The 108,959-nt window shown below is 68.6% G+C and carries 117 protein-coding genes, 1 tRNA gene and 1 pseudogene (1 of these 119 cut by a window edge); 72 read left to right on the top strand and 47 right to left on the bottom strand.

The genetic code is table 11. From position 1 onward, the window contains the following. Positions 1-323 precede the first annotated feature (323 nt). The 5 genes from ACIOU8_RS14810 to ACIOU8_RS14830 all read right to left on the bottom strand — a co-directional run bounded on the left by ACIOU8_RS14810 (position 324) and on the right by ACIOU8_RS14830 (position 4,410). The gene (locus tag ACIOU8_RS14810) at positions 324-1,631 is read right to left on the bottom strand and encodes an ATP-binding protein (protein ID WP_400790990.1); all 1,308 of its coding nucleotides are present in this window, start codon (positions 1,629-1,631) and stop codon (positions 324-326) included. A gap of 16 nt (positions 1,632-1,647) precedes the next feature. After that, positions 1,648-2,325, bottom strand: coding sequence for a response regulator transcription factor (locus ACIOU8_RS14815; RefSeq protein WP_400790993.1), 678 nt, complete (start codon positions 2,323-2,325; stop codon positions 1,648-1,650). A 187-nt stretch (positions 2,326-2,512) separates the two neighbouring features. Continuing rightward, positions 2,513-2,719, bottom strand: a complete 207-nt coding sequence (locus ACIOU8_RS14820; protein WP_400790995.1) for a CDGSH iron-sulfur domain-containing protein — start codon at positions 2,717-2,719, stop codon at positions 2,513-2,515. Next, positions 2,716-3,756: an iron-containing redox enzyme family protein gene (locus ACIOU8_RS14825; protein ID WP_400790998.1), complete on the bottom strand. Its 1,041-nt coding sequence runs from the start codon at positions 3,754-3,756 to the stop codon at positions 2,716-2,718. The genes ACIOU8_RS14820 and ACIOU8_RS14825 overlap by 4 nt, the downstream gene beginning before the upstream one ends. Positions 3,757-3,879: 123 nt before the next feature. After that, positions 3,880-4,410 (bottom strand): carboxymuconolactone decarboxylase family protein, encoded by a 531-nt coding sequence (locus tag ACIOU8_RS14830; protein WP_400791001.1) that lies wholly within the window; start codon positions 4,408-4,410, stop codon positions 3,880-3,882. Between the two features lie 18 nt (positions 4,411-4,428). On the opposite strand from ACIOU8_RS14830, the gene ACIOU8_RS14835 reads away from it, so the two are divergent. Further along, positions 4,429-4,608 (top strand): hypothetical protein, encoded by a 180-nt coding sequence (locus ACIOU8_RS14835; RefSeq protein WP_400791004.1) that lies wholly within the window; start codon positions 4,429-4,431, stop codon positions 4,606-4,608. 45 nt (positions 4,609-4,653) lie between these two features. After that, positions 4,654-5,088: a hypothetical protein gene (locus ACIOU8_RS14840; RefSeq protein WP_400791005.1), complete on the top strand. Its 435-nt coding sequence runs from the start codon at positions 4,654-4,656 to the stop codon at positions 5,086-5,088. Between the two features lie 3 nt (positions 5,089-5,091). Here ACIOU8_RS14840 and ACIOU8_RS14845 read toward each other — a convergent pair whose 3' ends face one another. The 3 genes from ACIOU8_RS14845 to ACIOU8_RS14855 all read right to left on the bottom strand — a co-directional run bounded on the left by ACIOU8_RS14845 (position 5,092) and on the right by ACIOU8_RS14855 (position 7,831). After that, the gene (locus ACIOU8_RS14845) at positions 5,092-6,477 is read right to left on the bottom strand and encodes an LLM class flavin-dependent oxidoreductase (protein ID WP_400791008.1); all 1,386 of its coding nucleotides are present in this window, start codon (positions 6,475-6,477) and stop codon (positions 5,092-5,094) included. 92 nt (positions 6,478-6,569) lie between these two features. Continuing rightward, positions 6,570-7,307, bottom strand: a complete 738-nt coding sequence (gene pnuC / locus ACIOU8_RS14850; RefSeq protein WP_400791011.1) for a nicotinamide riboside transporter PnuC — start codon at positions 7,305-7,307, stop codon at positions 6,570-6,572. Next, entirely contained in the window at positions 7,304-7,831 is a 528-nt protein-coding gene (locus ACIOU8_RS14855; RefSeq protein ID WP_400791013.1) for a GNAT family N-acetyltransferase, read from the bottom strand. The genes pnuC and ACIOU8_RS14855 overlap by 4 nt, the downstream gene beginning before the upstream one ends. A gap of 82 nt (positions 7,832-7,913) precedes the next feature. On the opposite strand from ACIOU8_RS14855, the gene ACIOU8_RS14860 reads away from it, so the two are divergent. Further along, a complete protein-coding gene (locus ACIOU8_RS14860; protein ID WP_400791015.1) occupies positions 7,914-8,819 on the top strand; it encodes a serine hydrolase domain-containing protein in 906 nt (301 codons plus the stop codon). Between the two features lie 17 nt (positions 8,820-8,836). On the opposite strand, the gene sigJ is transcribed toward ACIOU8_RS14860, so the two are convergent. Then, positions 8,837-9,763, bottom strand: coding sequence for an RNA polymerase sigma factor SigJ (gene sigJ / locus ACIOU8_RS14865; protein WP_400791018.1), 927 nt, complete (start codon positions 9,761-9,763; stop codon positions 8,837-8,839). 165 nt (positions 9,764-9,928) lie between these two features. Here sigJ and ACIOU8_RS14870 point away from each other — a divergent pair, with 165 nt between their 5' ends. Continuing rightward, a complete protein-coding gene (locus tag ACIOU8_RS14870; protein ID WP_400791021.1) occupies positions 9,929-10,684 on the top strand; it encodes an SDR family oxidoreductase in 756 nt (251 codons plus the stop codon). Positions 10,685-10,749: 65 nt separating this feature from the next. After that, a complete protein-coding gene (locus tag ACIOU8_RS14875) occupies positions 10,750-12,099 on the top strand; it encodes a DUF222 domain-containing protein (RefSeq protein ID WP_400791024.1) in 1,350 nt (449 codons plus the stop codon). Between the two features lie 22 nt (positions 12,100-12,121). Here ACIOU8_RS14875 and ACIOU8_RS14880 read toward each other — a convergent pair whose 3' ends face one another. Continuing rightward, on the bottom strand, positions 12,122-13,039 hold the full coding sequence (locus tag ACIOU8_RS14880; protein WP_400791027.1) for a DUF808 domain-containing protein: 918 nt from the start codon (positions 13,037-13,039) through the stop codon (positions 12,122-12,124). A gap of 151 nt (positions 13,040-13,190) precedes the next feature. Here ACIOU8_RS14880 and msrB point away from each other — a divergent pair, with 151 nt between their 5' ends. Further along, positions 13,191-13,661 carry a peptide-methionine (R)-S-oxide reductase MsrB gene (gene msrB, locus ACIOU8_RS14885; protein WP_400791030.1) on the top strand — a complete coding sequence of 157 codons (471 nt, stop codon included), beginning with the start codon at positions 13,191-13,193 and terminating at the stop codon, positions 13,659-13,661. Continuing rightward, complete coding sequence (gene msrA / locus ACIOU8_RS14890; RefSeq protein ID WP_400791032.1) at positions 13,658-14,203, top strand: peptide-methionine (S)-S-oxide reductase MsrA; 546 nt, start codon at positions 13,658-13,660, stop codon at positions 14,201-14,203. Before msrB ends, msrA begins: the two co-directional genes overlap by 4 nt. Before the next feature lie 6 nt (positions 14,204-14,209). On the opposite strand, the gene ACIOU8_RS14895 is transcribed toward msrA, so the two are convergent. The 6 genes from ACIOU8_RS14895 to ACIOU8_RS14920 form a co-directional block, all read right to left on the bottom strand. Beyond that, positions 14,210-15,019 (bottom strand): alpha/beta fold hydrolase, encoded by an 810-nt coding sequence (locus ACIOU8_RS14895; RefSeq protein ID WP_400791034.1) that lies wholly within the window; start codon positions 15,017-15,019, stop codon positions 14,210-14,212. 113 nt (positions 15,020-15,132) lie between these two features. Further along, on the bottom strand, positions 15,133-16,584 hold the full coding sequence (locus tag ACIOU8_RS14900; RefSeq protein ID WP_400791037.1) for a catalase: 1,452 nt from the start codon (positions 16,582-16,584) through the stop codon (positions 15,133-15,135). Positions 16,585-16,648: 64 nt separating this feature from the next. Continuing rightward, positions 16,649-17,071, bottom strand: coding sequence for a Fur family transcriptional regulator (locus ACIOU8_RS14905; RefSeq protein ID WP_400791039.1), 423 nt, complete (start codon positions 17,069-17,071; stop codon positions 16,649-16,651). A 419-nt stretch (positions 17,072-17,490) separates the two neighbouring features. Beyond that, positions 17,491-18,147 carry a histidine phosphatase family protein gene (locus tag ACIOU8_RS14910; RefSeq protein WP_400791332.1) on the bottom strand — a complete coding sequence of 219 codons (657 nt, stop codon included), beginning with the start codon at positions 18,145-18,147 and terminating at the stop codon, positions 17,491-17,493. A 69-nt stretch (positions 18,148-18,216) separates the two neighbouring features. Further along, complete coding sequence (locus ACIOU8_RS14915) at positions 18,217-19,146, bottom strand: DnaJ domain-containing protein (protein WP_400791042.1); 930 nt, start codon at positions 19,144-19,146, stop codon at positions 18,217-18,219. Positions 19,147-19,220: 74 nt separating this feature from the next. Beyond that, on the bottom strand, positions 19,221-19,874 hold the full coding sequence (locus ACIOU8_RS14920; RefSeq protein ID WP_400791045.1) for an IMPACT family protein: 654 nt from the start codon (positions 19,872-19,874) through the stop codon (positions 19,221-19,223). A 140-nt stretch (positions 19,875-20,014) separates the two neighbouring features. Here ACIOU8_RS14920 and ACIOU8_RS14925 point away from each other — a divergent pair, with 140 nt between their 5' ends. Together ACIOU8_RS14925 and ACIOU8_RS14930 are read left to right on the top strand one after the other, a co-directional pair. Next, positions 20,015-21,493, top strand: coding sequence for an MATE family efflux transporter (locus ACIOU8_RS14925; protein WP_400791047.1), 1,479 nt, complete (start codon positions 20,015-20,017; stop codon positions 21,491-21,493). A 119-nt stretch (positions 21,494-21,612) separates the two neighbouring features. Continuing rightward, positions 21,613-22,008, top strand: coding sequence for a hypothetical protein (locus ACIOU8_RS14930; RefSeq protein WP_400791050.1), 396 nt, complete (start codon positions 21,613-21,615; stop codon positions 22,006-22,008). Between the two features lie 7 nt (positions 22,009-22,015). Here ACIOU8_RS14930 and ACIOU8_RS14935 read toward each other — a convergent pair whose 3' ends face one another. After that, the gene (locus tag ACIOU8_RS14935) at positions 22,016-23,725 is read right to left on the bottom strand and encodes an AMP-binding protein (RefSeq protein ID WP_400791053.1); all 1,710 of its coding nucleotides are present in this window, start codon (positions 23,723-23,725) and stop codon (positions 22,016-22,018) included. Between the two features lie 49 nt (positions 23,726-23,774). After that, positions 23,775-24,242 carry an Lrp/AsnC family transcriptional regulator gene (locus ACIOU8_RS14940; RefSeq protein ID WP_400791056.1) on the bottom strand — a complete coding sequence of 156 codons (468 nt, stop codon included), beginning with the start codon at positions 24,240-24,242 and terminating at the stop codon, positions 23,775-23,777. A gap of 114 nt (positions 24,243-24,356) precedes the next feature. On the opposite strand from ACIOU8_RS14940, the gene ACIOU8_RS14945 reads away from it, so the two are divergent. Further along, complete coding sequence (locus ACIOU8_RS14945; protein ID WP_400791059.1) at positions 24,357-25,583, top strand: trans-sulfuration enzyme family protein; 1,227 nt, start codon at positions 24,357-24,359, stop codon at positions 25,581-25,583. Here the strand turns inward: ACIOU8_RS14945 and ACIOU8_RS14950 are convergent. After that, positions 25,580-26,047: an acyl-CoA thioesterase gene (locus ACIOU8_RS14950; protein ID WP_400791062.1), complete on the bottom strand. Its 468-nt coding sequence runs from the start codon at positions 26,045-26,047 to the stop codon at positions 25,580-25,582. The two genes, ACIOU8_RS14945 and ACIOU8_RS14950, sit on opposite strands and share 4 nt — an antisense overlap. A gap of 154 nt (positions 26,048-26,201) precedes the next feature. On the opposite strand from ACIOU8_RS14950, the gene ACIOU8_RS14955 reads away from it, so the two are divergent. After that, complete coding sequence (locus ACIOU8_RS14955) at positions 26,202-26,816, top strand: ClpP family protease (protein ID WP_400791065.1); 615 nt, start codon at positions 26,202-26,204, stop codon at positions 26,814-26,816. Beyond that, the gene (locus ACIOU8_RS14960; protein ID WP_400791068.1) at positions 26,813-27,406 is read left to right on the top strand and encodes a ClpP family protease; all 594 of its coding nucleotides are present in this window, start codon (positions 26,813-26,815) and stop codon (positions 27,404-27,406) included. Before ACIOU8_RS14955 ends, ACIOU8_RS14960 begins: the two co-directional genes overlap by 4 nt. Before the next feature lie 139 nt (positions 27,407-27,545). On the opposite strand, the gene ACIOU8_RS14965 is transcribed toward ACIOU8_RS14960, so the two are convergent. The 3 genes from ACIOU8_RS14965 to ribA all read right to left on the bottom strand — a co-directional run bounded on the left by ACIOU8_RS14965 (position 27,546) and on the right by ribA (position 29,140). Next, the gene (locus tag ACIOU8_RS14965; protein WP_400791070.1) at positions 27,546-27,911 is read right to left on the bottom strand and encodes a helix-turn-helix domain-containing protein; all 366 of its coding nucleotides are present in this window, start codon (positions 27,909-27,911) and stop codon (positions 27,546-27,548) included. Positions 27,912-28,007: 96 nt separating this feature from the next. Further along, positions 28,008-28,466 (bottom strand): MarR family winged helix-turn-helix transcriptional regulator, encoded by a 459-nt coding sequence (locus tag ACIOU8_RS14970; protein ID WP_400791073.1) that lies wholly within the window; start codon positions 28,464-28,466, stop codon positions 28,008-28,010. A gap of 14 nt (positions 28,467-28,480) precedes the next feature. Next, the gene (gene ribA / locus ACIOU8_RS14975) at positions 28,481-29,140 is read right to left on the bottom strand and encodes a GTP cyclohydrolase II (RefSeq protein WP_400791077.1); all 660 of its coding nucleotides are present in this window, start codon (positions 29,138-29,140) and stop codon (positions 28,481-28,483) included. Between the two features lie 101 nt (positions 29,141-29,241). Between ribA and ACIOU8_RS14980 the strand changes: the two genes are divergently transcribed. Then, complete coding sequence (locus tag ACIOU8_RS14980) at positions 29,242-30,078, top strand: sulfurtransferase (protein WP_400791080.1); 837 nt, start codon at positions 29,242-29,244, stop codon at positions 30,076-30,078. Between the two features lie 47 nt (positions 30,079-30,125). Here the strand turns inward: ACIOU8_RS14980 and ACIOU8_RS14985 are convergent, their stop codons facing one another. Continuing rightward, entirely contained in the window at positions 30,126-31,034 is a 909-nt protein-coding gene (locus ACIOU8_RS14985; protein ID WP_400791083.1) for a hypothetical protein, read from the bottom strand. A 304-nt stretch (positions 31,035-31,338) separates the two neighbouring features. Here ACIOU8_RS14985 and ACIOU8_RS14990 point away from each other — a divergent pair, with 304 nt between their 5' ends. The 3 genes from ACIOU8_RS14990 to ACIOU8_RS15000 all read left to right on the top strand — a co-directional run bounded on the left by ACIOU8_RS14990 (position 31,339) and on the right by ACIOU8_RS15000 (position 33,836). Continuing rightward, positions 31,339-31,989 (top strand): acyl-CoA synthetase, encoded by a 651-nt coding sequence (locus tag ACIOU8_RS14990; protein WP_400791085.1) that lies wholly within the window; start codon positions 31,339-31,341, stop codon positions 31,987-31,989. Beyond that, positions 31,986-32,339 carry a hypothetical protein gene (locus ACIOU8_RS14995; protein WP_400791088.1) on the top strand — a complete coding sequence of 118 codons (354 nt, stop codon included), beginning with the start codon at positions 31,986-31,988 and terminating at the stop codon, positions 32,337-32,339. The genes ACIOU8_RS14990 and ACIOU8_RS14995 overlap by 4 nt, the downstream gene beginning before the upstream one ends. Positions 32,340-32,402: 63 nt before the next feature. Continuing rightward, positions 32,403-33,836 (top strand): MFS transporter, encoded by a 1,434-nt coding sequence (locus ACIOU8_RS15000; RefSeq protein ID WP_400791090.1) that lies wholly within the window; start codon positions 32,403-32,405, stop codon positions 33,834-33,836. A 285-nt stretch (positions 33,837-34,121) separates the two neighbouring features. Here the strand turns inward: ACIOU8_RS15000 and purB are convergent, their stop codons facing one another. After that, positions 34,122-35,504: an adenylosuccinate lyase gene (gene purB / locus ACIOU8_RS15005; RefSeq protein WP_400791335.1), complete on the bottom strand. Its 1,383-nt coding sequence runs from the start codon at positions 35,502-35,504 to the stop codon at positions 34,122-34,124. Beyond that, positions 35,501-36,040: a low molecular weight protein-tyrosine-phosphatase gene (locus ACIOU8_RS15010; RefSeq protein ID WP_400791092.1), complete on the bottom strand. Its 540-nt coding sequence runs from the start codon at positions 36,038-36,040 to the stop codon at positions 35,501-35,503. The genes purB and ACIOU8_RS15010 overlap by 4 nt, the downstream gene beginning before the upstream one ends. 167 nt (positions 36,041-36,207) lie before the next feature. Between ACIOU8_RS15010 and ACIOU8_RS15015 the strand changes: the two genes are divergently transcribed. Together ACIOU8_RS15015 and ACIOU8_RS15020 are read left to right on the top strand one after the other, a co-directional pair. After that, complete coding sequence (locus tag ACIOU8_RS15015; RefSeq protein ID WP_400791095.1) at positions 36,208-36,471, top strand: hypothetical protein; 264 nt, start codon at positions 36,208-36,210, stop codon at positions 36,469-36,471. Further along, the gene (locus ACIOU8_RS15020) at positions 36,468-37,745 is read left to right on the top strand and encodes a hypothetical protein (protein ID WP_400791097.1); all 1,278 of its coding nucleotides are present in this window, start codon (positions 36,468-36,470) and stop codon (positions 37,743-37,745) included. Before ACIOU8_RS15015 ends, ACIOU8_RS15020 begins: the two co-directional genes overlap by 4 nt. Before the next feature lie 30 nt (positions 37,746-37,775). On the opposite strand, the gene ACIOU8_RS15025 is transcribed toward ACIOU8_RS15020, so the two are convergent. Beyond that, positions 37,776-38,180: a phage holin family protein gene (locus ACIOU8_RS15025; RefSeq protein WP_400791100.1), complete on the bottom strand. Its 405-nt coding sequence runs from the start codon at positions 38,178-38,180 to the stop codon at positions 37,776-37,778. A 58-nt stretch (positions 38,181-38,238) separates the two neighbouring features. Between ACIOU8_RS15025 and ACIOU8_RS15030 the strand changes: the two genes are divergently transcribed. The 5 genes from ACIOU8_RS15030 (at position 38,239) to ACIOU8_RS15050 (ending at position 43,927) form a co-directional block, all read left to right on the top strand. After that, a complete protein-coding gene (locus tag ACIOU8_RS15030; protein ID WP_400791103.1) occupies positions 38,239-39,306 on the top strand; it encodes a histidinol-phosphate transaminase in 1,068 nt (355 codons plus the stop codon). Positions 39,307-39,398: 92 nt separating this feature from the next. Further along, complete coding sequence (gene pdhA / locus ACIOU8_RS15035; protein WP_400791338.1) at positions 39,399-40,529, top strand: pyruvate dehydrogenase (acetyl-transferring) E1 component subunit alpha; 1,131 nt, start codon at positions 39,399-39,401, stop codon at positions 40,527-40,529. A gap of 11 nt (positions 40,530-40,540) precedes the next feature. Continuing rightward, positions 40,541-41,506: an alpha-ketoacid dehydrogenase subunit beta gene (locus ACIOU8_RS15040; RefSeq protein WP_400791341.1), complete on the top strand. Its 966-nt coding sequence runs from the start codon at positions 40,541-40,543 to the stop codon at positions 41,504-41,506. A 36-nt stretch (positions 41,507-41,542) separates the two neighbouring features. Then, on the top strand, positions 41,543-42,940 hold the full coding sequence (locus tag ACIOU8_RS15045) for a dihydrolipoamide acetyltransferase family protein (RefSeq protein WP_400791105.1): 1,398 nt from the start codon (positions 41,543-41,545) through the stop codon (positions 42,938-42,940). Between the two features lie 72 nt (positions 42,941-43,012). After that, a complete protein-coding gene (locus ACIOU8_RS15050; protein WP_400791107.1) occupies positions 43,013-43,927 on the top strand; it encodes an aldo/keto reductase in 915 nt (304 codons plus the stop codon). Positions 43,928-43,945: 18 nt separating this feature from the next. Here ACIOU8_RS15050 and ACIOU8_RS15055 read toward each other — a convergent pair whose 3' ends face one another. Continuing rightward, on the bottom strand, positions 43,946-44,500 hold the full coding sequence (locus tag ACIOU8_RS15055; RefSeq protein WP_400791109.1) for a 2'-5' RNA ligase family protein: 555 nt from the start codon (positions 44,498-44,500) through the stop codon (positions 43,946-43,948). Between the two features lie 6 nt (positions 44,501-44,506). Further along, on the bottom strand, positions 44,507-45,727 hold the full coding sequence (locus ACIOU8_RS15060) for an ROK family protein (RefSeq protein WP_400791112.1): 1,221 nt from the start codon (positions 45,725-45,727) through the stop codon (positions 44,507-44,509). Between the two features lie 101 nt (positions 45,728-45,828). On the opposite strand from ACIOU8_RS15060, the gene ACIOU8_RS15065 reads away from it, so the two are divergent. The 12 genes from ACIOU8_RS15065 (at position 45,829) to ACIOU8_RS15120 (ending at position 58,534) form a co-directional block, all read left to right on the top strand. Beyond that, on the top strand, positions 45,829-47,172 hold the full coding sequence (locus tag ACIOU8_RS15065) for an ABC transporter substrate-binding protein (protein WP_400791114.1): 1,344 nt from the start codon (positions 45,829-45,831) through the stop codon (positions 47,170-47,172). Next, positions 47,169-48,155, top strand: coding sequence for a carbohydrate ABC transporter permease (locus ACIOU8_RS15070; protein ID WP_400791116.1), 987 nt, complete (start codon positions 47,169-47,171; stop codon positions 48,153-48,155). The genes ACIOU8_RS15065 and ACIOU8_RS15070 overlap by 4 nt, the downstream gene beginning before the upstream one ends. After that, a complete protein-coding gene (locus ACIOU8_RS15075) occupies positions 48,155-49,033 on the top strand; it encodes a carbohydrate ABC transporter permease (protein ID WP_140038419.1) in 879 nt (292 codons plus the stop codon). The genes ACIOU8_RS15070 and ACIOU8_RS15075 overlap by 1 nt, the downstream gene beginning before the upstream one ends. Before the next feature lie 143 nt (positions 49,034-49,176). Continuing rightward, entirely contained in the window at positions 49,177-50,856 is a 1,680-nt protein-coding gene (locus ACIOU8_RS15080) for a glycoside hydrolase family 13 protein (RefSeq protein WP_400791119.1), read from the top strand. Between the two features lie 173 nt (positions 50,857-51,029). Beyond that, on the top strand, positions 51,030-52,046 hold the full coding sequence (locus ACIOU8_RS15085) for a metal ABC transporter solute-binding protein, Zn/Mn family (protein WP_400791121.1): 1,017 nt from the start codon (positions 51,030-51,032) through the stop codon (positions 52,044-52,046). A gap of 86 nt (positions 52,047-52,132) precedes the next feature. Next, complete coding sequence (locus tag ACIOU8_RS15090; RefSeq protein ID WP_400791123.1) at positions 52,133-52,939, top strand: metal ABC transporter ATP-binding protein; 807 nt, start codon at positions 52,133-52,135, stop codon at positions 52,937-52,939. Between the two features lie 5 nt (positions 52,940-52,944). Beyond that, on the top strand, positions 52,945-53,814 hold the full coding sequence (locus ACIOU8_RS15095; RefSeq protein ID WP_400791344.1) for a metal ABC transporter permease: 870 nt from the start codon (positions 52,945-52,947) through the stop codon (positions 53,812-53,814). Between the two features lie 44 nt (positions 53,815-53,858). Continuing rightward, entirely contained in the window at positions 53,859-54,275 is a 417-nt protein-coding gene (locus ACIOU8_RS15100; RefSeq protein WP_042540517.1) for a Fur family transcriptional regulator, read from the top strand. Further along, a complete protein-coding gene (locus tag ACIOU8_RS15105) occupies positions 54,272-55,306 on the top strand; it encodes a permease (protein WP_400791126.1) in 1,035 nt (344 codons plus the stop codon). Before ACIOU8_RS15100 ends, ACIOU8_RS15105 begins: the two co-directional genes overlap by 4 nt. Then, a complete protein-coding gene (locus ACIOU8_RS15110) occupies positions 55,299-56,090 on the top strand; it encodes a TIGR03943 family putative permease subunit (protein ID WP_400791128.1) in 792 nt (263 codons plus the stop codon). The genes ACIOU8_RS15105 and ACIOU8_RS15110 overlap by 8 nt, the downstream gene beginning before the upstream one ends. Then, positions 56,080-57,834, top strand: coding sequence for an Ig-like domain-containing protein (locus ACIOU8_RS15115; protein WP_400791130.1), 1,755 nt, complete (start codon positions 56,080-56,082; stop codon positions 57,832-57,834). The genes ACIOU8_RS15110 and ACIOU8_RS15115 overlap by 11 nt, the downstream gene beginning before the upstream one ends. A 4-nt stretch (positions 57,835-57,838) precedes the next feature. Beyond that, positions 57,839-58,534, top strand: coding sequence for a DNA-3-methyladenine glycosylase (locus tag ACIOU8_RS15120; protein WP_400791132.1), 696 nt, complete (start codon positions 57,839-57,841; stop codon positions 58,532-58,534). 9 nt (positions 58,535-58,543) lie between these two features. Here ACIOU8_RS15120 and ACIOU8_RS15125 read toward each other — a convergent pair whose 3' ends face one another. Further along, positions 58,544-59,554 carry a LacI family DNA-binding transcriptional regulator gene (locus tag ACIOU8_RS15125; RefSeq protein WP_400791134.1) on the bottom strand — a complete coding sequence of 337 codons (1,011 nt, stop codon included), beginning with the start codon at positions 59,552-59,554 and terminating at the stop codon, positions 58,544-58,546. Between the two features lie 141 nt (positions 59,555-59,695). Between ACIOU8_RS15125 and ACIOU8_RS15130 the strand changes: the two genes are divergently transcribed. From ACIOU8_RS15130 to ACIOU8_RS15180, 11 genes are all read left to right on the top strand, one after another. Next, on the top strand, positions 59,696-61,705 hold the full coding sequence (locus tag ACIOU8_RS15130) for a beta-galactosidase (protein ID WP_400791137.1): 2,010 nt from the start codon (positions 59,696-59,698) through the stop codon (positions 61,703-61,705). Continuing rightward, positions 61,702-62,631 (top strand): carbohydrate ABC transporter permease, encoded by a 930-nt coding sequence (locus ACIOU8_RS15135; protein WP_400791139.1) that lies wholly within the window; start codon positions 61,702-61,704, stop codon positions 62,629-62,631. The genes ACIOU8_RS15130 and ACIOU8_RS15135 overlap by 4 nt, the downstream gene beginning before the upstream one ends. Continuing rightward, positions 62,628-63,533: a carbohydrate ABC transporter permease gene (locus tag ACIOU8_RS15140; RefSeq protein ID WP_400791141.1), complete on the top strand. Its 906-nt coding sequence runs from the start codon at positions 62,628-62,630 to the stop codon at positions 63,531-63,533. The genes ACIOU8_RS15135 and ACIOU8_RS15140 overlap by 4 nt, the downstream gene beginning before the upstream one ends. Before the next feature lie 86 nt (positions 63,534-63,619). After that, positions 63,620-64,951: an ABC transporter substrate-binding protein gene (locus ACIOU8_RS15145; RefSeq protein WP_400791144.1), complete on the top strand. Its 1,332-nt coding sequence runs from the start codon at positions 63,620-63,622 to the stop codon at positions 64,949-64,951. Positions 64,952-65,023: 72 nt separating this feature from the next. Further along, entirely contained in the window at positions 65,024-67,147 is a 2,124-nt protein-coding gene (locus ACIOU8_RS15150) for an alpha-galactosidase (RefSeq protein ID WP_400791147.1), read from the top strand. Positions 67,148-67,310: 163 nt separating this feature from the next. After that, positions 67,311-67,547, top strand: a complete 237-nt coding sequence (gene rpmB / locus ACIOU8_RS15155) for a 50S ribosomal protein L28 (protein ID WP_042540533.1) — start codon at positions 67,311-67,313, stop codon at positions 67,545-67,547. Beyond that, a complete protein-coding gene (gene rpmG, locus ACIOU8_RS15160) occupies positions 67,547-67,717 on the top strand; it encodes a 50S ribosomal protein L33 (protein ID WP_017203558.1) in 171 nt (56 codons plus the stop codon). Before rpmB ends, rpmG begins: the two co-directional genes overlap by 1 nt. 3 nt (positions 67,718-67,720) lie before the next feature. After that, positions 67,721-68,026, top strand: a complete 306-nt coding sequence (rpsN, locus tag ACIOU8_RS15165; protein ID WP_042540535.1) for a 30S ribosomal protein S14 — start codon at positions 67,721-67,723, stop codon at positions 68,024-68,026. A gap of 484 nt (positions 68,027-68,510) precedes the next feature. Beyond that, on the top strand, positions 68,511-69,335 hold the full coding sequence (locus ACIOU8_RS15170) for an endonuclease domain-containing protein (protein WP_400791150.1): 825 nt from the start codon (positions 68,511-68,513) through the stop codon (positions 69,333-69,335). 508 nt (positions 69,336-69,843) lie between these two features. Continuing rightward, positions 69,844-70,131: an HU family DNA-binding protein gene (locus ACIOU8_RS15175; RefSeq protein ID WP_042541574.1), complete on the top strand. Its 288-nt coding sequence runs from the start codon at positions 69,844-69,846 to the stop codon at positions 70,129-70,131. Between the two features lie 85 nt (positions 70,132-70,216). Beyond that, the gene (locus ACIOU8_RS15180; protein ID WP_400791153.1) at positions 70,217-72,226 is read left to right on the top strand and encodes a cytochrome c oxidase assembly protein; all 2,010 of its coding nucleotides are present in this window, start codon (positions 70,217-70,219) and stop codon (positions 72,224-72,226) included. 31 nt (positions 72,227-72,257) lie between these two features. Here the strand turns inward: ACIOU8_RS15180 and ACIOU8_RS15185 are convergent, their stop codons facing one another. After that, positions 72,258-73,331: a hypothetical protein gene (locus tag ACIOU8_RS15185; protein WP_400791155.1), complete on the bottom strand. Its 1,074-nt coding sequence runs from the start codon at positions 73,329-73,331 to the stop codon at positions 72,258-72,260. Between the two features lie 161 nt (positions 73,332-73,492). Between ACIOU8_RS15185 and ACIOU8_RS15190 the strand changes: the two genes are divergently transcribed. Then, positions 73,493-74,887: an ATP-dependent RecD-like DNA helicase gene (locus ACIOU8_RS15190; RefSeq protein ID WP_400791158.1), complete on the top strand. Its 1,395-nt coding sequence runs from the start codon at positions 73,493-73,495 to the stop codon at positions 74,885-74,887. Positions 74,888-74,895: 8 nt separating this feature from the next. On the opposite strand, the gene ACIOU8_RS15195 is transcribed toward ACIOU8_RS15190, so the two are convergent. Together ACIOU8_RS15195 and ACIOU8_RS15200 are read right to left on the bottom strand one after the other, a co-directional pair. Beyond that, positions 74,896-75,543: a heme oxygenase (biliverdin-producing) gene (locus tag ACIOU8_RS15195; RefSeq protein ID WP_400791161.1), complete on the bottom strand. Its 648-nt coding sequence runs from the start codon at positions 75,541-75,543 to the stop codon at positions 74,896-74,898. 54 nt (positions 75,544-75,597) lie between these two features. Next, positions 75,598-75,912, bottom strand: a complete 315-nt coding sequence (locus ACIOU8_RS15200; protein WP_400791164.1) for a DUF2470 domain-containing protein — start codon at positions 75,910-75,912, stop codon at positions 75,598-75,600. An 89-nt stretch (positions 75,913-76,001) separates the two neighbouring features. Here ACIOU8_RS15200 and ACIOU8_RS15205 point away from each other — a divergent pair, with 89 nt between their 5' ends. Then, on the top strand, positions 76,002-77,285 hold the full coding sequence (locus ACIOU8_RS15205; RefSeq protein ID WP_400791166.1) for a serine hydrolase domain-containing protein: 1,284 nt from the start codon (positions 76,002-76,004) through the stop codon (positions 77,283-77,285). 26 nt (positions 77,286-77,311) lie between these two features. Here the strand turns inward: ACIOU8_RS15205 and ACIOU8_RS15210 are convergent, their stop codons facing one another. Next, entirely contained in the window at positions 77,312-77,509 is a 198-nt protein-coding gene (locus tag ACIOU8_RS15210; protein WP_400791168.1) for a multidrug transporter, read from the bottom strand. Between the two features lie 209 nt (positions 77,510-77,718). Here ACIOU8_RS15210 and ACIOU8_RS15215 point away from each other — a divergent pair, with 209 nt between their 5' ends. Both ACIOU8_RS15215 and ACIOU8_RS15220 read left to right on the top strand, forming a co-directional pair. Next, entirely contained in the window at positions 77,719-78,363 is a 645-nt protein-coding gene (locus tag ACIOU8_RS15215) for an MIP/aquaporin family protein (RefSeq protein WP_400791170.1), read from the top strand. Between the two features lie 164 nt (positions 78,364-78,527). Beyond that, positions 78,528-79,199 (top strand): GPP34 family phosphoprotein, encoded by a 672-nt coding sequence (locus tag ACIOU8_RS15220; RefSeq protein WP_400791172.1) that lies wholly within the window; start codon positions 78,528-78,530, stop codon positions 79,197-79,199. A 14-nt stretch (positions 79,200-79,213) separates the two neighbouring features. On the opposite strand, the gene ACIOU8_RS15225 is transcribed toward ACIOU8_RS15220, so the two are convergent. After that, entirely contained in the window at positions 79,214-79,963 is a 750-nt protein-coding gene (locus ACIOU8_RS15225; RefSeq protein WP_400791174.1) for a DeoR/GlpR family DNA-binding transcription regulator, read from the bottom strand. 70 nt (positions 79,964-80,033) lie between these two features. On the opposite strand from ACIOU8_RS15225, the gene ACIOU8_RS15230 reads away from it, so the two are divergent. Next, positions 80,034-80,405, top strand: coding sequence for a DUF4406 domain-containing protein (locus ACIOU8_RS15230; protein WP_400791176.1), 372 nt, complete (start codon positions 80,034-80,036; stop codon positions 80,403-80,405). A 27-nt stretch (positions 80,406-80,432) separates the two neighbouring features. After that, positions 80,433-80,798, top strand: coding sequence for a cupin domain-containing protein (locus ACIOU8_RS15235; protein ID WP_400791178.1), 366 nt, complete (start codon positions 80,433-80,435; stop codon positions 80,796-80,798). A 15-nt stretch (positions 80,799-80,813) separates the two neighbouring features. On the opposite strand, the gene ACIOU8_RS15240 is transcribed toward ACIOU8_RS15235, so the two are convergent. From ACIOU8_RS15240 to ACIOU8_RS15255, 4 genes are all read right to left on the bottom strand, one after another. Next, positions 80,814-81,716 carry an SDR family NAD(P)-dependent oxidoreductase gene (locus ACIOU8_RS15240; protein WP_400791180.1) on the bottom strand — a complete coding sequence of 301 codons (903 nt, stop codon included), beginning with the start codon at positions 81,714-81,716 and terminating at the stop codon, positions 80,814-80,816. A gap of 10 nt (positions 81,717-81,726) precedes the next feature. Next, positions 81,727-82,302, bottom strand: a complete 576-nt coding sequence (locus ACIOU8_RS15245) for an isochorismatase family protein (RefSeq protein WP_400791183.1) — start codon at positions 82,300-82,302, stop codon at positions 81,727-81,729. 191 nt (positions 82,303-82,493) lie between these two features. Continuing rightward, a complete protein-coding gene (locus ACIOU8_RS15250; RefSeq protein WP_400791185.1) occupies positions 82,494-83,912 on the bottom strand; it encodes a DHA2 family efflux MFS transporter permease subunit in 1,419 nt (472 codons plus the stop codon). A gap of 82 nt (positions 83,913-83,994) precedes the next feature. Next, on the bottom strand, positions 83,995-84,561 hold the full coding sequence (locus ACIOU8_RS15255; protein ID WP_400791187.1) for a TetR/AcrR family transcriptional regulator: 567 nt from the start codon (positions 84,559-84,561) through the stop codon (positions 83,995-83,997). A 190-nt stretch (positions 84,562-84,751) separates the two neighbouring features. On the opposite strand from ACIOU8_RS15255, the gene ACIOU8_RS15260 reads away from it, so the two are divergent. From ACIOU8_RS15260 to ACIOU8_RS15290, 7 genes are all read left to right on the top strand, one after another. Next, positions 84,752-85,276 carry an Asp23/Gls24 family envelope stress response protein gene (locus ACIOU8_RS15260; protein ID WP_400791190.1) on the top strand — a complete coding sequence of 175 codons (525 nt, stop codon included), beginning with the start codon at positions 84,752-84,754 and terminating at the stop codon, positions 85,274-85,276. Then, positions 85,273-85,461 (top strand): DUF2273 domain-containing protein, encoded by a 189-nt coding sequence (locus ACIOU8_RS15265; RefSeq protein ID WP_140038388.1) that lies wholly within the window; start codon positions 85,273-85,275, stop codon positions 85,459-85,461. Before ACIOU8_RS15260 ends, ACIOU8_RS15265 begins: the two co-directional genes overlap by 4 nt. Further along, positions 85,461-85,856, top strand: coding sequence for a hypothetical protein (locus ACIOU8_RS15270; protein WP_400791193.1), 396 nt, complete (start codon positions 85,461-85,463; stop codon positions 85,854-85,856). Before ACIOU8_RS15265 ends, ACIOU8_RS15270 begins: the two co-directional genes overlap by 1 nt. Beyond that, positions 85,853-86,437 carry a DUF6286 domain-containing protein gene (locus ACIOU8_RS15275; RefSeq protein ID WP_400791196.1) on the top strand — a complete coding sequence of 195 codons (585 nt, stop codon included), beginning with the start codon at positions 85,853-85,855 and terminating at the stop codon, positions 86,435-86,437. Before ACIOU8_RS15270 ends, ACIOU8_RS15275 begins: the two co-directional genes overlap by 4 nt. Further along, positions 86,434-87,048: a hypothetical protein gene (locus tag ACIOU8_RS15280; protein ID WP_400791199.1), complete on the top strand. Its 615-nt coding sequence runs from the start codon at positions 86,434-86,436 to the stop codon at positions 87,046-87,048. The genes ACIOU8_RS15275 and ACIOU8_RS15280 overlap by 4 nt, the downstream gene beginning before the upstream one ends. Positions 87,049-87,142: 94 nt before the next feature. After that, positions 87,143-87,316, top strand: a complete 174-nt coding sequence (locus ACIOU8_RS15285; protein ID WP_400791202.1) for a CsbD family protein — start codon at positions 87,143-87,145, stop codon at positions 87,314-87,316. Positions 87,317-87,465: 149 nt separating this feature from the next. After that, a complete protein-coding gene (locus ACIOU8_RS15290) occupies positions 87,466-89,814 on the top strand; it encodes a beta-galactosidase (protein WP_400791204.1) in 2,349 nt (782 codons plus the stop codon). 61 nt (positions 89,815-89,875) lie between these two features. Here the strand turns inward: ACIOU8_RS15290 and ACIOU8_RS15295 are convergent, their stop codons facing one another. After that, on the bottom strand, positions 89,876-90,757 hold the full coding sequence (locus tag ACIOU8_RS15295) for a helix-turn-helix domain-containing protein (protein ID WP_400791206.1): 882 nt from the start codon (positions 90,755-90,757) through the stop codon (positions 89,876-89,878). A gap of 90 nt (positions 90,758-90,847) precedes the next feature. On the opposite strand from ACIOU8_RS15295, the gene ACIOU8_RS15300 reads away from it, so the two are divergent. Together ACIOU8_RS15300 and ACIOU8_RS15305 are read left to right on the top strand one after the other, a co-directional pair. Then, positions 90,848-93,757: a DUF5107 domain-containing protein gene (locus ACIOU8_RS15300; RefSeq protein ID WP_400791209.1), complete on the top strand. Its 2,910-nt coding sequence runs from the start codon at positions 90,848-90,850 to the stop codon at positions 93,755-93,757. A gap of 15 nt (positions 93,758-93,772) precedes the next feature. Further along, positions 93,773-95,083, top strand: a complete 1,311-nt coding sequence (locus ACIOU8_RS15305) for a cellulase-like family protein (protein ID WP_400791212.1) — start codon at positions 93,773-93,775, stop codon at positions 95,081-95,083. Positions 95,084-95,309: 226 nt separating this feature from the next. Here the strand turns inward: ACIOU8_RS15305 and ACIOU8_RS15310 are convergent. The 3 genes and pseudogenes from ACIOU8_RS15310 to hxlB form a co-directional block, all read right to left on the bottom strand. Next, positions 95,310-95,366: pseudogene (locus ACIOU8_RS15310) on the bottom strand (hypothetical protein); the annotation flags it as partial. A 209-nt stretch (positions 95,367-95,575) separates the two neighbouring features. Beyond that, positions 95,576-96,199 carry a 3-hexulose-6-phosphate synthase gene (hxlA, locus tag ACIOU8_RS15315; RefSeq protein WP_400791214.1) on the bottom strand — a complete coding sequence of 208 codons (624 nt, stop codon included), beginning with the start codon at positions 96,197-96,199 and terminating at the stop codon, positions 95,576-95,578. A gap of 46 nt (positions 96,200-96,245) precedes the next feature. Next, positions 96,246-96,827: a 6-phospho-3-hexuloisomerase gene (gene hxlB, locus ACIOU8_RS15320; protein WP_290162908.1), complete on the bottom strand. Its 582-nt coding sequence runs from the start codon at positions 96,825-96,827 to the stop codon at positions 96,246-96,248. 93 nt (positions 96,828-96,920) lie between these two features. Between hxlB and ACIOU8_RS15325 the strand changes: the two genes are divergently transcribed. The 6 genes from ACIOU8_RS15325 to ACIOU8_RS15350 all read left to right on the top strand — a co-directional run bounded on the left by ACIOU8_RS15325 (position 96,921) and on the right by ACIOU8_RS15350 (position 101,156). Then, on the top strand, positions 96,921-97,748 hold the full coding sequence (locus tag ACIOU8_RS15325; RefSeq protein ID WP_290162910.1) for a LuxR C-terminal-related transcriptional regulator: 828 nt from the start codon (positions 96,921-96,923) through the stop codon (positions 97,746-97,748). A 104-nt stretch (positions 97,749-97,852) separates the two neighbouring features. After that, entirely contained in the window at positions 97,853-98,164 is a 312-nt protein-coding gene (locus ACIOU8_RS15330; protein WP_400791219.1) for a DUF2277 domain-containing protein, read from the top strand. A gap of 115 nt (positions 98,165-98,279) precedes the next feature. Beyond that, the gene (locus ACIOU8_RS15335; protein ID WP_400791221.1) at positions 98,280-99,107 is read left to right on the top strand and encodes a DUF4397 domain-containing protein; all 828 of its coding nucleotides are present in this window, start codon (positions 98,280-98,282) and stop codon (positions 99,105-99,107) included. Next, on the top strand, positions 99,107-99,772 hold the full coding sequence (locus ACIOU8_RS15340) for a class F sortase (protein WP_400791224.1): 666 nt from the start codon (positions 99,107-99,109) through the stop codon (positions 99,770-99,772). The genes ACIOU8_RS15335 and ACIOU8_RS15340 overlap by 1 nt, the downstream gene beginning before the upstream one ends. Before the next feature lie 33 nt (positions 99,773-99,805). Then, the gene (locus tag ACIOU8_RS15345) at positions 99,806-100,366 is read left to right on the top strand and encodes an RNA polymerase sigma factor (RefSeq protein ID WP_140038378.1); all 561 of its coding nucleotides are present in this window, start codon (positions 99,806-99,808) and stop codon (positions 100,364-100,366) included. After that, complete coding sequence (locus ACIOU8_RS15350) at positions 100,350-101,156, top strand: anti-sigma factor (RefSeq protein WP_400791228.1); 807 nt, start codon at positions 100,350-100,352, stop codon at positions 101,154-101,156. The genes ACIOU8_RS15345 and ACIOU8_RS15350 overlap by 17 nt, the downstream gene beginning before the upstream one ends. A 30-nt stretch (positions 101,157-101,186) precedes the next feature. Here the strand turns inward: ACIOU8_RS15350 and ACIOU8_RS15355 are convergent, their stop codons facing one another. Further along, on the bottom strand, positions 101,187-101,807 hold the full coding sequence (locus tag ACIOU8_RS15355) for a TetR/AcrR family transcriptional regulator (protein WP_400791231.1): 621 nt from the start codon (positions 101,805-101,807) through the stop codon (positions 101,187-101,189). Positions 101,808-101,909: 102 nt separating this feature from the next. On the opposite strand from ACIOU8_RS15355, the gene ACIOU8_RS15360 reads away from it, so the two are divergent. Then, positions 101,910-102,536 carry a hypothetical protein gene (locus ACIOU8_RS15360; RefSeq protein ID WP_400791234.1) on the top strand — a complete coding sequence of 209 codons (627 nt, stop codon included), beginning with the start codon at positions 101,910-101,912 and terminating at the stop codon, positions 102,534-102,536. Positions 102,537-102,589: 53 nt separating this feature from the next. On the opposite strand, the gene ACIOU8_RS15365 is transcribed toward ACIOU8_RS15360, so the two are convergent. The 3 genes from ACIOU8_RS15365 to ACIOU8_RS15375 all read right to left on the bottom strand — a co-directional run bounded on the left by ACIOU8_RS15365 (position 102,590) and on the right by ACIOU8_RS15375 (position 105,539). Further along, positions 102,590-103,513: a DUF1295 domain-containing protein gene (locus tag ACIOU8_RS15365; protein WP_400791237.1), complete on the bottom strand. Its 924-nt coding sequence runs from the start codon at positions 103,511-103,513 to the stop codon at positions 102,590-102,592. Positions 103,514-103,530: 17 nt separating this feature from the next. Next, complete coding sequence (locus ACIOU8_RS15370; RefSeq protein WP_400791240.1) at positions 103,531-105,360, bottom strand: AMP-dependent synthetase/ligase; 1,830 nt, start codon at positions 105,358-105,360, stop codon at positions 103,531-103,533. Positions 105,361-105,465: 105 nt separating this feature from the next. Further along, positions 105,466-105,539 (bottom strand) — tRNA-Gly (locus tag ACIOU8_RS15375). A gap of 93 nt (positions 105,540-105,632) precedes the next feature. Here ACIOU8_RS15375 and dcd point away from each other — a divergent pair. Both dcd and ACIOU8_RS15385 read left to right on the top strand, forming a co-directional pair. Next, on the top strand, positions 105,633-106,238 hold the full coding sequence (gene dcd, locus ACIOU8_RS15380; protein ID WP_042536862.1) for a dCTP deaminase: 606 nt from the start codon (positions 105,633-105,635) through the stop codon (positions 106,236-106,238). 1 nt (position 106,239) lies between these two features. Continuing rightward, positions 106,240-106,668, top strand: a complete 429-nt coding sequence (locus tag ACIOU8_RS15385; protein WP_400791243.1) for a hypothetical protein — start codon at positions 106,240-106,242, stop codon at positions 106,666-106,668. Between the two features lie 97 nt (positions 106,669-106,765). Here ACIOU8_RS15385 and ACIOU8_RS15390 read toward each other — a convergent pair whose 3' ends face one another. Continuing rightward, positions 106,766-107,473: a hypothetical protein gene (locus ACIOU8_RS15390; RefSeq protein ID WP_400791246.1), complete on the bottom strand. Its 708-nt coding sequence runs from the start codon at positions 107,471-107,473 to the stop codon at positions 106,766-106,768. 105 nt (positions 107,474-107,578) lie between these two features. Between ACIOU8_RS15390 and ACIOU8_RS15395 the strand changes: the two genes are divergently transcribed. Then, the gene (locus ACIOU8_RS15395; RefSeq protein ID WP_400791249.1) at positions 107,579-108,193 is read left to right on the top strand and encodes a MarR family winged helix-turn-helix transcriptional regulator; all 615 of its coding nucleotides are present in this window, start codon (positions 107,579-107,581) and stop codon (positions 108,191-108,193) included. Positions 108,194-108,422: 229 nt separating this feature from the next. Beyond that, on the top strand, positions 108,423-108,959 hold the 5' end (the start) of the coding sequence (locus ACIOU8_RS15400) for a DUF222 domain-containing protein (RefSeq protein ID WP_400791252.1). The gene runs 972 nt beyond the window's last position; the window shows 537 of its 1,509 coding nt (coding positions 1-537); it begins with the start codon at positions 108,423-108,425; the stop codon falls past the right edge of the window.

A 108,959-nucleotide genomic window follows, 5' to 3' on the forward strand; every position in this document is an offset into this window, starting at 1 on the left:
GTGCTTCCCTGTGCCGTCTGCAGGGTCCAGGCACGGATGTGGGATGAGAACCGGTGTCTGCTCCTGCATTCGTGCTTCGGTCCTGCAGACGGATGGGATCTCGCCCAGGCCGGGTGTCGACGGGCCCGGGGGTCGACCGGCCCGGGGTCTGTGCCGTCTGCAGGATCAAGGCACGGATGTGGGATGAGAACCGGTGTCTGCTCCTGCATCCGTGCTTCGGTCCTGCAGACGGGACCGGGACCGGATGCCGAAGGAGGTTCGGCCCGCACATAGACCGGATGCCGAAGAAGGGCTCGACCTGCGGACGGGATGCCGAGACAGAGTCAGTCCGAGAGAGGCAGCGTCACCACGAAGCGGGCACCGCCCCTGCGCGAGGCGTCGACCGAGACCGTCCCGCCGCCGGCCACGGCGATGCCCTGCACGATCGCGAGGCCGAGACCGCTGCCTCCGGCATCCCGACTGCGGGCCTCATCGAGCCGCACGAAGCGCTCGAAGATGCGCTCGCGCTCGTCGGCGGGCACCCCTGCGCCGTCGTCCTCGACGGTCACGAACACCCAGGCGTCCTGCGGAATCACGCTGATCGCCACGCGTCCCGCACTGTGACGGGCGGCGTTGTCGGCGAGGTTGCGCAGCAGCTGGCCGAGAAGGCGAGGATCTCCGGTGACCCGGGCCGCCCGGATGCCGGACCCATCGACCTCCACCCCCCGCGACCGCAGCCGGCGCACCTCGCCGAGCGCGAGGTCGTCGAGGTCGATCGCCTCGTCGTGCGTTCCGCCGCCCTCGTCGAGTCGGGCGAGCAACAGCAGTGACTCGACGATGCCCTGCAGCCGGAGTCCTTCATCAGAGACGACCTCCGCGAGCTCGCCGATGCTCGTGGTGGTCGGGTGCGCCTGCGCGAGTTCGGCATGCTGACGGATCGTCGCGAGCGGTGAGCGCAGTTCGTGCGATGCATCCGAGACGAAACGGCGCTGAGCCGTCGCCGACGCGTCGAGGCGATCCAGCATCCGGTTCATGGTGGTCGCGAGCGCAGCGATCTCGTCCGACGACGGCGGCACCTCGACCCGCCGATGCAAGTGCTCGGCGGTGATCCCGTCGACCTCTTGGCGGATGCGGGTGACCGGTCGGAGGGCTCGTCCGACGACGAGCCAGGTGGTGACGGCGACGAGCAGCAGCAGCAGTGGCACGGCGATCGCGAGCAGCAGCGCGACCGTCGACAGCGTCTCGACCCCGTCTTCGATCGAGACCGCGAGCACGAGGGTGTCGTCGTCCTCGATGCCGTCGGAGACCACGAGCATCGGCTCGCCGCCGATCGTCAGGGTCTGCGCTCCGTCGGAGACCGGCAGAGCGGTCGATCCCAGTTCGTCGCGCCCATCCTCACTGGCGGCACGCACCGATCCGTCGCCGCCGACGATCTGCACGATCTCGTCGTCGAGAGAGTCGACGCCGCGCTCGCCGCCTGGGCCCCCTCCGGGCCCGTCGAATCGTTCAGCGAGCTCGTCGAGGCGCTGCTCGGCGGCACGCTCGGCGCTCGCGTGAATGCTGGAACTCAGGATGCCGTAGAACGAGAACGCCCCGATGAGCAGCGCGACGGCCACGACCAGGGTCGCGCCGAGGGTGGTCCTGGCGCGCACCGATCTGAACGCGCGTCTAGCCACCGTCGGCCGCCAATCGGTACCCGGCGCCGCGGATCGTCTCGATCGCCTCGCGTCCGAAGGGCTTGTCGAGCTTGCGGCGCAGGTGGCCGATGTAGACCTCGACGATGTTGGGGTCGCCGTCGAAGTCGTCGTCCCATACGCCGTCGATCAGCTCGCGCTTCGAGAGCACCTGACCTCGATGACGCATCAGGTGCTCGAGCACGGCGAATTCGCGGGCGGTCAGCGTGACCGGGGTCTCACCCCGCCAGACATGATGAGACGAGGGGTCGAGTTTCAGGTCTCCGGCTTCGAGGACGGCCGGGCGGGCGACGGCGCCCCGCCGCACGAGGGCGCGGATGCGGGCGACGAGGATCGCGAACGAGAACGGCTTCGTGACGTAGTCGTCGGCGCCGGTTTCGAGCGCCTCGACCTGATCCCACTCGCCGTCCTTCGCGGTGAGCATGAGCACGGGCGTCCAGTTCTCCTCGGCGCGCAGCGCCTCGCACACCTTCCAGCCGCTCATGCCGGGCATCATGAGGTCGAGCACGATCGCGTCGTATCGGGTCTCGCGCGCACGCCAGAGCCCGTCGACGCCGTTGTTCGCCACGTCGACCGCGAACCCCTCGGCCTCGAGTCCCCGGCGGACGGCGTCGGCCAACCGCACCTCGTCGTCAACCACCAGGATCCGCATTCCTCCAGTGTGGCGGGCGCACGCTGAATCCGGGCTGAAGCGAGGTCAGATGGGGCTCATGCGCGGGCTCGGGGTCTCCCTCTTGCGCCCTCGGGAGGAGAACCCTCCTACGGGAGGAGAGAATGCCGCTGAGACTCCTCCCGGGGCGCAGTTCTCCTCCCGGGGCGCAGCGCTCCTCCCGACGAGATCAGGCGTCGGTGCGGAAGCCTGCGGCCTTGTGTGTGCCGTCGCAGAACGGCTTGATCGTCGAGAGTCCGCAACGGCACAGCGCCACGGTGCGCCGCGTGACCTCGATCGGCTCGCCGTCGGAGGTCTCGAGCACCGCCGCGCCCCGCACCAGAAGCGGACCGTCGGGGTACGCCGTGATCGTCACCGCATCCTGCGCCTCGTTCATCGCGCGTCCCGCTCTCGCAGCGAAGACTCTCCGTGCGTCCAGGAGTCGAGCATGTGCCCGGCTGCCCAGCCGTCGACCGTGAGGCAGGCTGCTGCGCCGAACATGATGTCGGGCAGCAGGTCGGGGCGGTCCTCGGCCAGCCCACCCGCGAGGTCACGCGCTGCGATCTGCTCGTGCACAGCATCGGCCTCGACGTGCTCGTCGAAGTAGTCGGTCACGTCCTCAGCGAAGCCGAGTCGTCGCAGGCCGTCGGCGTAGAACCGGTTCGGGATCGACGAGGTCATCTCGAACGCAGCGAGATGCCCGACGATCGCTCCGACGAGACGGCGGTTGAGACCGAACATCGACATCGAGTTGAGCGAGGCGAGGGTGATCGCCGGCACGTCGTCGACATAGGCACCGTAGGTGTCGTCGAGGCCCGCCCCGCGCATCGCCCGCGCGAAGATCGTCGCATGCACGCGGTCGGGGCGCCCTCCGCCATACTCGTCGGACTGGATCTCGACGAGCGCCGCCTTGGGTCGACCGGTCAGGCGGGGGATCGCCCACGAGTGCGGGTCGGCCTCGCGCAGAGTGTAGATCGAGCGCTGCATGAAGAACTCGTGCATCTGTTCTTCCGTGGCCTTCTTCGCGACGTAGCGCGAGAGGCTCGGCCCGGTGTCGGCCTCGGCGAGGGCGAAGAGCGCGCGGCCGACGGCATCCACGGTCGGCTCCGGCAGCTCAGGGGCCGGCACAGTCGCTCGCAGTGCCCGCTCGAACGCGTGCTCGAGGAGTCCCCGCGTGGCGATCAGCGCCGGGTCCCACTCGAGGGCCGGATCGAGCTCGGACAGAGATCCGTACGACGAGGCGTACAGCACGAAGAGCGCGAGTTGAATGTCGTCGTCGCGCACGACGTCGTCACTGGTGGCGAGCGCGGCCTCGGCCCGGGCGCCGAGGTCGTCGACGTCGTCTCCGGTCAGTCGACGGATGATGCCGTCGCTGAGCGGGCCGCGGGCGGCGATGCCGTGGAGGGCGGACGGAATGAGGGCCGGTGCAGACATGCTCGAAGTCTCGCCCCCGATCCGCCTCCCGAGAAGGGTCTTGACGGCGACGCATCGGATGCGGAAGGGATGCGGACGGGCGGATGCAGCTCGCATCCGCCCGTCCGCCTCGCCGTCGCTCGATCAGCCGTGCACGGGGTAGTGGCTGCTGATCGCGATGCGGTTCCAGCTGTTGATGACCACGGCGAGCCAGGTCACGGCGGCGATCTGCTTCTCGGTGAGCACCCCCTCGACGTCGACTCCGCGATCCGCGAGGCGGCCGTGGTCGCCGATCAGCGTCACGTTCTCGGCGATCTGCAGGGCGGCCTGCTCATCGGCTGTGAAGTACTGCGACTCCCACCAGCCGGCGAGCACGGCCAGGCGGTCGGCCGTCTCGCCGGCCTTGACGGCATCGGCGGCGTGCATCCTGAGGCAGAACGCGCACCCGTTGAGCTGCGACGCCCGCACCTTGACCAGTTCGACGAGCAGCGGTGAGAGCCCGGCATCCTCTCCTGCGGCGACCGCTTGGGCGTTGAACTCGAGCATCGCCTTGTACGGGGCTGCATAGACCTTGCCGATGTTGACGTGCGACACGTCGTCTCCTTCGCTCACGGGGCGCGAGATGCGCCCGCATGAACACTGACGACGCAGCATCGGGATCTGTGACGTCGCCACGCCGCCTAGGCTGGAACCATGAACAAGAACTCGCTCTGGACCATCGTCGGCGTCGTCCTCGCCGTGGTGATCGCCTGGTGGATCGTCAGCGCGCTGTTCTCGATCCTCTGGTTCATCGCCAAGCTCGCGATCGTCGCCGTCGTCGCGGTCGTGGTGTTCCTGGTGCTGCGCGGATTGTTCAGCTCGAAGGCCGACTGACGGCCGCCGACCTCACATTTCGAGGTCGGGCTTCGTCGTAGGGGTATGAGACAACTCCACACCTACGCCCTTGCGTTCTCGGCCCTGCTCGGTCTGTTCGTCGGCGGGTGGGCCTACTTCGCGCCGCAGAGCTTCTACGACTCGTTCCCCGGGGTGCTCGGCTCATGGGTCTCGGTCGATGGCCCGTACAACGAGCATCTGATCCGCGACGTCGGGGCCATGTACCTCGCGCTCGCCGCAGCCAGCGTCGGCGGGCTGATCTGGCGAAGCGCGATCGTCTTCCGAGTGCTGGGCCTCGCCTGGAGCGTGTTCGGTGGACTGCACTTCGCGTATCACGCGTGGCATCTCGAGCACATGTCGCCCGCGTCGGCGACCGGCGAGATGGTCGCGCTCGGGATCAGTCTGGCGCTCGGGATCGTGCTGCTGATCCCCGATCGGTCGTCGACGCGCGAGCGATCCGCGCCCACGCGAGGTCTCTGAGGCTCAGGCGACCGGGGCGTTCGCTCCGACCCGATAGCGCGCCGCACGGTGCGTGTCCTGCACGCGGTCGCCCTTGCCCTGCAGCTTGTTGCGCAGCGTGCCCGGCGTGTACTCGTTCGGGTAGACGCCGCGCTCGCGGAGCACCGGGATGACGTGCTCGATCACGTCCTGCCAGGTGCCGGGAGTGACCGCGTAGGCGAGGTTGAAGCCGTCGATGTCGGTCTCCTCGACCCACGACTGCAGCTCGTCGGCGATCTCGACGCCCGAGCCCACGATGGTCGGGCCGAGGCCGCCGATCGCGTTGTGACGGCCGAAGTCTCCGACGGTCCACTCGCGTCCGAGGTCGGCCTCCTCCTTGAGGTGCTGCAGCACCGACTGGATCGCGTTGGATTCGACGTTTCCGACGGGCTCGTCCTCGGCATACTGCGAGAGGTCGACGCCCATCCAGCCCGACATGAAGGTCAGTGCGCCTTCGGGGCTCGCGTAAGAGAGGTACTCGGCGTGCTTCGCTGCGGCATCCGCACTGGTGGCACCGGTGATCACCGTCAGCAGCGTGTAGATCTTCGCGTCGTAGCGGTCTCGACCCGCGTCCTCCAACGCGTCGCGGATGCGCTTCACGGTGCCGGCGAGCACCTCCTTCGAGGGCGCGGCGACGAAGATCGCCTCGGCGTTCTCCGACGCGAACTTCACTCCGCGTGGGCTGGCTCCGGCCTGATAGATGACCGGGGTGCGCTGCGGCGACGGCTCGGAGATGTGGATGCCGGGGACGCTGAAGTGCTTGCCCTCGTGGCCGATCGGGTGCACCTTCGACGGGTCGGTGAAGATGCCGCGCTCGCGGTCTTCGACGACGGCGTCGTCTTCCCACGAGCCCTCCCACAGCTTGTAGAGCACCTCGGTGTACTCGTCGGCGTGGTCGTAGCGGTCATCGTGGGCGAGCTGATCGTGCTGGCCCATGTTGCGGGCGGCGCTGGGCAGGTAGCCGGTCACGACGTTCCAGCCGACGCGTCCGTCGGTCAGGTGGTCGAGCGTGCTCAGGCGGCGGGCGAACGGGTACGGATGCTCGAAGGCGGTGCCCGCCGTGATGCCGAACCCGAGGTGCTCGGTGACGGCGGCCATCGCGCTCACCAGCAGGATCGGGTCGTTCACGGGAACCTGCGCGCCGTTGCGGATCGCGGCCTCGTTGGTGCCGCCGTAGACGTCGTAGGTGCCGAGCACGTCGGCGATGAAGATGCCGTCGAAGGTCGCGCTCTCGAGCAGCTTCGCCAGATCGGTCCAGTACGAGATGGTGTTGTACTGACGTGAACGGTCGTCAGGATGCCGCCACAGACCGGACGACTGGTGGGCGACGCAGTTCATGTCGAAGGCGTTGAAGCGGATCTGGCGGCTCATGGGGACAAGCAAAACCTGCCGAGGTGGCCCGTGTCAGCCCCGGCGACACGGGGCGACACATTCGTCGGCCGGCCCGGCCGCATCCAGTCGGGTCAGTCGCGGTCCCGGTCGCCATCGATGGTCTTCGTGGTGGAGGTGATCGGACGCGGGTCGGGCATGATCGTCTCGACCTGGGGCTTGGCATTCGCCTGTGCTCGGCACCAGACCACGAATCCGACCGCCGTGAAGACGCCGTAGAACACGTACATCAGCCCGGTCGCGTAGAAGCCCGAGTTGAACAGCAGTGGCACACCCACGACGTCGACGGCGATCCAGATGAGCCAGAACTCGGTCCACCCCTTGGCCATGCCGTAGGTGGCGAGCAGGGAGCCGACGAAGGTCCACGCATCTGCCCACACCGGCTCCCACGAGCCGAGGGCGCGGAAGAGCGGGGTCAGTGCGATCGTGCCGATCACCATCACGAGCACGAGGCCGATGCGGGCGCTGTTCGGCGCCCAGCGCGGAGTGACCCGGCCGCCCGAGGACGCGGCCTGACGCCAGCGCACCCAGCCGTAGATGGCGACGACGATGAACATCACCTGGCGCCCGGCCTGACCCAGAAGATGGGGCAGCTCATGGTCGGGGTTGAGGATGGATCCGAGGAACACCGTGAGCAGCAGCAGGTTGCCGACGATGCCGACCGGCCACGCCCAGATCTTGCGCTGCATACCGCCGAGGGCGCTGGCGAGTCCGAACGCGTTGCCCACCACCTCGCGCACGAGCAGTACCTGCCCGCCGGGCAGCACCCACTGCGAGTTGAACGCGTCGACGAGCCAGAGGAAGACGTTCACTTCGTCTCGTCAGGGAAGGGTCGCTGGTCGAGCACCAGCTGCAGGAACGTGAGGTCGAGCCAACGATCGAACTTGGTGCCGACCTGCGGCATCCGTCCGACCTGCATGAAGTCGAGGCGCTTGTGCATGATGATCGACCCCGTGTTGCTGCTCTCGATCGCCGCGACCATGACGTGCTTGCCGAGCGTGCGGGCGCGATGGATGAGCTCGATCATGAGCGCCTTGCCGATGCCTCGACCACGCTGGCCGTCGCGCACGTAGACCGAGTGCTCGACGGTGTGCCGGTAGCCGCTGTGCGGGCGCCAGTCTCCGAAGGTCGCATAGCCGAGCACACCGGACTCGTCGACCGCGACGATCACCGGGTAGCCCTTCTGCTGTCGATCGCCGAGCCAGGCGGCGCGGTCTTCGACCGTGACCGCCTCTTCGTTCCAGATCGCGGTCGTGTTCAGCACCTCATCGTTGTGGATGGCGGTGATGGCCTCGAGATCGGCGGTCTCGGCATCCCGGATCTGGTGGTCGCTCATCGGGTCTCCTGCATCTGCGCTCGAATACGCACTGCACGACGGTAGCAGGATGCCGGGGCGTCGGATGCGGGAGACTGGCGTCATGTCTCTCGCTGAAACGGTTCGCGACCGCATCGTCCACGCGGTCGACGACGAGCAGCTGGGCGCCTACGGACTTCATGTGCTCGTCGGTCACGAGTCCGCACAGCACCGGTGGCGCAGCGACGATCGGGTGAATCTCTACTCGGTGTCGAAGGGAGTGAGCGCACTGGCGGCTGGCATCGCCGTCGACGAAGGCATCCTGTCGCTCGATACCCGCGCTGTCGACGTGCTGGACGTGCCCGAACTAGGTGCAGGTGCCGAAGCGGTGACGCTCGAGCATCTCCTCACGATGACGAGTGGAATCGACTTCGAGTGGTTCGGGGATCAGGAGGTGTCCTGGCCCGACCTCGCCTTCGAGATGCTCGCTCGACCGAGCAGGGGTGCGGGCGGGCACTTCCAGTATTCGGACGCCAGCACCTACGTCGCCATGAGAATGCTCGCGGCGGTCGTCGGGGATGTGCGGGAGTGGCTGATGCCCCGACTGTTCCAGCCCCTCGGAATCCACAACCCGCAGTGGATGAGGTGCCCCCTCGGCTGGATCGTCGGCGGAAGCGGGCTCGAACTGCGCACGGAAGAGCTCGCGCGGATCGGTCGGGTCCTTCGCGACGGGGGCCGCTTCGGGGACGACCGCATCGTGTCGGAGCGCTGGATCGATCGGATGCACTCCGACTGGGTCTCCACGGGGGCGGGTGGCCTCTACTCCTCCTACGGGCTCGCCGCCTGGCGTGGGCCGGGAGACGGCTGGCGCCTGGACGGGCGGTATGGACAGTACGTCTTCATCGATGACGCTGCCGATGCGGTCGTCACGATCACGGCGCACGAGGAGAAGAGCGATCAGCGGCTCGTCGAGATCGCGGCGGATGCCGTAGTCGAAGCCGTGTCAGGCGGGGAGGTGTCGGGTGGCTGACGGCTGATCCTCGGCGCTCACTCCGTGATCTCCTGCTGCGCGGGATTCCAGGAGGTGAGCTTGGCGGGGTTGAGCACGATCCACAGCTGGGTGATCACACCCGCCTCGACATGCAGGTTCATGACCGAGTGCACCCGCCCTTCGTCTCGGAAAACCAGGCCGAGCCCGTCGCCGAACTGCCGCTCCTCGACGGTGAAGTGCGGGTTCTTGGTCGCGATTCCGAGCAGGAAGCGCGCGACGTTGTCGGCACCGCTCACGACGTTGCGTGCCGCGCTGACCACGCCGCCGCCGTCGCTGCGGAGCTCGACATCGGGTGCCAGGAATCTCAGGAGGGCGCCGATCTCGCCGGTTCGCGTGGCGTCCTGGAATGCCCTCACGACCCGGTCGTGCTCGGCGCGGGGCACAGCGGTGGACCGGTTCTCTCGCACGTGACGACGAGCGGATGACGCGAGCTGCCGCACCGCGGCGGAGGAACGGCCGACCGCCTCGGCGATCTCGTCGAAGGGCACAGCGAAGACGTCATGCAGCACGAAGGCGACGCGCTCAGCCGGAGTCATCGCCTCGAGCACGACGAGCAGCGCAGTCGAGACGTCGTCGTCGAGGGTGATGCGATCGAGGGGATCTTCAGACGTCGTCGCTGTGCGCGATCCGATCGCTCCCGCGAAGAGCTCGGCCGGAACGGGCTCCGGCAGCCATGGCCCGACGTACTGCTCGCGTCTGCGCCGGGCTGAGCCCAGAAGGTCGAGCGCGACGCGGCCGGCCACCGTCGTGAGCCACCCGGCGGGGTTCGAGATCGCCGCGCGTTCACCCTCGGTGAGCCGGTACCAGCGCAGATAGGTCTCCTGCACGACGTCCTCGGCATCCGCCAGTGTTCCCGTCATCCGATAGCCGAGGGCGAGCAGGCGGCGGCGTTCACGGAAGACGTCGTCGAGGTCGTCGTCCATGGATGTCTCCTCCGGGTGTCGCGGTCGCCGTGCTTTCGCGCGGGTGCCTTCGCAGGATATGACGACGGAGCAGGGCGGAGTGTGAGGCCTCACGTTCTCGGATGCTGATTCGTCATCTTGTGCAGGAGGCGTGGACGTGCGCCCCGGAGGCAGAGAGGGAGTCGAATGAGGATCGCGGTCGCCGGAGGAACAGGGGTGGTCGGTCGGCACGTCGTCGAGGCGGCGCGCGACGCGGGGCACGACGTGGTGGTGCTGTCACGGTCGGCCGGCGCCGATGTGATCACGGGTGGGGGGCTCGACGCGGCGTTGCACGGGGCGGACGCCGTGATCGACGTCACGAACACGACCACGCTGTCGGCTGCGAAGGCTGTGAAGTTCTTCGAGACGGCGACCCGCAATCTGCTGGCCGCAGAGGACCGCGCGGGCGTCGGGCATCACGTCGCGCTGTCGATAGTGGGGATCGATGACATCGACGCCTCGTACTATGCGGGCAAGTTGGCGCAGGAACGAGCCGTGGCTGCGGGGTCGGTGCCGTTCACGATCGCTCGGGCGGCGCAGTTCCACGAGTTCGCGGGACAGGTGCTTTCGGGGATGTCCGGCCCTGTGGCGGTCGTGCCGAAGCTGCTCATGCGGCCCGTGGCGGCGCGCGAGGTCGGCGCGCATCTGGTGCGGGTCGCCGAGGCTGGGGCGGTGGGGCGCGCTTCCGACCTGGTGGGGCCGCGGGATGAGGTGCTGGTCGATCTCGCCCGGCGGCAACTGGCGTTCGACGGTGTGCAGCGGCGGGTGCTGGGGGTGCGGCTGCCTGGGGCCTACTGGCGCGGGTTGGCCTCGGGATCGCTGCGCGGAGGTGCGGATGCTGTGCAGGGTGAGGTCACGTTCGACGAGTGGCTGGGCAGCGAGGATCACGTGCGCGGGGAGTAGGCCTCGCCTCGGATCGAATGTCGGCATATCGACCGAGATTCGAACATATCTTCTAAACTTAAGGCATGTCTAGTCCCCGTCTGATGTCGTTGTTTGAGGCTATCGAGCGCCTCGACGATGTCTGGGCGGATGCGGAGAAGGGCACCGATCTGTCCCGGGACGAACTGCTCGAGGCGCACCGTGCGGTGAGCCAGGCGCAGCGATGCCTCGACGGGCTCCACGCCGAGCTTGCGGCGACGATCGCGCACGAGTCGCGATCGGAACTCGGCCCAGACGGGTTCGCAAAGAAGCACGGATACCGGAGTGCTGCGGTGATGATCGCCGCGAATACGGGCGGCTCGACGGGCGACGCCAAGCGACTCATCGCGGTCGGCCAGGCAGCGGCCCCGCGTACGAACCTGTTGGGTGAGGTCCTGCCCGCGCGGTATCCGGCGCTGGCGTCGGCGCTCGCCGCAGGAGAGATATCCATCGCGGCCGCCGCGCTCATCGTCAGCCTGCTCGAGCGCATTCGGATCAAAGTGGGGTCGGCTCGGGTCGAAGAGGCCGAGCGTCTGCTCGTGGCGCGCGCGGCGGGGATGTCCCTCGCCGACGTCGGCAAGCTGGTGGCCCGTGCCGAAGCCTGGCTCGACCCAGACGGCGTCGCACCCAAAGAGCGAGAGGCCCGCGACCGGCGTTCCCTGACGATGTTCGAGCGCGACGGCTCGCTTCACCTCGTGCTGCAGACCGACATCGCCTCGGGGGCACCGATCAAGGCTGCGATCCAGGCCTACGTGGCGGCTTCATTTCAGTCGCGGATCACGGCGACCGACCCCGATGCGCCGGATGCCGATCGTCGCTCCGTCGCGATGATCCAGGCCGATGCGCTGTCCGCCATCTGCGAGCATGCGATCGCCTGCGACAACGGCGGGATGCCTGCATCGGGTGCGACCGTCGTGGTGCGCGTGAGCCTCGATCAGCTCACCTCTGGCGAGGGCAGCGCGACGATCGACGGCAGTGACCAGCCCGTGAGTGTCAGCACGTGCCGCCGGATGGCCGCGGGTGGCGGGATCATCCCGGCGGTTCTCGGATCAGCGGGGGAGATCCTCGACTGGGGGCGCGAGAGGCGACTCTTCACCCGCGCGCAGCGGCTGGCTCTTGTCGAGAGAGACGGAGGATGCGCGATGTGCGGTCTTCCGCCGCAGATGACCAAGGCGCACCACATCAGGTGGTGGGCGCGAGACAGCGGACCCACCGACCTGAACAACGGAGTGCTGTTGTGTGAGTCGTGTCATCACCGAATCCATGACAACGGCTGGGACATCCGCATAGAGGGCATCGGGGCCGCGGCACGGGTATGGCTGATCCCGCCTCGAAGCATCGATCTTGCGAGGACTCCGCGCCTCGGGGGCCGGGCCCGTTATGACATCGCCGCCTGACGACGATTCTGCGGGGTGCGGTTCAGACGTGCACGGCGGCGGGGGATTCCTCGCCCTCGTGGAAGTTCGGCTTCTTGCCGATCAGACGCCCGATTCCCAGGATGATCCCGACGATGATCAGCCCCGCGATCAGGCCCGCGATGGCCGAGAAGAGGGTGTCGCCGATCCAGACGATGACGCCACCGGCCGGCTCGAGCACGTGCTCGATGCCGTGCAGGATGTCGGCACCGAAGTGCACGCCCACCTCGCCGAGGTTCACGAGCAGCAGGTGGCCACCGACCCACAGCATCGCGACCGTGCCGAGGATGCTGATGAAGCGGAAGACCGCGGGCATCGAGCGCACGATGCGCATTCCCGTGTGGCGGACGCGTGCGACCGGGTTCTTCGCCATCTTCAGACCGATGTCATCGATCTTCACGAGCAGGGCGACCGCGCCGTAGACGACGCCGGTCATCAGCAGGGCGATCACCGCGAGGATCGCGAGAGTGGTCCAGATGTCGAGACCGGCCTCGAGGTTCGCGAGCGAGATCAGCATGATCTCGGTCGACAGGATCAGGTCGGTGCGCACCGCGCCCCACACGAGCTTGTTCTCGTTGCGGTCGCTCTCGTCGGCGTGACCGTGCTGCACGCCGAACCACTCGAGCACCTTCTCGGCGCCCTCGAAGCACAGGTACGCGCCGCCGAGGATCAGCAGATACGGCAGCACCCACGGCGCGAAGGCGGTGAGCAGCAGCGCGATCGGGATGATGATCACGAACTTGTTGGCGAGAGATCCGAGAGCGATCTTCGCGACCACCGGCAGCTCGCGGGCGGGCGTGATGCCCTGCACGTACTGCGGGGTCACCGCGGCATCGTCGATCACGACGCCGGCAGCCTTGGCCGAGGCCTTCATAGCGGCGCTGAGGATGTCATCGACGACGGCGAGCAGTCCAACCGACATGTTCGTCTCCCTGGGGTGTGTGTGGCTGAGCAACTCTATCGACTCCTTTCAAACTCACAGCCCGCTCACAGTCCTACGGGACCAAAACCGGCACGCTCCTGGTTCTCCTCTATGACGCTGCAGCCAGCCGCGTCAGACAAGGAGTCAGATCATGTCGAACGAGTACAGCAAGAACCCCGCGGCGGTCAGCGACCTCACGCACCTGCAGTACGAGGTGACGCAGGAGGACGCCACCGAGCCGCCCTTCCGCAACGCGTACTGGAACAACCACGACGACGGCATCTACGTCGACGTCGTCTCGGGCCAGCCGCTCTTCGCGTCGACCGACAAGTTCGACAGCGGCACCGGATGGCCGAGCTTCACCAAGCCCATCGAGGTCGATGCCGTGACCACGCGCACCGACCGCAAGCTCTGGATGACGCGCACCGAGGCGCGGTCCACCGGCGCCGACAGCCACCTCGGGCACGTCTTCGACGACGGACCCCGCGATGCAGGAGGGCTCCGGTACTGCATGAACTCCGCGGCCCTGCGCTTCATCCCGGCTGACAGCCTGGAAGATGAGGGGTACGGTCGCTACCGTCACCTCTTCCCCACCACCCCCACCTCTGAGGAGCAGTCATGACCGACACCGGAACAATCACCCGCACCCCCGGAGCCGAGACCGCCGTGCTCGCCGGCGGCTGCTTCTGGGGCATGGAAGACCTGATCCGCCGCCAGCCCGGCGTGCTCGACACCCGTGTCGGCTACACCGGCGGCCAGAACGACCACGCGACGTACCGCAACCACCCCGGTCACGCCGAGGCGGTCGAGATCGTCTTCGACCCCACCAAGACGACCTACCGCGACATCCTCGCGTTCTTCTTCCAGATCCATGACCCCTCGACGAAGGACCGTCAGGGCAACGACATCGGCTCGAGCTACCGCTCGGCGATCTTCCCGCTCAGCCCCGAGCAGGAGGCCGTCGCGCGCGACACCATCGCCGATGTCGATGCCTCGGGTCTGTGGCCGGGCAAGGCCGTGACCACGATCGAGCCCGCGGGTCCGTTCTGGCAGGCAGAGGAAGAGCACCAGGACTACCTGATCAAGTACCCCAACGGCTACACCTGCCACTTCCCGCGTGCGGGATGGGTGCTGCCGAAGCGCGAGCAGAGCGCGACGGTCTGACGAAGGTCAGCTCGCCTTCAAGAAAGCCAGCGCCGCTTCCTTGAAGGCGCGGGATCCCGGAGCGTTGAAGTGATTGCGGTCCGGGATCTCGAAGAACTGCCCCTGAGGCGCAGCGGCAGCGAGTGCGCGTGAGCCCTCGATGATCGCGTCCTTCGACCCCGTCGCGAACAGGATCGGGCTGGCGGGCGCGTTCGACGGATCCGGGTCGATCGTCCGTGACGACCGCATCCCCTCGGCCAGAGCCACGAGTGCGCCGAGGTCGTTGCCTGGAACCCGCTCGGTCAGCGTGATGTAGTTCTGCGTCGTCGCATCCGACACGGGGGTGCCGTCGGTCAGGTACGCGCGCACCTGATCGAGATCGAGCCTCGCGAGTGGGATGCCGTCGGGCACCCCGCCGAGCACGGCACGCCCGATGCGATGCGGAAGATCACGAACGACCTCCCAGCCGACCCGCGCACCGAGCGAGTATCCGACGTAGAGAGCTTCGTCGACGAGGTATGCATCCATGACCGTCTCGACGTCGGTCGCCAGGGTGCGGATGCCGTAGGCGTCGGCCTGATGCGGCTTCTGACTGTGTCCGTGGCCTCGCTGGTCGAGTGCGAGCACGCGGTATCCGGCCTTGGTGAGCTCACGCACCCAGCCCGTGAGCACCCAGGTGTCGCGGGCGCTCGACGCGAAGCCGTGCACGATCACCACCACCGGAGCATCGATCTCGCCCCACGTGTACGTCGCGAGGCGAGTGCCGTCAGCCGCATACACCTGTTGGGGTTCGGGCATGTTGGTCAGGTCGGAGAGAGGAACAGCCACGGCATCCATTGTCCTCCTGCCGTCGCACACAGACCGGGGGCCGACACGCCAGATGTCGAGCGGATCCGCCGAAGCGGTCCGTCGTCTGGTGTGTCGGCCCCCGGAATGGTGGCAGCCGCGACTCAGAAGCGAGCGCGCAGAGCCTCGCCCAGCGATGCGTCGACGTTCGTCCAGTACTGGAAGAAGCGCTCGCGGATCGCATCGATCGTGATGCCCTGTCCCTGACCGGTCAGGGTCTCGAGGAAGCGCGCGCGCTGCTCGTCATCGAAGACCGTGCGGTACAGCGTGCCCGCCTGACCGAAGTCGTCGTCGTCGAGGTGCAGGGTCGCGGCGGCGCGCATCAGCTCGCCATCCGACTCCCAGCTCGCCTCGACACCGGCGGCCGGATCGGCGGTCGGGCCGCCGGCAGCACCGTACGAGTTCGGCGTGTAGACGCGGTGCTCGGCCGGGTTGAACTTGTACTGCATCTGGCCCTCGTGCATGTAGTTGCGCACCTCAGCCGCGTGCGGCTGGTTGACCGGAAGCTGGTTGTAGTTCGCGCCGATGCGATACCGCTGCGCGTCGGAGTATGCGAACACGCGGGCCATGAGCATCTTGTCGGGCGAGATGCCGGTGCCGGGCACCTGGTTGCCGGGCGAGAACGCGGCCTGCTCGATCTCGGCGAAGAAGTTCTGCGGGTTGCGGTCGAGCGTGAACGTGCCGACCTTGATGCGCGGGTAGTCCTTCTTCGACCAGGTCTTCGTCAGGTCGAATGGGTTGAAGCGGTAGGTCTTGCCCTCGTCGTAGGGCATGACCTGCACGTAGACATCCCACGAGGGGGCGTCGCCGTTCGCGATCGCGTCGAACAGGTCGCGACGGTAGTAGTCGGCATCCGATCCTGCGAGCTTCTCGGCCTCTTCGGCGCTCATCGCCTCGACGCCCTGCTTCGACAGGAAGTGGTACTGCACCCAGAAGCGTTCGCCGGCGGCGTTGACCCACTGGTAGGTGTGCGAGCCGTAGCCGTTCATGTGGCGCCAGCTGCGAGGCAGGCCACGGTCGCCCATCAGATACGTGACCTGGTGGGAGGTCTCGGGCGAGAGGGTCCAGAAGTCCCACTGCATGTCGGCGTCACGCAGGCCCGAGTCGCCGAGGCGCTTCTGCGAGTGGATGAAGTCGGGGAACTTCATCGCGTCGCGGATGAAGAAGGTCGGGGTGTTGTTGCCGACGATGTCGAGGTTGCCCTCGGGTGTGTAGAAACGCAGTGCGAATCCGCGCACGTCACGCCAGGTGTCGGGCGAGCCCTGCTCGCCGGCGACCGACGAGAAGCGCAGCAGCGTCTCGCTCTGAGCGCCGGGCTGGAAGGCCGCCGCGCGCGTGTAGGCCGACACGTCTTCGGTCACGGTGAAGGTTCCGAAGGCTCCACCGCCCTTGGCGTGCGGGTTGCGCTCCGGCACGCGCTCGCGGTTGAACGACGCGAGCTTCTCGACGAGGTAACGGTCGTGCAGGACCGTGGGGCCGTCTGCTCCGACGGTGAGCGAGTGGGCGTCGCTCGCGACGGGTGTGCCCGTCTGGGTGGTGGTCGATGGGTCGGTCATGTTCTTCTCCTTCTGCGCGCAGGAACGACGATGGCCCCGGGTGCCCGGGATCGGACGTCGGATGCTATTGCGCGGCGTTCTGGCAACTGGGGCACAGGCCCCAGAAGGTCACTTCGGCTGTCTGGACGGTGAATCCCCCCGCCGAAGACGGGGTGAGGCACGGCGCTTCGCCGACGACGCAGTCCACATCGCCGATGGCACCGCACTGGGTGCACACGATGTGGTGATGGTTGTCGTCGATGCGCCGTTCGTAGAGCGCCGCGGAACCTGCCGGTTCGATCCGACGGATCAGACCCGCCGTCGTCAGGTCCGCGAGGATGTTGTGCACCGACTGGATCGACGTCGTCGGAAGCACGTCGGAGACGGCACGGAAGACCCGCTCCGCATCCGTGTGGGCCATGGATTCCAAGGCCTCGAGAACGGCGACGCGGCCCGCGGTCGCACGCAGCCCGGCACCGCGAAGTGCCGAGTCGAGTGGTGTCTCCATGCCTCGACTCTACCGTTTCTTTGAGTAATTCAAAAGAACGGCGTGTCGGCCGCCGGTTGCATCCTGCATGCGCACCCGTAGCGTGAAGTGATGTCTACGAGACGCGCGGCGACGGTGCGCCTAGGGCTCTGGGGCGTAGTCAGCGAACCCGCCGACGACGCGGAATCTCGACCCGAGCTCTGTCTGGATCGCCTCGACAAGAGCGTTCCCTTCCGTTATCCACTGGCGCCCGATCTCGGGGTCGGGCCAGTGGATCGTCTTCTGAGGGTTGAGCGTGAACTGCCACTCGTCATTCCACGAGCGGATACGTGCCTGTAGGTCCCTCGATAAAGAGGGTGAGAATATACCCACCACCCGTTGCGAGCTTCCCCACTCCGGCATGATGACGACCACTACGCGGACCTCGCCGGGATCAGGTGTCACGACTCCGACGGCTCGAGCGGCAGTTCGAGGCCGTAGTTCCAGGTCAGGATCGCCGGCTGCTCGCGGTAGAAACTCAGCACCGACACCGATCCGGCGTCCAGCGTGATCTGAGCCCCGAAGCGAGGAGCGAGGCGTAGATAGACGGCGGTGAGGATGCGGAGGAAGTGCCCGTGCGCGACCAGCGCCACGTCGCCCTCGGTCAGGGCCGGTAGGACCCGGGTGAGCACGCGGGATGCGCGGGCCGCGACCTCTTCGACGGTCTCTCCCGGAGTCGCGCCGCGGATCACCCCGTGGGTGAATGCGCTCCAGTCGTAGCCGAGCTCCTCGCGGATGTCCTTCGTCGTGCGGCCCTCGTATCCGCCGTAGTCCCACTCGACGAGCAGCGGATCGATCTCGGCGTTCAGGCCGGCGAGCTCTGCCGTGCGCCGGGCACGTTCGAGCGGCGAGGACAGCACGAGCGAGAAGTCGTAGTCGGCGACCAGCTGTCCGGCGCCGCGCGCGAGATCCTCGCCCCGTGCCGTCAGCGGGATGTCCGTCAATCCCGTGTGCAGGCCGGCTCTCGACCACTCGGTCTCGCCATGGCGCAGCAGCACGAGCTTCCCCTGCGGGTTGTCGGGCGCGGGACGGTCGGGCAGCTGGTCGTACACGGGGATCGCAGGCACACCGCAACCGTAGCCCGACGTCGAGGCCCCCGGTCGCTGCGTGATCGGCCGGGATCGACCTCAGACGAAGGTGACGGTCTGCTGCAGTCGCGTGCGCACGTCGAACAGCTCGTTGCCGCCGATGGCACGCGCGCCGGGGACTCCCTGTCGCAGGACCATCGAGAGCGCGCTGCGACGTACGACCACGACGGGCACGCCGCGGCTGCTGCCGAGCGGGGTGACGGCCTGCGCCAGATCGTCGTCGGGGAGCACCATGATGAGTCCGCCGAACTTCACGCGGGCGGCCTTCGCGACGGTGCGCATGCGGGAGAGCGCCGAGGTGACGGGTGCGCGGGTGCCGAGGCTCGGGCCGGTGATCTCGCCCCGTCGGAAGCCGACGACTCCGCCGAAGTCCTCCGACATGATGCCGTACAGGCCGGACGGGCTGAGCACCACATGGTCGAGCTTGTCGTCGGCATCCGATCCTGTGGCGACATCGTGCCAGACCGTGAACCCCATGCCGAGGGCGCTCACGGTGCGGGCGGTCTCCTCTTCGGCGAGGGCATCCGCGAGCAGACGCCGCAGGTCGCGCGGGGCCGAGCGCACGAGCGCGGGGTCATAGGGGTCGGGGACCTCGACTCCGCGGCCGGCCCACTCGCGGATCAGCGAAAGGTAGCGCTCACGGCGCCACCCGCCGGGGTGGCCGTACGACCGTGCCCGGGGGCGCGTGTCGGCGCGGGCGGCCGACTGCGGTCGCCAGCCGTTCCACTCCGGTTCTGCGGGGATGCCGGGGTGCGCACCGGAGCGGCGGTCATAGGCCGCGCGGCCCTCGGGGGTGCCGATCAGCTCCCACGCCCGCTGCACCTGGATGAATACGGCGGCGTCACCACCCGTGTCCGGGTGGGTCTGGCGCAGGCGACGACGGTAGGCGCGCCGCAGCTCGTCGTCGTCGACGGCCGGGTCCACATCGAGGATCTCGTAGGCAGAAGCCGAGAGCGGGCTGTCGAACATCGCTCTCCTTCCGAGATCGCGGCATCCAGAATATCCGGATGCTGTTGTGGATCAGCCGGGCACGTCGGCCGCGGTCAGGCTGACACGTCCACAACGCGCTCCGCACCGATCACCGGCACCACAGAACCGGCGGATGCCGCCGCGATGTCATCGGCGAGTCGGTCGAGCTCCTGCGCGGGCGCCCACACCTCGAATGTCGCGAGGCCCCCGTACCGCGGATCGCCGAGCGTCGCTCCGTGATGGAGCACCCACTCCCGCAGGAGGTTGTCGTACCGCCCGGCATCCGCGTGCGCGACGTCGATCGTCACCTGCGTGAGGGACTGCCGATGCACGAGGGATGCGAGATCCAGGGTCTCCGAGACGGCTGAGGAGTAGGCGCGCACGAGCCCACCGGCACCGAGCTTCACGCCGCCGAAGTAGCGGGTCACGACGGCGACGACGTCGGTCAACTCGCGCCGCCGCAGCACCTCGAGCATCGGCACCCCGGCGGTGCCGGACGGCTCGCCGTCATCCGACGAGCGTGCCTGATCACCGAGCAGACCGGTGATCATCGCGGTGCAGTTGTGCCGCGCGTCCCACCACTGCTTGCGGATCCGTGCGATCACGGCATCCGCCTCCTCGACGGAGGCGACCGGCTCGACGCGCGCGATGAAGCGCGACTTCTTGATGACGAGTTCGTGCTCCACGGGTGCGGCGATCGTGGCCGGGTAGCTGCGGGACGAGATCATCGGCCTCAGACTACCCAGCGCACGCGCGCACTCGACGATCGACATCTGCTGCGCGTTGTAGGGGATGGCAGTAAACCGAATCGATTCGATATCCTGGTTCGACCCCCGATCATCCCCCAGTTCTGCGAGCCGCTCCTCTCATGGCCACCTCTCTCACCACGGGCCGCCCGTGGCGTGTCATCCTCTCGTTCTCGATCCCCCTTCTGCTCGGCAACGTCGTGCAGCAGATGTACCAGTTCGCCGATGCCGTCGTCGTCGGCCGGCACCTCGGCGTCGAGTCTCTCGCCGCCGTCGGCGCGACAGGCAGCCTGCTGTTCCTGCTGATCGGCTTCGCCTGGGGCCTGACGAGCGGTTTCGCGATCCCCATCGCGCAGGCCTTCGGCGCGGGTGACGGCGCGGCGGTGCGCCGCTCCGTCGCGACGGGTGTGATCCTGACCGGCATCACGAGCGTGGTGCTCACGATCGTCGCGCCGCTGATCGCGGCACCGACGCTCGCCCTGCTGCAGACGCCGCCGGAGCTCATGGCCGAGGCGACGGTCTTCACGCAGATCAGTTTCATCGGCGCCAGCGCGACGATGTTCTTCAACTACCTCTCGGCGATCATCCGCGCGATCGGCGATTCGCGCACGCCCCTGATCTTCCTCACGGTGTCGTGTGCGCTCAACGTCGGCCTCGTGATCCTCATGGTCGGTCCGCTCGCCTGGGGCGTGGGCGGCGCGGCCCTCGCGACCGTGGTCGCCCAGGCCGTGTCGGTCGCGCTGTGCCTCGAGTTCGTGCGCCGCCGGCTGCCGATGCTGCACCTGCGTCGGGCAGACTGGCGCGTCACCCGTGACGACGTCAGGGAGCACCTGCGCCTCGGCCTGCCCATGGGCTTCCAGGCGTCGATCATCGCGATCGGCACGCTCGTCGTGCAGGTGGCGCTGAACACACTCGGCTCGGATGCCGTCGCCGCCTACACGACGGCGTCCCGCGTCGACGGTCTCGCCGTGGCGTTCCTCTCGTCGCTGGGTCTCGCCTCGTCGATGTACACGGCGCAGAACCTGGGCGGGCGTCGCCCCGACCGCATCCGCCGGGGTGTTGTCGAGGGCACCTGGATGGCGATCGCCGCCGGCATCGCGCTCGGAGCCGTCATCATCGCGTTCGGCGCACCCCTGGTGCGGCTGTTCGTCGGCGAGGGTGCTGCAGCGGATGAGGTCGTCGACCTCGCGCATCTCATGCTGATCATCAACGGATGCGGATACTGGGCGCTCGGCGTGCTGTTCGTGCTCCGCGGGGCACTGCAGGGCCTCGGCCACACTCTCGTGCCCACCGTCACGGGGGTGATCGAGCTGGTGATGCGCGTGGGCGCCGCCATCGTGCTCGGCGCGATGATCGGCTTCGAGGGCGTCGCACTCAGCAACCCTCTCGCCTGGCTCGGCGCGATCGTGCTGCTGGTGCCGGCCTATGTGCGCGCTCACCGGTCGCTGGCCCGCATGCCCGTCGACCCGATCGAGGCCACCGAGACGTCGGCGATGGCGATCATCGGGCCGACGGACGGGTCGATGGTCGTCGATGCGGTCGTCACTCAGCCGGTGCGAGTGGTCAAGACCTCGCGGTTCTCGCGGTTGACGCGCCGCTGAACAGCGCGTCACGGTTGCAGAACATCATCCTTGAGATGGATGTCCAGCATGCCGACACTTCGTAGTGTTGGTAGTGCGGAGATTCCGCAGACCGGGGGGTCGTGATGACATCGTCAAGGGTGGCAAGCGAACTGGCATCGATTCTGGTGCCGATCGGAGTGGCGGGTGCTGTGCTCGCAGCGCTGTGTGCGCTCATCGCGGGAATCGCGATCATGCGCGGAGCGGCGGGTCTCGCCGGCGGAGCGGTGGGTCTGTGGATTCCGAGCGCGATGCTCAGCTCCACGGCATCGTTCGCGAATCAGTGGACTCCGCTGCTGATCTCCGGCGCGGCGCTCGTCGCGATGCTGGTGATCGGAGCCGTGGGTCGCGGCATCGTGAGCACCGGTGAGCCGGCACGCGAAGCCGCCCGCGCAGCGCGCGTCCAGGCACTCATCGACGCGCCGGATCCGGTGGCCGTGCCGCGCGGCTCGACGGCGACGCCGAGCACGGGCAGTCAGCCCGCACTGGCAGGTTGAGAGCCCGTCAGCGGTAGTCGCGATCGCGATGCTGGGCGGCCTCGTCGCCTGAGGTCACCCGCTCGGCCTCTCTGGCTCGCAGCTCGACGCGGCGGATCTTGCCCGAGATCGTCTTGGGCAGCTCGGGAACGAACTCGATGATCCGCACCCACAGATGCGACGACAGCCGGTCGTGCGCGTAGGCGAAGATCGACCGGGCGGAGTCGGCTTCGGTGCCGACCGCGTCGGGGCGCAGGCACACATAGGCCTTCGGAACCGCGAGCCGGGTCGGGTCGGGGCTCGGGATCACCGCCGCCTCGATCACGAGGTCGTGCTCCAGCAGCACCGACTCGAGCTCGAACGGTGAGATCTTGTAGTCGGAGGCTTTGAACACGTCGTCTGCCCGGCCGATGTAGGTCAGATACCCGTCGGCATCCCGCTGAGCGATGTCACCGGTGTGGTGGTAGCCGCCGACGCGAGACTCGGCGGTCTTCTCGGGATCGTCATAGTACCCGGCCATCAGCCCGACTGGGGGGTGGGCCAGGTCGAGCGCGATCTCGCCCTCGTGCTCGGCGATCTCTCCGGTGGCGGGGTCGAGCAGCACGACCGGGTACCCGGGCAGCGGGCGCCCCATGGATCCGACCTTGACGATCTGACCGGGGGAGTTGCCCACACAGGCCGTCATCTCGGTCTGGCCGAAGCCGTCGCGGATCGTGCCGCCCCACGCCTCGCGGACCCGGTCGATGACCTCGGGGTTCAGCGGCTCGCCGGCCCCCACGAGCTCGCGCGGAGGGTGGGTCAGCCGCGCGAGGTCGGCCTGGATCAGCATCCGCCACACTGTCGGCGGCGCGCAGAACGTCGAGACGTGGTGTGTGTCCATGACCTGCATCAGGGTGTTCGCGTCGAACCGGTCGTAGTTGTAGACGAAGACCGTCGCCTCGGCGAGGAACGGCGAGTAGAAGCTCGACCACGCATGCTTCGCCCACCCGGGTGACGAGATGTTCAGGTGCACGTCATCGGGTCGCACGCCCAGCCACCACATGGTCGACAGGTGGCCGATGGGGTACGAGACGTGCGTGTGCTGCACGAGCTTGGGGCGGTTGGTCGTGCCGCTCGTGAAGTAGAGCAGGGCCGTGTCCTCGGCGGGGGTGGCTGCCTCCGGCTCGAAGATCGTCGGCGCGGCGGATGAGTCGTCGAAGCGCGTCCACTCGGGCGGGATGCCCTCGCCCACGCCGATGCGCCGCACGTCGGCGTCGATGTGGGCGATGCGCTCGGCGAGGCTGCCGAGCGTGACGATCGCGCGGGCCCGGCCGTGCTCGACGCGGTAGGCGAGATCGGATGCCGAGAGCAGGGTCGACGTCGGGATCGACACCGCGCCGATCTTGGTGATGGCGAGCATCACCTCCCACAGCTCGATGGTGTTGCCGAGCATCACGATGACGTGGTCGCCTCGTCGGATGCCGAGGCCGGTCAGCCAGGCCGCGACCTGGTCCGAGCGGGCCGACAGCTCTCCGTAGCTCCACGACTCGAGACTGAGATCGGCCGACACGATCTGCACGGCAGGGCGGTCGGGCGTCTCGCTCGCGATCACGTCGAACCACTCGAGCGCGAAGTTGAACTCGGTGGGCGATGGCCAGACGAACCCTTCGCGCGTCGCCGCGTAGTCCGTCGCGTTCGCGAAGAGGAAATCGCGCATCTCTCTGATCGCGGTCGTGGCTGCGGTGGCGCTTCGGCTCATTCGGGGCTCCCTTGCTCGACGGACCAGTCCATCCTCGCCCACGATCCGCTCAGCGCGCGAGCAGACCGGCGCCGTCGCGGAGTTCGAACACCAGCTGCGTCTCGGTGCCGCGGACGACGGGGTGAATCGTGATGTGCTCGAGCACGATGTCGCGCAGAGCCGTGGCATCCTGCACGGCGACGTGCACGAGGAAGTCGTCGACGCCCGCGACGTGGAACACCTGCAGCACCCGGGGGATGCTCGCGAGTGCGTCGAAGAGCGCCGTGACCTTGGGGCCCGTGTGGTTCGCGAGGCGCACTTTGATGATCGCCTGCAGGGGCAGGCCGAGAGCCGCGCCGTCGACCCGGATGCGGGTGTCGCGGATGATCCCGCGCTCACGCAGTGCGCGCACGCGATGGGCGCACGTGGACTCCGCAAGGCCGAGCCCGTGCGCGAGCGCCTTGTTCGTGACCTCGGCGTCGCGGGTGAGCACGGCGAGGATCTCGAGATCGACCTCGTCGAGTTGTGCTTTCGCCAATGCCCGCACCCCCTTGTGGTCGTCTCCTTGCTCAGAATATCGAGAACGGCACAGAACGCGACGGATGCTGTCGAAGTTCTGCACATCTACCGTGATTCGGGCAACGTGGCAGGCATGACTGCACCGTTGCATCCAGACACCGTCGCCGTGCACAGCGGCCGATCCGATCTCGAGGGGCTCGGGGTCCACGCGCTGCCGATCGACCTGTCGACGACCAACCCGCTGCCCGACATCGAGCGCGGTGGCGACTCGTACGAGGCGATGGCGAGGGGTGGGCGTCCGCCCGCCGACGGCAGCATGGTCTACGCGCGACTCTGGAATCCCACCGTGGCGAGGTTCGAAGACGCCCTCGCCGAGCTCGAGCACGCCGAGGCGGCCGTCGCCTTCGCATCGGGCATGGCGGCGATGACCGCGGTGATCCTCGCGCACGGCCCCGCGGTGGGGAAGAACCACGTCGTGGCGGTGCGCCCCCTCTACGGCGGCACAGATCACCTGCTCGGCTCGGGCCTGCTGGGTGTCGAGACGACGTACTGCCATCCGTCGGAGGTCGCCGCGTCGATCCGCCCGGACACAGGTCTCGTCGTGCTCGAGACCCCCGCGAACCCGACGCTCGACCTCGCCGACATCGCCGCAGTGGTGGCGCAGGCCGGAGGCGTGCCGGTCGTCGTCGACAACACCTTCGCGACACCCGTGCTGCAGAACCCCCTCGACCACGGCGCGGCGATGTCGCTGCACAGCGCCACGAAGTACCTCGGCGGGCACGGCGACGTGATCGCGGGCGTGGTGGCCTGCAGCGAGTCGACCGCCGAGGCTCTCCGCCGGGTGCGCGCAGTGACGGGAGGTCTGCTGCACCCCCTCGGCGCCTACCTGCTGCACCGCGGACTCACGACCCTTCCGGTGCGCATCCGGGCACAGCAGGAGAGCGCTCGCCGCATCGTGCAGTGGCTGATCGACCGGCCGGAGGTCGCCGAGGTGTTCTACCCCGGACTCGACGACGACCCGGAGGGCATCATCCAGCGCCAGATGCGCGGCACCGGGGCCATGGTCGCGATGCGGATGCAGGGCGGGTATGCCGCGGCATCCGCTGTCACCTCGTCGACGGTGCTGTTCACGCACGCCGTGTCGCTGGGTGGCGTCGATTCGCTGATCCAGCATCCGGCCGCACTCACGCACCGGCCCGTGCCTGCAGAGGCGCGCCCCGACGCGGATGTGCTGCGACTGTCGATCGGCCTCGAGAACGTCGACGACCTGATCGCCGACCTCGCGCAGGCGTTCGCCGCACTGTCGCGGGCAGGCACGCCCGTCGCCTCGATGCCCGCGGAGCCGCTGGCCAGATCCTAGGGCAGACGGATCGTGCCGGTGGCGATGCGCTCGGTCGGCATCCGATCGCGGTTGTAGGTGATCTCGTCGTATCCGTGCGGGGTGGGCGAGCCGTCTTCATCGAGGCTCACGAACACGATCTTCTCGATCGTGAGGATGCGTTTGCGGGTGATCATGTTGCGGGCGACCGCGCGCATCGTGAGCGACGTGGTGCCGAAGTGCGTGGCCTGCAGGCCGATCTCGATCAGGTCGCCCTGCACGGCCGAGGCCTCGAAGTTGATCTCCGAGATGTGCTTGGTCACGGCGCGGTAGTTGCCGAGCTGCACGATCGCGTAGATCGCGGCCTCCTCGTCGATCCACTTCAGCAGGCTGCCTCCGAACAGTGATCCGTTCGCGTTGAGGTCCTCCGGCTTCACCCATTTGCGGGTGCGGAAGTTGATGCCGTCTTCGGACCACTGCCACTCGGGTGTCTTGTTCTTCGCCATGCTTCGAGGGTAAGAGCGTCGTGAGTCGGGGGTGTTACGTGTGCACATCCGTGCAGGTCGCCCGGCCGGTCTGCCTCAGGCGGATCTGCCTCGAGCGGATCTGCCTCGAGCGGATACCGCCCCGCGCACATCCTCGGCGACGGATGCTGGGGCCATGAGCGAAGACAACCCCATCCCGCAATTCGGTCCCGAGGCCAGAAGGGCGCTGTTCCACGAGCGCGTCCTCGTGCTCGACGGTGCCCTCGACGACGACAACGGCACGCTGCTCATGACGCAGCTGCTCACTCTCTCGGCCGAGGATCCGACGACCGACATCGCCCTGTGGATCCATTCGCCCGGCGGCTCGGTGCCGTCGATGCTCGCGATCCGCGACCTCATGACGATGGTGCCGAACGACGTGTCGACGCTCGCGCTGGGCCTCGCCTGCAGTGCCGGGCAGTTCCTGCTGTCTGCCGGAACGAAGGGCAAGCGCAGGGCGCTGCCGCACGCACGCATCCTCATGCATCAGGGGTCGGCCGGAATCGGCGGCTCGGCGGGCGAGCTCGAGACCCAGGCCGACGACCTGCGGCATATGCGCGACACGGTGCTCGGGTTGATCGCCGCCGACACCGGGCAGCCCGTGGATCGCATCTTCGACGACTCGCTGCACGACCGCTGGTACACCGCGGGGCAGGCGAAGGACTACGGCTTCATCGACGAGATCGTCGACTCGCTCGCCGACCTCATGCCGCGTCGACGGGCCCGAGTCGGACTGGGGGCGAGCGCATGAGCGGCTACACGATCCCGAACGTCATCGCGCAGCATCCTCGGGGCGAACGCGTGATGGACGTCTATTCGCATCTGCTCGCCGAGCGGGTCATCTATCTCGGCACAGGCATCGACGCCGGGGTGGCCAACGCGCTCATCGCGCAGTTGCTGCATCTCGACGCCGACAGTCAGGACGCGGGCGTGCAGTTCTACATCAACAGTGAAGGCGGCGACCCAGGGGCGGCGCTCGCGATCTACGACACGATGCAGCACATCCGCCCGTCGATCGCGACGACCTGCGTGGGGCAGGCGATCGGACCAGCCGCACTGCTGGTCGCTGCTGGGACGCCGGGGCAGCGAGCAGCGTTGGCGCACGCCCGCATCGTGCTGCATCAGCCAGCCGGGCAGTCGCGCGGCGCGATCCCCGACCTGATCCTCGCGGCCGACGAGGTCGTGCGCGTGCGGTCAGACATGGAGGAGATTCTCGCCAGGCACAGCGGGCGCTCGCTGAGCGAGCTGCGCGCCGACACCGATCGGGACCGCGTCTTCACGGCATCCGCCGCGGTGGACTACGGGTTGATCGACACCGTCCTGGGGGAGCGTGCGGTCTGAGCCCGGGCCGTCTGTTCCGGGCCGTCTGAGCCCGGGCCGTCTGCAGGATCGAAGCACGGATGCGGGATGATTCGGCCGTTCTGGTCCTGCATCCGTGCCGTGGTCCTGCAGTCGGTTGGGAGGACGAGGACGCACGCCGTCAGGCGGCGAGGGCGAAGGCCCCGCGGGTGACAGACACCGCAGCGGATGCCGGAGCAGTCGTCACCTGACGCAGCTCGTCGGCCACGGCGCTCGTCAGCTCGATCAGCGAGGTGTCGAGGGCTCCTGCGATGGCGGCGATCATCTCGCTCGACGGTTCTTTGAGACCTCGTTCGACCTCAGAGAGGTACTGGGGCGAGACTCCGGCGTTCCCGGCGGTCTCGGTCAACGTCTCGTCGCGGTCGTGCCGTCGGCGACGCAGTTGATCGCCGACCATCTGGCGCCACAGGGGCTCCGGGTCAGCCGGGCGGGGGCGAGCCGGTCGATCGGGGCGAGGTGCGCGGGGGAACGGGACGAGGTCGGCCATGCCTCACGATAAACCGCGGTCAGCGCACGATTCGAGCGGTTCTGCTCAGAGCAGAAAGCTCGTGTGCAACGTCGCTGGATGTCAGTACGAGTGCCGCTAGAGCGCTGCGGCGACGCCGGGGAGAAGTTTGGCGGCGATCGTGCCGAGCTGTTCCCGTTCGTCGGCGGTCAGGGGATCGAGGATCAATTCGCGGATCTGCGCCACATGAACGGGGGCCGCTGCGCGGAGCAGCTCGCGACCGGCATCCGTCAGCGCCGCGGTCAGCGTGCGCTTGTCGGTGCTGCATGAGGTGCGAGTCACCCAGCCGTGCTCCTCGAGCGAGTCGATCGCGTGACTGAGGCGTGAGCGGCTGAGTCCGGCGATCTGCGCGAGCTCGGTCATCGGGACAGCGCGGTCATCCTGGCCCGCCAACGTCACGAGGATCGCGTAGTGCGAGTGCTTGAGCCCTGTGTGCGCCTTGAGGGTGCGGTCGAGCACCTGCGGCAGCAGCTGCACGAAGCGGATGGTCGGCAGCCACGTCTGCATCTCGTCGTCGTCGAGCCGCCGATCGCTCATGACTGTCGTTTCGCTCACGCTGCGGAAAGATCGAGCGTGTGCGAGGTGTGGTCGCGCTTGGCCTCGAGATAGCGGTGGTTCGCGTCCGAGAGGTGCACGCCGGTGCGCACCTGCTCGGTGACGCGGATGCCGAGGGCCTCGAGCTGCGCCGCCTTGTCGGGGTTGTTGCTCAGCAGGCGGATGCTGTCGACACCGACCGCCCGCAGCATCTGCGCGGCCATCGTGTAGTCGCGCTCGTCCTCACCGCGACCGAGTGCCACGTTCGCCTCGTACGTGTCCAGGCCGGCGTCCTGCAGCGCGTACGCGTCGAGCTTGGCGTAGAGGCCGATGCCCCGACCTTCCTGGCGCAGGTAGAGCAGGAACCCGCCGTCCTCCGCGATGCGCTCGACGGCCTCGCGCAGCTGCGGGCCGCAGTCGCAGCGCTCGGAGCCGAAGACATCGCCGGTCAGGCATTCGCTGTGCGGGCGCACGAGGGGTGCGTCGCCGCCGTCGGCCGCACGCTCCATGGCCGCCCTCCAGTCGCCGAGCCCGAGCAGCAGGTGCTCTCGGCCGTCGATCAGACCGTCGAACGTGACGACATCGGCCGCGGTGGCAAACCCGTCGGCGAATCGCATCGGCACCCGCACCCGCGTGCGCTCGGAGGCGACCGGAACGACGGTTGAAGTTTCAATCATGTGAGGTGAAACGCCGGATGCCGGAGTCTATTCCCGTGAAAGGAATTCACTCAGAACCTCCCGAGCGCGCGCGTCGATCGGCGTCTCGATAGCCTCGCCTCATGAGCAATTTCGTGAGCGCCGCCGAACTGAACGAGCTGCTGAAGTCCGAGACACCCGTCCGGGTGATCGACGTGCGGTGGCGACTCGATCGGCCGGACGGCCGTGCCGACTACCTCTCAGCGCACATCCCCGGGTCGGTCTTCGTGCCGCTCGCGACCGAGCTCGCCACCCATGGAGAGCCGTCTGAGGGTCGTCATCCGCTGCCCTCCACCCGGACCCTTCAGGAGGCCGCGCGCCGATGGGGCGTCAACCAGGGCGATGTCGTGGTCGCCTACGACGATGCGAAGGGAGTCAGCGCATCACGAGCCTGGTGGCTGCTGCGCCAGGGCGGAGTCGATGTGCGCGTGCTCGACGGCGGCATCCGCGCCTGGACGGACGCCGGCTTCCCGGTCGCAGGCGACGACGTGCAGGCGGAGCCGGGCGATGTCGTCCTCGACGAGATCGGCGGCGACGCGATCTCGATCGACGAGGCCGCCTCGTTCGCCGACACCGGTGTGCTGCTCGACGTGCGCGCGTCCGATCGCTATCGCGGAGAGCACGAGCCTCTCGATCCCGTCGCCGGGCACATCCCCGGAGCGCTCAACGTTCCGATGGCCGCTCATCTCGATGCCGAGGGCCGGATCCTCGACACGCACACCCTTCAGGCGACCTTCGCAGCCGTCGGCGTCACCGAGGGCACACCTGTCGCGGCCTATTGCGGCTCGGGCATCACGGCGGCGCACACCGCTCTTGTGCTCGACGAGATCGGCATCGAGGCGAAGGTCTTCCCCGGCTCGTGGAGCCAGTGGTCGAACACGCCAGGCCGCCCGGTCGCCGTCGGCGATCAGCCGGGCTGAGTGGTCAGGGCCGAGCGGTCAGGCGCCTGGGGGGCGGGCGACTGAGGTCAGCGCCCGTCCGAGTAGCTCCAGGCGATGCCGAGCAGCCCCGGGCCGAACGCGCGTCGCACCTGATGCACGGACGTACGTCCTTCGAGCGACAGCGGTGCCGTCTTCGCGCCATCCGGGGTCTCGAGGCGCTCTTCGATGCGATCGGGCAGTGCGTCGGGATGGAACCGGGTCCACACCAGGAGCTCCCTCGTCTGCCGGGCGACGGCGTGCCCCGTCTCGCGCTGCGGCGGATAGTCGGGCGGGTAGGCGACCGACCATTCGACCATCGCGGTGCTCGGCGCGGTCAGCGGCACCTCCAGCTCGAACAGCACTCCGTGCACCTCGCCGTTGGGGTGCGAGTATCGCGCGGCGATGTGGCCTCCGGACACCGCCTCGATCATGGGTGCGGGGGTGCTGATGCCCGGCGTCATCTCCAGGAACGGGATCGACGCGACCGTGCCGACGGTCGACTGCACGATGCTGCGCGTGATCGAGTACGACACGTTGCCGGCGGCATCCACATCCGTCACGGAGTGCGTCGTGAGTTCACGCGAGGTGTCGGGGTACTCGGCGCCGAGTGCGGCGAACGCCTCTTTGACGGCCTCTTCGAGTTCCTGCTCGTCGAGGGGGAACAGGTTGGGTCCGAGGGGTCCGGTGCGGTTCGTCGTGCCGAGCAGATCGGTGAGCGTGCCGGGTTCGAGGTGCAGAAGGTGCTCGATCTCCGCGAGCGCGGCCATCGACTGCGCACCTTCGGGGCGGCGCGCGCCGGAGCGCCAGTAGCTGAGCGTCGCCATCGACACGCTGTTCCCCCGGGCGCGCAGCTGCTGGTGCAGCCGGGCGAGAGTCAATCCACGTGCATTGATCGCATCACGGAAGGACGCCGCGAATACATCGGCATATCGGCGGATGCCACTTTCCATACTCATCACAGCACCCCCTCCGGTATGTGAAGAATCGAGTTCTAGAGTGAGCTTACGACCACACTGGCATCGCGTAGGGGACGAGGTGCTATTTCTGGGGTCTATCGGCTGAGCAGTCGTGAGCAGGGTGCCCGACCTCGCGACCACTCGGCTCGACGCAGTGTCGCCCCCGTCGCTGCGTTCTGTCGCGGGGCCTGATGATCGATCTGGGGAGATCCATCGGGCCCCGCGAACACCTCTCCGGTGTCGGCGCCCACTCAGCGCCCCCGCGTAGACTGGGGGCAACACCCCCGGAGGACTTTCGATCTTCATGTCTGCCCCTGCCCGCGCGTTCACCGTGCGTCACGTTCAGCTGCTGCGCGCGCTCTTCGCCGCCGCCGCAGCCGTGATGATCACCTTCTCGCCCGATCACTCGGCGGCCGTCGGTCTCTCCGTCTTCAGCGGGTTCGTGCTCACGACCGGACTCGTGATGATCGTCGCCACCTGGCTCGTCTATCCCGCCGGCCGGCGCTGGCCCTCCGTCGTCTTCGCCCTGCTGAGCTTCGCCGCTGGCATGACCGCGGGTGTGCCCGCCTGGCGAACCGAAGACCTCTTCTTCGTCGTCGTGATCGCCTGGTCGGTCACGACCGGCATCCTCGAGCTCGTCGTCGGTCTGCGCGCACGCAGGGCCCGGGAGGCGAACGCACGCGACTCGATCACCCTTGGCGCATTCGGACTGCTGCTCGCCGTGCTGCTGATCGCGATCCCCGCCGGATTCGTGCAGCCCTACGCGATCGACGGAGCGGGAGCGTTCGAGCTGACCGGCATCATTCTCGGCGTCGGCATGTTCGGCGGATACGCGGCGGTCGTCGCCGTCTTCCTCGGCATCGCCGGCCTCACCCCGAAGCGAGCGGATGCGGTCGCCGAGGGTCGCGTGGACGAGAACGACCCCGCCCCTGCCGGGCACGGAGGAGAGCGATGAGCGACGACAAGCCCACCCGGCGTGACATCCTGCGCCCTCTGCATCTGCTGGGCATCGCCCTCGGCTGCGGCATCTTCGCCGCCGTGGTGACGCTCGTATCGACGGGCGCGTTCACCGCCCGCGTCAACAACGCGATCGCCAGCGGCACCTACGACGGTCTCACTCCGATCGCGCTCGGTCTCGTGGTGGGCGGCGGCGCGTTCATCGTCACGCTGCTGTTCCTCGCGATGCTGATCCTCGTGGTCGACCCCGCCGACGTCACCAAGACGGTCGACCGCCCCGTGCTCTTCGACCCCGAGACGTCAGACGAGACCGACTCCGACAAGCCGGGGCACACGTCCTCCTCCTGACATGATCCCGGGTTTCTGCGATCCGACCGGAATAGCCCAGGGCATCGACGGCTTGTCCCTGTAGTGACTGCCTCGATCGACCGCTCCTCCATCGGACTCAGGTCGGAACGAGGCCCCGTGCTCGGGGCGCTCATGCTCGCCACCGGCCTGATCGCGATCGATGCGACGATCCTCGCGACCGCGGTGCCGAGCATCGTGCGCGACCTGGGCAGCTATCAGCAGTTCCCCTGGCTCTTCTCGGTGTATCTGCTCGCACAGGCGGTCAGCGTGCCGATCTACTCGCGCTTCGCGGACACCGTCGGGCGCAAGCCGATCATCCTGCTCGGAATCGCACTCTTCCTGCTCGGTTCCGTGCTCTCGGGGTTCGCCTGGAGCATGACGGCACTGATCGTCTTCCGCATCATCCAGGGTCTCGGCGCCGGTGCCGTCGCCCCCATGTCGATGACGATCGTGGGCGACATCTACACGGTCGCCGAGCGTGCCAAGGTGCAGGGGTACATCGCATCCGTCTGGGCGATCTCGTCGGTCGTCGGCCCTGCTCTCGGCGGCATCTTCGCCCAGCTCGACGCGTGGCGGTGGATCTTCTGGGTCAACATCCCGCTGTGTCTGATCGCGGGATGGATGCTGCTGCGGCGGTATCACGAAGAGAAGCAGACGCAACAGCATCGCATCGACTATGCAGGGGCCGCGCTCCTGACCGTCGGACTCACCGGTCTGATCCTGGGCATGCTCGAGGGCGGCAATGCCTGGGCCTGGCTCTCGATTCCCAGCGCCGTCTGCTTCGGGCTGGGTGCGGCCGCGCTCGTGGCTTTCGGCCTCGTCGAGCGTCGCGCCGCCGAGCCGATCGTCGACCTGCGCCTGGCCGCGAGGCCGCTGATCCTCACGACCACGATCGTCTCGCTGGGCATCGGCGCGCTGATGACCGGAGTGACGAGCTTCGCGCCCGCCTATCTCGAGGGGTCCATCGGCATCGCGCCGCTGCTGTCGGGGCTGGCGGTCGCGGCGCTCACCCTCGGCTGGCCGCTCGCCGCCGCGAATGCGGGTCGGCTGTACATGCGGATCGGGTTCCGGCGCACCGCGCTCACGGGCATGTCGATCACGGCTGTCGCGGCCGTCGCCCTCGCGCTGGTCTCTCCCTGGCCCCACCCGTTCTCGATCGCGGCCGTCGCATTCGTCCTCGGATTCGGCCTGGGGTGGAGCGCCGCCCCGACGCTGATCGCTGCTCAGGCCTCGGTCGGGTGGGGGGAGCGCGGTGCCGTCACCGGCATGAACGCCTTCGCCCGGTCGGCCGGCAGCGCGCTGGGAGTCGCCGTGTTCGGCGCGATCTCGAACTCGGTGATCGCGCAGGGCGGGGGTCCTGATGATCCGACCACCATCATCTCCGCATCCGTCTGGGTGTTCATCGCCGCGGCCGTGGTCGCCGTACTGACCCTGATCGCTGCGGCGTTCATGCCGCGCGACCCCGCCGGCGCGCACTCCGGAGAGCCGCGCCCGTAGCGTTTCCGCGGTTGCGCTAGCGGTTTCCTGCTTGATTCGGTGCGGGGTCAATAACGCATCCGATTCGCCCGATAGCGGTGCTTTTTCGACCACGCACGGAGCGTGCGGTGCGATTTCGACCCCGCACGGAGCGTGCGCGGATGCGTTCTCGTCGCGCGCCGGATGCCTCACGCCCAGCGGGCTGCGGGGTCAATAACGCATCCGATTCGCCCGATTGCGGTTCTTTTTTGACCACGCACGGAGCGAGCGGTGCGATTTCGACCACGCACGGAGCGTGCGCGACTGCTACTTCGCGAGCTGCTCGGCGATGCCCGTGTACGACGCGGGGGTCAGCGCGAGCAGACGCTGCTTGGCGGCATCGCCGATCTCGAGTCCCTCGACGAACTCGGCCAGGTCGGCAGCGCCGACACGGTGCCCACGGGTGAGCTCCTTGAGCAGCGCGTAGGGGTCGGTGATCGACGAGCGACCGGCGACGACCTCGGCGCGGATGACGGTCTGGATCGCCTCGGCGAGAACCTCCCAGTTCACGTCGAGGTCGGCGAGCAGCACATCGCGCGACAGCGAGATGGCGTTCAGCCCGCGGCGCAGGTTGTCGATCGCGAGCAGCGAGTGGCCGAAGGCGACGCCGATGTTGCGCTGCGTGGTCGAGTCGGTGAGGTCGCGCTGCAGGCGGCTGGTCACGAGTGTCTGACCGAGCGATGCCAGCAGGGCGCCCGAGATCTCGAGGTTCGCCTCGGCGTTCTCGAACCGGATCGGGTTGATCTTGTGCGGCATGGTCGACGACCCGGTCGCACCGGCGACGGGGATCTGCGCGAAGTAGCCGAGCGAGATGTACGTCCAGATGTCGGTCGCGAGGTTGTGCAGGATGCCGCCGGCGTGACGCACCCGGTCATAGAGCTCGACCTGCCAGTCGTGCGACTCGATCTGCGTGGTCAGCAGGTTGAAGCCGAGACCCAGGCCCTCGATGTACTCACGCGAGATCGTGGGCCAGTCGGCGTCGGGGTCTGCCGAGAGATGAGCCGACCAGGTGCCGGTCGCGCCCGAGAACTTCGCGAGATAGTCGGATGCCGCGATCTGAGCGCGCACACGCTCGAGACGCCAGGCGAAGACGGCGATCTCCTTGCCCATGGTCGACGGGGTGGCCGGCTGTCCGTGGGTGCGGGAGAGCATCGCGGCATCCGCGTGCTCTGCTGCCAGTTCGCGGAGCTTGGCGATCACGACGTCGAGCGCGGGGAGCCAGACCTCTTCGACCGCGCGCTTCACGGTGAGCGCGTAGGAGGCCGAGTTGATGTCCTCGCTCGTGCAGGCGAAGTGCGTGAGCTCGGCGATGCCGTCGAGGCCGAGCGTCGACAGGCGGTCGCGCACGAGATACTCGATGGCCTTGACGTCGTGCTGCGTGACGGCTTCCTTCTCGGCGAGCCAGTCGATCTCGGCCTGGCCGAAGTCGCGGTACAGGGCGCGCAGGCGCTCCTTGTCGGCATCCGACAGCGGGTTCGTCTCGAAGAGCGAGCGGTCGGTGAGGGCGATCAGCCACTCCACCTCGACCTCGACCCTGGCGCGGTTCAGACCTGCCTCCGAGAGGAAGTCGGCGAGGCCCGTGACGGCGCCGCGGTAGCGACCGTCGAGGGGGCTCAGGGGCTGGGGCGGGAGCGAAGGCTGGAAAGTCAGGGGAGTCCTCCTGATCGGGCCCCGGGAGTGCGGGGCGTGCGGGGCTGGCGAAGAGCCGGCTCGAGCTGGCGGAACAGCCCGCGAGTCGCGGTCTCAATCATACCGAGCACCGAATCGAACATCTCGGCGCCGGCGTAGTAAGGGTCGGGCACGTCCTGGCTCTGGGCATCGGGGTCGAATGTGAGCAGCAGGGTGACCTTGCCCTCTTCGTCTTCATCGTGTGCCCATTCGCGCAGGATGCGCTCGTGCGTGCGGTCGAGAGCGACGACCAGATCGTTCTCCGAGAAGGAGGCGAAGGTGAACTGCTTCGCGCGATGCTGCGAGCCGTCGTAGCCGCGGCGGGTGAGCGAATCGATCGTGCGATGGTCGGCCCGTTCGCCCAGATGCCAGTCGCCCGTGCCGGCGCTCCGAGAGACGATCCGCGAGCCGAGGCCCTGTCGTTCCGCGAGATCGCGGAACACCACCTCTGCCATCGGAGAGCGGCAGATGTTCCCCGTGCACACGAAGATCACGCGGAAGGGATCCGGGGATGTCACCGTCCTATTCTGCCGGTCGGAGAGCGATCGCGCGATGCCGGGCGTCCCGGGCAAGGCGTGGTGCACCCGTTCTGCACGGCGCGCGCGATGTCGCGAACTCCCCACGATGCCTGTGAACGCGGGCCTCCAGCGCTCGGCGCGCGGCGCAGATCACGGATGCTGGGCGCATGTACTCCTTCGCACTCGCGCAGACCGGCGCGGCCGACACCGCCTGGGCCAGGGCTCAGGCCCTGGCCGCGCTCCGCACAGCAGTGGAGGCGCTCGACGACGTGCGCGCCTCGCTCGCCGTGCTCACCGCCGACACCGACTGGCACTCCGACGGGGTGCGCGCGATGCAGGACGCGCTCGAGGATCTCCGACGGAGAACACGCCCTGAGGCCTCCGAGATGCGCAGCCGAGAGTCCGAGGCCGAGCGGATCGACGCCTCGTGACCGGGCTGACGATCGACCACGGCGGTGCCATCTCGGTCGACCCCGACGCGCTGCGGGATGCAGCTCGACGCCTGGACGCCGTCGCCTCACGCTATGACGATGCGCACTCCGCGATCGTGCGCGCCCATCGGATCATCGTCGACACTCCGGGTTTCAGCGCGCACGTCGACACCGTGGGGTTGTGGTCGTCGGGGCAGCAGGTGGCTCGTCTGCACGCGGATTGCCAGGAGACCGCCAGCTCCACCCTGCTCATGGCCGATGCCTACGAGTACGTCGAGCTGAGAGCCGAGGCCGAGATGCTCGCGCAGACGGATCCGAGCACGGCGCAACAGCTGATGAGGCGGGCTGATCGGCTCGCCGCGGCGGATGAGCGGATCGCACCGCTCGCAGATGACCTCATCGCCCAGTGGCGGGGCAGGCGCTTCGACGGGCTCACGGGCAACGTCGTGACGCCAGGACTCTACGACCAGCTGTTCGTGACCGTGGCGACGCTGGGAGCCGTGTCGGGACTCGGCAAGGTGCGCCCCGGCGAGACTCTCGCGGGCAAGGCCGACGCCGTGTCGGTCGCCCCGGTGAAGACGTCGACGCCCGCCGGAGCGCCCTCAGGTCTCGCGGGAGCTCTCGGGCGCATGCCGCGCACCTCGGGAGCGCAGATCGCTGTCGAGAAGTACTCGTTCGCCGATGGCCGCACGAAGTTCGTCGCCTATCTGAAGGGAACGCAGAGCGTCGGGTGGGGAGGAAAGGAGCCATGGGACTCGAAGTCCAACGTCCAGCTCTACACAGGGCAGAGATCGGCGTCGTATCAGTCGACGATCGAGGCACTCCAGGCGGCCGGAGCGCAGCCCGGCGACGAGGTCGATGTCGTCGCCCACTCACAATCGGGAATGGTCGCCGCGCACCTCTCGATGGAGAGCGAGTTCGACGTCCAGGTGCAGATCACCGCGGGGAGTCCCGTGGAGCCGACGCTCGACGACGACCAGACCATCATCCAGGTGCGCCATTCCGACGACCCGGTCTCCGGCCTGGCCGGTGGAGGATCGCCCGAGGGGACCGGCTCAGACGACAGCGTCACCCTGTTGGCCGAAGGGACCCCGCTCGACACGGTCGGCGACCTCGCGGTCGACGCGCACCACCTGGACACCTACATCGACACCGCGAAGACCGCCGATGATCTGAGCGACCCTCGGATGGACGCGATGGACGAGTTCTGGAGAGAGCTCGACGCTGCCGAGGTCATCGAGCGCACCGAGTATCAGGCCGAGCGCGTCGAATGACCCATGCGCGGGATGCGCAGGGGCTGCGGGTCAGTCGCGGCGCCGCTTCTTGCTCTGCGGGCGCAGGATGAAGCCGAAGACGCCGTTGATCAGCGAGATGATGAGCGCCGCGAGCACGCCCCACCAGAAGCTGCCGACCGTGAGACCCCAGTCGAACCCGCTCGTGATCCAGGCCGTGAGCCACAGCAGGAACCCGTTGATCACGAACCCGATGAGGCCGAGAGTGAGGATGTACAGCGGGAACGCGACGATCTTCACCACCGTGCCGATGACGGTGTTCACGAGCGCGAAGATCGCGGCGACCGCGAGCAGGGTCAGCACGAGCTGCAGGGTCTCGCCCGGCGCGAACGCCGTGATCTGCACCTGCAGGGCGGGGATCAGCGTCACGACCCACAGGGCGAACGCGTTGACGACGACTCGGATGATGAAGCGCATAGTCCTCCCAGTCTTCCATGCGCTCCGCCGGAGGGCGGTGGAATCTAGACTCATCCTTGTGACCGACCCGATCCTGCCGCGCATCCGCCCCGCCATCGCCGCCCTGGCGCCCTACCGACAGGGCAAGCAGGCAGGCCCCGAAGCCTACAAGCTCTCGAGCAACGAGAACCCGTTCGAGCCACTTCCCTCCGTCGCCGCGGCGCTGCAGCACACCACGCCGATCAACCGCTACCCCGACGCAATGGCCGGTCGCCTGCGCGAGAGGCTCGGCGCGCGCTATGCAGTGGAGACCGAGCAGGTGCACGTCGCCGCGGGAAGCGTGTCGATCCTGCAGCAGCTGATCCTCGCCACCGTGTCGGTCGGCGACGAGGTCGTGTATGCCTGGCGCTCATTCGAGGCCTACCCGAGCCTTCCGCTCGTCGCCGGGGGCACCGGCGTGCAGGTGCCGCTGACGCCTGACGCCCGCCACGACCTCGACGCGATGGCGGATGCCGTCACCGACCGCACCCGCGCGATCATCCTGTGCACGCCGAACAACCCCACGGGGCCGATCATCACGAGCGACGACTTCGCGACGTTCGTCGAGCGGGTTCCCACCGACGTCCTGATCATCCTCGATGAGGCCTACGCCGAGTTCGTCACCGCACCGGGGGCAGTCGACGGTCTCGCGGAGCGCGTGTTCGAACGGCATCCGAACGTCGTGGTGCTGCGCACGTTCTCGAAGGCCTACGGGCTCGCGGGTCTGCGCATCGGATACGCGATCGGCCACGAGAAGGTTCTCGACGCCGCGCGCACCACCGGCATCCCGCTCTCCGTGACGTCGGCGGCCGAGAACGCCGCCATCGCCAGCCTCGATGCCGAATCCGAGCTTCTCGAGCGGGTCGCCGTGATCGTCGAGCGCCGCACCCGCCTGCTCGAGGGTCTGCGCACGCAGGGGTGGGACGTGCCCGACGCGCAGGGCAACTTCATCTGGCTGCCGACCGGCGAGCGCACGGTAGAGGTCGCTGCGGCCTTCGCATCGGCAGACCTCATCGTGCGACCCTTCCCGGGCGACGGCATCCGCATCTCGGTCGGCGAGGAAGCATCCGTCGATCGCGTTCTCGAGGTCGCCGCCACCCAGCTCTGACGAGCGCGGGGCGCCCTGTTCTCCGGTTTCCCGGCAGTTGCGAGGACGTCCTAGGTATGCGTGCCCGAGCATGCGCGCGGCGGTAGCGTGGCATCGTGACCTCGTCAGAGACTGAACTCGTCCGCGTCCTGGATCAGGATGGCCGCTTCACGCCGAGTCCGGCTGCTGAGCAGTATCTGTCGTTGATCGAGGCGATCAGCGACGCCGAGCTCGAGCAGTTCTACCGCGACATGGTGGTCATCCGCGCCATCGACACCCAGGCGACCAACCTGCAGCGTCAGGGGCAGCTCGCGCTGTGGCCGCCGAGCCGCGGTCAGGAGGCCGCCCAGGTCGGATCCGCCCGCGCCGCCCGCGCGCAGGACACGATCTTCCCGTCATATCGTGAGCACGCAGTGACCCGCATTCGTGGGGTCGACCCCGTGGACATCATCAAGCTGATGCGCGGCGTCTCGCACGGTGGCTGGGACCCGACCGACCCGAAGAACGGCAACACCCGGCTCTACACCCTCGTGCTCGGCTCGCAGGTTCTGCACGCGGCCGGATACGCCATGGGACTGAACTTCGACGGCCGATCCGGCACCGGCGACCTCGAGCGGGACGAAGCCGTCATCGTCTACTACGGCGACGGAGCATCGAGCCAGGGCGACGTGCACGAGGCGATGGTCTTCGCCGCGAGCTACCAGGCGCCCACCGTGTTCTTCCTGCAGAACAACCACTGGGCGATCTCGGTGCCTGTCGCGACCCAGTCACGCGTGCCGCTCGTCGAGCGCAGTGCCGGCTACGGCATCCCCAGCGTGCGCGTCGACGGCAACGACGTGCTCGCCAGCTATGCCGTCTCACGGGTCGCCCTCGACGAGGCCCGCAGTGGCCAGGGCCCTCGTGCGATCGAGGCGGTCACCTATCGTCTCGGCGCGCACACCACCAGCGACGACCCGACCAAGTACCGCGGCTCCGACGAAGAGCAGTCGTGGGCGCAGCGCGACCCGATCGACCGCATGCGCGCGTTCCTCGAGAACAGGGGAGCGGCAGGGCAGTTCTTCATCGATGCGGATGCCGAGGCCGCGGACGCGGCCGAAGACCTGCGTTCGCGCAGTGTCGAACTCGGAGCACCCACCGCAGACCTGATGTTCGACCACGTGTACAGCGAGCCGCATCCGCTCATCGCGGAGCAGAAGGCCTGGCACGCACGGTACGAGGCGTCTTTCGAAGGAGACAGCAAGTGACCCTGGAGACGATGCCCCTCAGCAAGGCGCTCAACTCGGGCCTGCGCCGGGCGATGGAGGACGACTCCAAGGTCCTGCTCATGGGCGAGGACATCGGCAAGCTCGGCGGTGTGTTCCGCGTCACCGAGCACCTGCAGCGCGACTTCGGCGACAAGCGCGTGCTCGACACGCCGCTCGCCGAGTCGGGGATCGTCGGCACGGCGATCGGGCTCGCGATGACCGGGTTCCGCCCGGTGATCGAGATCCAGTTCGACGGGTTCGTGTTCCCCGCGTTCGACCAGATCACGACGCAGCTCGCCAAGCTCACCAACCGGCACGAGGGCAGGCTCAGCCTGCCGATCGTGATCCGCATTCCCTACGGCGGGCACATCGGCGCCGTCGAGCACCACCAGGAGAGCCCCGAGGCGTACTTCGCGCACACTCCCGGCCTGCGGGTGGTGTCGCCCTCGACGCCGAACGACGCCTACTGGATGATCCAGGAGGCCATCGCGTCGAACGACCCGGTGATCTTCATGGAGCCCAAGAGCCGCTACTGGCAGAAGGGCGAGGTCGAGCTCGACGCCTCGGCCGCTCCGCTGCATTCGTCTCGCGTCGTGCGCACCGGCTCCGACGTGACGCTCGTCGGACACGGCGCCATGGTCACGACGCTGCTGCAGGCGGCCGCGCTCGCCGAGGCCGAGGGCACCAGCTGCGAGGTCGTCGATGTGCGTTCGCTGTCGCCGGTCGACTACGAGCCGATCCTGAGCTCGGTGCGCAAGACCGGACGCATGGTCTACGCGCAGGAGGCGCAGGGCTTCGTCAGCGTCGGCAGCGAGATCGCGGCGACCGTCATGGAGCGCGCCTTCTATGCACTCGAGGCCCCGGTGCTGCGGGTCTCGGGGTACGACACCCCGTTCCCGCCCGCGAAGCTCGAGGGGACCTACCTCCCCGACGCCGACCGCATCCTCGAGGCCGTCGATCGCTCCCTCGCCTACTGATCTCACCCCGATCTCGCCGTTCCGAAAGGACCGCACATGAGCACGCAGAACTTCAACCTCCCCGATGTGGGCGAGGGCCTGACCGAGGCCGAGATCGTGGCGTGGAAGGTCGCGCCCGGTGACACCGTCGCCATCAACGACGTGATCTGCGAGATCGAGACGGCCAAGTCGCTCGTCGAGCTGCCGTCGCCGCACGCCGGCGTCGTCGGTGAGCTGCTCGCCGCGGAGGGCGCGACGGTCGAGGTCGGCTCGCCGATCATCACCTTCGTGACGGACCCTTCGACAGGCTCAGGGACCCAGCCAGGTGCGGTCGGACCCGGCAAGATCGCGACCGCCGAAGCTCCCGCGCCCGAGGAGGGCGGTGGATCGGTGCTCGTCGGGTACGGCACCGGCGGCGGCGCCACGTCCCGGCGCAAGCGTGCTTCGACAGGCTCTGCAACCACCCGGCACGAGGTGCGCTCGTCGGTCGGCGTGATCGCGAAGCCGCCGATCCGCAAGCTCGCCCGCGACCTGGGGGTCGACCTTACGACCGTCACGCCGACCGGTGCCGACGGTGAGGTCACGCGCGACGACGTGATGACCCACGCCTCGCAGGCGAGCGTCTTCCGCAACATCGAGACTCCCGAGTGGGGCACCGTGCGTGAAGAGACGGTGCCTGCGCCGCACAATGCTCCCGCGGGCCTCGCTCGTGGGCTGTCGCCGGCCGCGGCATCCGCTTCCGGCCAGAGCGACGATCGCACCGAGTCGATCCCGGTCAAGGGTGTGCGCAAGGCCACCTCGTCGGCGATGGTGCAGAGCGCCTACTCCGCCCCGCACGTCACCGTGTGGAAGGAGATCGATGCGAGCCGCACGATGGAGCTCGTCAAGCGGCTCAAGGCCTCGCCCGACTACGCCGACATCCGCGTCTCCCCGCTGCTGATCATGGCCCGCGCCGTCATCTGGGCCGCCCGACGCACCCCGATGGTCAACGCGGCCTGGATCGAGACCGAGGGCGGCGCCGAGATCGCCGTGCGCCACTACGTGAACCTCGGCATCGCGGCGGCCACGCCCCGTGGCCTGCTCGTGCCGAACATCAAGGACGCGCAGGACCTCAGCATGAAGGACCTCGCTCGCGCGCTGAACCGGCTCACCCTGACGGCCCGCGAGGGAAAGACGAGCCCCGCCGACCAGCAGGGCGGCACGATCACGATCACCAACATCGGTGTCTTCGGGATGGATGCCGGCACGCCGATCATCAACCCCGGCGAGGCCGGGATCGTGGCCATGGGCACGATCAGCCAGAAGCCGTGGGTCGTCGACGGCGAGGTGCGCCCCCGCTGGGTCACCACCGTTGCGGGTTCGTTCGACCACCGCGTGATCGACGGCGACGGCATGAGCCGCTTCATCGCCGACGTGGCATCCGTGCTCGAGGAGCCTGCACTGCTCGTGGAGTGAGGCGGATCGTCCGGGGATACAGTGTCAGCAGAACCGCGACGATCGGCCCCCGACAGAACGGACTCTCAGCGGATGAAGATCGAACCGACGCCCATCACCCTCGGAACCTCCGGCCTCGGCCGGCACTCGGAGCCGGGGTCCGCCGAGGAGAGAGCGGCCGTCGAGGTCGCCATCGACCTGCTCACGAGCCGACACGGGTTCGTGGACACCTCGAACAACTACTCCGCCGGTCGCTCCGAGGCCGTCATCGGGATCGCACTGCGGGAGCTGGGGCTGGATGGTTCGCGGGTCATCTCGAAGGTGGATCAAGACCCTGAGACCGGCGTGTTCGACCGAGACCGCGTGCTCCGCTCGTTCGACGAGACGACCGCCCGGCTCGGGGTCGACCGGATTCCGCTGCTGCACCTGCACGACCCGTACTCGGTGTCGTTCGAGGACTCGATCTCGATCGGGGGTGCGCTGCAGGGGCTCATCGAACTCCGGAGCGCCGGCGTGGTGGACGCGATCGGTGTGGCTGCGGCTCCGGTGCCGCTGATGGCGAAGTACGTCGAGACGGGTGTGTTCGACGCCGTGCTGATCCACAACCGATTCACGCTGGTGGATCACTCGGCTGAGACTGTCTTCGCCGACGCCAAGGCGCGCGGCATGGCCGTGTTCAACGCCGCACCGTTCGGTTCGGGACTGCTCGTCAAGGGTCCGCATTCCGGCGCGCAGTACGCCTATCGGCCTGCCGGCGAGGAGCTGCTGGAGTGGACCGAGCGTCTGCAGCGCGTGTGCGCCGACCATGCAACGTCGATGGCTGCCGCAGCGCTGCGCTACTCGCTGCGGTCTCCGCTGGTCGACTCCACCGTCGTCGGGGTGTCGACACCGCATCGTCGTGCGCAGCTCGATGAGCTGGAGCAGACGGAGGTCCCCGAGGAGCTGTGGGACGCTGTCGAGAGCCTGGGGCCGGCGCCTTCCCCGGTGGACGACAGCGACTACGCCTGAGAGTTGCTGCTGTTCGGCTCAGCGCGCTGAGGCGCGCCTCGGATGCAGCTCCGCGAGAGTCGTGATCACCGCGGTGGTGGGGTCCCAGTGCCGCACGCTGTGGGCGTGACCGTGGACGTCGCCGCCGATGAGATCCAGCGCTGCCGCAAGGTCGGCGATGCGCAGCCGGCGGGCGAGGGCGACGTGCGGCATCCACTCGCCCGGTGCGGTGTGCGGGGCATCGTCACCCGGCCCGATCGCGGTGAGGATCGTCTCGCGGAGGCCGATCAGCTCCGCACTCGGAACGATGCTGCGGGCCAGCACGCGCCGCTCGCCGGAGCCGAAGAGCAGGGGAGCACCCAGCGTGACCGGGAACGAGGGGATGCCGGCGAGGGCGCGCGCATCCGGCGCCGGCAGATCGACCCGCTCGACCAGTGTGACGTGAGGGCGGTTGCTCGCCGACGTGTGCCCCGCGAGGCTCGACATGCCGCGTGCGGCGAGAGCATCCCATTCGGCCCGGACGGCTGCTTCGGCGGCGGGGTCGAGCAGCAGCTCGATCGAAGAAGGTGACTGTCGCTGTTCCGGTTCTCTCACAGGCCCTCAGCTCACGGCGCTGAGGCGCCGCTCGGCGAGCAGCGGCACGGCCACCTCGCGGGCAGCCCGACGAGCTGTCGCGACGGCGCCGATCGAGACGACCTCGGCGCCGAGTGTCGAGGCGAGGATCTCGGGTGCCGGCAGGTGCAGCTGCGTCGGGAGCACCTCGCGCGCGGCTGCGAGCACGGGGGCGATGCTCTCGGCGACCGCACCGCACACGATCACTCGGGCGGGGTCGTACATGCTGCCCAGCACGCCCACCACGCGGGCGAGGGTCGCGCCCACTCGGGACGTCGCGAGCATCGCGTCTGGATCGCCGGCGGATGCGGCGGTCAGCACCGCGCGGGGGTCGATGCGGTCGGCGCCCGCGAGCCGGCCGATCGCCGAGTCCGACTCGATCTCACCGCTGTCCACTGCGCCGCGGACCTCGTCCTGCAGCGCGTAGCGCAGGCCGAAGGCCGAGCCGACCCCGACGATGTGGTCGAACACGACGCCCTCGCCGACGCCGCCGTGCGCCCCGTGCAGCACGTGGCCGTCGACGACGACGCCGCCACCGAAGCGCTCGCTCGCGAGCAGGGCGACGTAGTCGCGGCATCCGATCGCCGCTCCGGCCGAGCCCTCGGCGATCGCGGCGAGCTGTGCGTCGTTCTTGATCTCGACGACGGGCGCCCAGGCGTCGAGCGCCTCGGCGAGGCCCGGGTTCGTGCGCTCCCAGAAGCCTTCAGGGTGCGGGGGCGAGACGCCCGCGCGATTCACGGGCGCGGCCACTCCGACGCAGATCGCGAGGATCGATTCACGCGTGACGCCTGCTTCGTCGATCGCGAGCTGCATCTGCCCGAGGATCGTCGCGCGCCGGGCGGCGGCGGACTGCGTCGGATCGAGGTCGGTGCGATGGTGCACGAGTGTGCGCTCGAGCGGGTCGGCGATCGTGACGGCGAGGTGGGTGTCTCCGGCATCCACACCGATGACGACGCCGAGATCGGATGCCAGGACGAACCGCCGAGCAGGGCGCCCTGCGCGGTAGCTTCCGGCGACGCGGGCGTTGGGAAGCTCGCGCAGCACGCCGGCGTCGACGAGGGTGTCTATTCCGTCGATAGCGGTGGATCGGGTCAGTGAGGTGGTCGCCATCGCCTCGGTCGCGGTGAACTCACCGGCGGTCCAGGCGAAGTCGAGGATCGCGCCGACACTGGCTCGTCCGGTGCCGAGACCTGCAGAGACTTCTGTCACGGGTCTTGACCTCACTCTCGTTCACATGAGACAGTACCGTTCATCGAAGTAAATTCGCTCACTAGATTTAGTCTGCGGATCTACCGGACGAAAGGACAACGGTGTCTCTCCAACCACCACGCCCGGCCCGGCTCGTCGCCGCGGCCGCCGCGCTCGCCCTGTTCGGCGCCGGCCTGACCGGCTGCTCGACCGCCGGCGGAACCGAGACCATACGCTTCACCTTCAGCAAACGCGAGGCGATCGAGTTCATGACCGAACTCGTCGCGCAGTACAACTCTTCGCAAGACAGGGTGCGCGTCGAGATCGACACGTCCGGTGTCGATGTCGTCTCGGCCAGCTTCGTGCGGGGCAACCCGCCTGACATCATGCTCGCCAACTACAACTACGAGATCGCCCGGTTCGTGCAGCGCTGCGCGCTCACCGATCTCTCCGGCACCGAAGCGGCCTCGACCATCCGCGACGACCTGCAGCCCCTCATGGAGCAGTACGGGTCGTGCGAGGGCCGCACGAGCGCGCTGCCGTACTCCGTGATGGGGGCCTCGGTCATCTACAACAAGGAGATCTTCGCGCAGCAGGGTCTCGAGGTTCCGCAGACCTGGGATGAGCTGCTCGCCGTGTGCGACCGGCTGAAGGAGGCGGGGATCGACCCGTTCTACGCCACGTTCAAGGACGACTGGACGGTCGCGCAGGGCTGGTACGACTACACGGCCGGCGGCTCGGTCGACGTGATCGACTTCTTCGACACGCTCGCGCAGGAGGGCACCGAGGTGGGGCCGGACTCGGAGGCCTCGTTCGAGAAAGACTTCGCAGAGCCCATGGATCGCATGATGACGCTCGTGAACGACTACACCAATGCGGATGCTGCGAGCCGCGCATACGGCGATGGCAACCTCGCGTTCGGCAAGGGCGAGGCCGCGATGTATCTGCAGGGGCCGTGGGCGTTCAGCGAGATCGCGAAGACCGCACCCGACCTCGAGCTCGGCACCTTCCCGCTTCCGATGACCGACGACCCCGCCGACCTCGGCGTGCGCGTCAACATGGACCTCGCGGCGATGATCCCCGAGGGGTCGCGGCACCAGGAGGCCGCACGCGACTTCCTCGAGTACCTGTTCCTGCCCGAGAACATCGAGGAGTACAACGCCTCGCAGCTCGGCTTCACCCCGACGAACGATGCTCCGGCGCCCGATGACCCCCGCGTCGAGGGAATGGTCGAGTACTACGACAACGGCCAGATCTATCAGGGACCCTCGGTGCTGGTGCCGCGGACCCTGCCGGTCTTCAACTACGCGCAGGCGATGGTGCTCGGCGCGTCCACGACCTCCACGTTGCGCACCATGGATGCCGACTGGGCCAGGATCGCTTTCCGCGCTCCGATCCCGTCGACCCAGGACAACGCCTCCGGTGAGGACTCAGCATCCGGCGAGACAGAGGAGTCCACGCCATGACGAACACCGCTCTGCCGGGCCCGGCAGCTCCCAACCCCGCGGCGTCGAACATCACGAAGCCCAACAGTCCGACGACCGACACCACGGCGATCGTCACCGGCGGCACCCGCAAGCTCGGCCGCCGTAAAGGACGCGTCGAGCCGATCTACTACCTGTTCCTGCTGCCGACCCTCGTGATCTTCACGCTCGCGATCACGGTGCCCGGCATCATGGGTATCTTCTTCAGCTTCACCGACTCCATCGGCATCGGCGAATGGAGCTTCAACGGGCTGACCAACTACATCGCGATGTTCAGCGACCCGGCCATCCTGCAGAGTTACCTGTTCACGTTCGGCTTCTCGATCGCCACGGTGATCGTCGTCAACGTCGTCGCGTTCATGCTCGCGGTCGGGCTCACCTCCCGCATCCGATTCAAGACGGGGCTGCGCACGATCTTCGTGATCCCGATGGTGATCTCGGGCATCATCATCGCCTACGTCTTCAACTTCCTCTTCTCGAACTCCATCCCGGCCGCGGGCGCAGCGACCGGCATCCCGTGGCTGTCGACCAGCCTGCTCGCGAATCCCGATCTCGCCTGGGTCGCGATCGTGATCGTGACCGCGTGGCAGGCGGTGCCGGGGACGCTGCTCATCTACATCGCCGGACTGCTCTCAGTGCCCGGCGAGGTGTACGAGGCGGCGAGCATCGACGGCGCGAACAAGAGGCAGCAGCTGTTCCGCATCACGCTGCCGCTCGTGGCCGGGTACGTGGTGATCAACGTGATCCTCGGCTTCAAGGGGTTCCTCAACGCCTACGACATCATCGTCGGACTCACCAACGGCGGGCCGGGCACCGCCACCCGCAGCGTAGCGATGACGATCATCGCGGGCTTCAACGGCGGCGACTACGCCTATCAGATGGCCAATGCGACGATCTTCTTCATCGTCGCCGTGCTCATCTCCCTGCTGCAGCTCTCGCTGACCCGCGGAAGGAACGCACTCTGATGTCGACGCAGACACTCACCACCATCCCCACCTCGGGCAAGAAGCCGCGCGTCCGCATGGAGCGCGTCAACTGGTCGGGCACCATCATCCTGATCCTGTGCGCGGTCACGGTTCTGCTGCCCCTGTACGTCACGATCTCGATGGCGTTCAAGACGACGGGCCAAGCGGTCGACGGCAACGCGTTCTCGCTCCCGGCGCCGTTCAGCATCGACGGGTTCGTCGAGGCGTGGAACCTCACGAAGTTCCCGGTCGGAGCCGGCATCTCGCTGCTGGTCACCGCGGGAACGGTCATCGCGACCATCGTGCTCGCGGCCTTCGCGTCGTATGCGATCGTGCGCAACTGGGACCACCGCCTGTTCCGCTACTCGTTCTTCTACCTGCTGGCCGCGATGTTCATCCCGTTCCCGGTCGTGGCGCTGCCCCAGATCCAGCTGACCGGCTGGGTGGGACTCGACAACCCGTTCGGCGTGATCATCCTCGCGACGATGTTCCAGCTGAGCTTCAGCGTGCTGCTGTTCACGGCGTTCCTGCGGTCGATCCCGATCGAACTCGAGGAGAGCGCCCGCATCGACGGTGCCAGCACGTGGCAGACGTTCTGGCAGCTGATCTTCCCGCTGCTCGCCCCGATGAGCGCGACCGTCGGCATCTTCGCCTTCCTCTACGCGTGGAACGACTTCATGATGCCGTCGCTGATCATCTCGGACCCGGCCATGCAGACCCTCCCGGTGCGGCAGAACCTCTTCCAGACCCAGTTCAGCAACAACTACAACGTGTCTTTCGCCTCGTACCTGATGGCGATGGCCCCCGCTATCCTGGCGTACCTGTTCACGCAGCGCTTCGTCATGGAGGGCGTCACGCAGGGCGCCGTCAAGGGCTGACGCTTCGACAGACTCAGCGACCCATCAGTCCCTGGGCCTGTCGGTCCCTGGGCCTGTCGGTCCCTGAGCCTGTCGGTCCCTGAGCCTGTCGAAGGGACCGACCCACACACCCCAGACCGCAACACGAAGGAGCACCACCCCTCATGACCGATGCGCTTCTCACCGAGACCCGCGACGACACGACGGCGGCATGGTGGCGACAGGCCGCCGTCTACCAGATCTACCCCCGCAGCTTCGCCGACGCGAACGGCGACGGACTCGGTGACATCCCGGGCATCGTCTCGAGGGCCGACTACCTGCGCGACCTCGGCATCGACGCCGTGTGGCTGAGTCCGTTCTACCCGTCGGCGCTCGCCGACGGCGGGTACGACGTGGCCGACTACCGCGACGTCGACCCGCGCCTGGGCACGCTCGAGGACTTCGACGAGATGGTCGCCGCGCTGCACGACCGCGGCATCCGCGTGGTCGTCGACATCGTGCCTAACCACTCGTCCGACCTGCATGAGTGGTTCCAGGAGGCGCTCGCCGCAGGCCGCGGGTCGGCGGCCCGCGAGCGGTACATCTTCCGCGAGGGAAGCGGACCCGACGGCTCGGAACCCCCGACCGACTGGACCGCTGCGTTCGGCGGGTCTGCGTGGGAGCGGGTGGAAGACGGCCAGTGGTTCCTGCACAGCTTCGCGCCCGAGCAGCCCGACCTCAACTGGGACCACCCCGAGGTGCGCGAGGACTTCCTGAAGACCCTGCGCTTCTGGTCGGACCGGGGAGTCGACGGCTTCCGCATCGACGTCGCCCACATGCTCACGAAGGACCTCACCGAGCCGCTGCCGAGCACCGCCGAACTCGAGCTGCTGCCGCACGACGGCAACCACCCGCTGCACGACCGCGACGACGTGCACGAGGTCTACGCCGAGTGGCGCCGGGTCTTCAACGAGTACGACCCGCCGCGCACGGCCGTCGCCGAGGCCTGGGTGAGCACACCCGAGCGTCGGGCGAAGTACGCCTCGGCCGAGGGACTGGGCCAGGCGTTCAACTTCGATCTGCTCGTCGCCGACTTCGACGCGACGCAGTTCCGCACCATCATCGCCGACAACCTGGCGCAGTCGCAGGCGACGGGCTCGTCGACCACGTGGGTGCTGTCGAATCACGACGTGACGCGGCACGCGACCCGCTACGGTCTGCCGCAGCTCGGCGGACGCACCGGAGTGAAGCAGGGTGTCGAATGGGTCGCCGCCGGTGGGCCCGAGGATCAGCTCGACCGTGAGCGCGGGCTGCGCCGGGCGCACGCCGCGACGCTGCTGCTGCTCGGCTTGCCCGGCAGCACGTATCTGTACCAGGGCGAGGAGCTGGGGCTGCAGGAGGTCGCCGAGATCTCGGCCGAGCAGCGTCAGGACCCCGCGTTCTTCCGCGGTGCCGTCTTCGACGGCCTCGGACGCGACGGATGCCGTGTGCCGCTGCCGTGGACGGCATCCGGCCCGTCGTTCGGATTCGGATCGGGTGACGCTCACCTGCCGCAGCCCGCGTGGTTCGCCGAGTCCGCGGTCGATGTCGAGGCTGCGGACCCCTCGTCGACGCTGTCGCTGTACCGCGAGGCGCTGCGTCTGCGTCACGAGCTGCAGACCGACGAGAGCCTCGAGTGGATCGAGACCGGACGCCCCGACGTGCTGCGCTTCGCCCGCCCGAACGGCTGGCAGATCGTGACGAACTTCGGCTCGGAGCCTTTCGAGCTCGGAACGGATGCCGCAGATGTCGTCCTCGGCACGGTGGTCGGCGGCGCCGTGCCGGCGGATTCGACCGTGTGGATCGCACCGGGTCTCGTCGGCTGAGCCGTTCCCACTGGGCCGTCTCCACTGGGCCGTTCGCAAGAAGAAAGCACGGATGCAGGACGAGAACACGGTTTCTCGTCCTGCATCCGTGCGTCGGTCCTGCAGGCGGGTCGGGCGACGACGCCCCGGAAGCCGATTTGATAATGGTTCTCATTAGCGTTTAGAGTGAGAGCATGAAGAAGCCGTTCGTCGCCCTCGCCCTCGCATCCGTCGCCGCACTCTCGCTGGCCGGATGCTCGACCACCCCCGCTGCGGGAGAGGGCGACGACAGCACCGTGACCGTCGTGGCGAGCACCAACGTCTACGGCTCGCTCGCCGAGCAGATCGGCGGCGACCGCGTCGATGTGACCTCGATCATCACCTCGGCCACTCAGGACCCGCACTCATACGAGGCCTCGGCCCGCGACCGCCTGACGGTGCAGAAGGCCGACCTCGTGATCGAGAACGGCGGCGGCTACGACGCCTTCATCGACACCCTGCTGCAGGACGCCGACCCCCACCTGGTCACGGCCGTCGAGTTCTCGCACGACTTCCCGGGCAACGAGGGCCACTCCGACGAGGAGCATGCCGAAGAGGAGCACGCAGAAGGTGAGCACGCCGAGGAGGAGCACGACCACGACCACGCCGAGGGCGAAGAGGGCCACGAGGGTCACGACCACATCGAAGGGTTCAACGAGCACGTCTGGTTCGACCCGCACACGATGATCCACGTGGTCGAGGCCATCGCCGATGAGCTGGCCGAGATCGACCCCGACGGCGAGGCGGAATTCAGCGCCAATGCCGAAGAGATCGTCGCCGATCTCGAGGGTTTCGAGGCCGACCTCGAGACTCTGAAGACGGATGCCGCCGGCGCGAACGTGATCATCACCGAGCCGCTGCCCGGCTACATCGCCACCGCGGCCGGACTCACCGACGTCACGCCCGAAGGGTTCGCCGAGTCGGTCGAGGAGGGCAGTGACGTCGCCCCTGCCACGCTGCTCGAGACCCTCAACGTCGTCGAGAGCGGCGATGTGGCGGCCGTGCTCACGAATGCGCAGACCGGCGGAGCCGAGACGCAGCGCGTCGAGGACGCCGCAACGGATGCCGGCATCCCGCTCGTCGCGTTCACGGAGCTGCTGCCTGACGGATCGTCGTACTCTGAGTGGATGAGTGACGCGATCCAGAGCCTCGCCGCCGCGCTCCAGTCGTGAGTGGGGCCCTTCGACAGGCTCAGGGACCCACGGGGCACGGCCAGGGACCCACGGGGGACGGCCAGGGACCCACGGGGGAGAACCCGGTGCTCGACATTCGCGGAGCCGCGCTCCAGCGTGGCGACCGCGAGCTGTGGTCGGGCCTCGATCTGACGGTCGACCCCGGGGAGTTCATCGCGGTGCTCGGGCCGTCGGGTTCGGGCAAGACCACGCTGCTGCGCAGCATCCTGGGCCTCCAGCCGCTGTCGGCCGGCGAGATCACTGTCGCGGGCGAACCCGTGCGCAAGGGCAACCCGCGCATCGGCTACATCCCGCAGCAGCGCTCGCTCGCCCCCGACACGAGCATGAGGGCCCGCGATCTCGTCGCGCTCGGGGTGCAGGGCAGCCGCTTCGGCTTTCCTGTTCCGCACCGGGGCGACAAGGCCAAGGTCGATGAGCTGCTGGCCTCGGTGGGTGCGGCACACTATGCCGACCGCCGCGTGGGACTGCTCTCGGGTGGTGAGCAGCAGCGACTGCGAGTGGGGCAGGCCCTCGCCGACGAGCCGACCCTGCTGCTGTGCGACGAGCCACTGTCGAACCTCGACCTCGCGAACCAGGTCGCCATCACCGACATCATCGACCGCCAGCGCCGCGACCGCCGAGCCGCTGTGCTGTTCGTGACCCACGACATCAACCCGATCCTCGGTCGGGTCGACCGCATCCTGTACATCGCGGGTGGACGGTTCGTGCTCGGCACCCCCGAAGAGGTGCTGCAGACCCGCGTGCTCACCGAGCTCTACGGCACCCCGGTGTTCGTGCTGCGAGCGGGCGACCGACTGGTCGTCGTGGGAGTGCCGGATGCCGAGCCCCACCATGAGCACGCGCACGACCACGACCACGGAGGTGCCGCATGAATGCCATGACCGGCATCGTGCAGGCCGTGGACTGGAGCGACGTCTTCTCGTTCCAGGACTACGGCGAGCTCGTCGCCCTGCTCGCGAACTCGATCATCGCGGGTGCCGTGCTCGGCATCGTCGGCGGACTGATCGGCGTCTTCGTGATGCAGCGCGACCTGGCGTTCGCCGTGCACGGAGTCAGCGAGCTGTCGTTCGCCGGCGCCGCCGCTGCCCTGCTGTTCGGCGGCAGCGTGGTCGCGGGCTCGCTCGGCGGTGCGCTCGTCGCGGCGATCCTGATCGGCATCCTCGGTGCCAAGGCGCGGGATCGCAACTCGATCGTCGGTGTGCTGATGCCGTTCGGCTTGGGTCTCGGCATCCTGTTCCTGTCGCTCTACGACGGGCGCAGCGCCAATCGCTTCAGCCTGCTGACCGGGCAGATCGTGTCGGTGTCGAGCCCCGACCTCGGCTGGCTGCTCGGCATCAGCATCGTCGTGCTGCTCGGACTGCTGCTGATGTGGAACCCGCTGCGCTTCGACTCGCTCGACCCCGAATCGGCCGCCGCCCGCGGAGTGCCCACCCGCGCCGTGAGCCTGCTGTTCATGGTGCTGCTCGGCCTGATCGTCGCCGTCAGCGTGCACATCATCGGCGCGCTGCTCGTGATGGCTCTGCTCGTGACTCCTGCAGCTGCCGCGATGCGCATCACGGCGGGCCCGGTCGCGGTGCCACTGCTCGCGGCGCTGTTCGGCTTCGTGTCGGCCGTCGGCGGCATCCTGCTCGCCCTTGCCGGCACCCTTCCGGTGAGCCCGTACATCACGACACTGTCGTTCACGATCTACGTCGTGTGCTGGATCATCCAGCGCGCGCGCGGCGGCGTACGACGCGTGCACGCCTGACGTTCCCAGGGCCTGATAAGGGCGGCGCGCCTAGAATCGTGGGTATGGCTCAGCGGAACACCTGGCAGCGCGATCGTGTGCGCGAAGCCCTCGCCGACGCGCGAGGGTTCGTCAGCGCGCAGAATCTGCACGCCTCGCTGCGCGACGACAACACAGGCATCGGTCTCGCCACGGTGTATCGGGCCCTCGCCGGGCTGGCCGCGGCCGGCGACGCCGACTCGCTGCAGAGCCCTGAGGGCGAGGCGCTCTACCGTGCCTGCACGACCCAGGGTCACCACCACCACCTGATCTGCCGCAACTGCGGTCTCACCGTCGAGATCGAAGCCACCGACGTCGAGCAGTGGGCGCACCGCACCGCGGCCCTGCACGGGTTCACGGATGCCGCGCACGTCGTCGACATCTTCGGGCTGTGCGCCTCGTGCACCAACAAGCGCGATGCCGAAGAGGCAGCGAACGCGTGACCACCCAGGCCGCTCCACGGTCGGTGCACTCGCACCGACCCTCTCGATCGCCGCGCTCGCCGTGGATCGGGGTGGCCCTCGGCGCCGCGATCGTGGCCGCGCTCTTCCTGGTCGATCGATTCCTGCCGACGCTGTTCACCGAGAGCCTGCCGAGCAGAGCTCAAGACGGGCTGACGCTCGCACTGAGCGTGCTCATCGAGGCGCTGCCGTTCGTGATCCTCGGCGTGCTGCTGTCGATCGTCGTGCAGGTGTGGCTGCCGGCCGACGTGATCCACCGCTGGCTGCCGAAGCGCGCGTGGGCCCGCCGGGCTGTGCTGTCGCTTCTCGGAATGCTGATCCCGGTGTGCGAGTGCGGCAACGTGCCGTTCGCGCGCGGCCTGATGATGCGCGGTCTGGCGCCGGCCGAGGCGCTGACCTTCCTGATCGCCGCCCCGATCGTGAACCCGATCGTGATCCTCACCACCCACGCGGCTTTCGGCTTCGACGACGGCATCCTGGTCGCGCGCCTCATCGGGGGCTACCTGATCGCCAACCTGATCGGCTGGATCTACAGCCGCCACCCCTCGCCCGACTCGCTGCTCACGCAGCGCTTCGTCGACACGTGCGACCGCGTCACCCACGAGCACGGCACGCCGGTTCGCCGCAGCCTGACGCAGTTCCTCATCGAACTGCGGGCCGTCATGCCGGCCCTCGTGATCGGCTCGGCGCTCGCCGGAGCCGTGCAGGTGCTGATCCCGCGCGAGGTGCTGCTGGCCATCGGCTCGAACCCGGTGCTGTCGATCCTCGCGATGATGGCGCTCGCGATGACCGTCGCGATCTGCTCGAACGTCGATGCGTTCTTCGCGCTCTCCTTCGCCTCGACCTTCTCGTCGGGCGCTCTCGTCGCGTTCCTGCTCGTCGGTCCGCTCGTCGACGTCAAGATGCTCGCGCTCATGCGCACCACCTTCACCACGCGCACGCTCGTCGGCATCGTCGGCGTGGTCGTGTTCGCCGCCTTCGCGATCGGGATCGGGGTGAACGTCTTTGTCTGATCACACGCACACCGCTGACGCGCCGTCGCGCGCCCGGGCACTCGCCACCCGCTGGCTGGGCATCGGCCTCGCCGCCGTCATCTCGGTCGTCACTCTCGGACTCGGCCTGACCGGCCGATTGAACCTCTACATCAGCCCCGAGTCGGTGTGGTTCACGTGCGCCGCAGCCGTCGTGACCCTTGCTGGCGCGATCTGGTCGTGCACTCTGCCGCTCGGCGAAGAGGGAGACCACGGCCACGATCATGGCGACGCGCACGAGGCGGATGTTGAAGCGTCGCCCCGCCGCTCCCTCGCCCTGGCCGGCACGGTGACCGGTGGTGTGGTGGCCAGTGGCGTCGTGATCGCCGCGCTCGTGCTGCCCCCCGCATCGCTGTCGGTCGAACTCGCGATGTCGAGAGTCGGCGAGCAGACCGCCCTGTTCGCCGGGGCCGACGACGTGACCCTGGGCGTGGCCGACACCGCGACCTTCGGTGTCGGGGACTGGGCGAGCGTGTTCGCCACGGCGACCAACACCGCGGCCTACGACGGCAAGACGGTCACGCTGACCGGCTTCGTCACCCCGACGGATGCCGACGGGGTCAACCTCACGCGCCTCGTGATCACGCACTGCGTGATCGACGCGCAGCCGGCGACCCTGCCCGTGACGATCGACGCCGGCGAGTTCGACACCGGTCAGTGGGTCGAGGTCGAGGGCACGGTCAAGGCGGATGCCGACGGATCGCTGCACGTCGATCCGACGACCGTCACCGCCATCGACGAGCCTTCGGACCCGTATGAGTACTGACGACGAGCGCCCTGGGGTTCCGCGTACCCGCGCCGAGCTGCGCGCCGCCCGCGAGGCCGAGGCGGCGGCTGCGTCCCGTTCGTCGCGCGAGGACGGCGGAGCCGACCGAGACGACACGCCGCCTGCGGCCCGCTCGACGGGCGGTGCGCGACCGATGCGTTCGACCTTCGTCCCGCCGGATGCCGACTCGACGACCACGTTCGCGGCTCGCTCCTCGGCCGACTACGTGCCACCCGCTCCCTCCACGACCGACTACACGCCCCCCGCGCCCGAGAAACCGAAGCCCGCGAAGGCACCCAGGCCTCCGAAGACGCCGAAGCCGGCGAGGGCTCCGAAAACCGCCAAGGGCCCCAGGCCCGAGAAGCCCGCCGCGTCGCGCGACAGCAGATTCCTGCTGGCGCTGGGCGCCGTGCTCGGCATCCTCGTGCTGGTGGGCGCAGGGCTCGGCGTGGTCAGCCTCACTCAGGGGCCGCGCATCACCGAGGTGCAGGTCGACCCGGCCGAGGCGATCGAGACGTCGGGCAGCCGCGTCATCCTCACCGCGAACCAGTCTCTCGCTGCGATCGACGAGTCGCAGGTGACGGTCGAACCCGCGGTGCCGTTCACTCTCGACGCCGCAGGCCGTGGCATCGGCATCCGCTTCACCGTTCCGCTCGACGACGACACCGAGTACACCGTGAATGTCGCTGATGCGGTCGGCGCCGGAGGCGGCCCCAGCGCCACGCTCTCGACGAGCTTCTCGACTCCGCCGTCCACGATCTTCCTGCTGCGTCGAGACGCCGACGGCGACGACCAGATCTTCCGCACCGACCTGACGGGCGAGCAGGCGCAGCCCGTCTTCGCGGCAGACAAGATCAACGACTTCCGAGCGACCTCGTCGCAGCTCGTCGTCTCGGTCGAGGAGGACGAAGGCTCGAAGCTGCTCGTGATGGACCGTGACGGCAAGAACACGCGCGAGCTCGAACTGCCCGGCGTCGGATACGTGGGCGCGATCCAGGTCTCCGACCGCGGCGGCCTGGTCGGCTACAGCTACTCCGACAAGGAGCTCAGCGACACCGAGGGGCGCGCGAGCGTGCTCGTGACGCAGTCGCTGAGCGGCGATGATGAGCCTGTGGTCACCGAGGTCGGTGACAAGGAGGCGAATGTCTTCGTCTGGCAGTTCGTGCCAGACAGCGCGGCGATGCTCTTCATCGACTTCGACGGTGCGCTCTCGCTGGTCGATCGCACGACTGACGCAGGCGTGCAGTCCCTCGGACTCGCGACCACCATTCAGGGCATCTCGCGCGGCACGTACACGGCGATCGTCGAACGGCTCGACGGCTCTGTGGTCGAGCTCAACCTCACCGACGGCTCGGAGGTGCCGCTCGAGGCATCGACTCCCGACTACGGTTCGGCGATCACGATCACGCCGTTCCCCGGCGGAACGCTGCGCCACGTCGTCTCGCGCGATGAGAGCGGACTGCCCATCGGTCAGGCGATCGTCCGTGTCGATGACGAGGGAGCCGCGACACCCCTCGTCGAGGTCGACTCGACCGACTCGATCCTGCAGGCCTGCGCCTCACCCAGCGGCCAGTACGCCGCGGTCGTGATCGCGCCCGATCTCGCCGACAACCCTTACGACCAGATGCTGCTGCCGCTGCCCGAGAACCTCGAGACGCACCTGCTCGACCTGCGCACGGGTGACGAGATCGTGGCACTCACCGGTTTCGACGCCTCATGGTGCCAGACGGCGCCGCAGTTCTGAGCGCATGCCGACGGATGCCCTGCACCGAGCGACCCGCGCCGAGCTGAGCGGGCTGCCGGTCGAGGTCGCCCCGCTGCTGCTCGGCGGAGAGCTGCGCACCGAGGTCGCGGGCTCCGAGGTGCGACTGCGCCTGACAGAGGTCGAGGCGTACCACGGTCAGGGCACCGGCCCCGATGCCGACCCCGGTTCTCACGCACGCATGGGCCGCACCGCGCGCAATGCGACGATGTGGGGCGAGCCGGGGCATCTGTACGTCTACTTGAGTCACGGCATCCACTCGTGTGTGAACGTGGTCTCGGGGCCTGAGGGGCAGGCCGGCGGAATCCTGCTGCGTGCGGGCGAGGTCGTGCACGGGGCGGATGCCGCGGCCGTGCGCCGTCGCGCGACGACCCCGCTGACGGCGACGGCACTGCGAGACCTCGCCAGGGGGCCCGGGCGGTTCGGCCAGGCGGTGGGGCTGCGGCATCCGCTTCACGACGGCATCGATGCGGTCGCCGGTGACGAGTTCGAGGGTGCCCGCGCTGAACTCTGGCTGCGGGACGAACCCGTCGCAGAGGTGGCGACCGGACCGAGGGTCGGGGTGGCCGGCGTCGCCGGAACCGCGGCGTTCCCCTGGCGATTCTGGATCACCGGCAACCCGACGGTCTCGCCGTTCCGCTGGGGGAGGGGCGCTCAGGCCGAGTCCTTCGGCCGCGCCTGAGACCTGCGCTCAGGCCGAGTCTCTCCAGACCACGGGCGTCGGCAGCATGATGCCCTCGCGCGGGCGCTGATCGTCGCGCAGCTGCGCGAGCACGGATGCCGCGGCTGCGGCCCCGAGCCCTTCGGCGGGCTGGTCGACGGTCGAGAGCAGCGGGGTGGTGCGGGTCGCCCAGGTGCTGTTGTCGAAGCCGACCACACCCACGTCCTCGGGCACACGACGCCCGGCTTCGCGCAGCGCCCACATCGCACCGGCCGCGACGGCGTCCGAGGCGGCGAAGACGCCGTCGATGTCGGGCGCGCGGTCGAGCAGTCGCGTCATCGCCGAGGCGCCGTCGGCATACGAGTACAGCGGCACCTCTTCGACGAGGTCGGGGTCGAACGCGTCGCCGAGCGCCTCGGTGAAGCCCGCGAGGCGGTCGGTGCCCGAGTCGCGGTCGAGGGCGGCGGCGATCATGCCGACCCGTGCGCGCCCCGTCGCGATGAGTCGGGAGGTCACGGCCTGTGCGGCGCCGCGGTTGTCGACGCCGACCCAGGCCGCATCGACGTCGGGCGGGTGGCCGACGTAGGTCACGGGCAGGTCGAGTCGCATGACGGCCTTGGTGATGGGGTCCTGGGCGCGGGCCGAGACGATGACGGCTCCGTCGACGAACCCGCCGTTGAGGTACCGCGCGACCCGTTCGGTGTCGCGCACCGAGTCCACGACGAGGCACACCATCTGGTAGTCCGCCTCGGAGAGGGTCTCGTTCGTGCCGAGCATGATCGCGCCGATGTTGGGGTCTTCGAGGAACAGCGCGTGCGGCTCGTGCACGATGAACGCGATCGCCTGGGTGCGCTGGCGCACCAGGTTCTGCGCCGCGGTGTTGGGCACGTAGCCGACCTCGCGGATCGCGTCTTCGATCGCCGTGCGCGCGGAGTCCGACACATACCCGCCGTTGATCACGCGGCTGACGGTTCCTCGCGAGACCCCGGCCACACGCGCCACGTCGTGCACGGTGCTGCGACGACGGGCGGAAGTACTCATGATCGACAGCCTAGCGACCGCGACTTGACGGGATTCACCGCGACATGCGACTATGTGTGCACGTTCACAGAAATCCCGATCGCTGCTTCCACGCCGCGAGCTGTGCACGTGCACACATGAATCGCAAAGGAGCGTCACTGAATGGCCGCCGCAGTGTCCGACCGCATCGCCACCCTCTCCGCAGGGCGCGGCCTCGTCTTCGGATGCGACTACAACCCCGAGCAGTGGGATCGCAGCGTCTGGCCCGATGACGTGCGGCTCATGCAGCAGGCCGGTGTCGGACTCGTGGCGATCAACATCTTCGGCTGGTCGTCGATCAACCCCGCTAGGGGAGTGTGGGACTTCACCGCGCTCGACGAGATCATCGGGCTGCTGCACTCGGCGGGGATCCGTATCAACCTCGGCACCGGCACCGCCTCGCCCGCGCCGTGGCTCACCGCGCAGCATCCCGAGATCCTGCCGGTCGGCGAAGACGGCACGGTCTTCACCCAGGGCGGCCGCCAGGGCTACTGCCCGAGCTCGCCGCTCTTCCGGGCCTACGCCGCCGAGGTCGTCACCCGCGTGGTCGACCGCTACGGAGACCACCCCGCCGTGTCGCTCTGGCACGTGTCGAACGAGCTGGGCTGCCACAACGCGCTCTGCTACTGCGACACGAGCGCCGAGGCGTTCCGCGGCTGGTTGCGTGACCGTTATGACGACATCGACGCGCTGAACCGCGCGTGGGGTACGACGTTCTGGAGCCAGCGATACAGCGACTTCGACGATGTGCGCGTGCCGGCCCAGGCCCTGTCTCTGCGCAACCCGGGCCAGATCCTCGACTTCCAGCGGTTCAGCTCCGACGAGCAGCTCGCGCTCTACCGCGCCGAGGCTGCGATCCTGCGCGAGCGCAGCGACGTCCCGGTGACGACCAACTTCATGGTGACCGCGCACATCCGCAACCTCGACTACTGGTCGTGGGCGGGCGAGATGGACCTGATCGCCAACGACCACTACCTCGACCGCCGCCTCGACGACGCGCGAAGCGAGCTCTCGTTCGCCGCCGACCTCACTCGCGGCCTCGCGCAGGGCGCGCCCTGGCTGTTGATGGAGACCTCGACCGGCGCCGTGAACTGGCAGCCGTACAACCTCGCCAAGGCTCCCGGAGAGATGCAGCGCAACATCGCCGCGCACATCGCCCGCGGTGCCGATGGCATCTGCTTCTTCCAGTGGCGCGCCTCGACCCAGGGCGCCGAGAAGTACCACACCGCCCTCGTGCCCCACGCGGGCGAGGACTCGGATCAGTGGCGCGAGGTCGTCGAGCTCGGCGGTCTGCTCGACCGTCTCGGCGAGGTCGCCGGCACCCGTGTCGTCGCCGACGCCGCCCTGTTCTTCTCGTGGGAGAGCTGGTGGGCCGTCGAGAACGAGGGGCGCCCGAGCGAGGCGCTCACCTACCTCGGTCAGGTGCACGCGGCACATGCGGCGCTGGCGGATGCCGGTGTCACCACCGACGTCGTGCGCCCCGGCAGCGACCTCGACGGCTATCGACTGCTCATCGTCCCGGCACTGCACCTCATCAGCGATGCGGATGCCGCGGCCATCGCCCGCGCGGTCGAGAACGGCGCGACCGCCCTGATCACCTTCTACAGCGGCATCGTCGACGAGGAAGACCGAGTGCGCACCGGCGGCTACCCCGGCGCGTTCCGCGACCTGCTCGGCATCCGCTCGGAGGAGTTCGCTCCGCTTCTTCCCCGAGAGGTCGTGTTCCTCACCGACGGCACGAGCGGATCGGTATGGGCCGAACGACTCAAGACGACGGATGCCGAGACCGTGGCGTCGTTCGCCGACGGCCCCGCCGCAGGTGGCCCCGCGCTCACCCGTCGCGAGGCGGGAAAGGGCGCGGCCTGGTTCGTCGCCACGCAGCCCGACCGCATCGCCTATCGGGATCTGATCGCCCGCCTCGCCTCGGATGCGGGCATCGCGCCTCACGCGGGCGCGAGCCGCGACGTCGAGGTCGTCCGTCGCTCCGGCGCGAACGGCAGCTTTTTGTTCGTCATCAACCACGGCGACTCGGCCGCCGAGATCGGCGCCACGGGGCACGACCTCGTCACCGACGCACCCACCACCGGCTTCGTCCCGGCAGGGGCAGTCCGCATCATCAAGGAGGATGTATGACCACCACGCTCACCGCTCCGGCGGTCGCCTCTGCGCCCCAGGCGCCGGGCCGCCGCCGACGGATTCCGCACAAGGGCGCCATCGCGTTCCTCATCGTCCCGTTCGGCGTGCTGTTCGCGCTGTTCTACGTCGTGCCGATCGCCTACGCGTTCTGGCAGTCGCTGCTCGTCGTCGAGCGCGACGGCACCTTCGGCAAGGCCGAGCAGGTGTTCGGCGGGTTCACGCAGTACGTGCTCGTCTTCCAGAACGAGGCGTTCTGGAGCTCGATGGGTCGGATGCTGACGTTCGGCGTCGTGCAGGTGCCGGTCATGCTCGGCCTCGCCCTGCTGTTCGCGCTGCTGCTCGATTCGCCACTCGTGCGAGGCAAGCGCTTCTTCCGCCTGGCGTTCTTCGTGCCCTACGCGGTGCCCGGTGTCATCGCCGCGATCATGTGGGGCTCGCTGTTCTCGCCCAACCTCTCGCCCTTCACCGCGATCACCAAGAACATCGACTTCCTCGGTGCCGACCTGGTGCTGTGGTCGATCGCGAACGTCGTGACCTGGGTCTACGTGGGCTACAACATGCTGATCATCTACTCGGCGCTGCTGTCGATCCCGCAGGAGCTCTATGAGGCGGCGATCCTCGACGGCGCAGGTCAGTGGCGCATCGCCTGGTCGATCAAGATCCCGCTGGTGCGCCCCGCGATCGTGATGACCGCGATCTTCTCGATCATCGGCACGCTGCAGCTGCTCGCCGAGCCCCAGGTCTTCCGCTCATTCAGCTCGGCGGTGACCAGCACCTTCACTCCGAACATGACCGTGTATGCCACGGCATCCATCCCGAACACCAACCTGGCGGCCGCCTTCTCGGTCGTGCTCGCCGTGACGACCTTCGTGTTGTCGTTCGGCTTCATGAAGTACATGCAGCGCAAGGAGCAGAACGCATGAGCACCATGTCGATCGTCGCCCCTGGGCGGGGCTCCCGCGGCAAGGCCCCGCGCGGAAAGGCCGCTCGCGAGTCGGGCATCTCCCGCACGGGCGCCATGCTCATCATGGCCGTGTTCACGGTCTACTTCCTGCTGCCGCTGTGGTGGCTGCTCGTCGCGTCGAGCAAAGAGACCGGCGACATCCTGACCACCGCTCCGCTGTGGTTCGCCGACTTCCACCTGCTCGACAACATCGCCGAGCTCTTCGCCTACCGCGACGGCGTCTATCTGCGCTGGCTGATGAACTCGGTGCTCTACGCCGCACTCGGCGGTGCCATCGCGACCCTGCTCGCCGCCATGGCCGGCTACGCGCTGGCGAAGTACCGCTTCCCTGGACGCGACCTGATGTTCGACATCGTGCTCGGCGGGGTGCTCGTGCCCGCCACCGCGCTCGCGCTGCCCCTGTTCCTGATCTTCAGCCAGGCGCAGTTGACCAACACGTTCTGGTCAGTCTTCCTGCCCTCGATCGTGAGTCCGTTCGGCGTGTATCTGGCGCGGATCTTCGCGGCCTCGTCGGTGCCTGACGAGCTGCTCGAAGCGAGTCGACTCGATGGCGCGGGTGAGATCCGCACGTTCTTCACCGTCAGCATCCGCCTGATGACTCCGGCACTGGTGACGATGTTCCTCTTCCAGTTCGTGGCCATCTGGAACAACTTCTTCCTGCCGATGATCATGCTGCGATCCGAGGACCTCTTCCCGGTGGTCTTCGGTCTCTACAACTGGAACAACCAGCTGAACCAGCTGCCGGAACTCCGCGGTCTCGTGCTGATCGGCGCTCTGCTGTCGGTCATCCCGCTGATCATCACATTCCTCCTGCTCCAGCGCTTCTGGCGCAACGGACTGGGCGCCGGCGCCCTGAAGTGAGCAGGCAGCCGCCCGGACCGACCGGGCGGCGCACCACCCGCACCACACACCCGCACCACCCCCATCGCATCCACGAAAGGATCGAAATGCAGCATTCGAAGATGAAGGCAGCCGCTGTCATCGCCATCTCGGCGTTCGCGCTCGCCGGTTGCTCGGCATCCGGCGGAGACAGCTCCGGCACCGGCGGCGACGCCGCCTCGTGCACCCCGGCGGACGGCGACGTCACGCTCGAGTTCACCTCCTGGATCCCCGGCATCGAAGACGTCGTCGAGATCTGGAACGAGGCCAACCCCGAGATCCAGGTCGACGTGCAGACCGGCCCGAACGGCAACGGCGGCACGTACCAGAACTTCTTCAACCAGATCAAGGCGGGCGACGCCCCCGACCTCGGCCAGATCGAGTACGACGCCCTGCCGAACTTCCTCGTGCAGGACGGCCTCGAAGACCTCAGCGCCTGCGAAGACGTGGTCGCCTCCGAAGACCAGTTCGTCGACTGGGCCTGGGGACAGGTGACTCTCGGCACCGAGGGCGTCTACGGCGTGCCGCAGGACACCGGCCCCATGGGTCTGTTCTATCGCGCCGACCTGTTCGAGCAGAACGGCATCGAGATCCCCACCACGTGGGACGAGTACCGCGAGGCCGCCGTGCAGATCCGCGAACTCGGCGGCTACATCACCAACTTCTCGCAGTCCGACATCAACCAGTTCGCGGGCTTCGCCTGGCAGGACGGCGCGCAGTGGTTCTCGAGCGACGACGAGGGCTGGACGGTCTCGCTCGCCGACGACGCCACGACCACGGTCGCCGACTACTGGCAGAGCATGCTCGACGACGACCTGGTCGCGACGGTTCCCGCCTGGACCGACGAGTGGAACAACGCCTACAACTCCGGTCAGGTCTGGACCTGGAACTCCGCCGTCTGGGGTGCCAACTCGATCTCGAGCGGCGCACCCGACACGGCGGGCAACTGGGCCGTCGCCGCGCTCCCGCAGTGGGAGGAGGGCGGATCCGCCGCCGGCAACTGGGGCGGTTCGTCGACCGCTGTGCTCAAGGGCAGCGAGCACCTCTACGAGGCGACGAAGTTCGCGCTGTGGCTCAACACGTCGGATGAGGCGCTGACCGCCCTCGCCGAGGCGGCCAACCTCTACCCGGCCACCACCGCGGGCCTCGACCTTCCGGTCTACGCCGAGGGCGTCGAGTTCTACGGCGGCCAGAAGATCTACGACGTCTTCGCCGACGCGGCCACCCAGGTCTCGCCCGACTTCGCGTGGGGCCCGACCATGACCCAGACCTACTCGGACGTGTCCGACGGGTTCAAGGCCGCGGTCTCGGGCAGCGGAACGCTGCTCGACGCGATCGAGAAGGGTCAGACGGCGACCGTCGACGCGCTCAAGGCCGCGTCGATCCCCGTCAAGGAGTAACACCTCTCGGAGGCCCGCCCGTATGCTCACGGGCGGGCCTCCCTTTTCGTCTGCGACCCGTCTGGAGCGGCAATGAGCGAACTCGTCCACCTGACCTCCGGCGGCGTCAGCGTCGTCGTCGACACGAGCACTGCGCGCCTGCTGCACTGGGGCGCGGCGCTGGATCCCGCCGACCTCGACTCGCTCGCGGCGTCGTCGACCGGATCGGTGACGTTCAGCTCGTTCGATGCTCCGCGCACCTTCCCGTTGCTGGCCGTCGAAGCCGACGGCTGGTCGGGCGCACCGGCACTGGCCTGGCATCGGGGCGGGTCGCACAGCGCTCCACTGCTGCGATCGACCGGGTGGCAGTCGACGGCGACGTCGCTGAAGGCGGAGTTCGCGGATGCCGCGGCCGGGGTCACCGTGGTGCTCGATCTCGCGATGGATGCCGGGGGCGTGCTCACCGCGCAGCTGTCAGTCACCAGCACTGCCGACGATGGCGCCGAGCCGTTGGATCTGCTGGCGGCCCGCATCCTGCTGCCGATTCCCGCGCACGCGACCGAGGTGCTCGACCACACCGGTCGCTGGACCGGCGAGCGGCACCCGCAGCGCGGCGCCCTGCGGCACGGAGCGCACCTGCGACAGGTGCGTCGGGGCCGCGGCGGGCACGATGCCCCCTATCTGACCGCGATCGGCACTGAGGGATTCGGCTTCCGCAGCGGCGAGCTGTGGACAGCGCACGTCGCGTGGAGCGGCGACCTCGAGGTCGGGGTCGAGCGGCTGCCCGAGGGCGCCGGGGTGCACGGCTCGGTGCTCGGCGGGGGAGAGCTGCTGCTGCCGGGCGAGATCCGGCTCGGCGCGGGCGAGACCTACGTGTCGCCGCGGGTGTTCCTCACCTACGGCGAGAGCGGACTCGATTCGGTGTCTGCGCGCCTGCATTCGACAGTGCGATCGTTCGCCGCGCACCCTGCGACGCCGAGGCCGCTCGTGATGAACACCTGGGAGGCGGTCTACTTCGACCACGACCCGGCGAAGATCGCAGCGCTCGCCGAGGCCGCGGCATCCGTCGGAGTGGAGCGTTTCGTGCTCGACGACGGCTGGTTCCGCGGGCGACCCGACGACCGCTCTGGCCTCGGCGACTGGTTCATCGACGACGCCAAGTGGCCCGACGGCCTGCGCCCGCTCGCCGATCACGTGCACGGCCTCGGGATGCAGTTCGGCCTCTGGTTCGAGCCCGAGATGGTGAACCCGGTGTCCGACCTCGTTGCGCAGCATCCGGACTGGGTGCTGCAGGCGTCGACCGACTCGACCACCTGGCGGCACCAGAAAGTGCTCGACCTCTCGAACCCGGATGCCGCGGCCCACCTGCTCGAGCGCATCGATTCACTGGTGTCCGAGGTCGGCATCGACTTCATCAAGTGGGATCACAACCGCGACCTGCATGCGGCGGTGTCGCCGCGCACGGGTCGCGCCTCGGTGCACGCCCAGACCACCGCGTTCTACGCCCTGCTCGATGCGCTGCGCGAGCGGCATCCGTCGTTGGAGATCGAATCGTGCGCGAGCGGCGGCGCCCGAGTCGACCTCGGGGTGCTGCAGCGCACCCAGCGCGTGTGGGCGTCTGATTCGAACGACCCCATCGAGCGGCAGCGCATCCAGCGCTGGACCGGCACGCTCGTGCCGCCGGAGCTCGTCGGCTCGCACGTGGGCCCGCCCATCGCCGAGACGACGCACCGTGCGGCGTCCCTGGCGTTCCGCATGACGACCGCGCTGTTCGGGCATGCCGGCATCGAGTGGGACATCACCCGGTGCACGTCGGAGGAGCGCGAGATGCTGTCGCGGTGGACCGCCCTCTATCGAGAGCTGCGGCCGCTGCTGCACTCGGGCATCACGGTGCGCAGCGACGAGGTCGACGATGAGACCCTGCTGCACGGCGTGATGGCCGGTGACGGCTCGCGGGGTGTGTTCGCGTGGGTGCGGCTGGGCGCCTCGGTCGACGGTTTCACGCCGCGGACTCGGGTTCCCGGGTTGCAGGCGGGGGAGCGGTACCGGTTGCGCGTGCGGGAGGAACTCGGATCGGTGTCGCGCCATCAGGTGTCCGACCCCGCGTGGCTGGAATCCGGGATCGAGGCCACGGGAGCGTTCTTCGAGTCGGTCGGTGTGCCTCTGCCGCTGCTGGCTCCGGGGGCCGCGCTGCTACTCGAGGCCGTGCGAGTGTGACGGAACAGTCCGTGCTAAACTGACTCTTTGTCTGCGCACACTCCTGTGCGTAGTTCGCGTGCTTCCCCCTCTTCGGCCGAGAGATCGGCGGTGTCGGGTGGCGCGCAGACAAGGGATCTTGGGTGAGGCCGTCCGGCCTCACGGTATAGAAGGAGTCACCATCATGGCAGCAGTGTGCCAGGTGACCGGAGCTGTTCCCGGCTTCGGTCACAACGTCTCGCACTCGCACCGCCGGACGAAGCGCCGCTTCGACCCGAACGTGCAGAAGAAGACCTATTTCGTCGCTTCGCTCGGTCGTAAGATCACGCTCAACGTGTCCGCCAAGGGCATCAAGGTGATCGATGTCCGTGGCATCGAGAACGTGGTCAAGGACCTCCAGGCGAAGGGTGTGAAGCTCTAATGGCCAAGAAGGCTCAGGACGTACGTCCGATCATCAAGCTGCGTTCGACGGCAGGTACGGGTTACACGTACGTGACGAAGAAGAACCGCCGCAACACCCCCGACCGCCTCGTGCTCAAGAAGTACGACCCGGTCATCCGTCAGCACGTCGAATTCCGAGAGGAGCGTTGATCAATGGCTAAGAAGAGCAAGATCGCTCGCAACGAGCAGCGCAAGGTCATCGTCGAGCGTTACGCAGAGCGTCGCGCCGAGCTGAAGAAGACCCTGGTCGACCCGAACGCCACCGACGAGGCCCGCGAGGCCGCACGCGTCGGCCTGCAGAAGCTGCCGCGTAACGCGTCGCCGGCTCGCGTGCGTTCGCGCGACGTCATCGACGGCCGCCCCCGCGGTGTCCTCACGAAGTTCGGCGTCTCGCGCGTCCGCTTCCGTGACATGGCACACCGTGGCGAGCTGCCCGGTGTCACCAAGTCGAGCTGGTAAGTCTCAGCAGACAAGCCTGAAGGGGCGAGGATCTTCGGATCCTCGCTCCTTTCGCTGTATCCGGCGGGCTTCGCCCCGCATCCGCCCCATTCCCTTCTGCCCCGGCATCCGCCCCACTCCTTTCTGCCCCGGTATCCGCCCCACTCCTTTCTGCCTCGGCATCCGCCCCACTCCCTTCTGACTTTTCTGCGCCTCGGGAGGAGAACTGCGCTTCGGGAGGAGCAATCTCGAGAATTCCTCCTCCTGAGGCGCAGTCCTCCTCCCGACGGATGCTCACGTGCGAGGGATGTGGGGGTGTGGGATGTGGGGGGTGTGCGGGATATGGGAGGTGTGGGATGTGGGGCTTGTGTGGGGGCCGTGCGGCGGCTGGCACAGGGTCGCGGGCGGCGTGACCTCTTCTGCACGGAGGCGGATCTGAGGCGGCGCAGCACGAATCGCGGATGCCGAGTCGATCAAGGATGCGGGCATCAGCGATCCTCGACGGATGAACCCCAGACAGGCGCTGACGCAGCGCGACGGCGTGGCCCGCACAGAGACCCTGACACGGCTCGGGGTCAGCAGGCACGCGCTTCGATCGTCTGTTCAGAGGGGTGACGTCATCGCTGTGCGCCGAGGGTGGGTCGCGCTGCCGGATGCCGACCCGATGCTGCTCGCGGCTGCCCGCCGTGGGGTGTTCCTGACTTGCGTCACTCTTGCGGCGCGGAAAGGGCTGTGGGTGCTCGGCGCCTCGCAGCCGCACGTCGCTGCGCCGGCGCGATCAGGCCACGTGAAGTTGTCCCGTGGCACGGTGCACTGGAACGAACCGGTGTTCCCGCGGGACCCGGACTCACGTGAGGACTCGCTCGAGAACGCCCTGATCCTGGTCGCGGGGTGCCAGCCGCACGAGAGTGCCCTCGCGACCTGGGAGTCGGCCTTGCGACAGAACCTCATCGCACCCGGCGTCCTCGAGCGGGCACCGCTTCCGCCGGCTGCTCGTCGTCTGCTCGCGGATGCGCGACAATTCGCCGATTCCGGGACCGAGAGCATCTTCCAGGTGCGGCTGAGGTGGCTGAGGATCCCCGTCGTGCCCCAGGTCTGGATACTCGGCCACCGGGTCGACTTCGTCATCGGTGAGCGACTGGTCATTCAGATCGACGGCGGTCATCATGTCGGTGAACAGCGGACGAGCGACATCGCCCATGATGCTCTTCTGAAACTGCACGGCTATCACGTGATCCGCATCGGCTACGACCAGTTGATGAGCCAATGGCCGCAGGTGCAGCAGCTGATCCTGACCGCGATCGGGCAGCGTCTGCACATCGCGGCCTGAGTCATTCGCGCTCCCGCATCCGCACCCCCGCATCCGCATCTCTCCCCGTACCCCCCCCCCCCCCCGCATCCGCATCCCCCGGGAGGAAGACTGCGCCTCGGGAGGACCGAATCCGGAGATCTCTCCTCCCGAGGCGCAGTTCTCCTCCCGAGGCGCAGCGCCGTGCGGGGGAGGCGCAGCGCCGTGCGGGGGAGGCGCAGCGCGATGCGGGGCGAGCCGCACGGTGTGGGGCGAGCCGCACGGTGTGGGGGCCAGGGGCAGTGCCATACGGGGGGCGAAGCCCGCTGCGAGCCGCGGAACGGCGGTGTTCGGCCGTCTGACAGGGCACCACAGGGGTCACATTCGTCACTTCTGCACCACGACACGCCGCCGAATACCCCAAAACCCGCGAAATGACGCGGAAATGTGGGCGGTGGTTGGTACATTCAAGGCGGTCACTCGACCAACGGAGGGCAGTCGCCCTTCGAACACCAACGATGCGACGGGAACCTCGTCGCTGGAGGATGACATGGCTGACAAGTCCATCACCAAGACCGAGCTCGTCGCGAGCATCGCTTCCGCCACCGGCCAGAGCCAGGCCACCGTCTCGGGTGTCCTCGACGCGCTGTTCTCCTCGGTCTCCGACGCTGTTGCCAAGGGCAGCAAGGTCTCGATCCCGGGCTGGATCTCGTTCGAGCAGGTCGCAACCGCAGCTCGCACGGGCCGCAACCCGCAGACCGGCGCCGAGATCAAGATCCCGGCCGGCCACCGCGTCAAGGTGACCGCTGGTTCCAAGCTCAAGGCTGCCGTCAAGTAAGACTGCACCTCTTCGAAGGCCGCCCCCGATCCGTCGGGGGCGGCCTTCGTGCTCCCGCCCCGATTCTGCGGCTTAGGCTTGAGGGGTGAGTGCCCGCGCCGTGCAGACCCCGAACCGCTCCGCGTATCGCGCGGCCGGAGTCGGAATCCTGCTCGCGACCGGATTGATCGGCGTGCTCATCGCCCTCGTGATCGGCGGAGGTGCGGCGCCACTGCTGCTGCAGGACCCAGGACCGTTCGTGCGCTGGGCCACCCCCATCGTCAAGCTCGTGATGAACATCGCGGCTGCGGCGATGCTGGGCTCTCTCGTGCTGGCGCTGTTCGCGTTGCGCAGCGAGGAGAAGTCGTTCGACACGGCCCTCAACACGGCCTCGGCCGGCGCGGCACTCTTCACGGTCACCGCGGGCATCAGCGGTTTCTTCACGTTCATGGCCGCCTTCAACCCGCAGCTGAGCGCCGAGCGCGAGTTCGGCGAGCAGCTCGGACGATTCCTGCTGCAGCTGCCGCTCGGTCAGTCGTGGCTGATCACCACGATCATGGGCTCGGTGATCACCGTGCTCGCGTTCGCGTGGCGCACATGGACGCCCACGCTGATCACGGCGCTCCTCGCCGCGGCATCCTTCCTCCCTCTGGCGACCCAGGGGCACTCCGGAGAACTCTCCGGCCACAACATCGCGGTGAACTCGATCCTGCTGCACACGATCGGAGCGGCGGTGTGGCTCGGTGGTCTGCTGCTCGTCGTGATCCTGCGCGACCGCTCGGGCGTGGGCACCGCGCGGCTGGTCAGTCGCTACTCGAGCCTCGCGATCGCCGCGTTCGCGGTCGTCGCCATCTCGGGCCTGGCGCGTTCCGTCGTCTCCTTCGGCGACATCTCTCAGCTCTGGACGCCCTACGGCACGATCCTGCTCGCGAAGGTCGTGCTCCTGGTGGGCATGGGTCTGCTCGGTGCCTGGTACCGCATCCGCCTGATCCCTCGCCTCGAAGGGGCGGGAGCCGCACGCTGGTTCTGGATGCTGGTGCTGTGCGAGGTCGCGCTGATGGGTCTTGCCTCGGGGGCCGCCGCCGCGCTCGCGCGCACACCTCCGCCCACCGGCGAGGAGGCCGCGTTCGTGCAGACGCCGGCTGAGAACCTCACCCGCTCACCGCTGCCTCCCGAGTTCACGATCGACCGCTGGTTCACGGCGTGGGACATCGACGTGCTCTGGCTGGTGGCGGTCGGCTTCGGTCTCTTCCTGTATCTCGCAGGGGTGCGCCGTCTGCGCCTGCGGGGAGATCGCTGGCCGATCCACCGCACCGTCTTCTGGGTGCTGGGAATGCTGATGCTGCTGTGGGTCACGGGCGGCCCGATCAACGCGTATCAGGAGTATCTCTTCAGCGTGCACATGCTGGGGCACATGATGCTGTCGATGGCGATCCCGCTGCTGCTGGTCTCGGGCGCGCCGGTCACGCTGGCTCTCCGAGCGATCCACAAGCGCGACGACGGCACCCGCGGCGGCCGTGAATGGATCATGTGGGCGGTGCACTCGCCGTTCTCGAAGGTGGTCACCCACCCGTTCGTCGCGGCGGGCATCTTCATCCTGTCGCTGTGGGCCTTCTACTTCACCGACCTCGTGCGCTGGTCGATGTTCGAGCACCTCGGTCACGAGTGGATGGTCGCCCACTTCCTCATCTCGGGATACCTGTTCGTGCTGAGCCTGATCGGCGCCGACCCCGTGCCGTACCGTCTGCCGTATCCAGGACGCCTCATCACGCTGATCGCGATCATGGCCATGCACGCCTTCTTCGGTGTCGCGATCATGATGCAGGAGGGGCTCATGGTCGCCGACTGGTTCGGGTCGATGGGGCGCACGTGGGGCCCTACGCCGCTCGAAGACCAGTACATCGGCGGCGGCATCGCGTGGTCGATCGGCGAGATCCCGACCCTGATCCTCGCGATCACGGTGGCGATCCAGTGGAGCCGCAGCGACACCAAGCTGCAGAAGCGCCGCGACCGGCATGCCGACCGCACGGGCGAGGCGGAGCTCGAGGAGTACAACGAGAAGCTCGCGGCACTCGCAGCGCGCGACCTCCGTCAGGCCGAGCGCGAAGCGCGCTGACCCTGCGCCTGCCGGGCGCTCAGCCGGTTGCTCAGCCGGTCGACTCCTCGCCGGGGGACCCGACCCGGATCGACACCTTTCCGTCCGGGAGGATCGTGATCGATCCGTTGACCTGGAACGGGACGTCTTCGGACACTTCTTGGACAGATCCGTCGAAGAGAGACCTGATCTCGACATCGACGTGTGCGACCGCATCCGTCGGTGGGATCTTCCAGTGTCCGCCGTCGGGAACGACGTTCACCTGGGGCTGAGCCGCGATCGACCACTTCGGCAGCGAGGCGAGACGGTTGGAGACCTCGAGGCCGAACGGGCACGCGGTCGGCTGCAGCACCTCCTGTGCGGTGCAGGCAGTGAGGAACTCCTCGACGCGCTGCTGCACCACGGCGACGAAGTCGGGGGTGGGCTCGGTCTGCACGTCGACGGGAGTCGTGGCGAGCGGGGTGTCTGCCAGGACGCCGACACCGTCGGAGTCGGCGATCGCCGTGTCGACGGTGACCGAGTACAGCCCCGGGGTGAAGACCAACAGTGGCAGAGAATCGAGGGGAGCGGCCTGCGCACCCGCGGCCGACACCTGGCGGCGGTCCATCTCGAAGCCGTTGACGGCGAACTGATCGGCGCCGCGCAGCGTGAGTTCGACCACGGCCAGAGGGCTCGTCGTGAAGCGCCAGTTGGGGGTGACGCCCGCCCAGCCGTCCTGCTCGACGGTGAAGGTGGTCGTGCCTGCGTAGCCGCTCGCCGTGTAGGACACGGTCACCTCGGTCTTGCCGGCGTCGTCGGGCTTCTCCGACGTCACCTCGACGTCGGTGAGCGGAGCGAGGGCCGCGTGGCGCAGCAGAGCCTCTGACGCCGTGGCTCCGATACCGGCGACCTCGAGCGTCTCTCGATCGATCGCGACGCCCGGCACGCGAAGGGCATCTGCCGCTCGCCCTTCGGAGAGCAGATCGAGATAGCGCACGACGAAGGCCGATGGGCCGTAGAACTGCTGGTAGAGGGTGGCCCCGCCTGCGCCGAGAGCGGCGACGAGCACGAGACCGACCACCGCGAGCATCGCGAGATCGGCAGCCAGGCGCGAGCGCCGGGGCGCCTTCGACTCGACCTGCTGCATGGCGTCAGTCTAGGAGCGCGGCCTGGGACGATGCCGTGCGCGGGTCGCCATGCGTCGAGCGCGATCGCTGTGTCCCTCGGATGCCGGGTGTGCGGCGCCACGTAGCATGGGGAGGCACGATCTCCACGTGCACTCCCGCCTCCCAGCCGTGTGAGAGAACCGTGTCGCTTCCCGCCCTGTCCGAAGAGCAGCAAGAGCTGTTCCGGCTGATCGAGGACACCAGCGAGCACGTCTTCATCACCGGCCGCGCGGGAACCGGCAAGTCGACCCTGCTGCAGTACTTCTCCTGGAACACGAAGAAGCAGATCGCGATCTGCGCACCCACCGGTGTCGCCGCGCTGAACGTCGAGGGCCAGACGATCCACTCGCTGTTCCGGCTGCCGATCGGTCTGATCGGCGACTCGGACATCGATCAGAACGACAACACGAGACGGATCCTCAACGCGATCGAGACGCTCGTGATCGACGAGATCTCGATGGTCAACGCCGACCTGATGGACGCGATCGACCGTTCGCTCCGGCAGGCGCGGGGCAAGCGCGGAATCCCGTTCGGCGGAGTGCAGATCGTGATGTTCGGCGACCCGTATCAGCTGGCTCCCGTGCCACCGCGCGGCGATGAGCTGCGCTACGTGAAGGACCACTACCGCTCGTTCTGGTTCTTCGATGCCAAGGTCTGGGCCGGCTCCGCCGGCGGCGAGGCGCCGGAAGAGGAAGAGGGTCTCTTCGCCGTCGACACCCGCGCCGAGCTGCACGTGCGAGAGCTCGTGCAGATCCACCGGCAGTCGGATGACGGCTTCAAGGCCATGCTGAACGCGGTGCGGTACGGCCGGGTCACCGCCGAGATCGCGGGAGTGCTCAACACGCAGGGCGCACGCACGCCACCGGATCCGGAGCCCGGGGAGGTGCCGATGATCACGCTCGCCACCCGCAACGACATCGTCAACACGATCAACAGCCGCCACCTCGCCGCTCTCCCCGGCAAGGAGCAGACCGCGAAGGCCGAGGTGAGCGGCGAGTTCGGCAGGGGCGAGGCATCGCTGCCCGCCGAGTCGGAGCTCAAGCTGAAGATCGGCGCGCAGGTGATGTTCCTCCGCAACGACACCTCGATGTCGGGTGAGCCGCCTCGGTGGGTGAACGGCACGATCGGCACGGTCGTGCGCATCCTCGGCGAGACCGTGCGCGTCGAGATCGACGGAGACGAGGTCGATGTCGAGCCCGCGGTCTGGGAACGCTTCCGTTATTCGTATGAGGCGAGCACGAAGAAACTGTCGCGCGACGTCGTCGCGGAGTTCACGCAGTTCCCGTTGCGTCTCGCCTGGGCCGTCACGATCCACAAGTCACAGGGAAAGACCTACGACCGCGCGATCATCGACCTCGGGTCCGGCGCGTTCGCACCGGGGCAGACCTACGTCGCGCTCTCTCGGCTCACGTCGCTCGACGGGCTCTACCTCTCGAGGGCGCTGCGCCCGAGCGACATCCGCGTCGACGAGGACGTGCGCCGCTTCATGCGCGACGCGTGGCTCGCAGCATCCACCCCTGAGGTCGGGAACGCCTGAGGGCTCTTTCAGGCGGCGAGGCGTGCGCGGTCGAGGTCCTCGAACAGCTCGGTGTTGAAGCGGTAGGCGAGGAGCACCTCGTCGATCACGCGCTCGCGCTCGGCGTCGTCCCACGGCGCTGCGTCCAGCTGCTCGCGGTAGACGTCCTTGAACGCCGACGGGTCGGCGATGTCGTCGAACAGGTAGAAACCGATGCCGTTGGTCTCGAAACCGAAGCGGCGTGCCATCACTCGTCCGATGAAGATGCCACCCGACAGGTCGCCGAGGTAGCGCGTGTAGTGGTGCGCGACGAAGCCTCCGGGCCAGGTCGCGCCCACCTGACGGATGCGCTCGACATAGCGCTGCGTGGTGGGCAGCGCGACGATCTCGTCGCGCCAGCCGACGCCGAGCAGGAACTCGAGGTCGGCTTCGAGCGCCGGAAGACGGGTGAGCTTGTCGCTGATGAAGACCGACGCCACCGGATCCTGCCGCATGCGGTCGCCCGCCGACTCGAGCGCCTCGTAGATGAAGTAGTGCTGTGCGACGAGCGCGATGTAGTCCTCGCGCGAGCCCTCGCCCTTGAGCAGGTCGGACATGAAGCCGGCACCCTCACTGCGCGAGTGCGAACCGGAGGAGCGCTCACGGAGGGCTGCGGAGAAGGAGAGGATCTCGGACATGTGCCAAGTGTAAGGGTTGCCTAACCTGGAGCGAAAGCCCGATATCCCACAGACTCACGCGTGCGGACGCGGCTCGACCCCGAGCTTCTCGCATGCGAGGTCGTAGAGCGCGACGACCTCGCGGCGCACGGCGGGCCGCTCGGTGATGGGGCCGGAGGGCCATGCGATGCGCAGTTCGGAGGCCGCCCCCGAGCGGGTGACCTCCCAGACGCCGCCGTCACCGTCGAGATCTGTCATCACGGCATCGGTGATCTCGCCGTGCTCGGCGGCGGAGAAGGCACGCGTGATGAGCAGATTGTCGTCGGTGTGGTCGCCGTTCATGTGGCGCAGGATGGCGGAGACGACCTCGGCGTCGAAGATGTGGGGCATGCTGATCACCCTAAAGGGGCGCCCGCGATGCGATCTTTCAGGAACGGCGTTCTAGACTCGGGAGACACGTCTTCCGGGGGTCCCCTTTCATGCAGCTTCTCTCGTCGCGCACGTTCCGCGCAGCAGCGGCCGGCGTCGCCGTGCTCGGGCTCTTCCTCACCGGCTGTACCGCCGAGCCGGAGTTCAGCTACGAGCCGCCTGCCCAGGTCGAGGGCGCGCTGCCCGACGACACCGTCGCAGCCATGGAGGCCGCCGTCGCCAACGCGCTCGCCGCGTCGGGGGCGTCGGGTGCTGTCGTGGGTGTGTGGGCTCCCTGGAGCGGCAGCTGGGTCGCCGGCGTCGGCACGCAGGGGCCCGGCTCCGATGAGGAGATCAGCACCGACATGGCCTTCCGCATCGCGGACATGACGCGGCTCATGACGTGCGATGTGCTCTACGGCCTCGCCGATGAGGGCGTGGTCGGACTCGACGACCCCGTGCCCGACTACGTCTCGGGTGTCGCCGACATGCAGGACGTCACGCTTCTCGACCTGTGCAACAGCACGAGCGGAGCCGGCTCGTCAGAGGCGACCGCACGGGCCGCGTGGTTCACGACTCCCGAGCGCGTGTGGGCACCGCTCGAGCTCGCGGCCTACGGCCTCGGCGCTCCGCGCGCCACGCCGAAGACGACCTACACCAACTCCGACGCCGGCTACCTGCTGCTCGGGCTCGCTCTCGAGCGTGCATCAGGCCTCACGGCATCCGAACTGATCGCCGAGTACGTGGCCGAGCCGCTCGGTCTCTCCCAGACGTCGCTGCCCTCGCCGGCCGCAGCTGCGCCCTCGACGGGGCCGGTCATGAACGGGCACTACCTGACGCCCATCGAGGGCGGATACAACTGTGCGGCCCCGACCGACATCACCACGCTGTCGTCGAGCACCGGGTACACCGACTCCGGCGTCGTGTCGACGATCGAGGAGCTCGGCCGGTACACCCAGGCTGAGGCAGCGCAGGAGCTTCGGACGAAGGACGAGCCGAATCGCTTCGGAGCCCCGTTGCCGCAGAGCCCCGGGGCGCCCTCATGGTTCCAGGCCACCGGAGGAGCCCTGCTCGTCGGATCGATGGTCGGACAGTCGGGATGGACTCCCGGATATCAGACGTCGGCGTTCTCGGATCCTGAGACCGGCTTCACGGTCGCGGTATCGCTGAACGACTCGACGACCGGTGGGTTGACCGCGATGTTCCTGGCATGGGAGCTCGCCGCGATCGCATCGAAGGCTCCCGCGGCCGCGGGAGAGACGGCCCCTGAGTTCGGGCTGCCGTTCACCGCCGAGCAGTACCACCAGGAGATCACCGACTCCGCGATCCCCTGCGTCGCACCGCCCGAGGGCTGACCTCGGAGGCGAGTACGCGCAGCCGGCTACCGCTCGGGTTCGTCGTCGGTCTCGACTCCGGGCCCAGGGCCGGGGCGCACAGCAGCGTCGGGGGCGACGTCGATGCGGGTGTTGCCGTCGTGCTCGGAGACCTCGATGCGGGGCGCGGCGTCGGCTTCGGTCGCGTCCGGTGCCGAGGTCAGCTGATCGTGGCGCTTCTCTTCGCTGGTCATGTCGGAGGTCATCCAGAGAACCTATGAAGTCGGTGCGCGCGCGGCGACGGGGTTGACATCCCGCGTCATATCGATATCTGCTCCTCGGGCGTCCGCGCGGTGAGCAAGCAGCTCAGGTCGTCATCGCTAGATTCGGCGCGTCACCATCGGACGGTGCGTCGGCCGGAGCGCCAGCCGGACACCGTTCTCCTTCTTTCAGTTCTCAGAAAAGAGCGGCTCTCATGTCCGGCACTCCACGCAAAGCACTCGCCGAAGCGATCGCCACGTTCCTCTTCGTCCTCACGATCATCGCGGCGATCAACAGCGAGAGCCCGCTGACCCCGCTCGCGATCGGCTTCACCCTCGCCGTGCTCGTCTTCTCCACCGGCCACATCTCGGGCGCTCACCTCAACCCGGCGGTCTCCGTCGGCGTCTTCCTCCGTGGCGGTCTCAGCGTCGTCGACTTCATCTCCTATCTCGTGGCGCAGTTCGTCGGTGGCGCGCTCGCCGCGCTGGTCAGTTTCGCAGTGTGGCCTACCGGCGGCGAGGCCCTGATCGTCGAGGTGGGCCCTGCCTTCTTCGTCGAGGCGCTGTTCACGCTGATCCTCGTCTGGGTCGTGCTCAACACCGCGACCTCGAAGGACACCGAGGGCAACTCGTTCTACGGCCTCGCGATCGGTGCGACGGTGTTCGTCGGCGCGGCGACCGTGGGGTCGATCTCGGGCGGCGGCTTCAATCCTGCGGTGGCGCTGGGCCTCTCTGTCGGTGGCTACTTCGACTGGGCCTCGCTGTGGCTCTATATCGTCGCCCCCGTGGTCGGCGCGGTCATCGCGGCTCTGCTCTTCCGCGTGCTCAACGCGGACGACGCGAAGAAGATCGGCGCGTAACCCTCGTCATCGAACGCCGCGCTCCGCGGCTGTTCCGGTCGCGCTTCGTGCCGCGAGTCGTCGACTGAGGCGGCACGAACTGCGACCGGAGCGCCGAAGGGCGGCATCCCGAAGTCATCCGTCCGGGGGATGCCGGGGGGGAAGGCTCGTCATAGCGTGGGTGCATGCTGATCGTCGAAGAACTCCACATGCTGCTCCTCCGGCCTGATGGCCGCGTCGAGAGCGCGGTGAGCGTGAACCGCCTCTACGGCGAGGTCGCCGCCGTCATCGTCGACCTCGCCCTGCACGGACGCATCTCGGTGTCGGACGAGAAGAACCCGGTCGTCGACATCGTGTCGACCGAACCGACCGGCAACCCGATCCTCGACACGACGCTGCAGCGCCTCGTGCCGCTGCGGGGCAAACGACTGCAGTCTCTCGTCGTGCGGCCCAAGCTCGATCCGCTCGAGGTCGTCGTCGAGTCGCTCGTCGTGCAGGGCGTCCTCGTGCGGGGAGAGCGCGGATTCTTCGGCTGGGGGTCGGCGCGCACTCCCGAATCCGACTCGACGCCTGAGCAGATGCTGCGCTCCCGGCTCGCCGCCGTGCTCGCCGGAACCGGCGCTCCGACGAAGGCCGATCTGGCGTTGCTGTCGATCCTGCAGAACCTGAACGCGGCGCACGCGATCCTGCGCGACGAATGCGGCGGAATGTCGGCGCGTGACCTCAAGAAGCGGATCGAAGCGCTCACCGCGGGGTCACCGACAGGGGATGCCGTGGCCAAGGCCGTCAACGACGCGATCGCCGCGGCCATGGTGGCCATCATGACCCCGACGCTCGTGGCAGCGACCATCACCTGACGACGGGGGACCGCTCAGCGCAGCACGGTCACGCGCTCTGCGAGTTCGTCGATCACGGGGTTCGGGTCGACGGGGTCGACGACCACGCCTACGACGGCCTCGAGGTCGAGCACGGGGTAGCGCGACGTCGCACCGATCTTCTCTTCGCTGCCGAGCACGTACGTCTGCGCACAGCGGGCAGCGATCGCGCGCTTGGTGACGGCGTCGTCGAGGTTGCCGGTGGTCAGGCCGCGCTCGGGGTCGATGCCCGTGGCGCCGAGGAAGAACAGCTCGGCGGCGAGGTGCTGCACGGCCTCCATGGCCAGCGGGCCGCTCGCGACCATCGAGAAGCGTGCGAGCTCGCCACCGATGATCACGACGCGAGCGTCGGAGTGTTCGGCGACCGCGAGGGCGATCGCCGGGCTGGGGGTGATCACGGTCAGGTCGGCGCCGTGCGGCAGCATCCGGGACATGGCGAGAGTCGTCGTGCCGGCGTCCAGCACGATCGTCGACCCCGGGGTGATCAGCTCGATGGCGCGGCGTGCGACGCGCTCCTTGCTCTCGGTGGCGAGCAAGGCACGCTGGTCGACGGGGCGATCGGCCGGCGGAATCGGCAGGGCGCCGCCGTACACCCGCACCATCTCGCCGGCATCGGCGAGCTCGCGGAGGTCGCGGCGGATCGAGTCCTCTGAGATGCCCAGCTCGACGGCGACGTCCTTCGCCACCACGCGGCCGTCCCTGCGCAGGATCTCTCGCAGGTGGTCTTTGCGCTGTGCGCCCAGCATCCGACTCCTCGGAATCTTGTTAGTTCACGAAGTTGCACGTTCTTGCACGGTTAAGGTTACAGTCTTCTCCATGACGAGTCCACTCCTGATCCTGATCGCCGGCCCCTACCGCTCGGGCACCGGCGGCGACCCCGCCCTCATCGCCCGCAACCTCGAACGACTCGAAGAGGCCGCGGCGCCGATCCACCGCCTCGGTCACGTGCCGATGATCGGCGAGTGGGTCGCCCTGCCGATCCTCCGAGGCATGGACGAGGCGGATGCTGCCGGCGGTGACGTCATGTATGAGACCGCGCACCGACTCCTGCAGCACTGCGACGCCGTGCTCCGCCTGCCGGGCGACTCGGCGGGTGCCGACAAGGACGTCGAGATCGCCCTCGAGCGCGGCCTGCCCGTGTATCGGTCTATCGACGAGATCCCCGCGCGTGAGGTCGCCGCGGCGTAGGCGACCCGCGTGGATAGGCTTTCGAGCATGACCGATGATGTCCGCAACGTCCACGACGCCCTCTCGCTGATCACCGAGCACTGGCAGCCACACCGTCTCACGAGCATCAACGACTACGACGTCAAGGTGGTCAAGCTGCAGGGCGAGTTCGTGTGGCATACCCACCCCGACACCGATGAGCTGTTCATGGTGGTGAGCGGACAGCTGACCATCCAGCTGCGCGACCGCGACGTGGTCTTGCACCCGAATGACGTGTTCGTCGTGCCGCGTGGAGTCGAGCACTGCCCGAAGGCGGAGGACGAGGTGCACGCGATCCTGTTCGAGCCGAAGGGCACGGTCAACACCGGCGACGCCGGCGGAGACCTGACGGCGACGCTGCAGGAGCTCGACTGACCGACGAGCTGCGCGTCAGATCCTGAACCGCACGCCGGCCAGGTGCTCGACGACGGCCCACAGTTCAGCGCCCACGTCGACCGAGCGCACCTGCGCGCTCGCGGCGACGCGCTTCGGCGCCCCGCGGAACTCCAGCAGCCCGCCGGGTCCCCAGTAATCGCCGCCCGTCGCGTCGGCGGCGACCGTCGCATGCACGATGGGCGCCGCGCCCGCGTCTTTGCCCTGCACGAGCGGGCGGCTGAGTGAGGCGAGAGCTCGCGCCGCTGCCGACACCTCGGCGAGGCCGTCGCGGTGCGGAGTCAACGGGTCGACCGCGTAGCCCGGGTGCGCACACAGTGCTGACCGCGCCGAGCCCCTCCAGCGCCGGTTGAGCTCGAACGTGAAGGCCATCAGCGCGGCCTTCGACCGGCCGTACTGGCGCAGCGACGGCCCGGCCCACGGCTGCTCGAGCGTGGCGGGGTCGATCTCGGCGAAGCGATGAGCCAGCGAACCCACTGCGACGACCCGGGCGTCGTCGGCGAGCACGTCGGCGAGCCGGGCGATCAGGGCGAAGTGTCCGACGAAGTTCGTGCCCACCATCAGGTCGAGGCCATCTACGGTGCGGCTGCTGCGATCGGCCGCCTTCACTCCGGCGTTGCAGATCACGCCGTCGATGCGCTCGTCGACGGATGCAGCGGCCTCGGTGATGCTCGCGAGCGAGCCGAGATCCATCGGGAGGATGCCGAGGTCGGCGCCGGGCGCGTGCGCGCGGATCGAGGATGCCGCGACCTCCGCCCGCTCGGTCGACCGGCAACCGAGCAGCACCCTGGCACCATGCCCGGCGAGGATCTCGGCGCACCAGTATCCGATGCCCGCGTTCGCCCCGGTCACGAGGATCGTGCGGCCGGTGAGATCGGGAAGCGCGAGCGAGAGGGGCATGCCCTCCAACCTAAGCGGAGATGTCGACCCGATCGGCCGTGCGGATCACGGTCGCGAATCCGCGCGCGGCGAGGATGCTCTCGGTGCGCTGCATGATCTCGTCGCCCGAGACGGCTGCGAGCCCGTCCTTCGCGGCGATCGCCGAGGTCGTGGTGGCATCCGTCACGAACTCCACCGCGAAGCCCAGGTCGGCTGCCATCCGGGCCGTCGTCTCGCAGCACTGCTCGGTGCGGATGCCGCAGACGACCACGCGCTCGACGCCGAGGCGACGCAGCTGCGCTTCGAGGTCTGTCGACGTGAAGGCGTTGACGGTGGTCTTCGTCACGGCGATCTCGTCGCCCTGCGGATCGAGGTCTGAGATCACCCGGACGAAGCCGCTGGCCGGATCGAACACCCCGCCGCTGCCCGGCTCCGAGTGCGTGACCCAGACGACCTGACCACCGACCGCGCGAGCGTGATCGACCAGCTGCGAGATGTTGTCGACGGCATCAGGGTTGGCGGTGGCCGCCCACTCATCCGGCCGCTGGCGGAAGGATTCCTGGGCGTCGATGACGAGCAGTGCAGTGGCGGTCGAGTCGCGGTTCATCAGATCATCTTCGCGGCCCGGAGCGGCGTCGGCCAGGCCGGGAGCGGTCAATCGTCGCGCGATTCCCGCCGACATCGGCAGTGACGTCGCATCCGACGCCGACGCCGACGCCGACGCCGACGCCGACGCCGACGCCGACGCCGACGCCGACGCCGACGCCGACGCCGACGCCGACGCCGATGTCGGACCGCTCAGGCTCGGCGCCAGAGCGCGACGATCAGCGCGGCGATCACCGTCAGCGCTGCGGCGGAGAGGAACAGCCAGGCGAACCCGCCGGTGAGGGCATCCGCCGATGAGGCGCCGGCCGCTTCGAGCGCGGATGTCCGCAACCCTGCGATCGTTCCGAGCACCGCGAGGCCCACTGCGCCGCCGATCTGCTGACTCGTGTTGACCAGGCCGCCGGCGAGTCCGGCCTCGCCGCCCTCGACTCCTTGGACGGCCAGCTGAGTAGTGGCGACGAAGGCTCCACCGAGGCCGACGCCGATGAGCAGGGTGGGCGCGAGGAGGTGTGCGACGAACACGGCATCGGACGGGGCGAACGCGAGCCAGACGAGTCCGGCGGCGAGCACGAGCAGCGATGCGAGGAGCACCGGCCGTGTGCCGGCGCGGGCGATCAGTGCGGGCACAGCTCCGGCGATCAGCACGAGTGCTCCCGCGAGTGGCAGCTGCGTGAGCCCCGTGGTGAGGGCGTCGTAGCCGAGTGCGGCCTGCATGTAGACCGAGAGAGCGAAGAACAGGGCCACCATCGCGGCACCGGCGAGCAGCATCACGATGTTGCCGAGTGCGAGGTCGCGGTTGCGGAACACCGACAGTGGCAGCAGCGGCTCGGCGCTGTGCCGCTCGACGACGATGAACGCGGCACCGAGCGCGAGGGCGACGGCGAAGAGCGCGATCGGCAGCGGATGAATGAACCCCAGCTGCTCGACCGCACTCAGAGCGCCGACCAGAGCCACGAGTGACGCGGTGATGGTGATCGCGCCGGCAGCGTCCAGGCGGCCGGAGACGCGCACCGTGTCGCGGGTGATGAGAAGCGGGATGGCGATGAGCACGACCGCACCGACCGGGACATTCACGAAGAACACCGACGGCCAGCCGAGAGAACCGGTCAGCACGCCGCCGAGCAGCACGCCGGCCGCGGATCCGATGCCGGCGACGGCGCCCCACACGCCGAGGGCCTTCGTGCGCTCGCGATCGTCGGGGAACAGCACGGTCAGCAGCGCGAGGGCCGAGGGTGCGAGCAGCGCGGCGGACGCGCCCTGCAACGCGCGCGCGGCGAGCAGCATCTCACTCGAGATCGCCAGGCCGGCAAGGGCCGAAGCGATCACGAACCCAGCGGTGCCGATCAGGAAGACCCGGCGGTGGCCGTAGCGATCGGCGAGGCGCCCGCCCAGCAGCAGCAGGCCGCCGAAGGCGAGCACGTAGGCCGTGATGACCCACGAGAGGGCGAGGGTGTCCATGCCGAGCTCCCCGCCGAGCACCGGCAGGGCGATGTTGACGATGGAGGCATCGAGCACGACGAGGAACTGCGCGAGCGCGAGGATGCCGAGGGCGAGCCAGCGGCGTGTGCTGCGCGAGCCGACTACTCGCGTGGGCTGGGTGAGGGCGGTCATGAGAACTCCTTCGTGATGGGTAGAGAGTGATTGAACACTCACTCTTTGGGGCAGAGAAAGAGGCCGATCACTCGGCCTGAATTCAGTCGGGGTGGCGGATGCCGCGGGTGAGCAGCTGGGCCCAGTCCTCGGGTCGTCCGTCGAGTTGCGTGGTGACGATGAGATGGCACAGCTGGCCGAAGGCTATGAAGCGCTGCACCTCGGCATCGCTTCCGCCCGACCGCGTCTTCGCGAAGGTCGTGACCCGGCCGAGCCCTGATCGCAGAGCGGCTCCGATCTCGGGGATGTCCGCGACCGACTGGGCATGCACCTGCAGCATCAGCAGTGTGCGGTCGGAGATCAGCTGCGCATACGCGTCGCCCATCGCCTCGAGGGCGCTGCCGGCGGACTGGTCGGGTGCAGCATCCGCTCCTTCCGCGATCGCGATGAGGATCGCCTCGAAGCAGGCGTCGAGTGCGGCGATGAACAGCGCCTCCTTGCCGGAGTACAGCTTGAAGACGTACGCCGGCGAGATCTTCGCCTCGCGTGCCACATCGGCGACCGTGGTGCCGTGGTAGCCGCCACGTGCGAACTCGCGCAGGGCCGCCGCTGCCACGAGGGGGCGGCGTGCGTCTGCCGTGGAGAGGATCGAGCTGCGCGTGGGAGACATATGAGTGACTGTACACTCACTCATTCGGAACGGCAACCGCGATACTGCGGCATCCCGCCCGTCTGATTCTTCGCGACGAGTTTGTGACGAATGCGCACCCCCGCACGTCTTATCTGTGAGCGACCGACACGCTCCCGGTGAGGCCGGAACGGTCTCGCAGCCGGCATCCGCTTTCAGGTAAGGAATCGACATGGCAAACCAGGACCAGAACACCCCCACCAGCCCCGCCGAGAAGGAGCTGGCCCAGACCGCTGCCGCGCCGAAGTCGGCCGCGTCAGGATCACGGGTCGACCGCTCTTCGACGTTCTCGACGACGCGCATCCCCGCCGACTCGGACGCCGCGGGCAAGACCACCATCGCCGAGGGAGTGGTGGCCAAGGTCGCCGGCATCGCCGCCCGTGAGGTTCCCGGCGTGTTCGCACTCGGCGGCGGCGGAGCACGCGCCTTCGGCGCGATCCGTGACGCGGTCAACGCGACCGACCTCTCGCAGGGCGTCAAGGTCGAGGTCGGCGAGACGCAGGCCGCCGCAGATCTGACGATCGTCGTCGAGTACCCCGCCCCGATCCAGGAGGTCGCGAGCAACGTGCGTGCCGCCGTCGCCGGTGCGATCAGCCGGCTCGTCGGTCTCGAGGTCGTCGAGGTCAACGTCGAGGTCAACGATGTGCACGTGCCCGGCGACGACAGCAACGAGAACGAGGAGTCGCGAGTCTCATGACCCCCACCACCACCGGCGCCCTGATCGGTGCGCTCCTCGCCCTCGCAGCTCTGCTGTTCGGGTTCTGGGGGTTCCTCCTCATGGCCCTGTTCGCAGGCATCGGAGCGATCATCGGGCGGATAGCCTCCGGCAAGCTCGACGTCCGCGGTCTCGCAGACGCGTTCACGGGGCGGCGCACCTCCTGATGCGCATCGACCAGAACCTCGCCACCGGTGGCGGCTCCTCGCGGGTCGCCACCGGAGAGACCACCGTCCCTGGGCGCATCGACGTGAGAGAGCGCGTCTACCGCACGGTCACCGAACAGGCGTCCGCAACCCTGATCGGTGTGCCGCGTGGTGACGTGAAGGTCGATGTCGCCGAACACCCCGGAGGAGTGACGGTGCGCATCGCGACGCCGCTTCCGATCCCCGATCTCGACGACACCGTCGCAATCTCCCAGAGCGTCCCCGTGCTCGACCGGGCCCGTCAGTTGCAGGAGCAGTCGCAGCAGCGTCTGACGGCGATCATCGGCCGGGACGTCACCCGCATCACCCTCACCATCACCGGTGCCACCATCCCAGAGAGGAGACGAGTGCGATGAGCACCCCTGTTCTTCGTCGCGTCGTCCGACGCGAGACGCATTCACCGCGCACCGTCGCGATGTTCGTCGCGGTCATCCTCCTCATCCTCGCTCTCGCCTACATCGGGCTCGAGATCGTGCTGAGCCTCGCGGCGCAGCCCGCGCTCCTGCTCGGACCGGCCGCGGCGGGCGGATGGCTCGTGGGCCTGCCCACCGCACAGCCCGCCGGCCTGGTGATCGCGGGAAGCGTCGTGCTGGCTCTGATCGGGATCGTCTTCGTGGTGCTCGCCCTCACACCGGGGCGTCTGTCGAAGCACACCCTCGAGTCCGGCGACCGCGCCGTCGTCGTCGACAACGGCGTGATCGCCAGCGCTCTCGCCCAGCACCTCTCGGAGGAGACGGGCCTGGCACGCGACAGCATCACCGTGGGGGTCGGCCACCGCAGCGTCGACGTCACCGTGCGTCCGGGTGTCGGCATCCCCCTCGACAAGAACGAGGTGCAGTCGGCCGCCGAGGCCGAGCTGCAGACCTACCGGCTGACACGCAGCGTCCGCACCCGCGTGCGCATCGAGCGTCCGAGCGAGAAGGAAGACGAGCTGTGAACAACACGAATCGTGCGCTGAACCGCACCCTGCTGCTCATCATCGGCCTGCTCTTCCTCGGTCTCGGAGCCCTCGGCATCGCGATCATGAGCTGGCCCACCGCGACCGACATCTGGACGTCGGGCGGCGAGGACGCCCGCTCCTGGCTCGACCAGGCGATCGCCGCCACCGCCATCGCGGGCGGGAGTCTGTCATGGATCGGCATCGGCGCGGTCGTCGCGATCGTCGTCGTGATCGTGCTGCTGGTCCTCGCGCTCACCAGCGTCTCGGGCCGTCGGTCGAAGACGGCTCTCCGCTCGTCAGGAGCGCAGAACCCGCTCGGCCGTGTCACCGTCACCGAGTCGTTCGTATCGGATGCCGTCAAGAACTCGCTCGCCACCCGCGACGAGATCCTCTCGGCGCAGGTCACGGCGAACGACATCCGCACCACGCCGGTGCTGCACGTGTCGGTCACGCCTCGGCAGAACACCGACCCCCGCGAGCTGGTCGACCACGTCGACCGACTGCTCGCCAACCTCGCCACCCTGACCGGCCGCGACACCGAGACGTACGTCTCGATCCACACCGGTCTGCGGGCACGGCTCGCTCACGACCAGCGTCGGCTGTCGTGATGCAGAGACTTATCGTCGGTCGCGCAGAGCAACGACGGTAAGACGACGGGAACCCTCCCGTCGTCACGATCACCCCTCACGAAAGGAGCTCCTCATGGGACTCGATGACAAGATCAAGAACGCCGCCCAGGACATCACCGGCAAGGCGAAGGAAGCGATCGGCAACGCGACCGACAACGACAAGCTCGCCGCCGAAGGCAAGGCCGACCAGGTCAAGGCCGACGCGAAGAAGGCCGGCGAGAACGTCAAGGACGCGTTCAACAAGTAAGACCCCCGGCGCGGGCGGGTGGGGCGGATCACGCTCCCCCCGCCCGTTGCTGTGCGTGGGGCCGGATTCCGTGGCATCCGTCGTTCTCTCCAGACATCCCGTCGCTTCGCCCCTGTCGCTCTCTCGGCCTCGGTGCGTACGGTCGAGTGATGACCGCCGCGACGACGACTTCGACCGGGGCGCGATACCGCGTCGAACTCCCGCGACCGACGGACCCGGTGCCCGCAGCCCTCGATCTGGGCGACGGCGCGGACACCGCTCGACGCATCGAGGTGACCGACCGGTACCTGAGCCGCGACGGCAGCCCCTGGATCCCGGTGATGGGGGAGTACCACTTCGTGCGCGATCGTCGCGAGGTGTGGGAGCGCGAGCTGCGCAAGATGCGCGCGAGCGGCATCGACGTGCTCGCGACATACGTCTTCTGGCTGGCGCACGAAGAGATCGAGGGCGAGTTCCGCTGGGACGGTGACCGCGATCTGCGGGCATTCGTGCAGACGGCTGCCCGGGTGGGGCTCGACGTCGTCGTCCGGATCGGTCCGTGGGCGCACGGCGAGACGCGGAACGGCGGCTTCCCCGACTGGCTGCAGGCTCGCGACATCGCCCACCGCACCGACGACCCCGACTATCTCGAGGTGGTGCGGCGCTGGTACTCGGCGATCGCGGGGCAGGTCGCCGACCTCGTGCATCGGCCCGATGCTCCGGACGCGCCGATCGTCGGCATCCAGATCGAGAACGAGCTGTACGACCAGCCTCAGCACCTGTCGACGCTGCGCACGATCGCCGAGTCGGTCGGACTCGCCGCGGCCCTGTTCACGGCCACGGGGTGGGGCGGCGCGCAGCTGCCACCGGGGCGCTTCCTGCCCGTCTACGCGGGATACGCCGACGGATTCTGGGAGGAGTCCGACACGGGGTGGCCGGAGTTCGGGCGTCAGCACTTCACGTTCAGCGATGTGCGGGACGACCTTTCGGTCGGCGCCGACCTGCGCGCCACCCCGGCCGACGCATCTGTGATCGGCGACCGCGGCACCAGCGACCCCTGGCCCTATGCGACCTGCGAGCTGGGCAGCGGCATGGCGACCGCCTATCACCGGCGACCGCTCGTCGACGCGGAGGATGTCGCGGCGCTCGCGCTGACCAAGCTCGGCAGCGGATCGGCCTGGCAGGGCTACTACATGTTCCACGGCGGACTCCACTTCGAGGGGGCGCTCTCGACCACGCAGGAATCGCAGGCGACCGGGTATCCGAATGACGTCCCGGTGCGCGACTACGACTTCTTCGCGCCGCTCGGGGCCGCAGGCACGCAACGTCGGCATTTCCATCAGCTGCGTCGCCAGCATCTGTTCCTCTCGGCGTTCGGCGACCGGCTCGCGACCTACCCGGCGCGAATCGGGTCGCAGGAGCCCGGCGAGCTGCGCTGGTCGGTGCGAGGCGACAGCGACCGCGGATTCCTGTTCGGGAACAACCATCAACCGGCGCTGGCACCACTCGACGCGGTCGAGGCTGTGCGCTTCGAGATCGTGGGGCCGGATGCCGCCGTGCGGATCCCGAGCGACCCGATCACCGTGCCCGCCGGCTCCTCGTTCTTCTGGCCGATCCGGCAGCCCCTCGGAGGCCTGTCGGCCGTGAGCGCGTCGGCGCAGCCGATCACCGAGATCCGCGTCGGCGACCACGAGGTGGTGTTCCTGGCCGCGAGCGATGGCATCGCGGTCGAGATCCAGCTCGATGCAGGGGAGTCGCCCGTCGTCCGGGGCGCGAGCGCGGCTGTGAACGACGACGGCCGACTCGTTCTCCGGCCCGACTCGGCGCCCGGCCTCGACTGCCGAGTGCAGGTCGACCGCACGATCTTCGTGATCCTCGACAGCGGCACGGCGGATGCCGTCTGGCGCGGCCCCGTGAACGGGATCGACAGCGTGGTGATCTGGCCGCACGGCGGCTGGTTCGACGACACCGATTTCGTGGCAGAGAGGCAGGGCGAAGACGCGGACGTGCTCGTCCTGATCGAGCGCGCCGACGGGGCAGGCGTCGAGTTCCGCCGCCGCATCGTCGAGGGGACCGACGCTCGTCATGGCCTGGAGGCGCCGGTCTTCGAGACCGCGCCGGTGTTCGCGCCGAGGGTCGGTGGACCCGTATCGCGCTTCGCCGCCCCGACGGAGGACGACTTCGTCGACGCCGCGACGGCCGAGATCCGCATCCCGAACGGGATCGGCGCCGACGCCGAACAGATGGTGCTGCAGCTCGATTGGGTCGGCGACGTGCTCCGGCTGCAGATCGGCGAGGAGCTGATCGCCGATCAGTTCTGGTCGGGGCGGCCGCTCGAGGTCGACCTCAGTGGCTGTCGTGACCTGCTGGCCGAGCATCCGATCCGTCTCACGGCTTTTGCCTGGAATCCCGCGACTCGCGTGCACGTCGACCCTCGGGTCAGGCCGGCGGTCATCGATCCCGTGCTGCGGGTGGATGCGGCGGCCCTGCTCCTGCGCCGCTACGCGCGGGTGTCGTGACGCGGACGCGAGTGCGCACGACATCGTGACGCGAGTGTGTGCGACCCCGTGACGGGCGCGCTCAGCCCTTGTGCTGGGCGCGGTAGGCCGTCGGACTCACGTCGTGCACCCGGCGGAACTGGCGCGAGAAGTAGAGCGGATCGGCGTACCCCACCGATGCGGCGATCTCGGCGATCGACAGGCTCGTGGCGTCGAGCAGCGCTCGCGCTCTGCCCATCTTGAGCGAGGTGTGGAACGCTGCCGGCCCGCCGCCGGTCGCCTGACGGAACAGCGCGCTCAGGTGCGAGGGCGAGAGGCCGACGAGGGCGGCGAGATCGGCCACCTGGATGCTGCCGTCGACGCGCGTCTCGAGGTAGCGCATCGCCCGCTCCAGTGGCGAGCCCTCGGCGGGCAGCGTGCTGTCGACCGTGATGCGCGTGAGCAGATTCCAGGCGATCCCCGATGCCGCCAGTAGGTGCGCGGGCGAGATGCGACGCTCGAGCAGCGTGACGAGCTCGTCGAACAGTGCCACCACCCGATCGACCGCGCGCAGCCGCACCACACGGGCGGGGCCCGCCGGCGTCGTCAGCTCTGCCGCATCCGTGCCTCGCACGTGCAGCCACCAGATCGTCCATGGATCGCGGTCGGAGCTGCGGTACTCGTGCGGAGTGCCAGCGGGGATGGCGATGCTCGCGCCGGGGCCGAGCGCGTACTCGTCGTCGTCGAACGCCACCACTCCCGCGCCACCGACGCAGACCAGCACGATCGTCTCGGATGCTCCGTGCGGACGCCGGCGCAGGTGGCCGGCGGCGTGGGGGAAGAGTCCCGCATCGGTGACGGTGAGGCGCCGCGTGACGGGCGCGGCGAGCGCGAGCTCGACCTGGGGACGCGGGACGACACAGAGCCGTTGATCGGCGAAGCCCTCCGCACGGTGCGCGGCGGTGCGGTGCGTTGTTTCGTCCATGTCACCCCTCGTTCTCACCATACCGATAGTCTCGGGGCGCTCCTAGCCTGGAAGAGCGGCCGACGCGGGCCGCCGAGTCCGAGGAGAACCATGACGGTCGATCTTCCCGCGGTGCCGCAGAGCCTGCGCGCCACGCTCGACGACGGCCGACCCGTCGCCTGGCGCGAACCGCTCACCATCGCGACCTACGAGGCCGGGGAGCCGAGCCCGTACCCGATGTTCCTCGACCACCGGGTCTATCAGGGGTCGAGTGGAGCGGTGTATCCGATTCCGTTCATCGAGAGCGTCGACCAGGAGGCGAGCCCGCGCGAGTGGGACGCGATCCACCTCGAGAACGAGTACGTGCGCCTCGTCGTGCTGCCCGAGCTCGGCGGGCGCATCCATGTCGGCTACGACAAGGTCACCGGCTACGACTTCTTCTACCGCAACAACGTCATCAAGCCCGCGCTCGTCGGGCTCGCAGGGCCCTGGATCAGCGGCGGCGTCGAGTTCAACTGGCCGCAGCACCACCGCCCCGCGACCCACCTGCCTGTCGAGACCAGCATCGAGACCGACGCCGACGGCACCGTCACGGTCTGGTGTCACGACCACGACCCGTTCGCCCGCATGTCGGCGCATCACGGCGTGCGCCTGCGACCGGGCAGCTCGGTGGTCGAGCTCGCGGTGCGGCTGCACAACCGCACGAGAGAGCGGCAGAGCTTTCTCTGGTGGGCCAACGTCGCAGCGCGCGTGCACGACGACTATCAGGCGTTCTTCCCCGAAGACGTGCGCTTCGTCGCCGACCACGCCCGCCGCGCGCTCACCTCGTTCCCGGCGGCGGACCGCCCGTACTACGGCGTCGACTACCCCGCGCGCGCCGCCGAGACACCCGGCGCCGATCGTATCGACTGGTACCGCAACATCCCCGTGCCGACGTCGTACATGATCGTCGACTCGAACCAGGACTTCTTCGGAGGGTACGACCATGCGGCGGGAGCGGGATTCGTGCACTGGGCCGAGCATCGCGTCTCTCCCGGCAAGAAGATGTGGACCTGGGGCGATGCGGCCTTCGGCCACGCGTGGGATGCGCAGCTGACCGACGCCGACGGCCCGTACGTCGAGTTGATGGCAGGCGTCTACACCGACAACCAGCCGGACTTCTCGTGGCTTCTGCCGGGCGAGACGAAGACCTTCACGCAGTACTGGTATCCGGTGCCCGCGATCGGAGTGGTGCACCAGGCGACGCCGGACGCCGCGGTGCACATCGACAGCGAGGGCGATGACCTGGTCGTGTCGGTGGCGGCGACCAGCCGCCGCCCGGGCGCGCGGGTGCTGGTCGTGTCGGCCGGTGAGACGATCGCGTCGCTCCCGGTCGACCTCGATCCGGGCGTGCCCGCGGTCGCGCGCACGCGCGGTCACGGTCGTGACGACCTCGAGGTGCGGGTGCTCGACGCCGACGGGCGCGTGCTGGTGCGGTGGGCTCCGGCGGTCGTCGCGTCCGCAGAACCCTGGGTCGCCGAGGAGCCACCCTCTCCGGAGGCCACCGAGTCGGTCGAAGAGCTGTATCTCACCGGTCTGCACCTCAGTCAGTACCGGCATCCGACGCGGTCGCCGATGCTTTACTGGCGCACCGCGCTCCAGCGGGATCCCGGCGATGTCCGCACCAACCTGGCGGTCGCCGATCGGCTCTACAGGCAGGGGCGCTACGAGGAGGCGCTCGCGCACGTGCGCACCGCCGTCGCCCGCCTGACCCGACGCAATGCGAACCCGGCCGACGCCGAGGCGTTCTATCTGCTGGGTCTCGTGCACGCTCGCCTCGGCCGGGTGGTCGAGGCGCAGCAGGCGTTCGGCAAGGCCGGGTGGGACGGCGCCTGGTCTGCGTCCGCCGGGTTCGCGCTCGCCCAGTCCCTCGCGCACCAGGGCCAGGATCGCTCCGCGATGCGCGTGCTCGACGAGCTCGATGCGGTCGCCGCGCACGATCCGCGCCGCATCGCGCTGCGGGCGATCCTCCTCCGTCGCTCCGGACGAGACGCCGACGCTCAGCAGATGCTCGACCATGCGCTCGTCGCCGACCCCCTCGCGGCGACCATCCGGTTCCTGGCCGGGCAGGAGATCTGCGACACCGGCATCCTGCTCGACGTGGCGCTGGAGCTGAGGGACGCCGGTGACACGGCATCCGCCCTGCTGCTGCTCGACCGGGTGCAGTCGGCAGCGGTGACGCCGAGTGGAAGTCTGGGACCGATCGCCCACTATCTCGCGGCGGGGATCCTCGACGCGGAGGGCCGGCCGGGTGAGGCCGCCGCGCACCGGCGCCGGGCCCGCGACGCCGACCACACCTGGGCCTTCCCCTCGGGACTCGACGCGCTCGACGCGCTCACCCTCGCGGTCGCCGCCGACCCCGACGATGCCACCGCCCGGATGCTGCGCGGGACCCTGCTCTACGCCGTCGGCAGACGCGTCGAGGCCGCGTCCGAGTGGAACGCGGCGATCGAGTCGGGCCTACGGCATCCCGTGTTACTGCGCGATGCGGCGCTCGCCGCCTACTCCGTGACGCACGACGACGATCGTGCCTGGGCCCTGTACGGGCAGGCGGTCGCCGCTGCGCCCGGCGACGCACGACTGCGATACGAACAGGACCAGCTGGCCCTGCGGCTGGGGCACGACGACGCCTCGAGATATGAGCGGCTGCGCCCGATCGAACCCCTCGTCCTGACCCGCGACGACTTCGCGATCGCCTATGTGCGGCTGCTGCTGGCCGTCGGCGAGGCCACGCGGGCGTATGCGATCCTCACCGGGCGCGAGTTCCGGCCGTGGGAGGGTGGCGAAGGCGAGGCGCTCGCCGCGTGGGATGCGACTCTGGTGGCGCTCGACCTGCCGATGGCCGATCCGCCGCCGAGCCTCGGCGAGGCGCGCAGCCCGTTCACGCCGCCCGCGGCACGCCACGAGTCGGGTGAGACGGACTACTTTGCGACGAGCCTGCCCGAACTGCTGCTGTTCACCCGGGGGACCGATGACGACTGACGAGGGAGCCGCGCGATGACCGAACGCTATCTGGGCACCGGACACGATTCGGATGCCGGGCGCCCGGTGCCGCTCGGCGTGCCCGCGCATCTGCCCGCGCGGCTGGCGATCACACTCTGGGACTTCTCCTGGTACACGAGGGCCGGGGAGGGGGAGCCCTACGACGACCTCGATCGCGCCTGCGCCGATGCCGCGGATCTCGGCTACAACTGCATCCGGATCTGCGCCGCGCCGCTGCTGCTGTTCGGCCACCCCGAGCTGTCGGGACTCGCGCGGGACCTCGAGATCGAGGGCCTAGGCGCCGCGCCCGACGGCGGGTACTACGGCCGAGGCACGCGCTGGTACGACGTGCCCGGCGGGTATCGGATCGACGTGCTCGAGCGTCTGCATCAGCTGCTCGAGGCGGCGAAGCGCCACGGACTCGTCGTCATCCTCGCCAGCTGGGAGTATCAGCAGTCGACGAGCTTCGCGCTGTCGTCGAGATGGTTCGAGGCGATCGACGCCGTGCCCCTCGCCGAGCGGTACGACCACTTGGCCGCCGCCTGGGGTCGGCTCATCGACTGGGTCACCGACCTCGGACTCCGCTCGCAGGTCGCGATGGTCGAGTTGCACAACGAGGTGGACTTCTCGATCCTCCCCGCGCTCGCCGGGTCGGGCGAGCGGGCGCTGTGGGCGCTGCGCAGCCGGCATCCTGATCTCCTGATCACTGCGAGCTACGGCAAGCCGCCTCACCTGGCGATGCACCAGGTGTCGGATGCCCTCGGCGCCGCGCAGTTCCACGTCTACAGCTACGGCGTGCTCGATGCGCTGCAGCAGCTCATCGACATCCGCTCCGAGCAGTCGGAGGGATTCCCGAACGCGATGCTGCGCTCGCTGCTGGTCGACGGTGCGCCCACCCCGGTCGAGTACGGCCGTCCCGCCGAGTGGAAGCTGCGGGCCACGGTCGTCACCGACCAGATGATCTACGGCTATGACTGGGTGGATCCTGGGCTGTGGGACGCGTGGCTCGATGAGCATTCCGGGCCGTATCGCCTGATGATGCGTCGAGAGATCGAGTCGCGGGTCGCGGCGGTGGCGGCCTGGGCGCACTGGAAGAAGGTGCCCGCCGTGGTCGGCGAGGGCTGGCTCGGCTACACGCCCCTGAACGCCTGGTACGAAGAGAGCGAGCACGGGCTCGAGTTCGCCGAATGCGGAGTGGATGCCGCGCTGCGCGCCGGAGTCTGGGGAGTCGTGCTGTGCTCGAATGCGGCACCGCATCATCCGATGTGGCAGCTGAGCGAGTGGCAGCGGAGCATGAACGAGAGGGTGCTCGCGAGCGGGGCATGACGCGCAGGTCGGCATCGCCGTCGCGGATGACCAGCCACCACCGTCGCTGCGCAGGACTCGCATCGGTGAAGTGCAGTGCGATCACCGTTCGCGCGTCGGGGACGCTCTGGTCATCGATGTTTCGGTGCATGTCCCAGAGCAGCAGCTTGGGGTCGAGATCGGCGTCGCCGAGCTCGCCGATCCATCGCACGCCCCATGCCGAGAGATGCTCGACCACCGGGCGCAACTCGGCACCCACCTGGGTGAGCACGTAGCGGACTTCGGCGCCCTGGGTGAGAAGCACCTCGACGGAGGCGCGATGCCGTGGGAGTACCTGCTGGTGACGGCGCGGGTGGTCTGACGGCCTCTACCGCCCGCGACCTCCGCGGTTCGAGGACGCCCGGGGGATGAGCGTGGGCAGGATGCGTCGGATCGCGTTCTGCGCCGGGTCTGCGAGCAGGGACTCGGATCAGAGGGCCGACCGGGATCGCCGGTCGGCCCGTCTGTCGTTTGTCAGCTGATCGCGGCGCGCAGCGCGGCGGCGGCGTCACCGACGTTGTCGGCGCTGTAGATCGCGCTGCCGGCGACGGCGACCTGTGCGCCGGACGCCTGCACTGCGGCGATGCTCGACGCGTTCACGCCACCGGCCACCGAGAACGCGACGCCGGACGCGGTGCCGTCGGTGAGCAGGCTGTCGAGCGAGTAGCCGTCCTGAGCCTGCTCGTCGAGACCGGCGTGCATCTCGACGAACTCTGCGCCGAGGCCGATGACCTGCTGGGCGCGGGCGGGCTTGTCGGCCACGCCGATCAGGTCGACGACGATGCCCTTGCCGTGCTTCTTCGCCGCCTTCACTGCGCCCGTGATCGTGCTGTCGTCGGCCACTCCCAGCACCGTCACGAGATCCGCTCCGGCGCCGAAGGCGATGTCGGCCTCGAGCTCCCCGGCATCCATGGTCTTGAGATCGGCGAAGATCACCTTGTCGGGGTGGGCTTCTTTGAGGGCGGTGATCGCCGAGAGGCCCTCGCTCTTGATCAGCGGGGTACCGAGCTCGAGGATGTCGACGTGCGCGGCCGCGGCGGAGGCCAGCTCCAGGGCCTTCTCGGTGCTGAGAGTGTCGATGGCGAACTGCAGTTTCATGGGTGTTCCGTTCGTTCTGCGGGGTGGATGGTGGGGCGGCAGCCGCTCATTCGAGGTTCGCGTGACGGGGCCACAGATCGTCGGCGCTGGTGCCCTCGCGCTGCCAGAGTGCGTGGAAGATCCCGTCGCCGATGACGACGACCGCCTGCTCGAACAGGCTCCCGGCGTACTGCTGCGAGGCATCGGCCGAGCGGTCGAGCTTCTGGGCGGCAGGCACCCGCACGACGACGTCAGCGAGCTCGGACAGCGGCGAGGTCTCGGCAGTGGTGATGGCGCCGATGCGCGCGCCGATCGCCGATGCGCGCTCCGCGGCGCGGACGATCGACTCGGTCGTCCCTGAACCGCTCGCGGTGAGCAGCAGGTCGCCGGCCGCGATCGCCGGGGTGGTGGTGTCGCCCACGACGTGCACGTCGAGCCCGAGGTGCATGAGGCGCATCGCTGTCATTCGCAGCGCGAGGCCTGAGCGTCCGGCTCCGAGCACGAAGACGCGGCGGGAATCGTCGACGAGATCTGCCAGATCGATGAGCTGATGCGCGTTCGCGACGCTGGTGCGCTCTGCGACGCGCAGCAGTTCGTTCGCGATGAGCGAGATGGCGGCGCCGGGCGACATGGTGGCGGTGAGGGGCATGAGTCCACACTTGCGGGCTTCTGCCCGCGGGGCGCTCCTGCCTCGGGACCGTTCCACCTATCCGAAAGGATGGGGCGGCTAGGGTAGGTGTCCATGAGCACTGAAGAGCATGCAGCGCAGGCGGCCTCACGTCGACTGGCCGCAGACCATGCGCTTGCTCTCGCCGAGCAGCGCGACCGCTACGCCCTCACCCTCGAATCGCTGCTCGCGACGCTGCGCTCGCAAAGGCTCGACGATCGGGCGGCTCGCACGATCGCGGTCGATGTCGCGGCCGGCGCCCTGGTCGGACTCCGAACGCTCAACGACGAGCAGGGAGCAGGACTCGAGCCGGTGACGGGCGCCTTCGAGCGTCTGCGCGGCGACCTGCGCCCGCTCGTGCGCTACAGCGAACTCGACGTGCAGTTCGTCGAGCCGCCGGCCAATGGACGGGCGCTCCCCGGGGTGATCGCACACTCGGCGCGGTCGATCGTCCGAAGCACCGTACTGGCGATCGTCGACCGCGGAGAGACGAGACGCGTGCGCATCCAATGGGATTGCGACGGACTGAACCTGCTGATCGCGATCCGCGATGACGGTCGGGGAGATCTGACGACGCATGACGATGCGCTGCGCCCGATCGCCGAGCAGGTCTCGGCACTGTCAGGCGACCTGTCGGTTGCATCGACGCCCGGATGGGGGTCGGAGGTCGGCATCCGCCTGCCTCTCGATCCGCCCGCCGAACCCGGCGAACTGCCGGACGCGATCGACGCGAGTCCCCGTGAGCGCGACGTTCTTCGTCTGGTGGCCGCGGGGCGTCGCAACCGCGAGATCGCCGAGACGCTCAACGTGAGCGAGAACACGGTCAAGTTCCACGTGTCGAACCTGCTGCGCAAGTCCGGAGTCGTGTCGCGCGTCGAACTGGCCGCCATCGCTCGTGGCTGACCACCCGGACGAGTAGGGGCGGGGCTGGTCGAAAGGATTGGGCGGAGGTCGTCGTGCCGCCACAGCCTCTTGACTCCCGCGCTCAGCGATCTAGCCTGACAGTCATGTGCCGCAACATCATCCCGCTGAACAATCTCGAGCCGCCGGCGACCGACGTCGAGTGCCACGAGGCCGCCGTGCAGTTCGTGCGCAAGATCTCGGGCGCGAACGCACCGTCGCGGGCGAACCAGGATGTCTTCGACCGGGCTGTCGCCGAGATCGAGCGCTCCGTTCGGCAGCTGCTCGACGGTCTCGTGACGACCGCACCTCCGAAGAACCGCGACGAGCAGCGCGAGAAGCGACAGGCGCGCTCGGCCGAGAGATACGAGGCCATCCGGGTCTTCCAGCAGGCGAAGCGCGCCGCGCGGGCAGAATGACGGATCGGGGAGCGATCTCAGAAGAATCTTCCTCCCCCTGCATCCAAAACCTCGGTTCTCGGAGAACAACTCCTATGAAGGGCCGCACAGGGCGGTCCGGGTACAGGAGGAACAGATGCGCAAGACAGTCGCCGCCGGCCTCGCCGTCGGAATGATCACCGCTCTCGGCCTGGCATTGCCGGCCAGCGCCGCCACCACCCAGGCAGCCCAGCTCTCGGTGCTGCACGCGATCCCCGACACCCCGGTCGACGTGTACGTCAACGGTGAGCTGACCCTCGACGACTTCGCCCCCGGCGACCTGGCCGGTCCGCTCGAGCTGCCGGCCGGCTCATACGAGGTCGCCCTCACGGCTCCCGACGCCGCCGACGCGAGCGCTCCCATCCTCGGACCCGCGACGATCGCGCTCGACGCAGGCGCGAACTACACCGCCGTGGCGCACCTGACCGAAGCGGGCGAACCGGGCCTCAACCTCTTCACGAACGACATCTCGCAGACGGCACCCGGTCAGGGTCGGCTGACGGTGCGCCACACGGCCGCAGCACCCGCGGTCGACATCCTCGCCGGCGGCTCGCCCGTGATCGAGAACCTCACGAACCCGAACGAGGCGAAGCTCGACCTGCCCGCGGGAACCGTGTCGGCCGCCGTGGCGCTCACGGGCACGACCGACCCGGTCATCGGCCCGGCTGACGTCGCGATCGAAGAGGGCGTCAACACGATCGTGTACGCCTGGGGCAGTGCCGAAGACGGCAACCTCGCGATCGCCGCACAGACGATCTCGGGACTCCACTCCAACCCCGACGGAGTGCCCTCGGGCACCGCGGGCTACCTCGCCCAGCAGGACGCATCGGTGACCACGCTCGTCTCGGCGGGTCTCGTCGCGCTCGCGATCTCGGCCGCCGTGGGTGCGGGTCTGATCGTCCGTCGTCGCCAGACGGTGCGCTGATGCTCCGAGGCACGCCGCGAGAGTCCGGTCTGCGCCGCGTCATCCTGACGCTCGGCGCCCTGGTCACCGCGGCGTGCCTCGTGGCATGCACACCGGGAGGGGCGGGCGCGGATCTCCCTCCTTCCACGGAGTCGCCCCCCACGACTCCACCGCCCGTCCCTCCCACTCCCACGAGAGACGTCGAGGTGCGGCCGGGTGCTCTCCCCACCCCGGCGGCATCCGTCGCTCCCGTCAGCCTGGCCATCCCGTCGCTCGCCGTCGACATGCCGGTGACGGACGTCGGGGTGGCCGACACCGGGCAGATGGAGCTGCCGGTCGACCCGGCCGTCGCCGGGTGGTACAGATACGGGGCGGATGCCACGAGCACGAGTGGCCGGATTCTGATCGCAGCGCACGTCGACGCGGTCGACTATCCGATCGGACCGCTCGCTCGCCTGCGAGACGTGCCCGCAGGCGAGACCGTGCGCCTCACCGCGGCCGACGGCACGAGTCGCGAGTTCGTGGTCGAGTCGTTGACCTATTACGAGAAGGCGGCGCTCCCGACTGCCGAGCTCTTCGAGCGCGGCGGACCCTCCGCTGTGGTCATCGTGACGTGCGGCGGCCCCTTCGACAGCCAGACGGGCCACTACCGCGATAACGTGGTCGCTGTGGCGGTCCCGCGATGAGGCGGGGTGATCACCATGGAGAGGAGACTCCGGGTGGATGAGACCACCGAAGCCGAGGCGGCGCTCGATCGCCGATTCGTCGCGGGCGACGAGCAGGCGCTCGCAGAGCTGTACCGACGCTGGTCGCCCGTCGTCTTCACCCTGGCGCTGCGCTCGCTCGGCGACCGAGGGGATGCCGAGGATGTCACGCAGCGCACCTTCGTGTCGGCCTGGAACTCGCGCGCCGGATACGACTCGTCGAAGGCTCGCTTGTCGACCTGGCTGATCACGATCGCCCGGCGCCGGATCGCCGACACGTTCGAGGCGCGGGCCAAGGTGCAGCAGCTGCAGGCCGAGATGGAGCGCCTCACCCCGCCGGACGCACTCGTGTCCGAATCGATCGATCTGTCCGAGACCCTCCTGCTGTCGAGCGAGCTGCAGCAGCTCGCGCCCGATGCGCAGGCGGTCATGCGACTGGCCTTCTACGATGACCTGACCCATGAAGAGATCTCACGCAGAATGGGGATGCCGCTCGGCACCGTGAAGAGCCATATCCGCCGAAGTCTTGCCCGAATGCGCGACCGATTGGAGGTGAACCATGTCACATCTCGATGACGAGAAGATCGCCCTGATCGCGATGGGTGAACCGGCCGGCACCGACGCTGACATGCAGCACCTCGTCGAGTGCGAGTCCTGCGCGGCTGAGGTCGCCGATATGTCCCGAGTGGCGCTCGTGGCGCGCTCCAGCGTCGTCGAGGGCGACCTCGAGGCCCCGCCGGCGGACGTGTGGTCGCGGATCCACGGAGAGCTCGGGTTGACCGCGGCGGTCGCTGCCGACCCCGCGTCCGTGGTTCCCGAGCCAGAGTCCGAGTCGATTTCCGAGCCCGAGCCGGCTTCCGAACCGGATGCGGCGGATGCCGAGCCGCCGCGGCATCGCGCTCGCACGCGCACGCGCTCACGTCGTCGCTCCTCGGCATCCGTCTGGATCCTCGCCGCGTCGATGGCGCTCGTCGTCGCGATCGGCGCCGGCGTCTGGGTCGCCCGTTCGCTCACGCCCTCGTCTGCCGTGATCGCCTCGGCTGAGCTCGCGGCCTTCCCCGATCACCCCGACGCGGTCGGGCAGGCCGAGATCGACGACGACGGCGATGGCCGGCGCACGCTCACGGTGACGCTCGAAGGTGACGATCGTCCTGACGGCGACTACCGCGAAGTGTGGTTGATCCGCGACGACGGCCAAGCGCTGATCAGCCTCGGCGTGCTGGAGGACTCGTCGGGCACGTTCCTCGTGCCTGACGGTGTCGACCTCGACGAGTATCGACTGGTCGACATCTCGTTCGAGCCCGTCGACGGAGATCCGGCGCATTCTGGCGATTCGATCGTGCGCGGCGAGCTCGACTTCGCGTGAGCGAGGGCACCTGCAGCGAGTGCGAGCGGATCAGTCCGCGGCAGGCGGGCTCGCGCCCCCGAACACGGCGTCGACGGCCATAGTGAGCGTGTTCGTCTCGGCCTCCAGAATGGACTCGTCCGACGGCAGCGCCCTCTCGAGCGCGAGCCCGGCGAGGACTGTGTTGAGGAACCGTGCGCGCTTGGCGTTGTCGCCCGGCGGCAGCGAGCCGCCCTCGGTGAGCACCGAGAGCCAGTGCTCGACTCGGCGCTGTCCGGCGCGCTCGTTCGCGAGATAAGCGTCACGGAGCTCCTCTGTGAGCTCCGGTTCCACGAAGGTCCGATGCAGGATCGTCGCTGCCTCTCTGGCCTGTTCTCCGACCCCGGACGGCGCCAGCACCTGACGCAGGCACGCGAGCAGCCGTTCTCTGGGTGAGAGCGCCTCGTCGTGGATGGGATCGTCCGGTGCGATGACCTCGTAGACGATGCGCAGCACCTCATCGAGCAACGCGCGCTGCGTGGGGAAGTGGAACCGCAGAGAGCCGGTGCTCACGCCTGCGCGAGCGGCGACCGCGCGCACGCTCAGCTTCGCACCGGGGGCCTCGCCGAACATCGTCAACGCCGCGTGGAGTATGCGGTCTCTGGTGTGCATGGTGCTCGGATCGACCGTCATCCTCTCATTCTCGCGGATGAACGTCAGCAATGCTAACACGGTGTGTTAGTGTTGCTCACGTTCACTACTAACACGCCGTGTTAGTCATCGAAAGGTCTCGTTGTGAAGCTCCTCCGCACGCCGGCTCAGATCGTCCGTGAGAATCTGCGCGTCTACCTCCTCCTGAACGTCCTTGCCTATGGCACGTTCGTGATCGGGTTCATCGTCGGCCTGATCTTCCCGGATCTCGTCGCCGCGCGCGAGCAGGCGATGCAGGACGACGGCACGGCGGCTCTGGTCACCTCGCTGCTCAGCAGCCCCTGGCTGTTCGCGCTCACCATCCTGGCGGTCAACACCCTTCGGCTCGGCGCGTTGACGATCCTGCTGCCATCGCTCGCGGTGCCGTTTCTCGGCCTCGCGACCTTCGCGGTCTGGTCGGTGACCACCGGAGTGACCCTCGTTCCTGCGACTCAGGAGGGCTGGGTCGCCCTGATCCCGCACTCGCTGACCCTGGTGATCGAGCTCCAGGCGTACATCCTGCTGCTGCTCGGAGCGTTCCTCCTGGGCAAGTACTGGTTGCGCCCGCAGGCGGCCCAGGCGAAGAACCGGCGTCAGGGGTATCTGCGCGGTCTCCAGCACATCGGTTGGCTCAGCATCCCTGCCCTCGCACTGCTCATCATCGGAGCGATCTACGAGGCCTTCTCGTTGCTGTACTTCGTGTACCCGCTGCAGCAGTGGCTGCTCGGGTAGCGCGAGTTCGGACAGTGCCGCGAGCTCAGGCGTGCGATCGCACCGGCGGGCAGCTACGCAGCTCGCTCCCGCACGGCGGGGCGAGTGAGGCGTGGGATCAGCGCAGGTGTGTTCTCCCGGTACTCGACGTAGTCGGCACGGTCGCCCCACTTCTTCTCGGCGCGTGCCTCGAGCAGCGGGATGCCGCTGACGCGGGTGAGCAGCAGGATCACGAACAGCGGCGACAGGATCGCGACCCACTGCCATCCCGCGAGCACGGGGGCGGCGGTCAGGAAAACGCCCACCCAGATGACGATCTCGCCGAAGTAGTTGGGGTGCCGCGAGCGCGACCACAGACCGGTGCGGATGAACTCGTCCTTGTTGCTCGGGTCGGCGCGGAAAGCGGACTTCTGGGCGTCGGCGACGATCTCGATGGTCATGCCGAGCAGCCACACCACGATGCCCACGACGGTGAGCCACCCGATGGGCGCGCGCGCCGCGGCATCCGTGCTGATCGCGATCCACGCGGCTGCCGCCGTGATCGACACCCACGCACCCTGGATCACCCACACCTGCAGGAAGCGGACGGGGGAGCCCTTGATCTCGTCGAAGCGGCCGTCGGATCCGGCCTTGTGCACGCGCAGGGCGAGGAACGATCCGAGGCGGGCGGCCCATAGGATCACCATCGCCGCGAGGATCCAGCTGCGCGCGTCGGGCATGGGCGTCAGCAGCACGAGGGCGACGGAGATGGCCAGGAACGTGAGGCTGCCTGTGAGGTCGAAGAATCGCTCGGTGCGCAGGATCATCGCCGGGATGAAGGCGAGGATCTGGATCGCGAATGCCGCGGCGACGGCGAGGGCGAACAGCGGGATGCCGCCGAGCGCCGCACCGCCCTGGCTGCCGGCGAGAGCCACGAGGGCTCCGATGATGAGCGCGACGATGATCGCGATCAGAGACGATCGCGACGACTTGGGCGTGGAGGTGGTGGGGGAGGACATGGTGTTCTTTCTACTTCTCAGAGGTACAGGTCTTCGACGGTGAGCGCGGCACGATCCAGCACGACGCTGCGCTTGAGCTTCATGGTCGGTGTGACCAGCGCGCGGTCGTCGAGGTCGGCGAAGACCACGCTGAACCGGCGCACCTGCTCACTGCGAGCCACGAGCGCATTGGCGGCGTCGATGGCCCGCTGCAGGCGAGCGCGCAGGGTCGGGTCGGTCACGGCGCGCAGGTCGGTCTCGGCGACGAGGGGGATGCTGACGCCTTCGGCATCCGCCCACGCCAGGGTCTGCTCGGGGTCGAGCACGAGAAGCGCCGAGAGATACGGCTTGCCCTCGCCCACCATGACCGCGTGCGAGACGAGTGGATCCGCTTCGACCGCGCTCTCCCACCGCGTCGGCACGATCGTCTTGCCGTTCGAGGTGACGATCACGTCTTTGAGACGGCCGTCGAGAATGAGCCGGCCCTGATCGTCGAGCCGCCCGAGGTCGCCGGTGCGGAAGAACCCGTCGACGAAGGCGCCCTCGTCATGAGCCGGATTCCGGTAGCCGCTGAAGACGCCGATACCGCGGGCGAGCACCTCTCCCTCGTCGCTGATGCGCACGGTGAGCCCGGGCAGGGGCGACCCCACGCTGCCCGAGGCGATGCGACCGGGCAGGTTGCCGGTGAGGGGCGCCGTCGTCTCGGTGAGTCCGTAGCCTTCGATGACGGGCACGCCGATGCCGCGGAAGAAGAGCGACAGGTCGGCGTCGAGCGCTGCTCCACCCGAGAGGATGTACCCGACGCGCCCGCCCATCACGGTGCGGAGGCGGCGGAAGAAGAGTGCGTCGAACAGGCGGTGCCGCAGGCTGAGCCCGCGGTTCTTCGGGATGCGGCGGCCGGCGTCGATCCGCTCGGCGCGGCGGCCCCAGGCGATGGCGGTCGCGTGGGCTCTCGCCCATACCTTCGCGAGGCCCTTGTCGGCAGCCTTCGTGGCGGCGGCCGCCTGGATCTTCTGCAGCACCCGCGGCACGACGACGAGGAACGTCGGGCGCAGTGTGTCGAGTGTGGCGACGACCGTCGACGGATCGGAGAGGTGCGCGATGCGCATGCCGCTGGCCAGGCAGATCAACTGAAGTCCCCGGGCCAGCACGTGGGCGAGGGGCAGGAAGATGACGGTGTTGCCCTGCTCGTTCACGATCTCGCGATATGCGGCGGCGATGTTGAGCACCTGCCCGAGGAAGTTGCGGTGCGTGAGCACGACGCCCTTGGGCTCGCCCGTCGTGCCCGAGGTGTAGACGATCGTCGCGGGGTCGTCCTGCGTGGCCGAGGTTCTGCGGGCTTCAAGCTCGTCGTCGGTGACGTCGACGCCGCGCGAGACCAGATCCGCGAGAGTGCCGGATGCCGCAGCATCCATCGTCCAGGCGCCGAGTGTGATCCGTTCGGTCTGCGTGAGCGCCGTCTGCAGAAGCACCGCGTGCTCCGTGGTGCCTCCGATCGCCAGGCGCACCCCGGCATCGGCGACGATGGCGTTCACCTGCGATGGCGATGACGTCTCGTAGATCGGCACGACGACGGCACCGGCGAACCAGGACGCGAGGTCGGCGACGGCCCATTCGTAGCGCGTCGGCGCCATGATCGCGATCGGGTCACCGGTCCGCACTCCCTGGGCGATGAAGCCCTTGGCCAGAGCGCGCACCTGGTCGAGGAACTCCCGAGTCGTGATCGGGCGCCACGCATCACCGGCATTGGCTCCCGTGACCTCGAAGGCGACGTGGTCGGGAGCTGCGGCCGCGCGTGCGACCAGCAGGTCGGTGACGTTGCGATACCCGTCGAGGTCGGCAAGCGGCGGGGTCGACGACTCGATCATCGGAACTCCTCTCGGGCGCGCGAGAACGGGCCCATCTGCTCCTGTTCGGAGCCGAGGAGGAATCGGATGGGAGGGGAAAACCCCCAGACGTGTCCGGGGGTTTCGTGGAGGGGCTGACGGGAATCGAACCCGCGCTATCTGCTTGGGAAGCAGAAGTTCTGCCATTGAACTACAGCCCCGTACCCGCATCCGAGGGGCGGGTGAACGCAAGCCTACCCGCCCGATCCGCCAGGGCCAAAGTGTCGGCGGCGTGTGGTGACTAGGCTGGGGCCGTGCTTCTCAGCGACCGCGACATCAGAGCAGAACTCGCCTCCGGCCACATCGGTCTCGACCCGCACGAGCCGGAGATGATCCAGCCGTCGAGCATCGACGTGCGCCTCGACCGCTACTTCCGTCTGTTCGACAACCACAAGTACCCGTTCATCGACCCGTCGGTCGACCAGCCGGAGCTGACTCGGCTGATCGAGGTCGACCCAGACGAGCCGTTCATCCTGCACCCCGGTGAGTTCGCGCTCGGTGCGACGTTCGAACAGGTCTCGCTGGCGGATGACATCGCGGCCCGACTCGAGGGCAAGTCGTCGCTCGGTCGCCTGGGTCTGATCACGCACTCGACCGCCGGATTCATCGACCCTGGCTTCACGGGGCACGTGACGCTCGAGCTCGCGAACGTCGCGACCCTGCCGATCAAGCTGTGGCCGGGCATGAAGATCGGGCAGCTGTGCTTCTTCCGGCTGACCTCTCCGGCCGAGAACCCGTATGGCTCCGGCCCGTACGGCAACCGCTACCAGGGACAGCGCGGGCCCACGGCATCCCGCTCGTTCCAGAACTTCCACAAGACGGACGTCGGCACGACCGATGTCGGAGCCGTAGGGGGCTGACATGAGCAGTGACAGCAGAGATCCGTACATCCGACCGGAGGATGCTGTCATTCCCCCGCCTCCCGCTGAGTCTGCGATTCCGGATGCGGTGATCCCGTCGCCTCCCGCGGAGTCTGCGATTCCGGATGCCGTCATTCCTCCGCCTCCACCGGAGGCGATGCTCCCGTCGACGCGCAGGTCGCGGCCGAAGCCGGCGATCCTCACGGGCGACCAGCCTGCACCGGTGGCAGACGACTGGGCGCAGCCGTCTATCGCGCCCGAGGCGCCGACATCGGGTGGATACGGTGCGTTCTCGGTCGTGATCTTCGTGTTCCTCATCGTGCTGCTCGGGGCGGCGATCGCGGGGGCGGTCTACCTCGGCACGAACGTGCCGTTCCCGTTGTCGGCCGGTGAGGCCGGGGTGATCACCGGTTCGCTGTGGCAAGGCTGAGCTGCGGTACGACCCCGCAGCGGAACGAAACATGCTGAGCGCAGAAACGCCCCGCCTGACCTGAGTCAGACGGAGCGTTCTCGACGATCGGATGCCGTCAGGCGTCTCGACCGCGGGTGAAGCCGGCGTCGAAGCCGCGCTCGTAGGCCTGCTGCGCCGCACGGGCGACACGGTGCTCGTTGTGGCGAGGTCCTCCGTGGCGGCCGTGCTCGTGACCATGGTCTGAGTGACCGCCGTCTGCGCGGCCGCCGTGCGCACGATCGTGCGCGTCTGCGAAGCGGCCGTGCCCCGGGTGTCCGCGGTGTCCGCAGCCGCGACCGAAGCCGTGCTCGGAGCTGAATCCGCGACCGAAGCCGCGGGGTCCGAATCCGTGGCGACGACCGCGTCCGCGGGGGAGCGGAGTCTCTTCGTCCCAGCCGAATGCGCGGGCGATCTGCTCGAGCGAGGTCAGCGTGGTCTCGAGGTCTTCGGCGCTCACGGCGTCGGTGACCTTCGCGCGGATGCCGTCGACGATGCCGCTGAGGCGTTCTTTGGCCGCACGGCCGTCGTCGGTCAGCATCCAGCCGTCGCCGTCGGCGACGACCCAGCCGCGCTCCACCAGACCGTGCACCTTGTGGGCGTTCAGGGGGCGACGGGTGGGGGCGGTGCCATCGATGAGGTTGAGGATCCGCCAGTCGCGGCGGCTTGCGTGCTCGGCCTCGAATGAGGAGGCGAACTCGGCCGCCATTTGGCGGTCGACGGCCTTCAGCCAGTAGCCGAAGGGACGGGAGGTGCTGTCTGTGCTCTGAGTGTCAGAGGTGTTCATGGGTGAAGTCCTTAGATGTCATGGAGCATGTGCTTGTCACTATGCATGTACATGTAGTGTGACATGCGATACGAATCCATGTCAAGTCGCATGTAAAGTTGAATCGTGAGCGCCGCAGAGAACGACCCCACCGAGGCCATAGCCCGCGCCCTGTCGCGGTTACGCGGACGACGTCCTGGCGAGCGCGGACGCGGCCCGCGAGGCATGGGGGGACCGCACGGCTGGCGCGGCGGGCCGCACTCCGACCACGCTGATCACGCCGACCACGCTGATCGCGCCGATCGCGCCGAGCGCTCGGACCAGGGGTATCGCGGGCACAGGCATCCGGGACACCCGGGGCACCCGGGCATGCCGCCCTGGATGAACGACCCGTCTGGGCGCTTCGGCGGACCGGCTCGGATGCGGATGCTCGAAGCGCTCGCCGCCGCATCCGCCCCGCTCAGCGTCAGTGATCTCGGCGCGGCGATCGGCGTCGATCAGCCCCGCGCGTCTCGGCTCGTGCAGCAGGGCGTCGCGCACGGATTCGTGCGCCGCGAGGCCGACCCCGACGATGCGCGGCGCACCCGCATCGCGCTGACCGACGAGGGGCGCACGGTCGCCCGCGGCATGCGGGGCGAGCGGCGGGAGGCTCTCGGTAGGGCGCTCTCGTCATTCACCGCGGATGAGCGCGATCAGCTCGCGATGCTGCTGAACAAGCTCGCCGACAACTGGGAGAGTTGAACCCTCTCAGATCGAGTTGCCGAGGGGGCTGGCGCTCGGTGACGGGACCCGTCTGGTGCCTGGTGCGGGGTGCCTGGTGACTGGTGCGGGGTGCCTGGTGACTGGTGCGGATTCTCGCTCATCGGCATCCCGGTACGTTGCGCCGATGTTCCGGAATACGCATCTGATCTGGGCTAAAAGAGGGTCGATTCGGGCCCTGAATGTCTGAGGCCGCGAGTTGGATGGAGGCATGTCATCCCGCAGCCGCGCTCTCCTCGATCAGGTCGTCTCCGACCTCGATCGAGCGCTCTCCGACGACGCTCTCGCGGGGCTGTCCGACGCCGAGCGCGTGGAGTTGCTGCAGGTGGCCGGAGCGGCGTCGCGACGCGTAGAGGCTCTCGTCGTCGAGACGCTCGCGACCGGTGACGCGACTGACTTCCCGCACACTGCCGGCTGCCGCACGCAGAGCGAGCTGCTGCAGCGCACCGTCCTGACCGACGTGGCCGGCGCGACTCGAGTGGGCAAGGTCGTCGATCTGGTCCGCCGCGGTGTGAGTCTGGTGTCAGGAGAGCGGCTGCCGGCGAGGTGGCCGGCACTGCGCGAGGCGATGCTCGACGGCGCCCTGGGCATGGCGGGCATGCTCGCGGCGACGCGGCCGATCGAGAAGATCTCCGATCGCATCAGCGTCGACGAGCGGCTCCGTGCAGATCGGTGTCTCGCCGACGCGGCGCGAGGTATCCGGCACACAGCGGCCGGCGAAGAGATTCACGGGCCGGCGCCGACCACT

It is taken from the genome of Microbacterium sp. NPDC087589, from assembly GCF_044743635.1.
GTDB lineage: Bacteria > Actinomycetota > Actinomycetes > Actinomycetales > Microbacteriaceae > Microbacterium.

Excerpts from the sequence above, each read along its gene's own strand:
- ACIOU8_RS14815 (WP_400790993.1), bottom strand. The coding sequence starts at position 2,325 with ATGCGGATCCTGGTGGTTGACGACGAGGTGCGGTTGGCCGACGCCGTC.
- ACIOU8_RS14820 (WP_400790995.1), bottom strand. The coding sequence starts at position 2,719 with ATGAACGAGGCGCAGGATGCGGTGACGATCACGGCGTACCCCGACGGT.
- ACIOU8_RS14825 (WP_400790998.1), bottom strand. The coding sequence starts at position 3,756 with ATGTCTGCACCGGCCCTCATTCCGTCCGCCCTCCACGGCATCGCCGCC.
- ACIOU8_RS14835 (WP_400791004.1), top strand. The coding sequence starts at position 4,429 with ATGAACAAGAACTCGCTCTGGACCATCGTCGGCGTCGTCCTCGCCGTG.
- ACIOU8_RS14840 (WP_400791005.1), top strand. The coding sequence starts at position 4,654 with ATGAGACAACTCCACACCTACGCCCTTGCGTTCTCGGCCCTGCTCGGT.
- ACIOU8_RS14845 (WP_400791008.1), bottom strand. The coding sequence starts at position 6,477 with ATGAGCCGCCAGATCCGCTTCAACGCCTTCGACATGAACTGCGTCGCC.
- ACIOU8_RS14855 (WP_400791013.1), bottom strand. The coding sequence starts at position 7,831 with ATGAGCGACCACCAGATCCGGGATGCCGAGACCGCCGATCTCGAGGCC.
- ACIOU8_RS14860 (WP_400791015.1), top strand. The coding sequence starts at position 7,914 with ATGTCTCTCGCTGAAACGGTTCGCGACCGCATCGTCCACGCGGTCGAC.
- sigJ (WP_400791018.1), bottom strand. The coding sequence starts at position 9,763 with ATGGACGACGACCTCGACGACGTCTTCCGTGAACGCCGCCGCCTGCTC.
- ACIOU8_RS14870 (WP_400791021.1), top strand. The coding sequence starts at position 9,929 with ATGAGGATCGCGGTCGCCGGAGGAACAGGGGTGGTCGGTCGGCACGTC.
- ACIOU8_RS14875 (WP_400791024.1), top strand. The coding sequence starts at position 10,750 with ATGTCTAGTCCCCGTCTGATGTCGTTGTTTGAGGCTATCGAGCGCCTC.
- ACIOU8_RS14880 (WP_400791027.1), bottom strand. The coding sequence starts at position 13,039 with ATGTCGGTTGGACTGCTCGCCGTCGTCGATGACATCCTCAGCGCCGCT.
- msrB (WP_400791030.1), top strand. The coding sequence starts at position 13,191 with ATGTCGAACGAGTACAGCAAGAACCCCGCGGCGGTCAGCGACCTCACG.
- msrA (WP_400791032.1), top strand. The coding sequence starts at position 13,658 with ATGACCGACACCGGAACAATCACCCGCACCCCCGGAGCCGAGACCGCC.
- ACIOU8_RS14895 (WP_400791034.1), bottom strand. The coding sequence starts at position 15,019 with ATGGATGCCGTGGCTGTTCCTCTCTCCGACCTGACCAACATGCCCGAA.
- ACIOU8_RS14900 (WP_400791037.1), bottom strand. The coding sequence starts at position 16,584 with ATGACCGACCCATCGACCACCACCCAGACGGGCACACCCGTCGCGAGC.
- ACIOU8_RS14905 (WP_400791039.1), bottom strand. The coding sequence starts at position 17,071 with ATGGAGACACCACTCGACTCGGCACTTCGCGGTGCCGGGCTGCGTGCG.
- ACIOU8_RS14915 (WP_400791042.1), bottom strand. The coding sequence starts at position 19,146 with ATGTTCGACAGCCCGCTCTCGGCTTCTGCCTACGAGATCCTCGATGTG.
- ACIOU8_RS14920 (WP_400791045.1), bottom strand. The coding sequence starts at position 19,874 with ATGATCTCGTCCCGCAGCTACCCGGCCACGATCGCCGCACCCGTGGAG.
- ACIOU8_RS14925 (WP_400791047.1), top strand. The coding sequence starts at position 20,015 with ATGGCCACCTCTCTCACCACGGGCCGCCCGTGGCGTGTCATCCTCTCG.
- ACIOU8_RS14935 (WP_400791053.1), bottom strand. The coding sequence starts at position 23,725 with ATGAGCCGAAGCGCCACCGCAGCCACGACCGCGATCAGAGAGATGCGC.
- ACIOU8_RS14945 (WP_400791059.1), top strand. The coding sequence starts at position 24,357 with ATGACTGCACCGTTGCATCCAGACACCGTCGCCGTGCACAGCGGCCGA.
- ACIOU8_RS14950 (WP_400791062.1), bottom strand. The coding sequence starts at position 26,047 with ATGGCGAAGAACAAGACACCCGAGTGGCAGTGGTCCGAAGACGGCATC.
- ACIOU8_RS14955 (WP_400791065.1), top strand. The coding sequence starts at position 26,202 with ATGAGCGAAGACAACCCCATCCCGCAATTCGGTCCCGAGGCCAGAAGG.
- ACIOU8_RS14960 (WP_400791068.1), top strand. The coding sequence starts at position 26,813 with ATGAGCGGCTACACGATCCCGAACGTCATCGCGCAGCATCCTCGGGGC.
- ACIOU8_RS14965 (WP_400791070.1), bottom strand. The coding sequence starts at position 27,911 with ATGGCCGACCTCGTCCCGTTCCCCCGCGCACCTCGCCCCGATCGACCG.
- ACIOU8_RS14970 (WP_400791073.1), bottom strand. The coding sequence starts at position 28,466 with ATGAGCGATCGGCGGCTCGACGACGACGAGATGCAGACGTGGCTGCCG.
- ribA (WP_400791077.1), bottom strand. The coding sequence starts at position 29,140 with ATGATTGAAACTTCAACCGTCGTTCCGGTCGCCTCCGAGCGCACGCGG.
- ACIOU8_RS14980 (WP_400791080.1), top strand. The coding sequence starts at position 29,242 with ATGAGCAATTTCGTGAGCGCCGCCGAACTGAACGAGCTGCTGAAGTCC.
- ACIOU8_RS14985 (WP_400791083.1), bottom strand. The coding sequence starts at position 31,034 with ATGAGTATGGAAAGTGGCATCCGCCGATATGCCGATGTATTCGCGGCG.
- ACIOU8_RS14990 (WP_400791085.1), top strand. The coding sequence starts at position 31,339 with ATGTCTGCCCCTGCCCGCGCGTTCACCGTGCGTCACGTTCAGCTGCTG.
- ACIOU8_RS14995 (WP_400791088.1), top strand. The coding sequence starts at position 31,986 with ATGAGCGACGACAAGCCCACCCGGCGTGACATCCTGCGCCCTCTGCAT.
- ACIOU8_RS15015 (WP_400791095.1), top strand. The coding sequence starts at position 36,208 with ATGTACTCCTTCGCACTCGCGCAGACCGGCGCGGCCGACACCGCCTGG.
- ACIOU8_RS15025 (WP_400791100.1), bottom strand. The coding sequence starts at position 38,180 with ATGCGCTTCATCATCCGAGTCGTCGTCAACGCGTTCGCCCTGTGGGTC.
- ACIOU8_RS15040 (WP_400791341.1), top strand. The coding sequence starts at position 40,541 with ATGCCCCTCAGCAAGGCGCTCAACTCGGGCCTGCGCCGGGCGATGGAG.
- ACIOU8_RS15045 (WP_400791105.1), top strand. The coding sequence starts at position 41,543 with ATGAGCACGCAGAACTTCAACCTCCCCGATGTGGGCGAGGGCCTGACC.
- ACIOU8_RS15050 (WP_400791107.1), top strand. The coding sequence starts at position 43,013 with ATGAAGATCGAACCGACGCCCATCACCCTCGGAACCTCCGGCCTCGGC.
- ACIOU8_RS15070 (WP_400791116.1), top strand. The coding sequence starts at position 47,169 with ATGACGAACACCGCTCTGCCGGGCCCGGCAGCTCCCAACCCCGCGGCG.
- ACIOU8_RS15075 (WP_140038419.1), top strand. The coding sequence starts at position 48,155 with ATGTCGACGCAGACACTCACCACCATCCCCACCTCGGGCAAGAAGCCG.
- ACIOU8_RS15080 (WP_400791119.1), top strand. The coding sequence starts at position 49,177 with ATGACCGATGCGCTTCTCACCGAGACCCGCGACGACACGACGGCGGCA.
- ACIOU8_RS15085 (WP_400791121.1), top strand. The coding sequence starts at position 51,030 with ATGAAGAAGCCGTTCGTCGCCCTCGCCCTCGCATCCGTCGCCGCACTC.
- ACIOU8_RS15095 (WP_400791344.1), top strand. The coding sequence starts at position 52,945 with ATGACCGGCATCGTGCAGGCCGTGGACTGGAGCGACGTCTTCTCGTTC.
- ACIOU8_RS15100 (WP_042540517.1), top strand. The coding sequence starts at position 53,859 with ATGGCTCAGCGGAACACCTGGCAGCGCGATCGTGTGCGCGAAGCCCTC.
- ACIOU8_RS15115 (WP_400791130.1), top strand. The coding sequence starts at position 56,080 with ATGAGTACTGACGACGAGCGCCCTGGGGTTCCGCGTACCCGCGCCGAG.
- ACIOU8_RS15120 (WP_400791132.1), top strand. The coding sequence starts at position 57,839 with ATGCCGACGGATGCCCTGCACCGAGCGACCCGCGCCGAGCTGAGCGGG.
- ACIOU8_RS15125 (WP_400791134.1), bottom strand. The coding sequence starts at position 59,554 with ATGAGTACTTCCGCCCGTCGTCGCAGCACCGTGCACGACGTGGCGCGT.
- ACIOU8_RS15130 (WP_400791137.1), top strand. The coding sequence starts at position 59,696 with ATGGCCGCCGCAGTGTCCGACCGCATCGCCACCCTCTCCGCAGGGCGC.
- ACIOU8_RS15135 (WP_400791139.1), top strand. The coding sequence starts at position 61,702 with ATGACCACCACGCTCACCGCTCCGGCGGTCGCCTCTGCGCCCCAGGCG.
- ACIOU8_RS15140 (WP_400791141.1), top strand. The coding sequence starts at position 62,628 with ATGAGCACCATGTCGATCGTCGCCCCTGGGCGGGGCTCCCGCGGCAAG.
- ACIOU8_RS15145 (WP_400791144.1), top strand. The coding sequence starts at position 63,620 with ATGCAGCATTCGAAGATGAAGGCAGCCGCTGTCATCGCCATCTCGGCG.
- ACIOU8_RS15150 (WP_400791147.1), top strand. The coding sequence starts at position 65,024 with ATGAGCGAACTCGTCCACCTGACCTCCGGCGGCGTCAGCGTCGTCGTC.
- rpmB (WP_042540533.1), top strand. The coding sequence starts at position 67,311 with ATGGCAGCAGTGTGCCAGGTGACCGGAGCTGTTCCCGGCTTCGGTCAC.
- rpmG (WP_017203558.1), top strand. The coding sequence starts at position 67,547 with ATGGCCAAGAAGGCTCAGGACGTACGTCCGATCATCAAGCTGCGTTCG.
- rpsN (WP_042540535.1), top strand. The coding sequence starts at position 67,721 with ATGGCTAAGAAGAGCAAGATCGCTCGCAACGAGCAGCGCAAGGTCATC.
- ACIOU8_RS15170 (WP_400791150.1), top strand. The coding sequence starts at position 68,511 with ATGAACCCCAGACAGGCGCTGACGCAGCGCGACGGCGTGGCCCGCACA.
- ACIOU8_RS15175 (WP_042541574.1), top strand. The coding sequence starts at position 69,844 with ATGGCTGACAAGTCCATCACCAAGACCGAGCTCGTCGCGAGCATCGCT.
- ACIOU8_RS15185 (WP_400791155.1), bottom strand. The coding sequence starts at position 73,331 with ATGCAGCAGGTCGAGTCGAAGGCGCCCCGGCGCTCGCGCCTGGCTGCC.
- ACIOU8_RS15195 (WP_400791161.1), bottom strand. The coding sequence starts at position 75,543 with ATGTCCGAGATCCTCTCCTTCTCCGCAGCCCTCCGTGAGCGCTCCTCC.
- ACIOU8_RS15200 (WP_400791164.1), bottom strand. The coding sequence starts at position 75,912 with ATGCCCCACATCTTCGACGCCGAGGTCGTCTCCGCCATCCTGCGCCAC.
- ACIOU8_RS15205 (WP_400791166.1), top strand. The coding sequence starts at position 76,002 with ATGCAGCTTCTCTCGTCGCGCACGTTCCGCGCAGCAGCGGCCGGCGTC.
- ACIOU8_RS15210 (WP_400791168.1), bottom strand. The coding sequence starts at position 77,509 with ATGACCTCCGACATGACCAGCGAAGAGAAGCGCCACGATCAGCTGACC.
- ACIOU8_RS15215 (WP_400791170.1), top strand. The coding sequence starts at position 77,719 with ATGTCCGGCACTCCACGCAAAGCACTCGCCGAAGCGATCGCCACGTTC.
- ACIOU8_RS15220 (WP_400791172.1), top strand. The coding sequence starts at position 78,528 with ATGCTGATCGTCGAAGAACTCCACATGCTGCTCCTCCGGCCTGATGGC.
- ACIOU8_RS15225 (WP_400791174.1), bottom strand. The coding sequence starts at position 79,963 with ATGCTGGGCGCACAGCGCAAAGACCACCTGCGAGAGATCCTGCGCAGG.
- ACIOU8_RS15230 (WP_400791176.1), top strand. The coding sequence starts at position 80,034 with ATGACGAGTCCACTCCTGATCCTGATCGCCGGCCCCTACCGCTCGGGC.
- ACIOU8_RS15235 (WP_400791178.1), top strand. The coding sequence starts at position 80,433 with ATGACCGATGATGTCCGCAACGTCCACGACGCCCTCTCGCTGATCACC.
- ACIOU8_RS15240 (WP_400791180.1), bottom strand. The coding sequence starts at position 81,716 with ATGCCCCTCTCGCTCGCGCTTCCCGATCTCACCGGCCGCACGATCCTC.
- ACIOU8_RS15245 (WP_400791183.1), bottom strand. The coding sequence starts at position 82,302 with ATGAACCGCGACTCGACCGCCACTGCACTGCTCGTCATCGACGCCCAG.
- ACIOU8_RS15250 (WP_400791185.1), bottom strand. The coding sequence starts at position 83,912 with ATGACCGCCCTCACCCAGCCCACGCGAGTAGTCGGCTCGCGCAGCACA.
- ACIOU8_RS15255 (WP_400791187.1), bottom strand. The coding sequence starts at position 84,561 with ATGTCTCCCACGCGCAGCTCGATCCTCTCCACGGCAGACGCACGCCGC.
- ACIOU8_RS15260 (WP_400791190.1), top strand. The coding sequence starts at position 84,752 with ATGGCAAACCAGGACCAGAACACCCCCACCAGCCCCGCCGAGAAGGAG.
- ACIOU8_RS15265 (WP_140038388.1), top strand. The coding sequence starts at position 85,273 with ATGACCCCCACCACCACCGGCGCCCTGATCGGTGCGCTCCTCGCCCTC.
- ACIOU8_RS15270 (WP_400791193.1), top strand. The coding sequence starts at position 85,461 with ATGCGCATCGACCAGAACCTCGCCACCGGTGGCGGCTCCTCGCGGGTC.
- ACIOU8_RS15275 (WP_400791196.1), top strand. The coding sequence starts at position 85,853 with ATGAGCACCCCTGTTCTTCGTCGCGTCGTCCGACGCGAGACGCATTCA.
- ACIOU8_RS15285 (WP_400791202.1), top strand. The coding sequence starts at position 87,143 with ATGGGACTCGATGACAAGATCAAGAACGCCGCCCAGGACATCACCGGC.
- ACIOU8_RS15290 (WP_400791204.1), top strand. The coding sequence starts at position 87,466 with ATGACCGCCGCGACGACGACTTCGACCGGGGCGCGATACCGCGTCGAA.
- ACIOU8_RS15295 (WP_400791206.1), bottom strand. The coding sequence starts at position 90,757 with ATGGACGAAACAACGCACCGCACCGCCGCGCACCGTGCGGAGGGCTTC.
- ACIOU8_RS15300 (WP_400791209.1), top strand. The coding sequence starts at position 90,848 with ATGACGGTCGATCTTCCCGCGGTGCCGCAGAGCCTGCGCGCCACGCTC.
- ACIOU8_RS15305 (WP_400791212.1), top strand. The coding sequence starts at position 93,773 with ATGACCGAACGCTATCTGGGCACCGGACACGATTCGGATGCCGGGCGC.
- hxlA (WP_400791214.1), bottom strand. The coding sequence starts at position 96,199 with ATGAAACTGCAGTTCGCCATCGACACTCTCAGCACCGAGAAGGCCCTG.
- hxlB (WP_290162908.1), bottom strand. The coding sequence starts at position 96,827 with ATGCCCCTCACCGCCACCATGTCGCCCGGCGCCGCCATCTCGCTCATC.
- ACIOU8_RS15325 (WP_290162910.1), top strand. The coding sequence starts at position 96,921 with ATGAGCACTGAAGAGCATGCAGCGCAGGCGGCCTCACGTCGACTGGCC.
- ACIOU8_RS15330 (WP_400791219.1), top strand. The coding sequence starts at position 97,853 with ATGTGCCGCAACATCATCCCGCTGAACAATCTCGAGCCGCCGGCGACC.
- ACIOU8_RS15335 (WP_400791221.1), top strand. The coding sequence starts at position 98,280 with ATGCGCAAGACAGTCGCCGCCGGCCTCGCCGTCGGAATGATCACCGCT.
- ACIOU8_RS15340 (WP_400791224.1), top strand. The coding sequence starts at position 99,107 with ATGCTCCGAGGCACGCCGCGAGAGTCCGGTCTGCGCCGCGTCATCCTG.
- ACIOU8_RS15350 (WP_400791228.1), top strand. The coding sequence starts at position 100,350 with ATGTCACATCTCGATGACGAGAAGATCGCCCTGATCGCGATGGGTGAA.
- ACIOU8_RS15355 (WP_400791231.1), bottom strand. The coding sequence starts at position 101,807 with ATGACGGTCGATCCGAGCACCATGCACACCAGAGACCGCATACTCCAC.
- ACIOU8_RS15365 (WP_400791237.1), bottom strand. The coding sequence starts at position 103,513 with ATGTCCTCCCCCACCACCTCCACGCCCAAGTCGTCGCGATCGTCTCTG.
- ACIOU8_RS15370 (WP_400791240.1), bottom strand. The coding sequence starts at position 105,360 with ATGATCGAGTCGTCGACCCCGCCGCTTGCCGACCTCGACGGGTATCGC.
- ACIOU8_RS15385 (WP_400791243.1), top strand. The coding sequence starts at position 106,240 with ATGAGCAGTGACAGCAGAGATCCGTACATCCGACCGGAGGATGCTGTC.
- ACIOU8_RS15390 (WP_400791246.1), bottom strand. The coding sequence starts at position 107,473 with ATGAACACCTCTGACACTCAGAGCACAGACAGCACCTCCCGTCCCTTC.